Source organism: Nitrospira sp. NS4, assembly GCF_049546785.1.
In the GTDB taxonomy this organism is placed as follows: domain Bacteria; phylum Nitrospirota; class Nitrospiria; order Nitrospirales; family Nitrospiraceae; genus Nitrospira_D.
In genome coordinates, this window is sequence record NZ_JBMWAN010000002.1 from 1 (window position 1) to 112,220 (window position 112,220).

General features: G+C 61.1%; 118 protein-coding genes, 2 tRNA genes and 1 pseudogene (1 of these 121 running past the window's edge). 48 read left to right on the forward strand and 73 right to left on the reverse strand.

Annotation, left to right across the window (positions count from 1 at the left end):
- The coding region (locus tag ACO9S2_RS04300) for a twin-arginine translocation signal domain-containing protein (RefSeq protein ID WP_423721558.1) at positions 1-122 on the reverse strand (122 nt) is incomplete at its 3' end.
- A gap of 563 nt (positions 123-685) precedes the next feature.
- Here ACO9S2_RS04300 and ACO9S2_RS04305 point away from each other — a divergent pair.
- Together ACO9S2_RS04305 and ACO9S2_RS04310 are read left to right on the forward strand one after the other, a co-directional pair.
- Positions 686-1,204, forward strand: a complete 519-nt coding sequence (locus ACO9S2_RS04305) for a bactofilin family protein (protein ID WP_423720712.1) — start codon at positions 686-688, stop codon at positions 1,202-1,204.
- Positions 1,205-1,741: 537 nt separating this feature from the next.
- A complete protein-coding gene (locus tag ACO9S2_RS04310) occupies positions 1,742-2,803 on the forward strand; it encodes a Tim44 domain-containing protein (protein WP_423720713.1) in 1,062 nt (353 codons plus the stop codon).
- A 215-nt stretch (positions 2,804-3,018) separates the two neighbouring features.
- On the opposite strand, the gene ACO9S2_RS04315 is transcribed toward ACO9S2_RS04310, so the two are convergent.
- From ACO9S2_RS04315 to ACO9S2_RS04365, 11 genes are all read right to left on the reverse strand, one after another.
- Entirely contained in the window at positions 3,019-3,204 is a 186-nt protein-coding gene (locus ACO9S2_RS04315) for a hypothetical protein (protein ID WP_423720714.1), read from the reverse strand.
- Positions 3,205-3,367: 163 nt separating this feature from the next.
- Positions 3,368-3,925 carry a hypothetical protein gene (locus tag ACO9S2_RS04320; RefSeq protein ID WP_423720715.1) on the reverse strand — a complete coding sequence of 186 codons (558 nt, stop codon included), beginning with the start codon at positions 3,923-3,925 and terminating at the stop codon, positions 3,368-3,370.
- A gap of 374 nt (positions 3,926-4,299) precedes the next feature.
- Positions 4,300-4,776, reverse strand: coding sequence for a bacterioferritin (bfr, locus tag ACO9S2_RS04325; RefSeq protein ID WP_423720716.1), 477 nt, complete (start codon positions 4,774-4,776; stop codon positions 4,300-4,302).
- A gap of 9 nt (positions 4,777-4,785) precedes the next feature.
- Positions 4,786-5,250: a hypothetical protein gene (locus ACO9S2_RS04330; protein WP_423720717.1), complete on the reverse strand. Its 465-nt coding sequence runs from the start codon at positions 5,248-5,250 to the stop codon at positions 4,786-4,788.
- A 209-nt stretch (positions 5,251-5,459) separates the two neighbouring features.
- Positions 5,460-6,041 (reverse strand): DUF2726 domain-containing protein, encoded by a 582-nt coding sequence (locus ACO9S2_RS04335; RefSeq protein ID WP_423720718.1) that lies wholly within the window; start codon positions 6,039-6,041, stop codon positions 5,460-5,462.
- Positions 6,042-6,647: 606 nt separating this feature from the next.
- Positions 6,648-7,220 (reverse strand): hypothetical protein, encoded by a 573-nt coding sequence (locus tag ACO9S2_RS04340; RefSeq protein ID WP_423720719.1) that lies wholly within the window; start codon positions 7,218-7,220, stop codon positions 6,648-6,650.
- A gap of 639 nt (positions 7,221-7,859) precedes the next feature.
- Complete coding sequence (locus ACO9S2_RS04345; protein ID WP_423720720.1) at positions 7,860-8,078, reverse strand: hypothetical protein; 219 nt, start codon at positions 8,076-8,078, stop codon at positions 7,860-7,862.
- Between the two features lie 61 nt (positions 8,079-8,139).
- Positions 8,140-8,652, reverse strand: a complete 513-nt coding sequence (locus ACO9S2_RS04350) for a hypothetical protein (RefSeq protein WP_423720721.1) — start codon at positions 8,650-8,652, stop codon at positions 8,140-8,142.
- A gap of 26 nt (positions 8,653-8,678) precedes the next feature.
- The gene (locus ACO9S2_RS04355; RefSeq protein ID WP_423720722.1) at positions 8,679-8,849 is read right to left on the reverse strand and encodes a hypothetical protein; all 171 of its coding nucleotides are present in this window, start codon (positions 8,847-8,849) and stop codon (positions 8,679-8,681) included.
- A 514-nt stretch (positions 8,850-9,363) separates the two neighbouring features.
- Positions 9,364-9,439, reverse strand: a tRNA-Lys gene (locus ACO9S2_RS04360).
- Between the two features lie 73 nt (positions 9,440-9,512).
- The gene (locus tag ACO9S2_RS04365; RefSeq protein ID WP_423720723.1) at positions 9,513-10,826 is read right to left on the reverse strand and encodes an adenylosuccinate synthase; all 1,314 of its coding nucleotides are present in this window, start codon (positions 10,824-10,826) and stop codon (positions 9,513-9,515) included.
- A 303-nt stretch (positions 10,827-11,129) separates the two neighbouring features.
- Between ACO9S2_RS04365 and ACO9S2_RS04370 the strand changes: the two genes are divergently transcribed.
- A tRNA-Ala gene (locus tag ACO9S2_RS04370) sits at positions 11,130-11,205 on the forward strand.
- 147 nt (positions 11,206-11,352) lie between these two features.
- Complete coding sequence (locus ACO9S2_RS04375) at positions 11,353-13,200, forward strand: ATP-binding cassette domain-containing protein (protein ID WP_423720724.1); 1,848 nt, start codon at positions 11,353-11,355, stop codon at positions 13,198-13,200.
- A gap of 166 nt (positions 13,201-13,366) precedes the next feature.
- Here the strand turns inward: ACO9S2_RS04375 and ACO9S2_RS04380 are convergent, their stop codons facing one another.
- Together ACO9S2_RS04380 and ACO9S2_RS04385 are read right to left on the reverse strand one after the other, a co-directional pair.
- Positions 13,367-13,756, reverse strand: coding sequence for a PilZ domain-containing protein (locus tag ACO9S2_RS04380; protein WP_423720725.1), 390 nt, complete (start codon positions 13,754-13,756; stop codon positions 13,367-13,369).
- 51 nt (positions 13,757-13,807) lie between these two features.
- Entirely contained in the window at positions 13,808-15,103 is a 1,296-nt protein-coding gene (locus ACO9S2_RS04385; RefSeq protein ID WP_423720726.1) for a replication-associated recombination protein A, read from the reverse strand.
- A 113-nt stretch (positions 15,104-15,216) separates the two neighbouring features.
- Between ACO9S2_RS04385 and ACO9S2_RS04390 the strand changes: the two genes are divergently transcribed.
- Positions 15,217-16,023 carry an alpha/beta fold hydrolase gene (locus tag ACO9S2_RS04390; RefSeq protein ID WP_423720727.1) on the forward strand — a complete coding sequence of 269 codons (807 nt, stop codon included), beginning with the start codon at positions 15,217-15,219 and terminating at the stop codon, positions 16,021-16,023.
- Positions 16,024-16,046: 23 nt separating this feature from the next.
- Here ACO9S2_RS04390 and folE read toward each other — a convergent pair whose 3' ends face one another.
- The 9 genes from folE to ACO9S2_RS04435 form a co-directional block, all read right to left on the reverse strand.
- A complete protein-coding gene (folE, locus tag ACO9S2_RS04395; RefSeq protein WP_423720728.1) occupies positions 16,047-16,691 on the reverse strand; it encodes a GTP cyclohydrolase I FolE in 645 nt (214 codons plus the stop codon).
- Positions 16,692-16,700: 9 nt separating this feature from the next.
- Positions 16,701-17,132, reverse strand: coding sequence for a 6-carboxytetrahydropterin synthase (locus tag ACO9S2_RS04400; protein WP_423720729.1), 432 nt, complete (start codon positions 17,130-17,132; stop codon positions 16,701-16,703).
- A gap of 117 nt (positions 17,133-17,249) precedes the next feature.
- Complete coding sequence (gene erpA, locus ACO9S2_RS04405) at positions 17,250-17,570, reverse strand: iron-sulfur cluster insertion protein ErpA (protein WP_423720730.1); 321 nt, start codon at positions 17,568-17,570, stop codon at positions 17,250-17,252.
- Between the two features lie 64 nt (positions 17,571-17,634).
- Entirely contained in the window at positions 17,635-17,982 is a 348-nt protein-coding gene (locus ACO9S2_RS04410) for a 2Fe-2S iron-sulfur cluster-binding protein (protein ID WP_423720731.1), read from the reverse strand.
- 9 nt (positions 17,983-17,991) lie between these two features.
- Positions 17,992-19,290, reverse strand: a complete 1,299-nt coding sequence (nuoF, locus tag ACO9S2_RS04415; RefSeq protein WP_423720732.1) for an NADH-quinone oxidoreductase subunit NuoF — start codon at positions 19,288-19,290, stop codon at positions 17,992-17,994.
- A gap of 229 nt (positions 19,291-19,519) precedes the next feature.
- The gene (locus ACO9S2_RS04420; RefSeq protein WP_423720733.1) at positions 19,520-20,107 is read right to left on the reverse strand and encodes a urate hydroxylase PuuD; all 588 of its coding nucleotides are present in this window, start codon (positions 20,105-20,107) and stop codon (positions 19,520-19,522) included.
- A 93-nt stretch (positions 20,108-20,200) separates the two neighbouring features.
- On the reverse strand, positions 20,201-21,142 hold the full coding sequence (mdh, locus tag ACO9S2_RS04425; protein WP_423720734.1) for a malate dehydrogenase: 942 nt from the start codon (positions 21,140-21,142) through the stop codon (positions 20,201-20,203).
- Positions 21,143-21,245: 103 nt separating this feature from the next.
- Complete coding sequence (locus ACO9S2_RS04430; protein WP_423720735.1) at positions 21,246-21,653, reverse strand: hypothetical protein; 408 nt, start codon at positions 21,651-21,653, stop codon at positions 21,246-21,248.
- Between the two features lie 4 nt (positions 21,654-21,657).
- Positions 21,658-24,690, reverse strand: a complete 3,033-nt coding sequence (locus tag ACO9S2_RS04435) for a nitric oxide reductase activation protein NorD (RefSeq protein ID WP_423720736.1) — start codon at positions 24,688-24,690, stop codon at positions 21,658-21,660.
- 167 nt (positions 24,691-24,857) lie between these two features.
- On the opposite strand from ACO9S2_RS04435, the gene ACO9S2_RS04440 reads away from it, so the two are divergent.
- Positions 24,858-25,292 (forward strand): ferredoxin-thioredoxin reductase catalytic domain-containing protein, encoded by a 435-nt coding sequence (locus tag ACO9S2_RS04440; RefSeq protein WP_423720737.1) that lies wholly within the window; start codon positions 24,858-24,860, stop codon positions 25,290-25,292.
- A 5-nt stretch (positions 25,293-25,297) separates the two neighbouring features.
- On the forward strand, positions 25,298-25,912 hold the full coding sequence (locus tag ACO9S2_RS04445) for a hypothetical protein (RefSeq protein WP_423720738.1): 615 nt from the start codon (positions 25,298-25,300) through the stop codon (positions 25,910-25,912).
- A 169-nt stretch (positions 25,913-26,081) separates the two neighbouring features.
- On the opposite strand, the gene ACO9S2_RS04450 is transcribed toward ACO9S2_RS04445, so the two are convergent.
- From ACO9S2_RS04450 to ACO9S2_RS04475, 6 genes are all read right to left on the reverse strand, one after another.
- A complete protein-coding gene (locus ACO9S2_RS04450; protein WP_423720739.1) occupies positions 26,082-26,519 on the reverse strand; it encodes a hypothetical protein in 438 nt (145 codons plus the stop codon).
- A 142-nt stretch (positions 26,520-26,661) separates the two neighbouring features.
- Entirely contained in the window at positions 26,662-27,096 is a 435-nt protein-coding gene (locus tag ACO9S2_RS04455) for a glycine zipper family protein (protein ID WP_423720740.1), read from the reverse strand.
- Positions 27,096-27,413: a DUF167 domain-containing protein gene (locus ACO9S2_RS04460; RefSeq protein ID WP_423720741.1), complete on the reverse strand. Its 318-nt coding sequence runs from the start codon at positions 27,411-27,413 to the stop codon at positions 27,096-27,098. Before ACO9S2_RS04460 ends, ACO9S2_RS04455 begins: the two co-directional genes overlap by 1 nt.
- 27 nt (positions 27,414-27,440) lie before the next feature.
- On the reverse strand, positions 27,441-28,259 hold the full coding sequence (locus ACO9S2_RS04465; RefSeq protein ID WP_423720742.1) for a CbbQ/NirQ/NorQ/GpvN family protein: 819 nt from the start codon (positions 28,257-28,259) through the stop codon (positions 27,441-27,443).
- An 87-nt stretch (positions 28,260-28,346) separates the two neighbouring features.
- Positions 28,347-31,391, reverse strand: a complete 3,045-nt coding sequence (locus tag ACO9S2_RS04470) for a PAS domain S-box protein (RefSeq protein WP_423720743.1) — start codon at positions 31,389-31,391, stop codon at positions 28,347-28,349.
- Between the two features lie 76 nt (positions 31,392-31,467).
- Positions 31,468-32,961 carry a phosphatidylglycerol lysyltransferase domain-containing protein gene (locus tag ACO9S2_RS04475; RefSeq protein ID WP_423720744.1) on the reverse strand — a complete coding sequence of 498 codons (1,494 nt, stop codon included), beginning with the start codon at positions 32,959-32,961 and terminating at the stop codon, positions 31,468-31,470.
- Positions 32,962-33,232: 271 nt separating this feature from the next.
- On the opposite strand from ACO9S2_RS04475, the gene ACO9S2_RS04480 reads away from it, so the two are divergent.
- The 9 genes from ACO9S2_RS04480 (at position 33,233) to ACO9S2_RS04520 (ending at position 40,705) form a co-directional block, all read left to right on the forward strand.
- Complete coding sequence (locus ACO9S2_RS04480; RefSeq protein ID WP_423720745.1) at positions 33,233-34,720, forward strand: hypothetical protein; 1,488 nt, start codon at positions 33,233-33,235, stop codon at positions 34,718-34,720.
- Between the two features lie 108 nt (positions 34,721-34,828).
- Complete coding sequence (locus tag ACO9S2_RS04485) at positions 34,829-35,074, forward strand: glutathione S-transferase N-terminal domain-containing protein (RefSeq protein WP_423720746.1); 246 nt, start codon at positions 34,829-34,831, stop codon at positions 35,072-35,074.
- Between the two features lie 98 nt (positions 35,075-35,172).
- On the forward strand, positions 35,173-36,294 hold the full coding sequence (locus tag ACO9S2_RS04490; protein ID WP_423720747.1) for a KamA family radical SAM protein: 1,122 nt from the start codon (positions 35,173-35,175) through the stop codon (positions 36,292-36,294).
- Between the two features lie 7 nt (positions 36,295-36,301).
- Positions 36,302-37,456, forward strand: coding sequence for a 2'-deoxycytidine 5'-triphosphate deaminase (locus tag ACO9S2_RS04495; protein ID WP_423720748.1), 1,155 nt, complete (start codon positions 36,302-36,304; stop codon positions 37,454-37,456).
- A gap of 3 nt (positions 37,457-37,459) precedes the next feature.
- The gene (locus ACO9S2_RS04500) at positions 37,460-37,864 is read left to right on the forward strand and encodes a hypothetical protein (protein WP_423720749.1); all 405 of its coding nucleotides are present in this window, start codon (positions 37,460-37,462) and stop codon (positions 37,862-37,864) included.
- A 6-nt stretch (positions 37,865-37,870) separates the two neighbouring features.
- Positions 37,871-38,563 carry a TIGR04283 family arsenosugar biosynthesis glycosyltransferase gene (locus tag ACO9S2_RS04505; RefSeq protein ID WP_423720750.1) on the forward strand — a complete coding sequence of 231 codons (693 nt, stop codon included), beginning with the start codon at positions 37,871-37,873 and terminating at the stop codon, positions 38,561-38,563.
- Between the two features lie 123 nt (positions 38,564-38,686).
- Positions 38,687-39,388, forward strand: a complete 702-nt coding sequence (locus ACO9S2_RS04510) for a TIGR04282 family arsenosugar biosynthesis glycosyltransferase (protein ID WP_423720751.1) — start codon at positions 38,687-38,689, stop codon at positions 39,386-39,388.
- 22 nt (positions 39,389-39,410) lie between these two features.
- Complete coding sequence (locus tag ACO9S2_RS04515) at positions 39,411-40,145, forward strand: SDR family NAD(P)-dependent oxidoreductase (protein WP_423720752.1); 735 nt, start codon at positions 39,411-39,413, stop codon at positions 40,143-40,145.
- Between the two features lie 155 nt (positions 40,146-40,300).
- Entirely contained in the window at positions 40,301-40,705 is a 405-nt protein-coding gene (locus tag ACO9S2_RS04520; RefSeq protein WP_423720753.1) for a hypothetical protein, read from the forward strand.
- A gap of 23 nt (positions 40,706-40,728) precedes the next feature.
- Here the strand turns inward: ACO9S2_RS04520 and ACO9S2_RS04525 are convergent, their stop codons facing one another.
- The gene (locus tag ACO9S2_RS04525) at positions 40,729-41,532 is read right to left on the reverse strand and encodes a hypothetical protein (protein ID WP_423720754.1); all 804 of its coding nucleotides are present in this window, start codon (positions 41,530-41,532) and stop codon (positions 40,729-40,731) included.
- A 189-nt stretch (positions 41,533-41,721) separates the two neighbouring features.
- Between ACO9S2_RS04525 and ACO9S2_RS04530 the strand changes: the two genes are divergently transcribed.
- Both ACO9S2_RS04530 and ACO9S2_RS04535 read left to right on the forward strand, forming a co-directional pair.
- Positions 41,722-42,372, forward strand: coding sequence for a PspA/IM30 family protein (locus ACO9S2_RS04530; RefSeq protein ID WP_423720755.1), 651 nt, complete (start codon positions 41,722-41,724; stop codon positions 42,370-42,372).
- A gap of 30 nt (positions 42,373-42,402) precedes the next feature.
- Entirely contained in the window at positions 42,403-43,674 is a 1,272-nt protein-coding gene (locus ACO9S2_RS04535) for a hypothetical protein (RefSeq protein WP_423720756.1), read from the forward strand.
- 95 nt (positions 43,675-43,769) lie between these two features.
- Here the strand turns inward: ACO9S2_RS04535 and ACO9S2_RS04540 are convergent, their stop codons facing one another.
- Positions 43,770-44,093: a glutaredoxin family protein gene (locus ACO9S2_RS04540; RefSeq protein ID WP_423720757.1), complete on the reverse strand. Its 324-nt coding sequence runs from the start codon at positions 44,091-44,093 to the stop codon at positions 43,770-43,772.
- A gap of 35 nt (positions 44,094-44,128) precedes the next feature.
- Positions 44,129-44,368 carry a BolA/IbaG family iron-sulfur metabolism protein gene (locus ACO9S2_RS04545; RefSeq protein ID WP_423720758.1) on the reverse strand — a complete coding sequence of 80 codons (240 nt, stop codon included), beginning with the start codon at positions 44,366-44,368 and terminating at the stop codon, positions 44,129-44,131.
- A 640-nt stretch (positions 44,369-45,008) separates the two neighbouring features.
- Between ACO9S2_RS04545 and ACO9S2_RS04550 the strand changes: the two genes are divergently transcribed.
- The 4 genes from ACO9S2_RS04550 (at position 45,009) to ACO9S2_RS04565 (ending at position 49,642) form a co-directional block, all read left to right on the forward strand.
- Positions 45,009-45,443, forward strand: coding sequence for a response regulator (locus tag ACO9S2_RS04550; RefSeq protein WP_423720759.1), 435 nt, complete (start codon positions 45,009-45,011; stop codon positions 45,441-45,443).
- 95 nt (positions 45,444-45,538) lie between these two features.
- Positions 45,539-46,585 carry a sensor histidine kinase gene (locus ACO9S2_RS04555; protein ID WP_423720760.1) on the forward strand — a complete coding sequence of 349 codons (1,047 nt, stop codon included), beginning with the start codon at positions 45,539-45,541 and terminating at the stop codon, positions 46,583-46,585.
- Positions 46,586-46,589: 4 nt separating this feature from the next.
- Positions 46,590-49,097: an ATP-binding protein gene (locus ACO9S2_RS04560; RefSeq protein ID WP_423720761.1), complete on the forward strand. Its 2,508-nt coding sequence runs from the start codon at positions 46,590-46,592 to the stop codon at positions 49,095-49,097.
- Positions 49,049-49,642, forward strand: coding sequence for a Tll0287-like domain-containing protein (locus tag ACO9S2_RS04565; protein ID WP_423720762.1), 594 nt, complete (start codon positions 49,049-49,051; stop codon positions 49,640-49,642). Before ACO9S2_RS04560 ends, ACO9S2_RS04565 begins: the two co-directional genes overlap by 49 nt.
- 93 nt (positions 49,643-49,735) lie before the next feature.
- On the opposite strand, the gene ACO9S2_RS04570 is transcribed toward ACO9S2_RS04565, so the two are convergent.
- From ACO9S2_RS04570 to ACO9S2_RS04585, 4 genes are all read right to left on the reverse strand, one after another.
- The gene (locus ACO9S2_RS04570) at positions 49,736-50,833 is read right to left on the reverse strand and encodes an AI-2E family transporter (protein WP_423720763.1); all 1,098 of its coding nucleotides are present in this window, start codon (positions 50,831-50,833) and stop codon (positions 49,736-49,738) included.
- 129 nt (positions 50,834-50,962) lie between these two features.
- A complete protein-coding gene (locus ACO9S2_RS04575; protein WP_423720764.1) occupies positions 50,963-51,403 on the reverse strand; it encodes a bactofilin family protein in 441 nt (146 codons plus the stop codon).
- Positions 51,404-51,512: 109 nt separating this feature from the next.
- A complete protein-coding gene (locus tag ACO9S2_RS04580; RefSeq protein WP_423720765.1) occupies positions 51,513-53,804 on the reverse strand; it encodes a PBP1A family penicillin-binding protein in 2,292 nt (763 codons plus the stop codon).
- 70 nt (positions 53,805-53,874) lie between these two features.
- Positions 53,875-54,240, reverse strand: coding sequence for a cupin domain-containing protein (locus ACO9S2_RS04585; protein WP_423720766.1), 366 nt, complete (start codon positions 54,238-54,240; stop codon positions 53,875-53,877).
- 150 nt (positions 54,241-54,390) lie between these two features.
- Between ACO9S2_RS04585 and ACO9S2_RS04590 the strand changes: the two genes are divergently transcribed.
- The 8 genes from ACO9S2_RS04590 (at position 54,391) to ACO9S2_RS04625 (ending at position 62,209) form a co-directional block, all read left to right on the forward strand.
- Complete coding sequence (locus tag ACO9S2_RS04590) at positions 54,391-54,642, forward strand: hypothetical protein (RefSeq protein WP_423720767.1); 252 nt, start codon at positions 54,391-54,393, stop codon at positions 54,640-54,642.
- A 40-nt stretch (positions 54,643-54,682) separates the two neighbouring features.
- Positions 54,683-55,045, forward strand: coding sequence for a response regulator (locus ACO9S2_RS04595; RefSeq protein ID WP_423720768.1), 363 nt, complete (start codon positions 54,683-54,685; stop codon positions 55,043-55,045).
- Between the two features lie 170 nt (positions 55,046-55,215).
- A complete protein-coding gene (locus tag ACO9S2_RS04600; protein ID WP_423720769.1) occupies positions 55,216-55,701 on the forward strand; it encodes a Csu type fimbrial protein in 486 nt (161 codons plus the stop codon).
- Between the two features lie 342 nt (positions 55,702-56,043).
- Complete coding sequence (locus ACO9S2_RS04605; RefSeq protein ID WP_423720770.1) at positions 56,044-56,565, forward strand: Csu type fimbrial protein; 522 nt, start codon at positions 56,044-56,046, stop codon at positions 56,563-56,565.
- An 11-nt stretch (positions 56,566-56,576) separates the two neighbouring features.
- The gene (locus tag ACO9S2_RS04610; protein WP_423720771.1) at positions 56,577-57,335 is read left to right on the forward strand and encodes a fimbrial biogenesis chaperone; all 759 of its coding nucleotides are present in this window, start codon (positions 56,577-56,579) and stop codon (positions 57,333-57,335) included.
- A gap of 43 nt (positions 57,336-57,378) precedes the next feature.
- Positions 57,379-59,739: a fimbria/pilus outer membrane usher protein gene (locus ACO9S2_RS04615; RefSeq protein ID WP_423720772.1), complete on the forward strand. Its 2,361-nt coding sequence runs from the start codon at positions 57,379-57,381 to the stop codon at positions 59,737-59,739.
- A complete protein-coding gene (locus tag ACO9S2_RS04620; protein ID WP_423720773.1) occupies positions 59,736-60,200 on the forward strand; it encodes a Csu type fimbrial protein in 465 nt (154 codons plus the stop codon). The genes ACO9S2_RS04615 and ACO9S2_RS04620 overlap by 4 nt, the downstream gene beginning before the upstream one ends.
- Before the next feature lie 167 nt (positions 60,201-60,367).
- Positions 60,368-62,209: an ABC-F family ATP-binding cassette domain-containing protein gene (locus ACO9S2_RS04625; protein ID WP_423720774.1), complete on the forward strand. Its 1,842-nt coding sequence runs from the start codon at positions 60,368-60,370 to the stop codon at positions 62,207-62,209.
- Here ACO9S2_RS04625 and ACO9S2_RS04630 read toward each other — a convergent pair.
- Positions 62,201-63,640 carry a sodium:solute symporter family protein gene (locus ACO9S2_RS04630; RefSeq protein WP_423720775.1) on the reverse strand — a complete coding sequence of 480 codons (1,440 nt, stop codon included), beginning with the start codon at positions 63,638-63,640 and terminating at the stop codon, positions 62,201-62,203. The two genes, ACO9S2_RS04625 and ACO9S2_RS04630, sit on opposite strands and share 9 nt — an antisense overlap.
- Positions 63,641-63,779: 139 nt before the next feature.
- Positions 63,780-64,196: a hypothetical protein gene (locus ACO9S2_RS04635; RefSeq protein WP_423720776.1), complete on the reverse strand. Its 417-nt coding sequence runs from the start codon at positions 64,194-64,196 to the stop codon at positions 63,780-63,782.
- Between the two features lie 407 nt (positions 64,197-64,603).
- Here ACO9S2_RS04635 and ACO9S2_RS04640 point away from each other — a divergent pair, with 407 nt between their 5' ends.
- From ACO9S2_RS04640 to ACO9S2_RS04655, 4 genes are all read left to right on the forward strand, one after another.
- Positions 64,604-65,716: a HEAT repeat domain-containing protein gene (locus ACO9S2_RS04640; protein ID WP_423720777.1), complete on the forward strand. Its 1,113-nt coding sequence runs from the start codon at positions 64,604-64,606 to the stop codon at positions 65,714-65,716.
- Between the two features lie 81 nt (positions 65,717-65,797).
- Complete coding sequence (locus ACO9S2_RS04645) at positions 65,798-66,886, forward strand: saccharopine dehydrogenase C-terminal domain-containing protein (protein WP_423720778.1); 1,089 nt, start codon at positions 65,798-65,800, stop codon at positions 66,884-66,886.
- Between the two features lie 304 nt (positions 66,887-67,190).
- Positions 67,191-68,720, forward strand: a complete 1,530-nt coding sequence (locus ACO9S2_RS04650; protein ID WP_423720779.1) for an aldehyde dehydrogenase family protein — start codon at positions 67,191-67,193, stop codon at positions 68,718-68,720.
- A 19-nt stretch (positions 68,721-68,739) separates the two neighbouring features.
- The gene (locus tag ACO9S2_RS04655; protein WP_423720780.1) at positions 68,740-69,339 is read left to right on the forward strand and encodes a VOC family protein; all 600 of its coding nucleotides are present in this window, start codon (positions 68,740-68,742) and stop codon (positions 69,337-69,339) included.
- 19 nt (positions 69,340-69,358) lie between these two features.
- Here the strand turns inward: ACO9S2_RS04655 and ACO9S2_RS04660 are convergent, their stop codons facing one another.
- The 7 genes from ACO9S2_RS04660 to ACO9S2_RS04690 form a co-directional block, all read right to left on the reverse strand.
- A complete protein-coding gene (locus tag ACO9S2_RS04660; RefSeq protein WP_423720781.1) occupies positions 69,359-69,931 on the reverse strand; it encodes a DNA-3-methyladenine glycosylase I in 573 nt (190 codons plus the stop codon).
- A gap of 53 nt (positions 69,932-69,984) precedes the next feature.
- Entirely contained in the window at positions 69,985-70,407 is a 423-nt protein-coding gene (locus tag ACO9S2_RS04665) for a hypothetical protein (RefSeq protein WP_423720782.1), read from the reverse strand.
- Positions 70,404-70,877, reverse strand: a complete 474-nt coding sequence (locus ACO9S2_RS04670; RefSeq protein WP_423720783.1) for an N-acetyltransferase family protein — start codon at positions 70,875-70,877, stop codon at positions 70,404-70,406. The genes ACO9S2_RS04665 and ACO9S2_RS04670 overlap by 4 nt, the downstream gene beginning before the upstream one ends.
- A 3-nt stretch (positions 70,878-70,880) precedes the next feature.
- A complete protein-coding gene (locus ACO9S2_RS04675) occupies positions 70,881-71,411 on the reverse strand; it encodes an RBBP9/YdeN family alpha/beta hydrolase (protein WP_423720784.1) in 531 nt (176 codons plus the stop codon).
- Positions 71,412-71,421: 10 nt separating this feature from the next.
- Positions 71,422-72,222, reverse strand: a complete 801-nt coding sequence (locus ACO9S2_RS04680; protein ID WP_423720785.1) for a class I SAM-dependent methyltransferase — start codon at positions 72,220-72,222, stop codon at positions 71,422-71,424.
- Positions 72,223-72,304: 82 nt separating this feature from the next.
- Positions 72,305-72,634 (reverse strand): hypothetical protein, encoded by a 330-nt coding sequence (locus tag ACO9S2_RS04685; protein WP_423720786.1) that lies wholly within the window; start codon positions 72,632-72,634, stop codon positions 72,305-72,307.
- Between the two features lie 100 nt (positions 72,635-72,734).
- Positions 72,735-74,339, reverse strand: a complete 1,605-nt coding sequence (locus ACO9S2_RS04690; RefSeq protein ID WP_423720787.1) for a peptide chain release factor 3 — start codon at positions 74,337-74,339, stop codon at positions 72,735-72,737.
- Between the two features lie 154 nt (positions 74,340-74,493).
- Here ACO9S2_RS04690 and ACO9S2_RS04695 point away from each other — a divergent pair, with 154 nt between their 5' ends.
- On the forward strand, positions 74,494-75,276 hold the full coding sequence (locus ACO9S2_RS04695) for a carbon-nitrogen hydrolase family protein (protein ID WP_423720788.1): 783 nt from the start codon (positions 74,494-74,496) through the stop codon (positions 75,274-75,276).
- Between the two features lie 82 nt (positions 75,277-75,358).
- Here the strand turns inward: ACO9S2_RS04695 and ACO9S2_RS04700 are convergent, their stop codons facing one another.
- The 4 genes from ACO9S2_RS04700 to galE all read right to left on the reverse strand — a co-directional run bounded on the left by ACO9S2_RS04700 (position 75,359) and on the right by galE (position 78,018).
- Positions 75,359-75,529, reverse strand: a complete 171-nt coding sequence (locus tag ACO9S2_RS04700) for a hypothetical protein (RefSeq protein WP_423720789.1) — start codon at positions 75,527-75,529, stop codon at positions 75,359-75,361.
- Between the two features lie 35 nt (positions 75,530-75,564).
- The gene (locus ACO9S2_RS04705; RefSeq protein ID WP_423720790.1) at positions 75,565-76,011 is read right to left on the reverse strand and encodes a hypothetical protein; all 447 of its coding nucleotides are present in this window, start codon (positions 76,009-76,011) and stop codon (positions 75,565-75,567) included.
- Positions 76,012-76,169: 158 nt separating this feature from the next.
- Positions 76,170-76,901: a Crp/Fnr family transcriptional regulator gene (locus ACO9S2_RS04710; protein ID WP_423720791.1), complete on the reverse strand. Its 732-nt coding sequence runs from the start codon at positions 76,899-76,901 to the stop codon at positions 76,170-76,172.
- A gap of 100 nt (positions 76,902-77,001) precedes the next feature.
- Positions 77,002-78,018 carry a UDP-glucose 4-epimerase GalE gene (gene galE / locus ACO9S2_RS04715; protein ID WP_423720792.1) on the reverse strand — a complete coding sequence of 339 codons (1,017 nt, stop codon included), beginning with the start codon at positions 78,016-78,018 and terminating at the stop codon, positions 77,002-77,004.
- A 145-nt stretch (positions 78,019-78,163) separates the two neighbouring features.
- Here galE and ACO9S2_RS04720 point away from each other — a divergent pair, with 145 nt between their 5' ends.
- A complete protein-coding gene (locus ACO9S2_RS04720) occupies positions 78,164-78,712 on the forward strand; it encodes a GNAT family N-acetyltransferase (protein ID WP_423720793.1) in 549 nt (182 codons plus the stop codon).
- On the opposite strand, the gene ACO9S2_RS04725 is transcribed toward ACO9S2_RS04720, so the two are convergent.
- The 3 genes from ACO9S2_RS04725 to ACO9S2_RS04735 all read right to left on the reverse strand — a co-directional run bounded on the left by ACO9S2_RS04725 (position 78,713) and on the right by ACO9S2_RS04735 (position 81,821).
- Positions 78,713-79,297 (reverse strand): lipocalin family protein, encoded by a 585-nt coding sequence (locus ACO9S2_RS04725; protein ID WP_423720794.1) that lies wholly within the window; start codon positions 79,295-79,297, stop codon positions 78,713-78,715.
- A gap of 55 nt (positions 79,298-79,352) precedes the next feature.
- Complete coding sequence (locus ACO9S2_RS04730; protein WP_423720795.1) at positions 79,353-80,699, reverse strand: SLC13 family permease; 1,347 nt, start codon at positions 80,697-80,699, stop codon at positions 79,353-79,355.
- Between the two features lie 273 nt (positions 80,700-80,972).
- Positions 80,973-81,821 (reverse strand): hypothetical protein, encoded by an 849-nt coding sequence (locus ACO9S2_RS04735; protein ID WP_423720796.1) that lies wholly within the window; start codon positions 81,819-81,821, stop codon positions 80,973-80,975.
- Between the two features lie 192 nt (positions 81,822-82,013).
- Here ACO9S2_RS04735 and ACO9S2_RS04740 point away from each other — a divergent pair, with 192 nt between their 5' ends.
- The 3 genes from ACO9S2_RS04740 (at position 82,014) to ACO9S2_RS04750 (ending at position 84,558) form a co-directional block, all read left to right on the forward strand.
- A complete protein-coding gene (locus ACO9S2_RS04740; protein ID WP_423720797.1) occupies positions 82,014-82,454 on the forward strand; it encodes a pyridoxamine 5'-phosphate oxidase family protein in 441 nt (146 codons plus the stop codon).
- A 2-nt stretch (positions 82,455-82,456) separates the two neighbouring features.
- A complete protein-coding gene (locus tag ACO9S2_RS04745; protein WP_423720798.1) occupies positions 82,457-83,860 on the forward strand; it encodes a GAF domain-containing protein in 1,404 nt (467 codons plus the stop codon).
- 80 nt (positions 83,861-83,940) lie between these two features.
- Positions 83,941-84,558 (forward strand): short chain dehydrogenase, encoded by a 618-nt coding sequence (locus ACO9S2_RS04750; protein WP_423720799.1) that lies wholly within the window; start codon positions 83,941-83,943, stop codon positions 84,556-84,558.
- Here ACO9S2_RS04750 and sugE read toward each other — a convergent pair.
- Positions 84,555-84,869: a quaternary ammonium compound efflux SMR transporter SugE gene (sugE, locus tag ACO9S2_RS04755; RefSeq protein ID WP_423720800.1), complete on the reverse strand. Its 315-nt coding sequence runs from the start codon at positions 84,867-84,869 to the stop codon at positions 84,555-84,557. The two genes, ACO9S2_RS04750 and sugE, sit on opposite strands and share 4 nt — an antisense overlap.
- A gap of 252 nt (positions 84,870-85,121) precedes the next feature.
- On the opposite strand from sugE, the gene ACO9S2_RS04760 reads away from it, so the two are divergent.
- Entirely contained in the window at positions 85,122-85,499 is a 378-nt protein-coding gene (locus ACO9S2_RS04760) for a cytochrome c peroxidase (protein WP_423720801.1), read from the forward strand.
- The gene (locus ACO9S2_RS04765) at positions 85,468-86,199 is read left to right on the forward strand and encodes a cytochrome-c peroxidase (protein WP_423720802.1); all 732 of its coding nucleotides are present in this window, start codon (positions 85,468-85,470) and stop codon (positions 86,197-86,199) included. Before ACO9S2_RS04760 ends, ACO9S2_RS04765 begins: the two co-directional genes overlap by 32 nt.
- A 48-nt stretch (positions 86,200-86,247) precedes the next feature.
- Here ACO9S2_RS04765 and ACO9S2_RS04770 read toward each other — a convergent pair whose 3' ends face one another.
- From ACO9S2_RS04770 to ACO9S2_RS04780, 3 genes are all read right to left on the reverse strand, one after another.
- Entirely contained in the window at positions 86,248-86,607 is a 360-nt protein-coding gene (locus tag ACO9S2_RS04770; protein WP_423720803.1) for a c-type cytochrome, read from the reverse strand.
- Positions 86,608-86,689: 82 nt separating this feature from the next.
- Positions 86,690-86,950, reverse strand: coding sequence for a DUF202 domain-containing protein (locus tag ACO9S2_RS04775; protein ID WP_423720804.1), 261 nt, complete (start codon positions 86,948-86,950; stop codon positions 86,690-86,692).
- A 123-nt stretch (positions 86,951-87,073) separates the two neighbouring features.
- Entirely contained in the window at positions 87,074-88,258 is a 1,185-nt protein-coding gene (locus ACO9S2_RS04780; RefSeq protein ID WP_423720805.1) for an NnrS family protein, read from the reverse strand.
- Positions 88,259-88,446: 188 nt separating this feature from the next.
- Here ACO9S2_RS04780 and ACO9S2_RS04785 point away from each other — a divergent pair, with 188 nt between their 5' ends.
- Entirely contained in the window at positions 88,447-88,959 is a 513-nt protein-coding gene (locus ACO9S2_RS04785) for a dihydrofolate reductase family protein (RefSeq protein ID WP_423720806.1), read from the forward strand.
- Positions 88,960-88,990: 31 nt separating this feature from the next.
- Here ACO9S2_RS04785 and ACO9S2_RS04790 read toward each other — a convergent pair whose 3' ends face one another.
- Positions 88,991-89,305, reverse strand: coding sequence for a hypothetical protein (locus ACO9S2_RS04790; RefSeq protein ID WP_423720807.1), 315 nt, complete (start codon positions 89,303-89,305; stop codon positions 88,991-88,993).
- Positions 89,306-89,586: 281 nt separating this feature from the next.
- Between ACO9S2_RS04790 and ACO9S2_RS04795 the strand changes: the two genes are divergently transcribed.
- Together ACO9S2_RS04795 and ACO9S2_RS04800 are read left to right on the forward strand one after the other, a co-directional pair.
- Positions 89,587-90,786: a hypothetical protein gene (locus tag ACO9S2_RS04795; protein ID WP_423720808.1), complete on the forward strand. Its 1,200-nt coding sequence runs from the start codon at positions 89,587-89,589 to the stop codon at positions 90,784-90,786.
- 81 nt (positions 90,787-90,867) lie between these two features.
- Positions 90,868-91,158: a GIY-YIG nuclease family protein gene (locus ACO9S2_RS04800; RefSeq protein ID WP_423720809.1), complete on the forward strand. Its 291-nt coding sequence runs from the start codon at positions 90,868-90,870 to the stop codon at positions 91,156-91,158.
- Positions 91,159-91,224: 66 nt separating this feature from the next.
- Here ACO9S2_RS04800 and ACO9S2_RS04805 read toward each other — a convergent pair whose 3' ends face one another.
- The 4 genes from ACO9S2_RS04805 to ACO9S2_RS04820 form a co-directional block, all read right to left on the reverse strand.
- Positions 91,225-92,676 carry a toll/interleukin-1 receptor domain-containing protein gene (locus tag ACO9S2_RS04805; protein WP_423720810.1) on the reverse strand — a complete coding sequence of 484 codons (1,452 nt, stop codon included), beginning with the start codon at positions 92,674-92,676 and terminating at the stop codon, positions 91,225-91,227.
- A 131-nt stretch (positions 92,677-92,807) separates the two neighbouring features.
- Complete coding sequence (locus tag ACO9S2_RS04810) at positions 92,808-93,113, reverse strand: hypothetical protein (protein ID WP_423720811.1); 306 nt, start codon at positions 93,111-93,113, stop codon at positions 92,808-92,810.
- 13 nt (positions 93,114-93,126) lie between these two features.
- Entirely contained in the window at positions 93,127-93,996 is an 870-nt protein-coding gene (locus ACO9S2_RS04815; RefSeq protein WP_423720812.1) for a hypothetical protein, read from the reverse strand.
- 296 nt (positions 93,997-94,292) lie between these two features.
- Positions 94,293-94,775 carry a hypothetical protein gene (locus ACO9S2_RS04820; protein ID WP_423720813.1) on the reverse strand — a complete coding sequence of 161 codons (483 nt, stop codon included), beginning with the start codon at positions 94,773-94,775 and terminating at the stop codon, positions 94,293-94,295.
- A 366-nt stretch (positions 94,776-95,141) separates the two neighbouring features.
- Between ACO9S2_RS04820 and ACO9S2_RS04825 the strand changes: the two genes are divergently transcribed.
- Entirely contained in the window at positions 95,142-95,468 is a 327-nt protein-coding gene (locus tag ACO9S2_RS04825) for a PilZ domain-containing protein (RefSeq protein WP_423720814.1), read from the forward strand.
- Positions 95,469-95,701: 233 nt separating this feature from the next.
- Here ACO9S2_RS04825 and ACO9S2_RS04830 read toward each other — a convergent pair whose 3' ends face one another.
- The 6 genes from ACO9S2_RS04830 to ACO9S2_RS04855 all read right to left on the reverse strand — a co-directional run bounded on the left by ACO9S2_RS04830 (position 95,702) and on the right by ACO9S2_RS04855 (position 102,017).
- Positions 95,702-96,601, reverse strand: coding sequence for a hypothetical protein (locus tag ACO9S2_RS04830; RefSeq protein ID WP_423720815.1), 900 nt, complete (start codon positions 96,599-96,601; stop codon positions 95,702-95,704).
- Between the two features lie 10 nt (positions 96,602-96,611).
- The gene (locus ACO9S2_RS04835) at positions 96,612-98,084 is read right to left on the reverse strand and encodes a hypothetical protein (RefSeq protein WP_423720816.1); all 1,473 of its coding nucleotides are present in this window, start codon (positions 98,082-98,084) and stop codon (positions 96,612-96,614) included.
- Between the two features lie 151 nt (positions 98,085-98,235).
- Entirely contained in the window at positions 98,236-98,967 is a 732-nt protein-coding gene (locus tag ACO9S2_RS04840; protein ID WP_423720817.1) for an MBL fold metallo-hydrolase, read from the reverse strand.
- A 209-nt stretch (positions 98,968-99,176) separates the two neighbouring features.
- Complete coding sequence (locus ACO9S2_RS04845) at positions 99,177-100,031, reverse strand: YihY/virulence factor BrkB family protein (protein ID WP_423720818.1); 855 nt, start codon at positions 100,029-100,031, stop codon at positions 99,177-99,179.
- A 446-nt stretch (positions 100,032-100,477) separates the two neighbouring features.
- The gene (locus tag ACO9S2_RS04850; protein WP_423720819.1) at positions 100,478-101,161 is read right to left on the reverse strand and encodes a DUF3047 domain-containing protein; all 684 of its coding nucleotides are present in this window, start codon (positions 101,159-101,161) and stop codon (positions 100,478-100,480) included.
- Positions 101,162-101,528: 367 nt separating this feature from the next.
- Positions 101,529-102,017, reverse strand: a complete 489-nt coding sequence (locus tag ACO9S2_RS04855; protein ID WP_423720820.1) for a DUF5069 domain-containing protein — start codon at positions 102,015-102,017, stop codon at positions 101,529-101,531.
- A gap of 822 nt (positions 102,018-102,839) precedes the next feature.
- On the opposite strand from ACO9S2_RS04855, the gene ACO9S2_RS04860 reads away from it, so the two are divergent.
- On the forward strand, positions 102,840-103,148 hold the full coding sequence (locus ACO9S2_RS04860) for an RNA recognition motif domain-containing protein (RefSeq protein ID WP_423720821.1): 309 nt from the start codon (positions 102,840-102,842) through the stop codon (positions 103,146-103,148).
- A gap of 245 nt (positions 103,149-103,393) precedes the next feature.
- Positions 103,394-106,027: a PKD domain-containing protein gene (locus tag ACO9S2_RS04865; protein ID WP_423720822.1), complete on the forward strand. Its 2,634-nt coding sequence runs from the start codon at positions 103,394-103,396 to the stop codon at positions 106,025-106,027.
- A gap of 161 nt (positions 106,028-106,188) precedes the next feature.
- Here ACO9S2_RS04865 and ACO9S2_RS04870 read toward each other — a convergent pair whose 3' ends face one another.
- On the reverse strand, positions 106,189-107,403 hold the full coding sequence (locus ACO9S2_RS04870) for an FAD-dependent oxidoreductase (protein ID WP_423720823.1): 1,215 nt from the start codon (positions 107,401-107,403) through the stop codon (positions 106,189-106,191).
- Positions 107,404-107,952: 549 nt separating this feature from the next.
- On the opposite strand from ACO9S2_RS04870, the gene ACO9S2_RS04875 reads away from it, so the two are divergent.
- A complete protein-coding gene (locus ACO9S2_RS04875) occupies positions 107,953-108,795 on the forward strand; it encodes a hypothetical protein (protein WP_423720824.1) in 843 nt (280 codons plus the stop codon).
- 63 nt (positions 108,796-108,858) lie between these two features.
- Here ACO9S2_RS04875 and ACO9S2_RS04880 read toward each other — a convergent pair whose 3' ends face one another.
- The 5 genes and pseudogenes from ACO9S2_RS04880 to ACO9S2_RS04900 form a co-directional block, all read right to left on the reverse strand.
- Positions 108,859-108,999 carry a hypothetical protein gene (locus ACO9S2_RS04880; RefSeq protein ID WP_423720825.1) on the reverse strand — a complete coding sequence of 47 codons (141 nt, stop codon included), beginning with the start codon at positions 108,997-108,999 and terminating at the stop codon, positions 108,859-108,861.
- A gap of 395 nt (positions 109,000-109,394) precedes the next feature.
- Positions 109,395-109,628, reverse strand: a pseudogene (locus ACO9S2_RS04885) (thiamine pyrophosphate-binding protein); the annotation flags it as partial.
- Positions 109,625-110,938 (reverse strand): NAD(P)/FAD-dependent oxidoreductase, encoded by a 1,314-nt coding sequence (locus ACO9S2_RS04890; RefSeq protein WP_423720826.1) that lies wholly within the window; start codon positions 110,936-110,938, stop codon positions 109,625-109,627. The pseudogene ACO9S2_RS04885 and the gene ACO9S2_RS04890, both read right to left, overlap by 4 nt.
- A gap of 313 nt (positions 110,939-111,251) precedes the next feature.
- Positions 111,252-111,938: an HAD family hydrolase gene (locus ACO9S2_RS04895; RefSeq protein WP_423720827.1), complete on the reverse strand. Its 687-nt coding sequence runs from the start codon at positions 111,936-111,938 to the stop codon at positions 111,252-111,254.
- A gap of 7 nt (positions 111,939-111,945) precedes the next feature.
- On the reverse strand, positions 111,946-112,220 hold the 3' portion of the coding sequence (locus ACO9S2_RS04900; RefSeq protein WP_423720828.1) for an OsmC family protein. The gene runs 151 nt beyond the window's last position; the window shows 275 of its 426 coding nt (coding positions 152-426); its start codon lies beyond the right edge, outside the window; it ends in the stop codon at positions 111,946-111,948.

Here is a 112,220-nt window from a genome sequence, read left to right on the forward strand (position 1 = left end):
AACGGGTTCCCGACTTCAATGACCGGCTGCAGCGCGGTCAACGCCAGGACCTTATCCGCCACCGCCACTGCGGCCACGGTGCCCGCGGAGACTTTCAAAAATTGCCGACGTGACAAAAACATGAAGGATCTCCTCCTTGCCAGAATGAATAAAATGGATGAGGCCCCGTCGAATTGCCGGTTCGTGTTGTTTTCACCTCCTTTTCAATCGCCAATGCCGGGGACTTGCGACCTGACATTGGGAACACGGCGCTATCCATAATGGCAATTGCTGTGCCGACTCGCTCAACATGAACTCTTCATGTAAATCATTGGAAGTTCTACGTATTAATAAGTTCATCTTAAGAAGATGAAGAAAAAGCTGGATGATGCAGAATAGACATCGCGACATATCGCGATATCCGTCACGATAATCGCGATATATCGCGACATCTCATTGCAAGATAGCACCAGCCTGATTCCCGAGGATCAGTCAACGCCCCAAGGCCTTCACCCTGCCTGCAAATCTAATCTGTCTCCCCTCACCTACAGACAAGCCACCTACACACCTTGCGGTAACTACCTAGATGTATGATACTGCTGAAGATTTTGAGAATTATCGAGGGGCACACATGTTGCTGATTCAATCACTCACAGTCTTTCGCGGTAATCCTTCAGTCCAGGCATGAAAAACAAGGAGTCTCGTCATGTGGGAAACAAAGAAGCAGAAGAGCACCGGGGACAACGCTGAAAGCTTTACCGTTCTGGGCAAAGACGTCACCTTCAAGGGGATCGTCCATTTTAAGGGCACCGTCCAACTCGACAGTTGCTTCGAGGGGGAGGTTCACGCCAAAGGGGTCCTGGTCGTCGGTGAAAACGCAGTCATCCGGGGAACCGTCTCAGTCGGCACGCTCATCAGCAGCGGAAAGATTCAGGGCACAGTGACTGCCTCCAACAAGGTGCAACTCCTCAAATCCGCCGTGCAAATCGGAGACGTGCACACACCGGTATTCTTGATGGAAGAAGGCGCCTATTTCAGAGGATTTACAGAAATGGGACCCCATCCTTCAGTCAATGAGTCCTCGCAGACCATCGACGCGCTGACGGGCCAGGCCCTGTGGGACGACACACAAAGCCTCCGCCTGCCGGAAGGCGAGTCCGGCAACAAACAGTTGTCGTACGATCAGGTGCAGGACGCACTGATCAATCGATCCGTGCCTCATTGATCCTCCCATCGCGGGGTGATGCGCGGAGGCGACCCGTGAAGGGAAGGCCTCTTGAAGACCCGGTCGCGGGCTGAAGGACGCGGCGAGAGGCGGCGTCATAAAAAGACTCCCGGGACCTTTTGCCTATGAGCGAACATCAACGGAGCCATCCACGGTCAAGGCTCGGGAGTCCCCGCGAGCGGTTGAGCGGGTCGAAGCAGGTGCGGGGATAGAGAAGGTGGCCGGGTGGGCAATCGTGCAGTCGCGCTCGTACCGCTCAGAGAAGCGTGGCTTCGCTCTTCCCCCACTCAGCACTCAGGACCCAGCACTTCTTGGGAGCACTCGGCACTTCCACGCCCCCTGCCAGCGACGATCAAGAACACACTCCCGGAACATTTTCCTTGTTCCAAAGTCACCGTGAATCAGACTCCCCGTAGCGGGTCTCCAGCTCCGTCCACGGCATCATTCCCAGGATCAGTACCCTCCGCGCCATCGATCGCCTGTGAGTTATCAAATAAACCGCCTTCTGAGGACCATTACTGTTAGGATGACGCCGGCATGAAGTCAGCCTATGACCTCGATAGAAAGGAACTGCTCGTGAATACAACAAAGCTCATGGCATCTTGCATCGTGCTGTCTCTGATCGGGGCTCCGGCCGTATCCTTCGCAAAGGCGCGGGGCGGATCCGGCGGAGGCTATTCCAGCGGGTCACGAAGCAGCAGCGCCTCCGGCAGCATCGGCAGCCGGGGCTCACGGACGTATGATCAGAACGGCGCCCAGCCGATTCAGCAATCGACCACCCCGAAGCCGGCCACGGCCGCTCCGCAATCAGCGGCAGCCGGCCCGGCCCCCGCAGCCCAACCGACGCCCGCCTCGCAGCCTTCGTTTCTGCAGCGCAATCCCCTCCTGGCCGGGATCGCCGGCGGCCTCGCCGGTTCATGGATCGGCCACATGCTCTTCGGAGCGACGGAGAGCAGCGCAAAGACGAACGAAGCCGGTGAAGCAGTCGGCCAGGCAGCCGGCCCCTCGAGCTCCAGCGGACTGCTCCTCTTCCTCATGCTCCTGGGAGCCGGAGCGGCCTATTACTTCCTGAAAGTTCGACGATCACCCGCCCCGGATTTTTCCGGAATCACAAGGAGCAGCGCCGTCGCCGGCAGCCTCCTGGCAGACTCCTCCGCCACCGCCCTCCGGCCCGCGACGACCGATCTCGACATCACCACCGCCGACAAGGCGGCCTTTCAGCAACTCCTGACTGACATTCAGACCGCCTGGAGCGGCCAGGACCTCGCCACATTGCGGCGATGCGTCACGCCGGAAATGCTCGCCTACTTCAGCGCCGCCCTGGCCGAGAACGCCAGCCAGGAGATCGAGAACCACGTCGAAGATGTGGTGCTCGGACGGGCGGATGTCCGCGAAGCCTGGACCGAAGGCGCGACCCAGTACGCCACGGTGGGACTCCACTGGAGCGCCCGCGACTATACCGTCTCGATAATGAAGCAGCGGGGAGAGCCCGGCTATCTCATCGAAGGCAACGACGAGAAGCCGGCCGAATCGAGCGAAGTCTGGACCTTCATGCGATTCCAGGACGGAAAGTGGCTCCTGTCGGCGATCCAACAGTAACCGGAAACGGGAAACAGCAAGGTCGGCGGATCAGCCGCCGACCTTGAGCCGAATCAGCGGGGCGCAGGCGACAGAACAATCCCGAAGATCAGTGTGGTCACGTTTCATTGACTACAGCCGGCTGAGATGGATGGTGGAGGCTCAAGAGTAGGACCGGCAGCAATGGCGTCTGACATCTGTCGTTCCCGCCCGGCAATCGCCCGCGCCCCTCAAGACTAACGCCCCCCAACGGCGTTCTGGCTTTCCTCATTCATCGCCTTCTCCTCATCATGTGTGGCGGGTTTCACAGGGGACTGTTGTTTGCCCGTCTCCTGCTTCGCGGCGGAAGAAGGGCCGGAGGCCGCGCAGCCGGTCAAGGCGAGCACAAGCATGGAGAGCACGAACGCCGTCACGATGGGCATGGGACCTCCTTGATCCTGACAACCTTGTCGTACCGAATGGGAGCCCCGCGCAGACAGTTCAGGCCGAATGGGTTGCCAGGGTGGACTTGAGTGGCCGCACAATGTCTCAGATTGATCTCCCTCTCGCTGCGGCGAGAAAAGACTCCCGATCCTTTGCACTCCCCTATCCGAGACTCTTGGCCTCGTAGGAAGTCAGGGAACGGCGAGCGACGAAGCACGAACGGGGTTCCACGCGACGAGGGAGGGAAGATCTCGCAGCGTCCAGGCGCTCGAGACCCTCCCGGGCTTGAGCCACGTAATAGCGATAGCGCGGTTGCGGAAAGTGTGTGACGATCATCTGAAACATCTCTCGTGCAAGGGACGGACGTCCCATTCCCTGCGCGACCTGACCGGCCCGAAGAGCACAGGCCGCAGCCATCGCGGCGGGATCCGCCGAGAGGCGGACGGATGGTTCCATGGGCGCCGGCTCCTCACTCTCAGGGGGTATCGGATCCGCGGCGGGGTCCATCACCTCCACGGCCAGGCTCAATCGTTGCGCATCGACACGCATCGCATCAGGGTCTTCGCTCTGGGAGCAGCGGGAATAGATGACCCACAGATCCATAAAGCGGCCGTTGTCGGTGATCGCTGGGGTTAAGGATTGCCTGTTCGTGCCGCATCCGCTGATCGCCATCGGGAGGATCAATATGAGGGTGAGCCACCGGCGATTCCTTTGACGCATCGGACCACGCCTTCCTCGTCCCACTGGGAGACACGAATACCATGTAACGTGGCAATGACACGCAAGACCGATTGGGATCCATGAGAAGCGTGGCTCGATGGAGCGGTGCACACCAGGAAATCAATCGCGCAGGGAGGAAACAGGACGCGCGAGGGATAAGACAGTCAGCGAGCTTCACACCTGACACACTCACACTGGGCGCAATGAGTGCGGCAGTCAAGCAGTATCATGTGAGTGCCAAAAGAAAAGACTCCCGGTGCCTTTTCTTGGATCAACCTTCCAACCCCCAAACTCAGCACTCAAGACTCAGCACTTCCCCTAGGCCCCACAAGCGACCTCAGGAAGGACACCGGGTATCTTTTCTTTCCCGCAGACTACCGGTCATCTTTGATCTGCTCTGCGAGATAGAGCGCGAGGCCAACCCGCTTGATGGTTTCCATCTGCGCTTCAATCCAATCGATATGCGCGTCGACATCCTTTGCCATGCTTTCAAGCAGGTGTCGGGTTGTGAAGTCTGCAACCTTGGTAGAGTACAGCACCCCGTTACTAAGCAACTCCAGCATATCCCGCTCAGCTTTCAGATCAAGCTTTAGTTGCTCGGGAACCGTCTCCCCCAGATGCACGGTAGTCATACGGTGCACCTTGGGGACATTCTCCAAATAGAGAATATGACCAATGAGCGTGTCGGCATCCTTCATCACCCCGATACTGCGCTCCCGGACCTTACGGTGCAGCCGTGCATAACCCCAATGCTCACACAACTTGGCCTGCACAAAATATTGATTGATGGCGACCAGATCAGCGGACAAGATTGTATTCAGGACGTCGATCAGGCCCTCTTTAGCCTTCATTAGTGATTCTCAACCCCCTGTCACAAAAAAAGATTTTGGGACCTGTTGTCCGTTCATGATTCCACCGCTTCCGAGGTTTCCGCTCCGAGATCGTTGGCAATCAGCCGGAATTGTTCCAGCGCCGCTTCCAGGTCGTCGACGATTTCCTGGGCGATGATGTCGGGGTTGGGAAGATTGGCGCTGTCTTCGAGGCTGTCGTCCTTGAGCCAAAAGATCTGGTAAGTCGGCAGGGAGGCCCTTGCTGTATTTCCCGGCCTGAACTTCCACGCCGATGAGCGTCACGCCTTCTTTCTTGGCTTCGATGATGCCGGCTGCTTTGCCGTCAATGTACAGGAGGTAATCCGCAAAGCCATGTCCGCTTGCGAGGGGAACATTTCTGAGGACCACGCCCCTGCCCGCCCCAAGATTGGCGCTCTTGAAATCCTGAACTTTCCAGCCCGCTTGCTCCAGCGCCTGGTCGATGTGCTCCCGCACCTGATCCTCCGGAGTGGCCATGGGCGCCAAGGATACCTTGTTACCGGCGAGAAATCACCCCGCCTTTGAGGGGAATTGTTGAGTTGTAAAGCCCGTTTATCTGGTTGGTTTAGTTCATTTGGTGAGGAGACCGGGATATCAAAGAGACCAGAGATACAGGCAAGGAGCAGGATGAGTAGGCTCGGGGCGCCAATGTCCCCGTTCGAGGGTTACAGTGCCTTCGCTAATTTGCTGCTGTTCGCACCTGGTTGGTCCATGCCCAACTGCCTCCTGATAACCTGCGCGTCGTAGGCTCTTGCTGCCGGTATCCGGATGAGTGGCACGCCAGCCTCCTTGAGCACCCCTTCTACAAACGCGTCCCGGCGTTGAGTCTTCATACGCTCATGTGTGCGGTCATCCAGTTCAATGGCCATCCGTACCGTCCGGGTTCGACGGTCGACCAGGCAGAAATCGACTCGTTTACGATCGATCCGGTTCTTGAAGGCCGCCTCGGCTCCTGCATCGCTGGAGCGCGCCTCGATGAAGGTCCACAAGGGCAGTTGCGGCCACACCAGATACTTCCCATCCACAGCAGTTTCCAGGCTACTGAAAAACCTGGCTTCCGCCTCCGTCAAAACCGGTTTCGCATCCAGCGCAACATTGTCCTGGGTGAAGCTCGTGGCCACGGTTCGCCGGAGCCTGTCTGTCAGATAACGGATGGCCAGGACGGCCAGCACGACAACCACCGCCCATACCAATAGCGATGAAAACCCGGCGGGATCTGAGGCAATCACTTTTGATGGGCTCAACATGGGGTTGCTCCTTCGTTCAGGCTATGAAGAAGATTAGTATTGAGCAATCCTACTGTCTCCACAAAAGTGCTTTTTCGCGGAGGCTGATATCAGAATCGTCTGGTGCGCTGGTCTGTGTGATTTGCCTGATTGGCCGGAGGGGGAAAAGGTTTATCTGGCTTGTTTGGTTATGGGCCGGGATACCAAAGAAGGTACTTCAGGATTTCGCGTGGGTCTGTGAGAAGGGTGCCCGTTGGATTGACGCGAGTATTCCGAGGTGGCCCCGCCTTCGTCAGGAGGGGGGGAGGGGAGGTCGAACTCTGAGAACGGCGGCATGGACCAGTGGGCCAACCACCTGCGCCCCGCTGCCGTCGAGGGCCTCTACCCCACCGTCCCTCCCCTTACAAAGGGGAGGGCGAGAAAAAGGCACCAGCTAGAAGAGGCTGATCAACGGGATGCCTGACCCACTTGATATCCGGAAACGCCCCAAAGAAACCCGGAGACCATCGATGAACCAGACGAACAAGAGAGAGGAGCGACGAGATACGAGGGACGAACGACTGTTCTGGGATCTGAGGGGGCTTTTCTCAGTTCTTGAAGCCGATGCGTGGTGGAATGCGATCGGAATTATTTCCCCACGTCGTTCACGACCCGCCGCATACCGGCCAGTTCCTGTTCCACCTCCTGGAGCCAATGAACCAGGCGGGTCGCGGACTCACGCTCGATGGCCAGGTCTGCTTCAAGGGCATCGGCCCGCGTGGCTTGCGCGCGCAGGGCGCTGAGTTCCTCACGCTGCGTCTGACAGAGAGCCCGCTCGGCCTTCAGGAGCACCTCGAGGTTGTGTATCCGGGCTTCCAGTCGGGTTACCAGCAACTCAGGCGAGGGGGACTCCGGACCGGAGCCGCCGTTGGTCTGATCGAGCAGCCCCAGCCATCTCAGCAGGCCTTTCAGGGAGAGCCCCGCCGAAGCCGGTTGGGATGGAGCGGGCTTGCCGGCCCGGGGCCGCGATGCCACGTCGGGCCTCTTCTGCTGGTTCGTCTCCAGGTCAGGGCCGAAGAGCACGTCCAACGAGTGGTTCAGAAACTCCGGAACCTGACTCATCGCGTGGAGCGGGACCCCGCTGGGGCCGCGGCGGATCTCCCGGTCTCCCGGCCGTAGCACCCCGCTTTCCATCATCATTCTGAAGGCTAGCTGGCTCATTGACGATTCCCTCGCTTCCTGCCGGGCTGGTCGTCGCTGCCCGGCTTATTCCCTGTGTGCCCCACGGTAACTCCGCTCCGGAGATTCGGCAATAACGTGAACGTATGGAACTTAATACCGATGGGGGGGGAAACCCGAGTGAGCAGGCCGAGAAGTTCCCTGTACTCATGTACAGGTGGCATGCGCAGCGAGAGGTCTGTTGACTGCTGGGTGCTGAGTCCTGAGTTGGGGGAATTGGCCCCAGCGGCCATGCGCGGGGTGGGGGATCTCGTAACCTATTGAACGGTGGTGAGCCGGCTGGGACTTGAACCCGGAACCTCGCCTTGAACGGAGAGCAGGGCCTTTTACCCTGCCACAGCCACAGCCCCGATGATCATACCGAGGGCCGCGGCTAAACTGCTCATCACCGCAAGATCGTCCATGTCTCGCGACTGGAGCCCTATCTTCGGCGGCCTCTTCTCCCGGCTCTCATCGGGATGATGCGAACGCGGCGCGCGAACCTCGCGGGAATCTTCCCTCATGGATCGCCAGCGTCCTCTCCACCGTCGCAGCGCCGCAGGCTCAGCCCCCGGTCCGGATAATGGCCAGGTGGACGGCGACGCGGACAAGTCCGGCCTTTCATGAATCGGCTCGGCCTTCTTAATGACACACCTCTGTGTGCGCACCCGGCCTTGCCGCCGGTGCCAGGCCTGCCGGATGCCGCTTGACCATCGCCGCGAGCCGGTTCACCCCATCGGCAAAAGCAAGAAGCTCGTCGCGGTCGAAATGAAGCGTCACCGGACCACAGGTCACATGCAGCCGCCCGCATCCACAGAGCACCAATTTCATCGGCCCATCGGCGCGCAAGCTTTTGTCCATGTCCGTATTCTCCTTTTCATAACGGTGATTGATCGCTGTTCGGTTGTCCTGTGAATGTGACCTAGCCCGGGAGGCTCAAGGCTCCGGCAGCCCTTGAGTCGGCATCGCTGTCGCGTTCATTCGCCGCCGGGCGTGGCGTCACACCGATGGTGCTTCCCAAAACCGTCAAGTCCTGCCAGAAAAAGTCGTGGTTCACCCGCAACCGCAGGATGCCCGTCCGGTCGATGATGAACGTCTGGTATCGCCGGGCCGGCTCCTCGACCGGCACGCCGAACGACCGATGAAGCCGCCCGCAGAGATCCGCCAGGACGGGCGTGACCGGCTTGTCCCGCTCCCCGGCCCACAATCGATGCAAGGGACGCGCGATCGAGGCGACGATCAGGAGGGCCGCGCCGATTTCATGAAACCGGCGCGCCTGACGATCCAGCTTCTCCGCCGGCACCAGCCTGGCATACGGCAGGAAACAGAGCGCCACAACCCTGTTCAGATATCGCCTGCCGCGGAGATAGGTAATGTGGCCCCCGACCAGCGCCGGCCCCTGAAAGTCCAATGCGTACGTCCCGTTTCGCTTCATCACCCTGTCTCCTCTCCCAGCCTGATTCACTGGTACGCCTCCCGGCTCCTCAAACTGTCAGGAGAACCGAATGCCGGCAGGGGGTCGCGGCGGGACCACCCGCAATTGACGCATTTCACCCCGGCCAGAGGTCCGTAATAATCCAGCACCCGCTCGACGACCAGGAGCCCGCCGCACTTCTGACATGATCGCTTCATCGTTCGTCCTTTCCCTTGTTGAGTCATCCTTATTCCCTGCTGAACCCCCCGCCGGCCATTCAATAAAAAAAGCCCAAGGCATCGACTGATACCTTGGGCTCCGGTCTCCGCGACCTCTGGCCTCTCTACAGACACATGAACAACTATGTGGCGATCAGCTCTTCTGACTCAGTGTAAACCTGCCGATTCGACCTCCGGTTGCTGCACGGCTTCGATCATGCCGCCCATCGATTGGCGGCGCCACTCATTCCCGCCACGCTCGACGAAGGCGATACATATTTGATATGTATTCTCATTATCATTACACTTCAACACTGTCAAGCCCCCTCCATCATTTTCCCCCATGGTCACTACAGCTGAGGCCGCCCTGCAGCGTACGACGAGACGCACGGACACAATCCGGATACGAAGAACGTCTGCGACGTGAAGGACGCTGCGGCAGGGGAATAGGAGAGAAACGACTTCCACGGAAGACTCCGTGGAAGCGACAAGAAACTTACAGCCTATTCAAAAGTGGTGAGCCGGCTGGGACTCGAACCCAGGGCCCTCGCCTTAAAAGGGCGATGCTCTACCGACTGAGCTACCGGCTCACGAGGCGGGATGCTGTCATCCGGCCTAACGAATGTCAACCCCTCAAGGAGGATGCGACCCGTCACAGGCTGGCTAGGAACGAGGACGCCGACGGGAACACTTCAGCGGATTGCGCACGATAATGGTTTCATGCCGCTTGGAGCCGGTCGAAATCATATCGATGCGGCAGGCGGACAGTTCTTCGATGCGATCGAGATAGCGCTTGGCCTCTACCGGCAACTGCGCGTACTTGGTGGCGCCGGTGGTCGAAGCGCTCCAGCCCTTCATGCGCTGATACACGGGCTGGCAATCGGTCAAGGCTTCGAGGTCCGCCGGCATTTCCTTATACAGCACCCCTTTGTGCTTGTAGCCGATGCAGAGCTTCAACTCTTTGCAGCCGTCCAGCACATCGAGCTTGGTGACGGCCAGGGAGCTCAGCCCGTTGACTTGCACGGCATGCCGCACGATGACGGCGTCGTACCAGCCGCAGCGGCGCGCGCGCCCCGTGGTGGATCCGAATTCCCGCCCGCGGGCCTGCAATCCCTGCCCGACTTCGTCCGTCAGCTCCGTGGGAAACGGTCCGCTGCCGACTCTGGTGGTATAGGCCTTGGCGATGCCCATGACGGCATCGATCATGGTCGGACCGACGCCGGTTCCCGTGCAGGCGCCCCCCGCGGAGGAACTGGACGAGGTGACGAAGGGATAGGTGCCGAAATCCACATCCAGGTGGGTGCCCTGAGCGCCCTCGAACAGGACGGTCTTGTCCTTGGCCAGGGCCCGATTCAGCAGGGTCGTCGTATCGATGATATGGCTCTTGAGCCGCTCGGCGTACCCCATGTATTGATCGAACACTTTATCGACCTGGAAGGTCTCCACTTTGTAGAGCCGCTCCAGGAACCAATTCATTTCGACGAGATTTTCTTCCAGCTTTTTCCGGAACAGCGGCGGATTCAGCAGGTCGCCCATGCGGATGCCGATGCGCGCCATTTTGTCGGCATAGGACGGCCCGATTCCCCGGCCGGTGGTGCCGATCTTCCGCGATCCCTTGGACTGCTCCGCCGCCCGGTCGATGGCTTTATGGTAGGGCAGAATCAGATGGGCCCGCTGGCTGACGGCAAAGTTCTTCCCGATCTTGATGCCCTTGGTCTGCAGCTGATCCATTTCCTCGATCAGCGCGCTCGGATCGACCACGACGCCGTTGCCGATGATGCAGGTCGTTCCGCGATAGAGGATGCCGGAGGGGATCAAATGGAAGATGTACGTGTCCCGCTCATTGATGACGGTATGCCCGGCGTTGGACCCGCCCTGATAGCGGACCACGATGTCGGTGTCCCGGGCCAGGATGTCGACGATCTTGCCCTTGCCCTCATCGCCCCACTGGGCGCCGATAATGACGAGATTCCCCATAGTCCTACGTCTTCGCTCCCGCACCTGCGTCATCACGAAAAAATGGCTCTGACCCGATAAGGAGATCAGAGCCGACGGGCTCCATGGTAGGTCCGGACTTTCCGTTTGTCAAGCTGACCCGCCCGCCGACAGGCCCGTCGCAGTCCCCCGCCTCCGGGCGGCACGCTCGCCGAAGCGGCGTCGCAACTGTGCACCGCACATCGATTTTTCAGCCGAATCCCCCTTGGCTTTCTTGACTGGCCGGTACCTGCGTGTTAGCATGCAGCACTTCTCGCGGAGTAACTATCTCTAGACCAACGGTGTGGGGCTGTAGCGCAGTTGGGAGCGCGCGTGAATGGCATTCACGAGGTCGCCGGTTCAATCCCGGCCAGCTCCACCAATTTTCTCAACACCGGGCGAAAGGCATAGGGCAAGGGGCTCGCAGCAAGAGCGATTTCGGATGTAGCCCCCGGTCTCATGCCGATCTAGACTCTTCAACTACCGATCTCTCGCCTCGCGCCACGAGCCTCTAGCCTATCCAGGTACCATGCTCCAAATTGAATCCGTCAGCAAACACTATTCGACGAAAATCCTCCTGTCCGGCGCATCCGCGCATCTTCGCCCGAATTCACGGGTCGGGCTGGTCGGACCCAACGGCGCCGGGAAAACCACGCTCTTCCGCATGATCCTGGGGGAAGAATCCCCGGACAAGGGCACGATCCGCAAACGGCCCCGCCTCCGCGTCGGCTACCTCCCGCAGGAGCTCGAAACCATCACGGGCAAGAACGTGCTGGACGCGACCCATCGTGATTTGTATCCCGAGCATGAAGCCGAACGCATCCTCATGGGGTTGGGATTTTCGGAGATCGATTTCACCCGTGAGGTCGAGAAACTCTCGGGCGGCTATCGCATGCGCGTCGCCCTGGCGCATCTGCTGCTTTCCAATCCCGACGTGCTCATGCTGGACGAGCCGACCAACCACTTGGACAAACCCACGCAACGCTGGTTCGAGCAGTTCCTCCTGGACTCGAACATGACGCTGTTGATCATCAGCCACGACACCGCGTTCCTTGACCGCGTGGTGACCCACATCTGGGATCTCCGGCACCATAAGATCGAAGAATATCGCGGCAACTATACCTCGTTCCAAAAACTCCGGGCCGAGCGGGACGCGCAGCGCGAGGCCGCCGCGGGGCGTCAGGCGAAAGAGGTCGCGCGGGTCCAGACCTTCGTCGATCGTTTCCGCTACCAGGCGAACAAAGCGAGCCAGGTCCAATCGCGCATCAAGCAGCTTGAGAAGGTCAAGATGATCGAGGTCAAGCGCGATCCCAAACGGGTCAAGTTCCGGTTCCCCACCCCGGCGGCCAGCGGGCGGCAGGTGCTGGAGCTGAAAGGCGTCGCCAAGAGCTACGGAGAAAAAGTCATCTACCGGTCGCTCGATTTTTCCGTGGAGCGCGGCCAACGCATTGCGCTGGTCGGCGAGAACGGCGCGGGCAAGAGCACGCTGCTGAAGATGCTGGCGGGCGCGCTGGCCTTTGAGAAAGGCACCAGAACGGTGGGCCATGGCGTCACCCTCCACTATTTCGCCCAACACCAGGCCGAAACGCTGAACCCGGAACATTCGATTCTCGAATCGCTGGAGGAAGTCAGCAAGCACGCCGAGATGAATTTCCTGCGCGGCATCGCCGGGGCCTTCCTCTTTTCCGGACAGGACCAGAAAAAACCGATCAAGGCGCTCAGCGGCGGTGAACGGAACCGCGTGGCGCTCGCCCGCATGCTGGTCGAGCCGGCCAATACGCTGCTGCTCGACGAGCCCACGAACCATCTGGATCCCAGCTCCGTCGATGTGCTGACCGACGCCATGACGGAATTCCAGGGCACGCTCGTCTTTATCTCCCACGATCCCACCTTCCTCTCGCGCATCGCCACCCGCGTCGTCGAGATCGAGGATGGACGGGCCCGCGACTTCATGGGCGACTACGAATACTACCTGTGGAAGAAGGCCCAGGAGCTGGAATCGATCAAGGAGACCCAGGAAGAGCTGAACGGGAAGGCTCAGGCCAAGGGCTCGGGTCCGACGAAGGCCATGGTTGGACAGGTGCAAGCTCAACCCAAAGAGTCCGGCGGGGAACGGCGGGATCTGACCAAGACGCACGCCCGCCTCGAAAAGCAGGTGTCGCGCGCGGAAGCGGAGATCGCGGAACTCGAGAGCAAGGTGAAAGCCCGGGAAATTGAATTGGCCGATCCGGCGCTCTACAAACAATTCGACAAATGGAATGCGCTCCATCAGGAACAGGACGGCTGGAAGCGGGAGCTGGAACGGCTCACCGCACGCTGGGAAGGCTTATCTGCCGAGTTGGAGGATGTGAAACAGAAGCTGGGCGCGTTGAAGTAAGCCTTGCGGAGCTTTTCAACTCCCCTGCCGGCAGTATCCGGCGAGGGCGCTCAAAGGGGCCAGCAGCAAGGCCGCAGTGAGCGAAGAGGCGAGGCGTACTGCTTTGGGTACGTCGAGGGTCTGAGCGAAATGAGAAGGAAGCTGATGGGCCTTTTCAACGCCCTCGCTAGTGAGAGGCCTTGAGCGTTTCTTCCAGGTAGTAATACAACCATCGGTTCTTTTCCTGCGTCACCAGGTCGTCCCAGACCACCCCGATCAAAAACCCCTTTTCCCAGTCCCTGACCCAGGCGACCGTCCCGTCGAGCCGTTCTTGCTGCTCCACGCCGTCAGAATCCAAAAACGCGAGAGAGACCGTCACTTTTTCATTCGCTGGAAACCGCTCTTTCGTGCGGAGGCCCGCCCCGATCTTGTTCACATTGTCCAGCACGGCGGTGCAGGCGCGCCCCCCGTTCTTGGGCGCCACCAGGGCCGACCCCACCAGCGTGGCACGCACAAATTTCCGCCGTTCGCTGGCCGCTGTCAGGCTTCCACTTGGTTTGGATTCGCCTCGCTTCATACGTTGTAAGTATAACGGATTAGAAAACTTTGTAAACCACCTTAAATGGCATTATTGTCGAGGCTTTGGCCGATAGTATTGCCGCCCTTTCAACGCCTCGGGAAGATGCGCCTGTTCGACCTTGGCCTGGGGATCGTCATGGACGTAGCGGTAGCCCTTCCCATAGCCGATCCCCTTCATCAGGGAGGTGACCGCGTTGCGTAAATGCAGCGGAACTCCAAGATTTCCATGGGCTTTTGCATCCTCCAGCGCCTCCAGCAATCCGACATAGGAGGCATTGTCCTTGGGAGCGGAGGCCAGGTAGGTGGTGCCATGGGCCAGGTTAATTTGGGCTTCCGGCAACCCCACAAACTGCACCGCCTGAGCGACCGCGTTGGCCACGATGAGCCCCATCGGATCGGCATTGCCGATATCCTCTGAGGCGAAGATCACCATGCGGCGCGCGACGAATTTCGGATCCTCCCCCGCTTCCAGCATCCGGGCCAGCCAATAGAGCGCCCCGTCCGGGTCGGAATCCCGCAGGCTTTTGATGTAGGCGGAAATGACGTTGTAATGTTCCTCGCCGGCCTTGTCGTACCGCAACGCCTGCTTGTTCAATGCGGCGGTGAGTAGCGCGTCATCGATGAGCCTCGTTCCGTCCCCTCCGGCCGGCGCCTGGGTCACCACAAACTCGACCGCCGTCAGCAACGCGCGCGCATCGCCATTGCCGAACGCCACCAGCCTCTGCCGCGCGCCGGGCGACACGCGCGCCTTCAACTGACCCAGGCCGATGTCGGAATCGGTGAGCGCCCGGTCCAGGATCCGGCCCAGGGCTTCATCGGACAGTGGCTTGAGGACCACCAGGATCGAGCGGGAGAGCAACGGGCTGATCACTTCAAACGAGGGATTTTCGGTCGTGGCCCCGACCAGAATCACCGTCCCCCGTTCGACGTGGGGCAGAAAGGCATCCTGCTGGGCCTTGTTAAAGCGATGGATCTCGTCGACGAAGAGGACCGTCTTCTGCTGCTGCAACGCGAGCCGGTGCTCAGCGGCCTTGATGATCTCGCGCAGTTCAGGAATGCCGCCGGTCACGGCAGAGAACGCCACGAAATGGGCTTTCGTGTGCCGGGCGATGAGATGCGCCAGCGTGGTCTTGCCGGATCCCGGCGGCCCCCAGAATATCACGGAGGACAAGCGATCGGACTCGATGGCCTTCCGCAGAGGACGATCCGGGCCGACGATCTCATCCTGCCCGACAAAGTCGGCAAACTCCCGCGGGCGCATGCGCTCGGCAAGCGGCGCTACGGTCTTCCTGCCGGTCTCAGGGGGTGCAAACAAATCGGGGCGTGGCTCGCGGGGGGTCGGCATCAGTCGCTCCTGGGAATGACCGGATTGTATACGCCGAATCACCTGATCGCAAACGGCCCCTTGACCAGAAGAACCGCCGATGCTACGAACAGGACCGGCCTGGGGAGAAGCTGATGCAAGCCACAATCAACGGCATTTCGATCGCCTATCACGATCAGGGGAAGGGTCCCCCCATCGTATTTCTCCACGCCTTTCCGTTGAATCGGACGATGTGGGCGCAGCAGGAAGCCGCGCTCTCGTCGAATTTTCGCGTCATCACCATCGACCTGCGCGGACATGGCGAATCCGACGCGCCCCTCTGGCACTATAGCCTCGACCAGGCTGCCGACGACCTTCGCGGGCTCCTCGATCACCTCTCAATCCCGCAAGCCGTTTTTGTCGGCCTTTCAATGGGAGGCTACATCCTGTTGGCATTCCATCGAAAGTATGCGGACCGAGTGAAAGGCATGGTGCTGGCCGACACGAGAGCACAGGCAGACACGCCGGAAGGAAAAGAGGGGCGATTCCAGATGGCCCAGATCGCCTACAAGCAGGGGGCTTCCGCCATCGCCGATATCATGATCCCGAAATTATTGAGTCCCGCGACGATCCGGACCAGGCCGGAGATTGTTCAGCAAGTCAGAACGATGATCGAGGGCAATCAGATGAGCGGAATCGTTGGCGATTTGATGGCGATGGCCGAGCGCCCCGACTCAGTGCCGCTTTTGAAACAAATTACCTGCCCCACCCAGATCATCGTCGGCGACCTGGACCAAGCCACCCCGCCATCCGAGGCGAAGCTCATGGCCGAACAGATTCCCCACGCCAGGCTGGCCATCATCCCCGACGCCGCGCATCTTGCCAATATAGAGCAGCCGGAGATATTCAGCGCGATCGTAGGGGAGTTTGCCGCGAACGTGGCCCGCCCTGGAACGCCCTAGCGGAGCACCCGTTCATCTGTGGCCTAATCTGATTCGCCGACGCTGCCTCGGCGGATGAGCTTGAGAAACTCCAGCCTGGTTTGCTGCTGGGTGCGGAAGGCCCCGAGCATGGAGCTGCTGACCGCCACCGTGTTCTGCTTTTCGACGCCGCGCATCATCATGCAGAGGTGCCGCGCCTCCACGACGACGCCCACGCCATGGGCGTTGAGTTTCGTCTTCAGGGTTTCCGCAATTTGCACAGTCAGCCGTTCCTGGACCTGGAGCCGGCGCGCGAAGGTATCCACGATGCGCGGGATCTTACTGAGTCCCACAACCTTCTTATTCGGCAGATAGCCCACATGCACCTTGCCGAAGAAGGGCAGCATGTGGTGCTCGCACATGCTGAAGAAATCGATGTCTTTCACGATGACCATCTCGTCGTACTCGATCGGGAACAGCGCGCCGTTCAGGAGATGGTCGATGTCGCGCTGGTAGCCCTGCGTCATGAAGGCGAGTGCCTTGGCGACCCGTTCAGGCGTCTTGAGCAAGCCGTTGCGGCCCGGGTTCTCGCCGAGGGCCAACAACATCTCGGTCACGAGTGATTGCAGGACCGCTACGTCAGCCGGCCGTCCCGTCCCGCCCGCGTCATCACTCTCCGCCCGCCGACGAACCGATGCTCGCTTTGCCATAGTGTCTCCCTAGGAATGGGCCCCGACGGACGCCGACCCGGTGTATTCGAAATAGTTATCCCGGGTTTCGATCACGCCTACTTTCTGCAATTGCCCGGCCGGCAGCTGGGTTACCAACAGATCCCAGATGAGCAGGACCAAGTTTTCACCTGTCGTCGTCTTGGAGACGAATTCAGGGTCTAGATTCAAGTCATGATGATCGAAGCGGGCAATGATCCGATCCATGACAATCCGGTCGAGCTCGTCGAGCGAGACCCCCCGGCTGCCCCCCGCCCCATCGGCGCACGCGATTGTCACGAGCACCACATAGTTATGCCCGTGCCCGTTGGGGTTGTTGCACTTCCCGAAGACGGTCCGGTTTTCTTCAGCCGACAAATGCTCAGTGTGCAGCCGATGCGCGGCACAGAAGCGATATCGCCGGATGATGCTCGTGGTTCCCATGGCCGCTTGCCACTGTCCGGTTGAAAAATACGAAGCCAGGATCACCCGCGACCGGATGATCCTGGCTTCACGCTATCTCAGGCGTCTGGGCAGAGATCCTCTACTCAGAACGGCCGTTTATGCGCTGAAGGAGCTGCCGCATCCGCAGGTGGTCTTGGCTTGCGGATTCTTGATGGAGAACCCGGAGCCCTGCACGCTGTCGACATAGTCGACTTCCGCGCCCTGCAGGAGGGGAGCGCTCTGGGAGTCCATGATGACTTTCACATCGCCCTTTTCGATGACGGTGTCGTCCTCGGCCATCTTGGACTCGAAGGCCATCCCATATTGGTAGCCATGGCAGCCGCCGCCGCGGACATAGACGCGCAGGCCGACCACATCCTTCTCTTCGGCCATCAACTCTCTAATCTTCTGTTCTGCCACCGGTGTAATCGTAACCATCGGGTTCCTCCTATATCTCCAGGTCCGCGACCTGCGTCCTGGGTTGGCTTAGTGTAACACCTCTCTACCGAATATCAACACCCTGCGCTTCCGATTGTCTCGTGGTCGGCTCGGCAAATTTGGACTCGGGCACCCGCACCACGACGTCGCCCAGAACCCTTGCCTGACATCCCAACCGGTGCCAGGGCTCACGGAGAGCCTCCCGGTCAAGCAGATCCTGCTCGTCGAAATCGATCTCCGACAGATTTTCAGCTCCGGACTGCACTTCGACCCGGCAGGTCGTACAGGAGGCGTTGCCGCCGCAATCATGCTTGAGAGGGAATCCCAACTCTTTGGCTGCATCCAACAGCGTCAGGTTTCTCGTGACATTCCCGCTCTTCCCCTGTGGATGAAGAAACGTAACTCGGGGCATCTCGCACCTCTATGAATGAGCCCCGACAGCCACAGGCTTGAACGGGCAACGCTGCAACCGGAGATGATCTTCGTATTCTTTCTGGAACAGCTTCACGCTGCTCTGCACCAACACGGCGGCCCCGGTGACCAGCGTGCAATACCCGGTGCCTTTGACGAATCCGCAGAGCTGCAGCAGGCTGTCCAGATCCTTTTGCGTCCCCTGCCCGTCTTCGATCTTGGCCATCAATGTCGCCAGATTGTTGGTCCCCATCCGGCAGGGAGGACATTGCCCGCAGCTCTCACCCTTGAAGAAATTCGAATATTTCAGCGTCGCGGCTACCATGCAGGTCGCATCGTCGATCACGATGGTGCCGGCAGAACCCAGGCCGGTGCCCGCTTTCTTGAGCGAGTCGAAGTCCATCTGCAGGTCCAGCTGATCGGCCGTGACCATGGAAAAGGCCGGACCGCCGGGAAACACCGCCTTAATGTTGCGCCCGCCGGGAACTCCGCCTCCGCACTTGTCGATTAGTTCACGGATGGTCACGCCCATCGGCATTTCATACACACCGGGCCGATTCACCGCGCCGCTGAGCGAAAACATCATCGTGCCGGGACACTTTTCCGTCCCCACTTGAGTAAACCAGGCCGCGCCCTTGTACAGAATTCGTGGAATATTGCAGAGAGTTTCGACGTTGTTGACCAGGGTCGGTTTCCCGTACAGACCGAAATCCGTCGGGTAGAAGGGCGGCTTCTGTCTCGGCATGGCCGGACGCCCCTGCATCGACTCCAGCATGGCCGTCTCTTCACCCGCCACATAGCTCCCGTAACCGTCGAACACCTGCAATTCGAGATCGTAGCCGGTCCCCAGAATATTCTTTCCCAGGAACCCCTTGGCCCTGGCCTGCTCCAGTGCTTTCTTCAGATTATTCCGCTCGTCTTCGTACTCATGATTCACATAGATGAAGGCGGCTTTGGCCTGGACGGTATGCGCGGCAATCAGGCAGCCTTCGATCAACTGGTGGGGGATCGACCGCAGCAAATGCCGGTCCTTGAACGTCCCGGGCTCATGCTCGCCCGCATTACAGACAAAATAGCGCTCCTTGACCCGATGATTGAGAACCTTGTCCCACTTCACACCGGTCGGAAATCCCGCCCCGCCGCGCCCGCGAAGGCCGGCTTTCTTGAGCTCTGCCACGATGTCTTCGGCCTTCCAGCCGGAGACACAGCGTTTCCAGGCTTCATAGCCCCCGACTTTGAGATAGCCCTCAATTTCCCAGGGCTGCCCCTCAAGCTGTTGCACCAAACGGGGTTCAGTCGCAATCGACATAGGTCTTCCTTCAGAAGAAATTCCGCGAGTTTAGAGATCGTACTATACGGCTGCCCCCCCGCCTTCGTCAAGGTAACGGATGGAGAATAGGCCTGAATCTCAAGTAGTTAGGGCAAGGGCCCTATGGAGCTGATGGGCATACAGGGCAATGGCCGGAGGTGGGTGCGCAAAGCAAGGGGTACCACCAGCCGGCGGAGGCGATCCCCGCCGGCTGATAGACCAAAGACAACTACTTGAAGTGGCTACCGGCTCCCATGAAGAACAGCATGGGAATGGAGAGCAGGAAATTTACGCGGGAGGCGAGTAGCGCGGTCCGGCCCCATTGGGCCATCTCCGGCGGCGCCGGAGTGCCCTGCGCCGCTGCCGCGACGGCGGCAATGATCTTCTTCTGGTTCGGCCAGATAATCCCGTGGACGTTCCCCATCATGATGATGCCCAACAGGCCGCCGATCGCCAGCGCATAGGCTCCGGTCCCGCCCTGGCTGTACAGCTTGGCGTAGAGGACGATCCCGGCCAGCACCGTCACGGTGGCCCCGTGCCGGAACCAGTTCAGCGCCGACGGCATCAGCTTGGGAATCACGATGTTCTTCGTGGGACCATCGAGGCTCTTGAGAAACGCGGCATTGATCAGGTTGAAGAAATACAACAACCCGATCCAGGTGATCCCCGCAAGGAAATGGATCCAGCGCATGATCATCCCCACCCAATCGGCCTCTCCCGCCCCCACGCCGGATATCCCGAGATACACCGCTATCAACACGACAGCAAGCGCGAATCCCGCACCCATTGTCTGCATCGGATCTTCAAGAAATTTCATAGTCCCCCTCTCCTCCTCACGGTTTATATTCTTCGGCGCAGTGTCTACTGCACCCCTCCAAGCTTGTCAAGCAAGCGCATCTGCCCGCTCCGCTCAGTATCCCATCACACGGTCGACATTGGCGCATAGATCGCGCACGGCATCGGCCGACGTGGCCAGCGCCGCCCGTTCGTCCGCCGTCAACTCATACTCGAGTACCTCCTCCGCGCCGCCGCGGCCCAGCTTGACCGGGACGCCCACAATGACGTTTTTCAGCCCATATTCCCCTTCGCACAGCACCGCCGACGGCAGAACCCGCTTTTGATCCTGCATGATCGCATCGACCATGTCCACCGCCGACGCCGACGGGGCGTAGAATGCGCTGCCGGTTTTCAGCAGGCCGACGATCTCCGCTCCGCCCTCGCGCGTCCGCTTGACGATCGCATCCAGCCGGTCTTTCGGAATCAACTCCGACACCGGCTTTCCCTTTGCGGTGGTATAGCGCGGCAGCGGCACCATCGTATCGCCGTGGCCGCCGAGCACCATGGCTTGCACCTCCGGCCCGGGCACATTCAACTCGGTGGCGATGAAGGTGCGCATCCGGGCCGAGTCGAGCACGCCGGCCATGCCGATCACGCGGGACTTGGGAAACCGACTGACCTTCAGCGCGACATGAACCATCGCATCCAGCGGATTGGTCACCAGCAACAGGATGACCTCGGGCGAGCGCGCGATCAGTTCCTTGACCACGGACTGGACAATCTTGCAGTTCGTGGCGAGCAGTTCATCGCGGCTCATGCCCGGCTTGCGTGCGATCCCGGAGGTGATGATCGCCACCGATGATCCGGCCGTTTCCTCATACCCGTTCGTCCCGACCACCTTTGTGCTGTAGCCGCACACCGGACCGGCCTGGGCGATGTCCAGCGCCTTGCCTTGCGGCACCCCCTCCACAATGTCCACCAGCACCACATCGTAGCGGTCTCGCTCGGCCAGCCGTTGTGCCGCCGTGCCGCCGACATTACCCGCGCCCACTACCGTAATTTTCGGTCGCCCCATACTCCCTCCGGAAGTCCTGAGTGCCTGGTGCTGAGTCCTGGGTGAGGGCCCGGGAACATGCGTTGGCCGCTCTCAGCACTCAGCACTCTTGTCTCAGCACTGTTTATGTGTGTTCGTGTTCCGTCCAGCCCGCGACTTTGAAATTGATGGTGCAGACGAAGTTTTCACCGTCGTAGAAATTGACCTTGATCTTCTTCTTCCCAAAGGTCTTCGCCAGAAACTCTTCCGGATTATCGATCAGCTCTTGATAGCCCCCGGCCGGATATTCCGCCAGATCATGGAACACCACGATCATCCCCACCTTCACTTCTTGCAGCACTTTCGCGGAGCAGCGCGGATAGACCTCCCAGAACTTGGCCTCAATCATCTCTTTGGTGGGTTCAGGCCGGTCTTCTCCCGGCTTGACCGGCTGCGCGAACTTCGCGAGCCGCCGCACATAAGGGTACTGATGCCCGGTAAAGAGCTTATAGAGCCAGGGCGGAACTGTGGGCCGGTCGGATGTATTGGTCATAAGATTACGTCGTCAGTCGTTGATAAATTCGTGGCAGCTTCGCGGGCAAGGCCTCGACGCGATCGATCACGGCAAACTGCACATCCCCGTACATGCGGCGAAGGTACGCATCGGCGTCCCGATCGATCGTCACACAAAATGGACTGATGCCCGCCTGCCGGGCTTCGCGGAGCGCGGCCTTGGTATCTTCCAGCGAATAATCGTCTTTATAGGCTCCGTCCAGGGGACGCCCGTCACTGATCAGCACCAGGAGCTTCGTGCGAGCCTCGCGCGCCAGCAACTTCGCCGTCGCATGACGGATCACCGCCCCATCGCGGTTCTGTTGCCGGGGCACCAGCCCGCCCAGCCGTTGCGCCGTGGCCGGCCCCAATCGCTCGTCGAAATCCTTCACCACGGCAAACTCGACCTGTCCCCGCCCCTGCCCGGAATAGGCGTAGAGGCCGTACTGGTCGCCGACCGCCTCCAAGGCTTCGCACAGAAGTACCAGACTTTCCTTCTCAATGTCGATGACCCGCCGGCCATTTTCAAGCTGCCGGCTCGTCGATCCGCTCACATCGACCAGGAACGCCACGGCCACATCGCGCTCCTTCTTTTCATGACGCACATAGATCCGGTCGCTGCCTTCCATTCCCGCCTGCTGCTCCACGACCCGCCGGACCACCGCGTCGATATCCAGCTCTTCGCCGTCCGCCTGGGCCGCCGTCCGACGGAACGCCGGGGGGCGGAGACTCTCAAAAAACCGGCGGAGTGACTTGATCGCGCTTCGATGCATCGTCAACGTGGCCGCCACCGACTCATCGGAGCCCGATTCGGCCGGCCGCTCGACCACCCGGCACCAGTGCGGGCGGTAATCCTGAATCGCCACGTCCCATTCCGGATACCGGATCTGTCTCCCCCCGTCCCTGACCGGCTCGTCCGTCAGCCGTTGCTCGACCGGCACCGACAGCATCTCCTCCACGACCGACGGCAGAGCCCGTCCGCCGCCCAACACATCGCCCAACGTATCGTGCCGCTCCCCGCCCGACCCCTGAGCCCCGCCGCCCTGCTCTTTGGATCCACCACCGCCGCTGGCAATATGCTCGACCTCCGTCCGCTGCTCCGCTTCCTCGCGCGCCTCCTCCGGATCACGCGTGATGAACTCAGGATTCATCTCCCCGCGATAGACCCAATTCGTGACCGGACGATAGTCGTCGCGGCTCTGCTCAGAGCCGGTGGGGCCCACCCCCGCCTCAGTGGTCTCTTCGACCGTTTGATCCGATTGAATCATCTCGGCCTTGGGCGCCAGCAATCCCTCCATGCCGAGGTACACGGCATCCGCGAGGCGGACGGCATCCTCGGCCGTCGAGTCCGGCACGAACACCGGCTGGCTCATGTCCCAGAGCAAAGCGACTTCTGCCTGCACAGCACGCGGCACCGCCGAAGCAGCCGACTCGCCGGTCGAGAGACGTAACAGACAGTCGACGATCAATTCTTTCACGGTCAACCCATGCGCCGGATCACGCGGCGTCACCGCCTCGCCCGCCAGTCGCTGCAGATCCCGTTGAAGACCGGGGTATTCCCGCTGCAGATGGGCTTCGACCCGCGCATCCTCAAGCACCATCCACAGGTCCTGCATGAGGCGCGGGTGCGGGTAGAGCCGAAACAGCTCGGCGAGCGACGCCGGCTGCCTGTCTCCGCGCCCATAGCGCCGGCGCACCGCCGTCACAAGGTCCTGCAGCGGGGCGAGCGTCAACTTGTAGGTCCCGAATTCCAGATGCCCGGCCTCATGGGCGGCCATCACCAGATACAACCGCACATTGTCGTCATAGGTTGGATAGCGCCGGAGCAGCGCCGGCAGGGAAATCGTCTTCCCGTCGGCACTGACGGTCGCGCGGGCCCTGTCCGTAGCGGCAGAGTCCGGCAGGCCCTGAATCATCACGTCGGTGCCACACATTCCTTGGACGAACAACTTGACGGTCCGCGCCACCTGCCGGAGCGGCACGCCGCTCAGCGCCTGTTCCACAGAGGCCAGCGACTGCTGCGACTCCAACCCGAAATACGCGCGGGCCCCCTCGACACTATAGGCCAGCACTTCCATCCCGGCCTTAAACCAATTCTCAAATCGCGTGACCGCATCGGCCGAGGCACCGATCATGCCGATGATTTCCGGTGCGCGCCGGAGATACGACAGTGTGGCCTCCGCATCCTTCTCCGCCAGCAGCCCGCCGTACTGAACGACCTTCACCTGCCACTCAACCGACGGCAGCGCCCGAACCAGTGTCGGAGACTCGGCCAGCCAAGCAATGGCGGATGCAGGAGACTGTTCCGCCAGCGCGGCCCCCAATGAGACGACTTTCGAACGCACGGCCGGCTGATCGATATCGCCCAGAATCGCCGGGCTGGTCCGCAGAAACTCCATCGTGACCAGATAGTCCGGCTTGCCGATCGTGTTCGGCTGAATCAGTTTCATGCCGAACGCCACCCAGCTCCGGACTTCGCTCAAGGCCAGCACCGGCGCCACGGCGGGAATCTGTCGGATATATTCGAGCCCCACCACGACGTCGAGCCCCGTCAGCTCGACGCCGACGTCGAGCCATGGCTGAAGTTGATCCGAGGAAAGCACCGCGAGAATCTGGGGCGCGGTCCGCAGATATTCCACCGTAACGTTGGCATCCTGCTCCGCAAATTCAAGACCCGTCGCGAGAATCGCGAGCCGCGCCGCATTGCCCTCGACCACCCCGAGGATGCGGGGACTCTCTTTGAAATACTTGAGGGCCGTCGCCCCGGAGGATTCCGCCAGCGCGATACCGAGATCGAGCCAGGGAACGATGCACGCCAACCCCGCCCGACGATCCAGCTCCGGCAGGGCTTCGATGGCCGCACGGTTCACTTTTTCCGAGACCTCACCCAGTTCGTCGAGCATCGCCAGCGTCGCGGCCACCGGCTCGGGCCTGTCCCCCGTCAGAGCCAGTCGAGCCACAAGTTGTTCCGCCGACGCGGAGCCCAACTCTTCCGCCAGACGCCCCTTCAATGCTGTTTCTGCCTGCGAGCCTGCCATGATCCTCACTCAAAATCCGGGAAGCTGTGGATTGTAAAGAAGGCCCTGGCGCTTGTAAACTGTGCGCCTGCGGCGCGGGCATGAGGCGAGAGGTGCGAGGCCAGAGGGGAAAAACTCCGGTCTCTTCCCTAGCCCCTTGCCCCTTGCCCCTTGCCAAAGGAGTGACCATGGCCGAGCCCAAGCAGGACAGCCTCGATAAAATGTGGAAATACGTGAAGGGATTTGCCGAGAAGAGCGGCACCACGATGCACCCCAATCCGGCCGTATCAGAAGCCGTGGTGAAGGGCCTGGCGATGCATATCGATGAACTCGGCAAGCCGCTCTGCCCCTGCAATTTCTACAAAGACAAACAGGCCGAAGCCAAGCTCCGCCGCTGGATGTGCGCCTGCGACGAAATGCAGATCTACAAATACTGCCACTGCCTCTTGTTCGTTCGGGAAGACGGCATGCCGATTACCGAATACCTTCCCGAAGGACACGAAGGACGGGAGGTCTATGGCCTCATCACAGACCCCACGCCCGACAAGGGCCGGGCCCTCAAACACAGAGCGGTCACGGCGACAAATACAGCGGACAAGGATCCGTCAACACCGACACCCTAACAACTATGCGCTACCCTGACCGACTCCGGTTCGGATTCGTCTTCTTCATCCTGCTCGGCGGCCTGTGGTCTCTCCCGGGCCAGGCCCTTGAACCAGTCTCGTCGAGCCCGCCGCCTCTGAACGAGAAAGAACTGCTCCCCTACAAACTCAAGGGGCACGGCAGCCTGGCAGGCCAGGCATTCCTCAGTTCCCCATCGGGGAAAGGAGTCACCCAAGCGGGCGTGCCGGTGCACCTCATTCCGATCACCTCCTACACCCGTTCCTGGTTTGACCGCCACATACGAACGTCGTCCTGCGGATCACAAAGCGACCGCGCCTCCGGCGAGAGCGCCCCGCCTTCCCGCCCGCCGGCAGAATGCGTACACGACTCGCTGGTACCACTCCTGGCCGAAAAACGGCTGACTCCCTACATCCGGACCACCAGAGCCAACCCGACCGGACACTTCTGGTTCACAAAAATTCCTGCCGGGCGCTACTACATCGTAAGTCTGATAGAGGGAGGGGCTGGCTCGCACCAAGAGGAGCGAGCGGCAGGAATCGCCTGGTTACTCGTGGATCTCGAAGCGGGAGCAAAAGAAACCAATCTCGTCGTCACCGACTGCAAAAGCAACCTTTGTTAACAAACAGCATCTTCCCAAAATCCTCCCCTTCCCCTACCATGAGGGGCATCGGTCGATGTTCCCCGGCGCGCATTGACCATGCACCGCCCTCAACTGGACATTTGATCGAGTCCTGCACGGGCGGTCAGCGAGCCAGGAGCATCGACCGATGCCCCTACGCCCCTTCCCCTCACTGCCAGCCGCTGACCTCATAGCCTTGCGCGATGAGGCAGCGCACCACCTCGTCAGCATAGGCCGGATCAGGATCAGTCGGTCCGTATGCGCCCCCGGCTGTGCCCATGATCAGGCCCAGCCCGCCGCCCACCACCGCACCAATCGCGACGCCTGGTAGTCCCCCGATCAGACCGGCTGAGGCGCCGCTACCGGCGCCGATGATCGTCCCCAACACCCCGCCTTTGGCGGCACTCCCGGTGCGATTGACGCCTGATTGCAATCCTGCCCGCTCAGCCTGCTCTTCACAGGCCGTAATATCCTGCTTCGCGGCCTCCCTGCCGGTCAGCTGCAAATGTTTATTCGATCGCAGCAACGGATCCGGGGCTGCACAAGCGCCCACCAACAGCCACACCAGAAGCAGGAATACAATTGGCCTAGGTCCCCGGTCCTTCATGCTCTCTCCTTGCGGCTGTGTGCAGGAGGGGTTCCTACTGCGCGCATGCATCGAGCACCGCCCATTACGAGAATTCGATCATCTCTTGCGTGCGCGATGCGCGAGCACAGGAACCTCTCCTACACACAGCCCGCCCTGCCATTCACTGCCAGCCCGTCACCTCATACCCCTTTTCCTGCAAACAGCGATTGACGAAATTCGTATAGGCCTCCGGAGGATGCGACCCTCCGGACGAGGCGCTGAAGAGTCCCGTGAGCAGGCCCCACACAGCTCCGCCGGCCGCCCCGATGAGGGCCCCGGTCCCGGCGCCGCCGGAGATGGCGCCGCCGACCGCCCCCGCCGCGGCGCCGATGCCCGCGCCCGCGGCCGTACTTCCCGCCACCCGGCCGCCTTTGCCGCTGCCTTCTTCCGCACCGGCTGACTCGGCCAGTTGCCTGCAGGCTTCGATGTCTTGTTCCGCCACCTCTTTCCCCACCGATTGCAGATGGGTATTGGGATATAGGATAGGCTTTGCACTCGAACAGGCCGAAGTCAACAGGAATAGCATTACAAACACGGGCGGTTTCCATCGCGTCATCAAACCACCGGCCCTTTCCCCGCTGTCAGGCCCAATCGCGCCAGCACCTCCGCTGCTCTCAGCGTCTTGCACAACACCCGCTTGTGCCGCCCCCCGGCCCCGGATTGAATCGCGAGCGTTGACGGAGCCACCTCAAGACGCTCGGCAAGAAACGCGAGCAAGGCCTCATTCGCCCGCCCGTCTATGGGGGGCGCCGCCACCCGAATCTTGAGCGCGTCACCGTGCAGACCGACGCACTCTGATTTGGAGGCTTTCGGTTGGACCTGAATGGTGAGGATCGCGCCGCCCTTGGTGTCCTGGACGATCGGATGAGTCATGTGTGAAAGGAATCGTGACGGCGTGGGCTAGAAAATGGCTTTGACGAGTTCCTGGATGCTCCGCTGCATATCCGGATCGTCGGTGATCGGACGGGCGATGGCCGCGTCGCAGGCCTGATCGGGCGCGACTCCCTGCTTGATGAGGGTGCCGGCGTAGATCAGGAGCCGGGTGCTGACGCCTTCTTCCAAGCCGTGATTTTTGAGGTTGCGGACTTTGCCTCCAAGCTTCACGAGTTTTTCGGCGATGTCCCGGTTTACGCCCGCCTCCCGCTCCACCACGGTGGTTTCAACCGCCGCGGGCGGATAGTCGAACTCGATCGCCATGAACCGCTGCTTGGTGCTTTGCTTGAGATCTTTGAGAACGCTTTGATACCCGGGGTTATAGGAAATGACGAGCATGAAATCATCGGCGGCCTCGACAATCTGCCCCTTCTTCTCGATCGGCAGCACCCGGCGATCGTCGCTGAGCGGATGGATGATCACGGTGGTGTCTTTCCGCGCCTCGACCACTTCGTCGAGATAGACGATGGCGCCATGCTTCACGCCGAGCGTCAGCGGGCCGTCCACCCACACCGTCTCCTGCCCCTTCAGAAGATAGCGCCCCACAAGGTCGGAGGCGGTAAGGTCTTCATGGCACGCCACCGTAATGAGCGGCCGCCCCAACTTGTACGCCATATGCTGCACAAACCGGGTTTTGCCGCAGCCGGTCGGCCCCTTCAGCATGACCGGCATCTTGCTCTTCGCGGCAATCGTGAACAGGCCGACCTCGCCGCGCACCTCGGCATAGAACGGCTCCCGGTCGATGCGGAAGGAACAGATATCAAGCTCTCGTCCTGGCTGGTTCATGTGGTCTCTACCTTAATAACAAGGAGGAATAGATTCACGATAAACGGAACGACGGGGGAAGATCAAGCAATTCGGCGCCAACTCACGTCAGGCCGATCGTGCGACTCCGGCCCCGTCCAGCACCTCGCGGACCTTCTCGGCCAGCGCCGTGGGCGTGAAGGGCTTTTGCAGGAAAGCCGTGTCCCGCTTGATGCCACCCTGAGAGAACACCGGATGATCGGGATAGCCGGACATGTAGAGCACCTTCATGTCAGGGCGGACCATCAAGAGCTTCTCCGCCACTTCCGGACCGCTCATCTGCGGCATCACCACGTCCGTCAGCAGCAAATGGATCGTCCCGAGATGCTTCGTGCCGGCCAGCAACGCTTCAATCCCGTGACGCGCTTCCAGTACGGTATACCCCTGCAAGCGCAACGTTTCATGCACAAGTCCTCTGACGGCCGGCTCGTCCTCAACCAGCAGAATGGTTTCCCGTCCCTGGACACTCTCTCCACTGACGACGGCCTTCGCCCCGGTTTCCACCACCCCGTCCACACGCGGGAAATAAATTTTAAAGGTCGTACCGCGCCCCACCTTGCTGTCCACTCCGATCGCCCCGCCGCTCTGTTTCACAATCCCGTAGACCGTGGACAGCCCCAAACCGGTGCCTTTGCCTTTATCCTTAGTCGTGAAGAAAGGCTCGAAGATATGCGACTGCGTCTCATCATCCATCCCCTGCCCCGTGTCTTTCACGGTCAGCAGCACATACTCCCCTTCCTCCAGCACCATCATTTCGCGGCGCGCACCCTTGCCGATCGACACATTGCGGGTCGCCACGGTCAGCCGTCCGCCGGTCGGCATGGCATCGCGGGCATTGACCGCGAGATTCATGATGACCTGCTCAATCTGCCCGGGATCGGCTTTGATGGCCCCCAGGTTCGGATCGAGCTCGGAACAGAGTTCGATGATGTCTTCGCCCAGAAGGCGACGGAGCATGCCGTCCATATTCGCCACCAGGGCGTTCAAGTCCACGATCTTGGTCGCCACGAATTGGCGGCGGCTGAACGCCAAGAGCTGTCCCGTCAAGCCGGCCGCACGATCCGCCGCTTTTTTCACTTCTTCAAGTTCTCGCTTTGAGGGGTCCCCGGCCGACAACCGGCTGAGGACCAGCTCGCTGTAGCCCCGAATCACCGTGAGCAGGTTGTTGAAGTCGTGCGCGACACCCCCGGCGAGCCGCCCGACCGCCTCCATCTTCTGGGATTGCCTGAGCTGGGCCTCCGTCTGGTGAAGCGCCTTGACCGCCTTGGTCCGCTCGCCGAACTGCCCGATCTTCAATCCGATATCGGTCACCATCTTGAGCAATTCTTCGTCCGGCTCGCGCACGTACCGGCTGAAGAATTCGATCACCCCTTCGATTTCACTGCCGATCCGGACCGGGAGCCCGAACCCTCCGTGCAGCCCCGCCTGCGCCGCCACGCTTGACCGCACAAAGCGGGGGTCCACTGTGACATCCGCCACCCAGTAGGGCTCCCCGCTGGCCCATACCCGTCCAGGCAACCCTTCTCCGGACTGAAACGATTGCTGCCAGGCGGACGACTCAAACTCATCGCCTTTGAATGTCGGGGTATGCCATTGACTCAGGCACCGCAAGGCTCCCGCTTGCTTATCGAACCGCCAGAACACCCCGTAGTCCCATTCAAGGCTTTCGCCGACGGCTTGAATGATTCTCGGCACCGCCTCTTCCAACGTCATCGATTCGGACAGCACTCGTGTCACGGCATATTGCGACGCCAACCGCCGCTCCGATTTCCGGCGCTCGGTAATATCGCGAATGAACGCGCTGAAAATATAGGCCTCGCCGATGCGCGCGGGGGACACCGACAACTCGACGGGAAACTCCCGCCCCTCCCGATGCAGCGCCGTGATTTCAACCCGTCGATTGAGAATGGGCCCGACCCCGGTCTTGAGAAACTCACGCAGCCCCTGCTGATGGGCCTCCCGGTCGCGTTCAGGAATGACGGTCTCCGCCAGTAACTGGCCCAACACTTCTTCGCGGGACCATCCGAAGATGGCGGTCGCTTGCGCATTCCAGTCCGTAATAACTCCGGCCGCATCAATAGTGACCACGCCGTCCAGCGCCGTATCCACGATGGCGCGATTGCGTTCCTGGCTCTGCAACAGGGCGGCCTCCGCCGCGCGTGCCCAGGCGCTCTCCTGTTGCGCCTGACGATATTCAGCTCGCAACCGCCCCGTGGACCACAAGAGCAATACCAGCAACGGGAACCAGATCAACAGCGCGCCGCTACCGATTCTCCAGAAGACACTCGACCGAATAGGCAACAGGATGGCATCGCGGTCCATGCGGGCCAATACCGTCCATCGCAACCCAGAAAGGTTCGCATATCCCTTGGTGACGGCATACCCTGTCACCACCGGCACATGCCGCCGACGATGCTCTTCCTCCACATACCCTGGGTCTCCCTGCTGAGCCTGCGCCACAGAGGGGAGCCCCAGCTCTTTGAGGTTCACCTTCTCGGTAAAATGCTGGGTAGAGTCGACAAAGATGTCTCCCCTCTTGTCCAGCATCTGATATTCAACGGCACCCACGAACCCCTCATGCTGCTGGAGCAAGCGTATGGTCCTGGTCGTGACGGCTTCCAGCACGGAAACCGACACACGGGTCGTGACCACTCCGAGAAAGGTCTCTTCGGCATCGAGAATCGGGGCGGTGATCGCGACCGTTTCCTCTCCTTCTTCGCCGTCGTAACGCGCAACGTCTCCGACCACCACGTCCCGTTGCGCATGCGCCTGTCGGAACCACTCACTTTGACTATGGTCTTGCCCCACCATCCCCGAATCGGTTGCCGCAATCACGATTCCCTGTTGATTGGTCACCGCCAGCGAGACATACATCGGAGCATAGGCCGCCTTGACCCAGTTCAAATAACTGACCAGATAGGCGCGATCGGATGACCGCAGGGCAAACGCCCGCGCCATCATGCGCGCATCGCCATAACGCTCGAATAACAACCGGTCGAGCTTGTCCGTCACTTCGGCTGCAGCCAGCGTGAGTTGGTGCCCCGAGGCGGCCAGAAACCGGAGCTCCACATATTGCAGGAGGATCACACCGATCCCCACTGCAAAAATGGTCATGAAGATGATCAGGAACGGCAGCCACCCGTATCGTCGGGATCGTGCGAGGTCCGGTGTGGTGACGGGAAAAGTCATATCAACGCGCGGTCGCAATCCAGCTTGGAGTCATCGCGATGGGATGGTAGGCCGCCTTGGCCTCCTGTAATCCCGGCAATCCGGCGTCATCCATCGCATTAATACGGTCTGCTCCGTTCCGCAATGCGGTTCGACACGTATTCCGGAACAGCGCCTGCGCGAGTCCCGGCACCGCCCGGTCCGCCACCTCAAACAGCACCGCAAAGGTCGCGGGTTCCAGCCAATAGCCGAACGTGTAGGCCGCAATCTGCTCACGGACCACCGCGACGGTGCCCACCAGTCCGAATCGCTCCCCCAGAGCCCACGCGATCTCGTGCGCCGCTTCGGCATCCTCCAGGAGCAACTGCCCCATCCGGTCGAGCTGTCCCTGTTGTTTTTGCGCCGCCCACCGCCGGTATAACGCCCGGCAGCCGTCATGATCGCCGGAATGATAGGGTCTGAACCGCACCGGCTGCTCCCGCTCCGCACGATTGCAGAGAGCCCGCTGCGACTTGTACGGGTCACCGGCCAGATTCGCCAGGTCCTTCGCCCGGTATACATAGTCCGGGCTTTTGCTCGCATAGTGATACAGGCGCGGATCGAGCATGTTCTTTTGATCGTCCGTGAGATTCTCGATCCGGCTGACCGGAGACACCCCGTTCCACTGCCGCATCAACGCAACGCCCTCGTGCACGGCATCTTCGAATGATCCGGCCCCGAGAGGAGGCAGCGGCATAAACCAGCCGTCGGGAGAATGCGCGAACAGAAAGAAGACCCCGCCCCGTTCGATCCACCGGTACGGAAGGGTCGCTGTCCAGACATAGTGATAGGGAAAGGCAAAGGCCGCAAGTGCCGTTTGGCTCAGTATTTTGGCCTCATGCAGCGCCTGCGCCATCCTCGAGGCATCTGTCAGGCGCAGCGGCTGAAGCCGCCGGTCCGGCTGCAGGGCCGTGACCCGCCGCGTAACTTCCGGCAGCGGGGCCAGCACCACCACATCCTCTTGATACCGGCCGATCAGACGAGGGTGTTCACTCAGTGCCCGAAGGGCATCCTCCTGCGCAAGGACATCCCGCACCCGCTCCCCATGCAGGCGAATCTCGTCTGGAATCGCCTCCCGCATAAAGGGACATTTCGTATCCCACCCCAAGACCACTTGATCCCCTCCGGCATTCCACATGAGCGCCAGAGGATAGAGTCGGCAATCCAGCGGGCGGCTTTGATAGATGCCGCATTGAGCCGTCACGGGATTGAAGGCCGGACAATGAAACCCTTCGCCGGCGGGATCTTTCACAAGGGCAATCTGCGACCCGGCCGGATCGTCAAACAAATCAGTCGAAACACCTAGGGAAACCGCCGCGCTGATTTCGTCCCGCGTAAAGTATGGGCGGAGAAAGCTGTCGGACTCAGGAAAGCGGCAACAGACATCGCACTGCGCACACACTGCGCCAGGAACCATCTGCGGCAGAGGCTGCCGTATGGTCAGCTGCGAGTTGGGCTCCACCGGGGCAGGCGTCATCAGGCCCTCATCATACGATGGGCTGCAGCATCGAGCAAGCAACCTTTGCTTCGAATCACCCTCCCGGCCCTTCATCTCCGGGCGGTGTGATGATGCACCGGCGCGGGGACATTCAACGATTGCCAGGAAACACCTTCAAGCAGCACCGCAAGCAGCGCCATCACCCCGTGGGCTTGAGGTCTGTAATCCTCTTGTCGGGCTCTCATCACCGTGGTAGCATCCCTGCACCTTTATTGAATCGTCCGGACGATTGCTCCGCAAGGATTCCCCATTGGCACAGACTGAGGCACATCCCGCAACCCCCTGTTCGTCTCTGGCCGCAGATCTCGCCTTACGCCGCTGTGCGGACATTCGATCCCGGGTCATCATGGCCGGACTGTATGCGCCGGCGGAAGGGGCCGCGCACGAGGCCGGTCCCGCCGGCTCTCAGGCCGCCACTACCTGGCGGATTAGCCCCTGTCCGCTATTCCTCTCACAAGAACAACTGGCATTTTTTACGAAGCTGGGGCCCCGGCTTTTGACCTTGTATCGAGCCCTCAACCGGCTCTATCTGGAGAGCGCAAAGGGCACCCAACCGGCCTGGGTGGCGCGCTATCTCGATCAGGGTAAACCCGAAGCGTTAATCGCCTACAGCCGAATGAAGCGCTTCCGCGATGACCTGCCTGCCGTCATCAGGCCGGATGTCATTCCGACGCAGGACGGCATGGTTATCACGGAACTGGATTCCGTCCCCGGAGGGATCGGCCTCACGGCCTGCCTCTCCTCCGTGTATGGCGGGCTCGACGAGACCCCGTTGCCGTTGGTCGGAGGACGAGACGGCATGGTGCGAGGGTTTGCCGCCATGTTACGGGCGGTGCAGGGCACACGAGCCGGCTGTATCGCCATCGTCGTGTCGGAAGAAGCAAAAGACTACCGGCCGGAGATGGCCTGGCTGGCCGCACGGCTCCGCGAGCAGGGCATTGAGACCTACTGCGTTGAGCCTCGTGACGTCCGCTTCACGGAGGAAGGATTGCGACTTCGGCTGGACGCGCGAGAACAGCCGATCGCCCTGATCTACCGCTTCTATGAACTGTTCGACCTGTTGAATATCCCGAAAGCCGAGCTGATTCAATACGCCGCGAAGAAGGAATGGGCGGCGGTCACTCCGCCCTACAAGCCGGCGCTGGAAGAGAAATCGGCTTTTGCCCTGCTCCACCACCCGGTCTTGCGGCCGTTCTGGGAAAAGGAATTGGGCGCGCCCACGTTCCTCGATCTGACGACGATTATGCCGCGTACCTGGCTGCTCGACCCGGCCCCTATTCCCCCGGCCGCGACCATTCCCGGCCTTCAGATGGGAGGCCGGGCCGTCACCAATTGGCGCGACCTGGCCGGAGCCACCCAGAAGGAGCGGCATTACGTCATCAAGCCCTCCGGATTTTCCGAGCTCGCCTGGGGCAGCCGGGGCGTTTCGGTAGGACACGATCTCCCGCAGGCCGAATGGGCCGCGGCAATTGAGCAGGCCCTGTCGTCGTTTCCGACCACGCCCTATATCCTGCAGGAATTCCACAAAGGGCGCCTGTTCGAACTGGACTACTGGGATCCCGCATCCAACGCCATGCTACGGATGAACGGACGCGCCCGCCTCTCACCCTATTATTTCGTGGCCGAGGGGAAGGCCGAGCTCGCCGGCATCCTCGCGACCATCTGTTCGGCGGAAAAGAAGATCATCCACGGCATGAAAGACGCCATCATGGTCCCCTGTGCCGTTCACCCTCAATAGATCGCCAGACTACGGCACGCTCCCGCCTGGGACACTCAGGAATATGTTCAGGGTTCCCCAAATGCCTCATTCCACTTTCATGGATGTCCATGGTAGCCTAAGAGTACTATGGCCCTGACGCTGTTCCACGTCGATTGGTGTCCTGACTGTGAAGTCGTGCGCGACAAACTCGCGGAGCTCGGGGTCGCCTACGACGACGTGATCGTGCCGGATGTTCGACCTATGCGAAAACAGGTCTATGACGTGTCAGGGCAGTATTATGTGCCGGTCTTGCAAGACGGGGAGACCGTCTTGACTGAAACCCACGACATTCTCTCCCACCTTGAAACACACTATGCCAAGACCTCGTCGTGAGCTCTCGACAATCCCTGTGTTCCCGCACGATCGGCGACAGGGGCTGTCCTTTCCCTGCCGCGAATGGTGTGAACTCTTGAAAAGGAGGCCATGAACTCGTGGAGGAATGGAGACGCATCCTCGCCGAAAGCATCGTGAAGCCGAAGGACCTGGCCGAACGATTCGGCGTTGATGAAAAGGAAATAGAAGCGATCGTGGGCCCCTACCCGATGCGGATCACCCCGACCGTGCTCGGCACGATCAAAGAAAAGGGCGACGCGATCTGGAAACAGGTCGTCCCCGAAATGGCTGAGCTGGCGGATATCGACGCCGAGGACGACCCGCTCGAAGAAGATCTCATGAGCCCGGTACCCCACTTGGTGCATCGCTACCCGGATCGCGTGCTCCTAATGGTCACCAACCAATGTCCGATCTATTGCCGCTTTTGCACCCGCAAGCGGCTCGTCGGGAAACCGGGGTTTCTCAAGAAGGGCGAGCTGGACCGGGCCATCACCTATCTGCGCGAGCATCAAGAAGTGCGGGATGTGATTCTCTCCGGCGGCGACCCGCTGCTGTTGCCCGACTACCTGCTCGAACGGGTGCTCAAGGCCCTCCGGACGATTCCGCACCTGGAGCTCATTCGCATCGGCTCGCGCGTGCCCGGCACCTTGCCGCAGCGGATCACGCCGAAGCTCTGCGAGATGGTCAAGAAATACCATCCCATCTATATGAACCTGCATTTCAATCACCCGGACGAATTGACACCCGAGGTCAAAGCCGCCTGCGGCATGCTGGCGGACGCGGGCGTTCCGCTTGGCGCGCAGACGGTGCTCCTCAAAGGCGTGAACGACGATCCTGAGATCATGAAACGCCTCGTTCATCAGCTGTTGCTCGCCCGGATAAAGCCCTATTATCTCTACCAGGCGGACCTGACCAAGGGGACGAACCATTTCCGCACGACCGTCGAAACCGGTCTGCAGATCATCAAAGCCCTGCAGGGTCATACCAGCGGCATGGCCGTCCCGCATTTCGTCATCGATGCGCCCGGCGGAGGAGGGAAAATTCCGCTCCTCCCCGACGACTACCTCGTCCATCTCGATGAAGACGGAGCCATGCTCAGGAATTACGAAAACAAGACGTTCCATTACCCCCAACCCAAACAGGGGCAGGGCCGCGAACTCCCGATGGTCGGCGCGCACCCGGGATGGGGTTCCTGTACGAACGATCATGAGGAGGCGTGAACACCCGGTGAGTCGGCGCGCATCCCAGGGCATTCTTCCCTACCAGGACATCAAGCAGCTGATTGTGAACCGGGCGATCACGGCCTCCCCGGCGATTGAAGACCGGCAGATTCAGCCGGCCAGTCTCGATTTGCGCCTGGGACGCAAAGCCTACCGGCTCATCAGCAGCTTTCTCCCGGAACTCTCCGCGATCTCCTCACGGCTCAACGTGCTCGACTTCTATCAATCCGATCTCGTGATGTATGAGATGGATTTGACCGACGGCGCTATTCTGGAAAAGGGCCATGTCTATCTGGTGCCTCTGCTCGAAACCCTCAAGCTGCCGAAGACCCTCCGGGCCAGGGCCAATCCGAAAAGCACCACCGGCCGGCTGGATGTCTTCACCCGCATCGTCACCGATCTGAACGCCGGCTTCGACGAAATCCGCGCCGGCTACCAGGGCCCGCTGTTTCTGGAAGTAGTCCCGCGGTCGTTTGCGATCAAGGTGCGGACCGGGCAGTCTCTGAACCAAATCCGCTTTGTCCGGGGGGAGGCCACGGTGACCGACGCGGCGCTGCAGACCATTCACAGCAAGTCCCCGCTCCTCTACCACAACAGCGCGCCCAGAAAGCCTTTGGGCCGCCGTGAGTTCCGAGCCGAACGCGGACTGTTCCTGCGCATCGACCTCAAGGGGGAAGACCGCACAGGCTCGAACATCATCGGCTATCGTGCCAAGAAGAACAGTCACGTCATCGATCTGGCCAAAGTCGGACACTACGCCGCCGCCGATTTTTGGGAGCCGCTCCACCGGCACCGGCACGACAGCCTGCTCCTGGAGCCGGAAGAGTTTTACATTCTGGCATCGAAGGAACGGATCCGCGTCCCGGCCGGCTACGCCGCCGAGATGGTCGCCTATGAAGCGGCTTGCGGGGAACTCCGCACGCATTATGCGGGATTCTTCGACCCGGGGTTCGGCTATGGCGCCGAGGGCGAGATCAAGGGCACACAGGTGGTGTTGGAAGTCCGCCCGCATGACGTGCCCTTTTTGATCCACGACGGGCAGACATTTTTTAAGGTTGTATATGACCGCATGCTCGACGTACCCTCTCAGTTATACGGCACCACGTTGGGGTCCTCCTATCAACGACAGGCCCTCACACTCAGCAAACACTTTAAAGTCTAGGTTATGGCTCCCACAGATCTCCCGTCAAAAGATCCGTCTCACACTCCGTCGCCTCAGCCTGCGGACGATGACACCGGAGGGGATAAACAACTGCGGGTCGCCGGCATGATGACCGGCACCGCGCTGATGTTCATCGGCTTCCTGAACGTGTTCCTGTCGATCAGCGGCGGATTTGAGATCAACGCCGTGCCGCTCCTTATCTATTTCGGCGGCGTCGCCGTCTGGGCCAACGCGGTGATTGAGAATCCGACCTGGCGCTACAGCGTCATGATCGGCGCCATTGCGATCGGGCTGGGATTCTTCCACTACGGCGAAGTGCTCTTCTGGCACAAGCAGGTCGTCTTCTGGTCGACCGTCGTGATCGTGATGTATTTCATGTTCAGAGAGCCGAAACAACCCGACAGATAAGTGCAGATGACGATTTCCGTCATCATCCCCACCCTCAACGAATCTTCGACCATCGCGCGCACCCTCACGCGCACGGTGGCATTGGGATTCGAGGAGATTATCGTCAGCGACGGGGGCAGCACCGACCCCACCATCCCCATGGTCCGGGCCTGCTGCGACCGGGTACCCTCAACCCGCCTCATCACAGCGCAAAAGGGCCGGGCACGGCAGCTCAACGAAGGCGCCAAGGCGAGTCGCGGCGATATTCTGCTCTTCCTGCATGCCGACACAGAGTTGCCTCCCGACGCCAAGGCGGTCATCGAGTCCGCTCTGACAGATCGCAAGATCGTCGGAGGCCGCTTCGACGTCCGGTTCGATCGCGCCTCGCGCTGGGGCGACATGATCAGCTGGTTCATGAACCGGCGATCCCGGCTCAGCGGCATCGCCACCGGCGACCAAGCCATCTTTGTCCGGCGCCAGGTCTTCGAACAGATGGGCGGGTTTTCGGACATCCCCTTGATGGAAGACATCGAATTCAGCCGCCGGTTAAAACGCCTGGGCCCCACGGCACCGCTCACCGAGGTCGTCACCACCTCCTTTCGGCGCTGGGAACAGAACGGCCCCCTCCGCACAATTCTCTTGATGTGGACCCTCCGCTTCCTGTATTGGCTCGGCGTGAATCCGCATCGACTCAACTGCTTCTACAGGGCCGTGCGCTAGAAGGCGCGGGACACGAGGCTAGAGGAACAGATGAAACCCCTATCGACGGACGCGAAAAAGCCACAGTCCACCTCTCGCCCCTTGTCTCAAGCCTCTCGCCGGCAGGGCGCAGGAAGCGCCCTCGTGATCTTCGCGAAAGCTCCCGTGCCCGGCCAGGTCAAGACACGTCTGTCCCCTCCGCTGACGCCGGACGAAGCAGCTACCCTGCACGGCAGCTTTGTCCTCGACACGCTCGAGCGCACCAAACTGGCAGCCTCCAAGCTGAAGCTGCCGATCGATCGCTATCTGGCCTGTGCGCCTTCGTCCACACTCGTCTTCTTCCAGATTATGGAGGAGCGACAGAGCGTGAAGCTGATCGATCAAGTCGGCGACGACCTGGGCACACGCATGCGGCAGGCCTTCGACTCCTTGTTCGTCAAGGGATATCAACGCGTGCTCATCGTCGGGACCGATGTGCCGTCGCTCCCGCTTGAACACTACCAACAAGCCCTCGCCCTCCTGGAGACGAACGACCTCGTGCTGGGTCCGGCCCTCGATGGGGGATACTATTTGATCGGCCTGAAACGACCAGTTCCGGAACTCTTCGCCGATATCCCCTGGTCCACCGACCGCGTGCTGGCCCTGACCCTGGAGAAAGCCACTGCCCTCGGACTCAAGACCGCCTGCCTGCCTGAGTGGCGCGATGTCGATACCATCGACGATCTCCAGGCCCTGATCGAAGCCAGCCTACTCGACGCCAAAAAACCGAAAAATGAACAAGCATTTTCATCACGCACAGCTGGAGCCCTGCAATTCATCGGGAAAAAGCTTCGCTCCCGCGTCTAACTCTCGCTAGAGGATCATCAGCATGAATGAACGAGTGGCACTCATCACCGGCGGGGCCAAAGGCATCGGGCGCGGAGTCGCGCTCGACTTGGCTGCCCGACATTGGAAGATCGCGTACTGCTACCGCACCAGTGAATCCGAGGCACAAAAGACCACCCTGGCCATCACGGAACGGGGCGGACAGGCGCTAGCCATCCGCTGTGACGTGTCGGACCCGACGGCTGCACAAGACCTCATCGTACAGGTTGAGCAGCGCTGGGGACGGATTGACGTCCTCATCAACGGCGCCGGTCCCTACCACCGCGTGAACCTCTTCGAGGAAACCGTCGAGGGCTGGAACGAGATGTTCGACGGCAACCTCCATCCTATTTTCTATCTGGCCAAAGCGGTGGCACCCGGCATGAAAGCCCGTAAAAGCGGCCGCATCATCAATTTCAGCATGGCCAATGCCGACCAAATGATCTCCCAGACCGATGTGACGGCGCACTACATCGCCAAAGCCGGGGTGCTCATCCTCACACGAACCCTGGCCAAACTCCTGGCGCCGCACGGTATCACCGTGAATGCCGTCTCGCCCGGCTTCATTGATTCCGGCAGCGCCCCGGCCGAAGAACTGGCGGGGATGACCAAACGCATTCCCGCAGGCTATATTGGAACGGTCGACGACACGGTCGCAGCAGTGCGATACTTATTAAGCGAGGACGCCCGCTATGTGAACGGGGCGAATATTCAGATCAGCGGAGCGTGGGGGATATGAGGAGCTGAGGTGATCGGCTTAGTTTCAGTGCTCGCTGACCGCGCGCCAAAGATCCAGGTCATATTTTCAGATTAGGGGCGGCGCTCTGTCAATGCGCGCAATGTGAAACCAACCCAATCACCCCGCTTGGGTGAGGGGAAAGAAAGGGAGCGGTAATGAAAACAGACCAAGAACGTGAAGCACATCGTCGTTTCGTTCAAGCCCTGCAGCACGAACACCTCACCTGTTCCAAACCTGGTTGTGGCGGGCCGATGGACGTCGTCGATCTCACCCCGCACAACGCGCGTATCAAGACCTACGAGGCGACCTGTGAGCGCTGTCAATCGGTTGAGAAAATTACAGGCAAGGAAGAGCACTCACCGTCCTGGGACGTTGCCTCACTCACGATGATGGCGGAGATGCATCTGCTCCACGACCAACCGACCTGTCCGTTCGACGATACGCCCATCACCTTCATCTCCATGCCCAATCCCCGCCGCAAAGCGCGCTACCGTCTCTGCTGCTTCTACTGCGGCAGGCACACCGAAATGAACTGGCCGCCACCGGAAGCGAAACGATAGATCCCAGCCTCACAAGAAGCACGTTACAGTGATGCCTTGCCCTTGAGGGCCCCCATCTGGCTACGCATGTGCACCAGCAACTCTTTCAACGGCGTGAAAATTCTCACGGCGCGCTGTTGTGACCCTACCTCCATCTCCCAGATCCAATTTTCATCCGGCGTCTCGCGAAACAACTCCGCCATCGGTTTCAGGTTATTGAGCTGATAGGGGACCTTCTCTTGTATTTCTTTCAAAATCAAATCGGATGCAGTCCCTCTCTCCTTCAACTTCCTGGCCAACTCGCTGGTCTTCCGACAATCCCCGATTCGCAAGTCCAGCTTGGCGATCTCCCGGTCAAGTAACTGCTCCTGCCGCGTCACAAAACTCTTAAGATCGAGCAGCCGGGCAATCTCCAGCTTCATCGTGCCGGGGAACATACTCCCTTCCTTCGCGATGAGCGCCTCAATCCTGGCGTGGTAACTCTCCAGAAAGTGATAGACGAAGAAGAATTCTTCGATGGGCCACCAGTGACGCCGATGGACCAGCCGCGCCAGACTCTCCATCAACCCGAATCGCGTGAGCCGATACCGGGGCTGTCTGGGGCCCCCGGTCTGCTTCGCCAGCCCGTCACTCACGAGTACAGCCAGATACCTCGCAATCTGCGTATTCTCGACCGCAAGGCTCGGCCCCTCCATGGCTGACTCCAGCCAGTTCGAAAAGAGCTCAATGAGGAATCGCAGGTCCTTCTGTCGAAATCCCTGAGCTGAAAACCGCGCATGCGCCCCGATGGCGGCGGCATCGAAGAGCGCCCGGTGCCTCCCAAGATGGGTCTTTTTTCCTTTGGTCATAGCGAACGCGCCATTTATAACAGTGTCACAAGATTACCATTCACCTAAGTTCCTGAAAAACAAGATTCACCTTTGTCGCAACCGCCCTATTTGACAGGCGCTGTAACAGTGTCACTTCTTTCCCCCTTCATTCGGTCCTGACCGAGCTAGACTCGCCCCAGACGGTCACTCATTCACCAGGAGGTTCACATGCGCATTTTCAAACGCATCAACGCCACCATTCAGTCCAACTTCAATGCGTTCCTCGATCAGATCGAGAATCACGAGGCCCTGGTCACGGAAGCCATGCAGGAGGTGAAAGCCGCCTCGGCCCGGGCCACCGCACGCCTTGCACGGCTTCAGCAGGATGAGGACAAGCTGGCGGCCAGGCTCGTTGACCTGCGCAAGGATGCGGGGCAATGGAAAGACCGGGCCCTCCAGGCCGGCACACAGGATGAAGCCCGGGCTCTGGAATGCGTACGCCGGATGACGCGGGCTCAAGAGGAAGCGGCGTCCACAGAATCCCAATTAACCAAGGCGCGAGAGCTTCGCGCCCGGTTGGTCGATGACCTCCGAGGAATTCAATCCAAGCTGGACGAGTTGCAACGGAAGAAACATACCCTGGCTACGAGACAGTTCCGCGCCGAGGCGATGAAGGCCATTCAATCGGACGGCACAAGCGCGCTGGACGAACTCACCGGCATTTTCGATCGGTGGGAAACGCGGGTATCGGAGGCTGAAGGCTATGTGACAGGCCCCGCCTTGCTGACGGACGATTTCGAACTGGCGTACCGGCAGAAGGAGGATCACGAAGGGGTCCGCGCCACCTTATTGGAACTGATGGCTGAACACAAGCACTAACACGACCCCGCGACAGGAAGGAGGGCCACGATGGAACGCTGGATGGACATACAGAAACTCGGACAATTGCTGCGCTGGATGGGTTCGCTGCTGCTCCTGGGAGCCAGCGCGAGTTTTATGCTGGAGGGGTGGCAGAATTTCGGATCGCAGCTGCGGTACTACCTGTTTCTCGGATATCTGCTGAGTCTCGCCGGACTGGGTATCCTTCTGAGTTCTCGCGTGAAGGAAGACAAGAGCGCCAGAACGCTCTTAGCGCTGGCCGTCGCCGGCATCGCGGCTCAATACTCCCAACTCGGCGCGATGATCCACTCGATGGTGTCAGCCGACAACGGGGCGCTGCCCGGCTCGCTGCTCTATGACGCAGCAGGCTGGGGCCAGATCGCGCTGAACGGAGCCGCGACGGTTCTTCTCCTCGGCCCCATCGCCTTAATAGGATTTTCGGCCTTGAATCGGCCGCAAGCCCGCCTGCTGACGGGTGTCTATCTGCTCGCGTGCAGCAGCCTGCTGATTCCCGTCCGGCACGGGCTGCCGGCGACGCTGGTTTTGATCGCCGTCGCCACGCTCACGCTGTGGATCGATTCACGCTTCGTCACCGGGACAACGGTGGGCGGGACAGGGGAAGGCATCATCGGCCGCTTGCTGCTCCTGCTGCCGAGCGGAATTTTGGCGGCACGAACGGCGTTCTATCCGCAAAGTGATCTGTTTATCGGAATGACCAGCCTGCTCGTCGGCGCGCTGTTCTTCGAGATGCTCCCCCGTTTTGTGAAGGAGGACACAGAGAAGTCTCGCATCCAGGCCCTGAGCACTGCCCCGATGACACTCGGATGGAGCGTCATCGCGTTCCAATATTTCCCCACCGTCTTCAGCACTCAGGGCGCCCCGTTGATGACGCTGCTGCCGTTCAGCGCCTTATTGACCGCGCTGTCGCTGCGCTCTTCAGGGGGCGGTGCGTACTACCGGAAGGTCGCCTCGATGCTGGCCCTCATCTCCCTGCTCGCTCAGATGGGCACGCAGGCAATACTGCTGTCATCGTTTCTCTGCGTGGCTCTGTCTACGTTCATGATTTTCGCCGGCTTCCGCTATCAGGAACGTGCGGTCTTCTCAGCCGGGATCGTCGGATTGATCTTCGGAATCGGATACCACCTCCGGTTTGCCGTGCAGCTGTATGCCCAGAGCCCCTGGGCGCTGCTTGCGGCAGCCGGGATCCTTGTTCTCTTGAGTGCTTCGTACCTGGAGAAACACGCGACCCGCATGTTCGGCCGGTTGGTGCTGTTGAAGGAGGAAATGAAAGCCTGGCGGTAAGACGAAACCCGTCGCTCGCTCAAATGGAAAACCGGGGGCATGTACTTCGCGCCCCCGGTTTCTTGCCTTGTCCTGCAACGCTCCCGAACCCGATCTTACTTTCCGAACGCCTTCTTCAGCAGCGGTTCGATCTCGCCCTTGGCGGCCATGGGATCGAGGATGTCAGTATCCCCGTAGAACTGGCCGTCGATAAAGACCTTCGGCAGCGTCGGCCACTTGGTGATCTTCGTAAGGGTTTCCCTCTTGGTCGGCTGGGAGAGGACGTCGATCACCTCGTAGGGATAGCCATACTTATCGAAAAACTGCATAGTCTCACGGGTAAACCCGCACATCGGCATCTGCTTGGTCCCCTTCCCGTAGATGAGGATCTTATGGGTTTTCACTTCCTGCTGGATTTCTTCTTCAATGGGATCTGCCATCATCGGCCTCCTTTGTATCGCTCAACCAACTTTGCCTAATTTTCGTCATTGGTGCGCGCCGTCAACTCCAACGCGTGGATTCGTCCGTCTTTCATGGGAACATCCAACGCCGCATAGATCAGCCGGTGCCGGTCCAGTAAATTCTTCCCCCGGAACGCGTCAGAGACTACCACCACCTTGAGGTGATCCATGGTTCCGGTGCGATCCGTGACCGTCACGACCGCATCCGGCATGCTCTTGTGAATATAGTCCGTCAATACCGCTGGTGTAATCATCCACTCCTCCGTTTTCCCATCGGAGAATACCTTAGCCCAAACTGGAAAGGCAATTCACCCTTGGCACCGGACGATTGCCTGTGGGCCCCTAGCTTCCGCACAAAACAACCAGCCCGCGGACAGAGAAATCGAATCCTTTTTCCATCCAAAATGGACCAGTTTTGGCACGAGCACAGGGGCCACGTTCTGCTCTCCACACGGCACCCTCGGTAACCGCCACAATCTCATTCTCATTGAGTACAACCATCCATACGGACTAGTCGTCGATCCCCACGTTCTTTGCGCCATGCGCTTGCATACCAACCGTCACGCAGTAAGGAGTAATGTATCTCTTGATGCTACTCTGGCCTGCCGTGCTCCTGATCGTCGGCGTCGCCTTCCTTCGACGCATGTGGTGGCCAATACAACCTGAATTGGCGTCCCCCCTCATCACTACTCGGTGCTTCTCAACCACTTCCGGTGGTGGATTTCAACCAATCATGTCCGCATTGTCACCCCACGCAGCATGAAATCATTCAATAGCACGGCATTTCACTCGCGTGATGCGAGGCATCCGGATTGCTCATACAGAAAAGCACAAGAGGCACCATGAACCGGACCAACCCAACATGTGCCATCATCCACCACCAAGGAGGCTGCCATGACGGAATTTAAATCAGGGTTCTTTATCGGGGATGAAAGCTGCAACGGGCGCGTCCTCGTCGTGGATGACGAAGCGGATATCCGCAAAGTCGTCCGTATGACCTTGCAGAAAGCCGGCTATGAGGTCTTGGAAGCGGAGAACGGCGAGAAGGCCATCGAAACGATTAACAGCGGAGAAAACCGGCTGCTCCTCGACGTTATGATCTGCGACATCCGTATGCCGAAGGTCAACGGCATCGAAGCCATCGCGTATTTCCGCCAGAATTACCCGCGCGTGCCCCTGATCGTGCTGACCGGCTTCCCCGATACCGACATGGCCACCTCTCTGCTACGGCAGGGCGTGGTCGATTATCTTGTGAAGCCTGTCGAGGGCGAGAAACTCAAAGCCTCCGTCGCACGCGCCATGGAACAGAGGGAACTCGCGCCGCTATGAACCCCTTGGCCCCGCATCGTCCTGAACTTAACCGAGCGGGGGGGACTGTTCCTCCGTCCTCCCCCGTCTCGACATTCTCGGACAAGACTCATCCTATGAGGGCCACACGCCCCTTGCACACTCCTCCCACCAAAGTCGCCATCCTCGGGGCGGGGCGTGGCGGAACCGCCCTGCTGGATTTGCTGCACCAGATCCCCGCGATCGACATCGTCGGCATCAGCGACCGCGACCCGCGCGCCCCCGGTCTGCAGCGGGCGCGCGATCTTCATATCCCCGTGGTTGACCAGATCGACGATCTCCTCCAGAACCATCACACCCAGCTGGTTCTGGATGTGACCGGGGACCCTACCATGGATCAACGGCTTCGCCGGGAAGTCCGGTCCGGCGTCGACGTGCTCAGCGGGTCGGCTTCACGCGTCGTCTGGGAACTGGTGCAGCACGAGTCCGCCCTGCAAGCCGAACTCCTTCATGCGGAAAAACTCGCCGGTATCGGGTCCTTTGCCGCGGGCATCGCCCACGACATCAATAACCCTCTGCAGCTCATTCTTGGACTGGCTGAAAATCTGGCAGAGGAAACTGACCTTCACACCGTCCACGAGCAGGCGCGCGAGATCATTGACGCCGTCAAGCGGACAACGGCGATCTGCCGAGATCTCACCTCTTACGCCCGGCGGTCCGCCGCCCACCAACAAAGCCTGGTGGACGTGAATACGAAGCTCGACGACGCCCTCAAGATTGCCCGCTACGCCGTCGCCTTTCAAGACATCGAGGTCGTCAAGCTTTACGCGCCGGATGCGACCATACCGGGGAATCCCGACGAACTCCTGCACGTCTTCGTCAATCTCATCACCAACGCCGTCCAGGCCATGGAGCGCGGCGGCACACTGACCCTGCGCACAATGATTCAAGAGACGGTCGTCTCCGTTCAGGTCTCGGATACGGGCTGCGGCATCCCCCCCGACCTCTTCAACGAAATCTTCGAGCCGTTCTTTACGACCAAGCCTCCGGGAAAGGGCACCGGGTTGGGGCTGTATAATATCAAGCACGTGATACATCAGATGCACGGCACCATTGCCGTGACAAGCGACGTCGGAGTCGGCAGCACGTTCACCATCGCCTTGCCCCGCACAACACCAGTGTGACTCCATGACCACACCCAGGCCGGCACATGCTCCGCACACACAACGCGCCTCCCGGTGGGGCCTGAAGTCCAAGCTGATCCTTTCCATGCTCTTCGTCGGCGCCGTCCCGCTTGTCATCGGATTGAGCATGGCCTTCTGGCAAGGATCGCAAGAAATTCGGGACGTCAATGGAGAAAGCTTCAAGGCCCTGGCCACCGAAGCGGCCCGAAAGCTCGACCTGCTGGTGGCCGACGAAATCGCACGCACCTCCCGCATCGCCAACGACCCTGCGGTCGTCCAGGAACTTGAGCGCCGACGGGACGCGCGCGGGAACCCGCCCGCTCAGGGACTACGCCCCGTCGATGCCGATGCGGAGGCCCGCTGGGCGGCCCGCGACCCCGATCTGCTTAAAGACATCACCGCCAGTCCCCTCGCCGGCTTGCTGCACGAGTACTATACCGGCACGCGCAGCGCCGCCGATCAACTGCTTCCCCAGGTTGTGCGCTCCGCCACCAAGCTGCTCTTCCTCACCGACATTCAGGGCACCCTGGTGGCCGCCATGACGACCAAGCCGAACTACCGGCACGGCCACACTCCCTGGTGGCAGGGGGCCTACAACAAAGGGGTAGGGAAGCTGTATATCGAAGACCTCCATTTCAGCAAACAGGCGGACGCCTATGTGTTCACGATTTCAATGCCCGTCATGGACAGCCTGCGTTACGAAGTCGTCGGCGTGCTGCATCGCGTGATCGACGCCAAAGAATTTTTCTCCCCCTCCACGCACGTGATCCGATTCGGAAAAACCGGCCATGTCATGTTGATCGACAGCCGGGGAATCGTCATGAGCTGCCCCATTCTGCCCACCGGTGTCGCGCTGTCCGACACAAGTCTGATTCCCCTCATCACGCCGCAGCAGCCGGGCTGGGTCGAGGCTCCGAGCGACGGACATGGGGGCAATACGGCGTCGATCATCGGGTTCGCGCCGCTGCCGGAAACCAGCCGGGCCACGAATGGATCGCTCGACCGCGGCTCCTGGCATACCTTCGTCTGGCAGGCTTCCGACGAGTTGTTCGCCCCCATTCAACACCTCTTTACCTGGCTGATCGTCTTCGGCAGCGTGGCCCTCGCCCTCCTGGCCGTGCTCGGCTATGTCGCCGCCGGCCGGATCGTCACGCCCGTGCGCGCACTGCAACAGGCGGCACAGGCCATCGGACGGGGAGAACTCCGTACCACCATCGACATTCGCACCGGCGACGAGTTGCAGGATCTGGCCGATGAATTCAACCGGATGAACGCCCAGCTGCAAGCCGCCTTCGCGGGACTGACCGACCAGGTGACCCTCAAAACCCAGGAGGTCAATTACCTCCAACGATCCACGGATCAAATCCTGGATGCCGTGCCCACGCCCATTGTCCTGCTCGACGCGCGAGAGTCGGTCCAGTACATAAATCGCGCGGCTCGCGCGGCGTTTCATCTTTCTCCGGAGGCCGCCCCGCCGTTCGCTCTCTCCACACTGCAACCGTTCGGCTCGGCCGTTCAGACGCGATTGCGGGAGGATGCGGCCGGGGGAGAACCCGGCTCGCCGGCCCAGAGCGGGGAGCCACGAGACCCTTTGGCTCCGGCCATGAGCCAAGAAGCCGGCCACTCCCGATCCCGGTCGGAACTCCAGATCGGCCCGCGCACCTATCACTATCAGTGGTTCCGCCTCCCAAGCCGCCCGGGGGAGGAGCCTCGGATTGGATTTGTGCTGCGAGACACCACCGAAGAAAGCCACATGCAGGATCAGCTGATTCAGGCGGAGAAGTCCGGCAGCCTCGGGGTGCTGACCGCCGGCATCGGACACGAGCTCAACAATCCGCTGTTCGGCATCGTCGGCCTCGGCGAAGCCATTCTCGACGAGACCGACCTCTCCCGCGCCCAGTCCCATGCCCGCGATATCGTCGCGCAGGGACAGCGCATGGCCGCCATTATCCGCGACTTCACCGGGATCACCACACGGGAGAGCTCGGATCAGCGCATCCCCGTATGTTTGGAAGAGACGATCGACCAGGCGCTCACCGCCATGCATACCGCCGCCGACATGCGGCGGATCACGATAGAGAAATTCTATGCGGGCGAGACCATGGTCCTGGCGCTGCCCGACCAGCTCCGGCAGGCCGTGATGAATTTGCTCATGAACGCCGTGCAGGCCATGAAAGGGACCGGCACACTGAGCCTCACCACAACGGTGACCAACCGGCTCGCGACAGCCGAAATCAGCGACACAGGCCCAGGAATCTCGCCACAACACCTGGCGAAAATCTTCGACCCGTTCTTTACGACAAAGGGCCAGGGGGAGGGGTCGGGCTTGGGCCTGACGGTCGCCCGGCGCATCATCCGGAAATTCGGAGGAGACCTCCGGATTGACAGTCGTGAGGGACAGGGCACGACCTGTTTCATTACCCTGCCGGCGATACTTCCCCCCCCATCATCCGAGGAGGAGACATGGACCGCGTCAACACCACGCTCGGAGCCGCAGCCGTCACGCTCGTGATCGGAGCCCTGCTCGCGACACCATTCTCCCCGCTGGCGAAAGAACCGCCCGGCGCTCAGGGCATCCCGCCTGAGAAGGTCGCGGACTATGTCCAGGCCATCCTGCAAGCAGACCGGACGATTTACACCACCCAAGTGGTGACCCGCATGCAGGAGAAAGGCATCGTCAAGGCCACCGAGCATTGGGAGCATGACAATGCGCTGCCGCTGCCCGCCCAGTTCCTGCAACACTCGGGACGGCTCGTCGCCGAAAGCGGGCGCGGCATCCGATACCGGCTCATCGGGCTCTCCCCGATTTATCAACGCAATGCCCCCGCCACCGACTTTGAACGGAAGGCGCTGGAAACCTTGACGCAGCAACCGGATCGTCCGGTCACCGGCATTGTCACCAGCGGAAAAAAACAGTTTTTCCAGGCCATTTACCCGGATCGCGCCGTCTCTCCGACATGCATCGCCTGCCACAACAGTCACCCCTTGAGTCCCAAACGGAACTTTAAAGTGAACGATGTGATGGGGGGCATCGCGATCACGATTCCGCTGGAGTGATCCGGATCAACGATCAGCCCCCGGTCGTCGCCCGCGAAGATGAGGCAGAGCTCAACACCTCTGATGGCTGAGCCCTGCTGCGAGACGAGAACGCTAGGAGGGAGTCGCGGGGGGAGCGGGCGACGAAGATTCGCCCACTTGATACTCTTCCCGATAAATTTGAATCGCCGTCATGAAGAGACTCACCATAATCGGGCCGACGAAGAGCCCGAGCAGACCATACAAAGCCAGCCCGCCGAGCACCGAGAGGACCAGGAGCAGCACCGGAATCTGCACCTCCTGCCCGATCAGCCAGGGGCGGAGAAACTGATCGACCGTCGAGACGACACCGACTCCCCATACCAGCATCCCCAACGCCTTTCCGACCGCCCCGATCCAGAACAGATACAGCACAACCGGCCCCCAGACCAACGCCGTGCCGCCGAAAGGAATCGGGGCCAGCACGATGGTCAGCGCCGTGAGGACCACCGGAAACGGCACGCTCAGCGCGAGATAGGCCCCGCCCGCCAGCACGCCCTGCACCATCGCCGTTACCAACATCCCCTTCACGACCGCGCGGACGGTCTGATCCAGCCGGCCCACAATCTTTCGCTTGTGCGACTCCTCCATGGGGATCAATTCATACAACGCCCCGAGCCATCGCTCGCCGTCTTTGAGCAAAAAGAAGAGCACCAGCAACATGACGAAGAAATTGCTTACGAGCACCACGGCGTTCTTCAGCAGATCCCCCATCTGGCTCATGAAGAATTGGCTGAGCCACTTGGCCCCCGCCATCACCGAATCCTCCATCGACAAGGCCTGCATCTTTTCAGCCGTCAGCATCGACCGCAGCCAGTTGCCGATCAGCGGGACAGAGGCCACCTGCTCCGGTAGTTGCTGGAGTCCTCCTGCGGCGATCCACTCGTATATGGCCTCCTCCGCCGCCCCCGCTTCTCCCACAAGCGTCACACTCATTCCCACCAGAGGAACGACGACCACCGCCAGCACCCCGAACGTGAGACAACCGGCGGAGAGCGTGTCGCGCCCTCCTGTCGTCTGCGTCAGCCGGCGATGGAATGGAAAGACCCAATGGGCCAGCAGGCTGGCCCACAAGGCCGGGAATAAGAAGGGCCGGAGGATGAGCCCGATCTGGTAGAGCAACAGCGCCAGGAGGGCGAAAAACACCGCGGCAAAGAGTTGAGGGCGAGTCATACGCGTCGTTGGCTCAGGTCATCGATCAGTCCGTTGATAGCAGATCTTGGACCGGTTGTCACCGCAGGGAGGCCTGACAGGGCGAAAAGCCTGGCAGGAAAGGCTCATCCCGGCAAGGGATCGCACGAGTTACACATCGGATTCTGTCCCGATGAGGGCCACCGGCCGGTTCCGGGAACCGGCCGGCTCAGGGACGTTCCCCGGCAGACAAGGCGCTTCCTCCGGCCATGCCGTGACGCCCATATCGCTTGTCCCTTGAAACTTGGCGCCGTCCTCCATCGCAAAGACCGGCGCATGCACCTCGCCCATCAGAATGCCGGTCTTGAGGAGTTGCACCCGCTCGCTTGCCGTCACGGTCGCCCTGATGCGCCCGCTGCTGATCAGGACACCGGCCGCAATGGTCCCCTTCACGACCCCGTCTTCCCCGACAATGACCTGGCCCTTGGTGTAAATGTCGCCTTCAAGACGGCCGTCAATGCGCACCGTCCCATCGACGCGAATTTCACCCTTCAGCTCGACCCCTTTGGCCAGCAGCGTGATGTTGCCGTCATCAAACCCGTTCTTTTTCATAGCCGATCCCCTCCCGCCAGGATTCGCACCACAGAATACCCCAGGGGGGCATAGACACCTAGCAGTTTGTTGAAACAGCGCACACCCTGAACAGCAGGGCTCATGGCGCTCACGAGAATCCCAAGGTCTGCTTGATCCGCTCCCACAGTCCGCCGCCATGCACTTCGCAAAAGACCTCCGGCTCAGTGCCTTCGAGAAACACCTCCGTCGCCCGCTCGGGACATTGCGAGGTGGCCAACTGCCCGGTCCGCGGATCAACGGCCCGCGAGACAATGCCCGGGGGCATCTCAAAATCTTGCGCATCCTCCGGAATCAGCCGACGCGCCAGATCCACCCAGATCGGCAGCGCCGCCTGTGCCCCTGTCAACCTGATCGGCCGCTCATCGTCGAACCCCACCCAGACACCGATGACGAACTCAGGCGTATAGCCGACGAACCAGGCATCATGATAGCCGTCCGTCGTCCCGGTTTTTCCGGCCACCGGACCACGCAGCCCGAGGCTTCTGGCTTTGGCGCCGGTACCCCGATCCACCACCCCCTTCAGAAGCGAGGTCAGGAGATACGCGGCCTGCGCAGAAGCGGCTTGCTGCCGGTCCAGCACGGGGCTCCACAACGTCTCCCCGCTCTCACGCGCCAGGTTCGTCAACGCCACCGGCCGCACCGCCACCCCTTCATGCGCTAAGGCGCCATAGGCGGCCGTGATCTCCAGCAAGGAGACCGATGCGCTCCCCAGCGCCACAGACAGATTCTCCGGCAACGCCCCTTGAATGCCGAACCTCCTCAGCGTGGCATTGAATCTCGCCATCCCGACACGCTGCGCCGTCCTTACGGCCGGAATATTCAACGACTGCTCCAGCGCCGCTCGCACCGTCACCTGACCGTGAAACTGCCGGTCATAATTCTGGGGAGACCAGGAACCGCCCCCTGACTCAAACGTCACCGGTTCATCGGCCAGCAGGGTGACCGGAGTGAGCCCCGCCGCTCCCTCATCGCGAGCGGCTTCGAACGCCGTCAGATAGACGAACGGCTTAAAGAGCGAGCCCGCCTGACGCCGCGCCTGGACCGCCCGATTGAATTGACTGGTCCGGTAGTCGCGTCCGCCCACCATGGCCAGCACATGTCCCGTTCGCGCGTCCAGCACAAGCACCGCGCCCTGCAATGGCGACTCCACTTCTTTCAGCGCAGGATACGCGCGCTCCAGTTTGGCCAATCCCTTCAGCAGCGCTTCCGTCGCCAGTTGCTGAATATAGACATCGAGGGTGGAATAGACCCGCGCCCCCTCAGGAATGCCGGGCCCCGTCCCTTCCTCCACCTGCCGCAAAAGGTAATCCACGAAGTACGGCGCATCCGTCAGCACGTCCTGGGGCAGCGCCACCTGCACCGGATGATTTACTGCCCGCACCCAGGTTTCGTCCGAAAGCATCCCCTCCTCATGCAACCGGCGCAGCACCACATTTCGTCGCTGCGTAGCATACTCCGGATTTTTCGTGGGGGAATAGGTATTGGGCCCTTTGATCAGCCCGGCGACGAGCGCGATTTCTTCGATGGACAGCGCCTCAAGCGGCTTTCCAAAATACCGGTGCGCCGCTTCGCCGACACCGTAAATCGACACCGACCCGGCCTGCCCCAGATAAATTTCGTTGAGATAGCTTTCCAGAATCTCTTCTTTCCGATACTTGCACTCCATCACAAGCGCGGCCATCACCTCGCGGAGTTTTCTCCCCATGGTCCGCTGCGGCGAGTAAAAGAGATTCTTCGCCAGCTGCTGCGTAATGGTGCTCCCGCCCTGCACCACGCCCCCGCGCGTGATATTCGCCCACAGCGCCCGGCCGATCGCCACGGGATCGACGCCGATATGTGAAAAAAACCGCCGGTCTTCAACCGCCAGGACCGTTTTGATCAGGTCCGGCGGGATATGGGCGTAGGGCACCCATTCCCTCACCTGACGAGAACTGCCTCGCATCCCGCTCAGCAAGGGCGGTTCGAGCGAAACAAAGGGCAGCGATTCGCGTTGCCGCACCGAAATAATATCGGCGACCACTCCTTCGCTGACGATCAGAGTCACATGCCGGGCCGGCGTGCGCGCGTCGTCCTGCGCGCGCAGATACACATCGATGGCATCGCCGGACACCGCATACTCGCCGGGAGCTTGGACCATTGAAACGACCTGATAGCCGAGCCGGTGCAGCCGGTCGAGCAAGCCTGATTCGGCCACATGCAGGCCGGGCTGGAGGAGAAAGGGCGCGCCGTAGATCAGCAGCGGCGGGTGCTCATCGCTCTTGGGCAGCGCAAGGGATGTGGCCAGCATCGTGCCGTAGCCTGCAAGCGCCAGACAGGCCAGCCCCAAAAGGGCCCCCGACCCAACCAGGGCCCGGCGCGTCCAACGGCTGCCTGAACGCATCACCAGCTCCTCTGCGAACTCTGTCTACACGAGAGATTCGAGAAGTGCGGCCACGAATACGCCGCGGCCGTCACTCGTGGTCCCGATGTACCGTCGCGGGGGAAAAAGCGGGCAGGCACACCGCCAGATACTCAGCCCCCTCCGGTCCCGGCGTGCTGTAGCGAACCCATTCACCGCAATGCGTGATCACCGCTTGTCCCGCGTGAATGTCGTGCGACCCCTCTCGCGTTTCGACCCGCAGCATCCCCCGCAGTACCACCGTGTACTCGTCGAACTCGGGCGTCTGCCCCGGCTCTCGCCAGCCTGACGGGCTCTGCATCCGGGCCACGCTGACCTCTGAAGTGCGGGAATTCACCCGTCCGACATATTCGTCGATGAGCTTAGGCTGGTTGCCGGCCGCTTGAACTCTCGCAGGCTTCTCAATCACTTGCACCATGCTCTTTCTCCTCTGCTCCGGGGTACATCCCGGGATAACTCCAGCCCCCCTCTTCCGAGGTAACTCGTCTGGGTCTAACAATTCTCAGGGGGTGAGCTATTCTAATCCAAGGATGAACGCGCGCCTAGACCTCAACCAAGGAGAAACCCGATGAGTTGCTCACGCTGCTGCGGATTGATGATCAAGGACCATTATATGGATCATGAGGGCACCTCCGGATACACCTGGATGAGCGCCTGGCGCTGCATGAATTGCGGCCATGTCAACGACGCAACCATCGAGCGGAACCGTCGAACCCTGCAGGCTCACGCTCCACAACTGGTCGTGACGAGCGAGACGTACGATTATGCCGACGAAGAAGTTCATCTGGGAGCCGAAACCATGGTCGCCCAGGCGGCCTAAGCAGTCCGGGCTCGTTCAAGATTATGAAGGAGAACTCCACATGGCCTCGATTCTCATCGTTGACGACGAAGAACCCATTCGGCACCTCCTCCGGTCCATCCTGGAAGGAGAAGGCCATCAGGTGCTCGAAGCCTCCGACGGACGAGAGGGGCTCACCCTCTACCGGAACACGCCGACCGACCTGGTGATCACCGACATCATGATGCCTGATCGAGACGGCATGGAGGTGACCCTTGAACTCACGCGCGAGTTCCTCGACGCCAAAGTCATCGCCATGACCGGCGCCTTGGGTAATCAGAACTTTCTCAACGTCGCCAGGCTCTTCGGCGCCCGCCACGTTCTGCAGAAACCGTTTGGAGTGGAAGAGATTTGCCGCCTGGTACACCTCACCCTCGCTGAATGAGCTATCCCCGAGCTGCGATGCTGGGCATCACGCCTGTCCGTCCCTCCCTTTGTAGGGTTGTAACCTTTCACCTGCTTCAGGAATATAGAGGCATACACAATTTCCCGCAGGCAGTTCACCAATAATCCGATAGAGCGGACAGGAACCCTATGAATGCAGGACGGTATCTTTTGAGTATCGGCCTACTCCTGTCTCCGGCGCTGGCCTTGGCAGGCTCGGCGGCCTCAAGTTTCCAAATCACCGCCACCCTCGATCCTACGTGCACGATTCAGACAACCCCGGCGACATTCGGCCATTACAATCCGATTACCACCCATGCGACAACCCCGTTAGATGTGAACAGTACCGTGACCCTTACCTGCAGCAAGGGAATGGCCACGACCATTGCGCTCGATCGCGGACAGTATGGGTCCCATGCAAAAGGCACAACCAGGGCGATGAAGCTGGCTACCGGCGAAGATTATCTGAGCTACGATCTCTACCAAGACGTGATTCGCGCCACCATCTGGGGGACCGGAGGCGAAGAGATCTTCGTCCCACCCATCGCCCCCGACACAAGACCACGCACCTTCTTCATCTATGCCCGAATTCCCTCCGCCCAAGACGTCACCGTCGGAAACTACAGCGATACCATCGTCGCCATCGTGAATTTCTAATTCCGCCTTCGCCCCCTCCCGCAGCCTTGGTCCTCTGCCCCCGATACAGATCTTCCTCTTAAAGCCTCCGGCTTCGCACACAGGAGCTCATAGAGACTCGCAGCCCATTGCTGAGTGACAAAATTTGTCCCTCCCCATACGCTCTTTGTCCAAACCGTAAAGAACCGCTCCCGACTTAACCGAAGCGCATCAAAGCGCAACAACTATGGAATCTACATTTTTACAATCATTTAGGACAGCGGAGATTGACTAATAACCGATGACAAGAAGTTGCCATGCTTCTTGCAGATGAAGGCAAACGATAGCACATAGCACAACCCCCTTTACCGCTGGAGGATGATGATGAATCGGGCGACTACACAACTCTTGGTCTTGACCGTTTCCGCTATCGCCGTCTTCTGCCTGTCAACCCCCTCTGCCCAGGCGCAGGTAGCCAGTTCCGCCTTCGGCGTCAGTGCCAGCGTCATTGCCAGTTGCACCATCACGACTACCAACATGGGTTTCGGAAACTACGATCCGGTTTCGGCCAACGCCACCACCCCCGCGACGACCAATGGAACGGTCACCATTGCCTGTACGAGAGGCACGAACCCGAGAATCGACCTGAATGCGGGCTCCAATTCCGCCAACGCCGTTGGAACCACACGGGCCATGGCGGCAGCCGGGCCCAGCTACTTGAGCTATGAACTCTACCAGGACGGGACCTACACGACTGTCTGGGGGGTAAATACCAATGGATTTTCCCCTGGGGTCGTCACAACGCTCGCCGCGACACCCTACACAATTTACGGCCGGATTCCGGCCGGCCAAGACCGCGCAGTCGGAAACTACACCGATACGATCACCGCAACGGTGAATTTCTAGGTGTAGCACACATGTATAGACCCACTGGTTTCACACTCGCTATCGTACTTGTCCTGTGCCTCTTCACAGTTGAAGAGGGCAGGACAAGCACATTCAACGTCTCCCCCCTGAAGGTTGTCCTATCGGGGAAGTCCAACAGCGCTCTGCTGGAAATCGCCAATCAATCAACCGACTCTCTGAGACTGCAACTATCGGTGGTGGCATGGGACCAGTCGCCATCCGGCGAGATGTTGCTGACTGGCACCGACGACATCGTTCTCTTTCCTCCGCTGCTAACGGTCGCGCCGGGCGAAAAGAGAAAGATCCGGCTGGGCGCTGTCACCCCGCGCGGCACGACAGAAAAAACCTATCGCATCGTCCTCGAAGAGCTGCCCTCGCTTCAAACCGCTCCAGCCGACGGCGCCCAAATCCGCGTCCTGACCAGAATGACGATCCCGGTGTTTCTCCAGCCCTCGAAAATCGTGGTGAGCGGACAGATCGATGGGTTGACAATGCGCCAAAAGAACGCCGGCTTTGAGATTCGCAATACCGGCAACACCCATTTCTTGGCACAACATATCCAACTCACCGGCCTTGGAGAGGCGGGGCAACCGATCACCACACAGGACATCGAAGGCTGGTACATCCTGGCCGGCGGGTCGCGGCGATATGACGTGCCCCTGTCCACCGAACATTGCCGTGGATTGAAATCCCTCACAGTGCAGGCTCAAACGGAAGCCGGACCTCTCAAAGCACAAGCAGACGTGCGGACTGAGGAATGTGGGCGCTAAGCCGGAGGGCAACTCATGTGCTGACCGCCACACGGGATAAGACATGCGGACAGAGGGGCCACGGCGACGACAGCGACACCAGAGTTGCGCCAACGATCTCCTTGCAGGCCTCCTGCTCTTCCTGCTCCTCATCTCCTTCCCGATAGAAGCCTGGCCGCAGACGGGAGACAAAGCCCTGCTCCAATTGATTGTCAACGAGGTCGACAAGGGCGAAGTCCTTGCCATCCGGCGGTCCAATGACGTGCTGGTCCGGCTGGCCGATCTGGAGGCGGCTGGTGTCCGGACCGAAGGCGCTACGCGCGAATTCATCGGAGAAGAGGCTTACGTTTCACTTGCCTCCCTGGCACCGGGTACCACGTATGTTCTCGACGAAGCAAATCTGGCCATCCGCCTCAGCGGCCAGGCCGGGTTGCAGGCCACCACGAAGGTCAATCTCACGCCGAGCGCGCCGCCCGGCATGGTATACAGCGAAGACACCAGTCTCTTTGTGAATTACGCCGCGGAAACGAAGGGATTTCAGAAGTACAATGTATTTGGAGAAGCGGGGTTGAGCCTCTCAGGACACCTGTTGTCGAGCACCGTCCGCAGGACCGAGGACGGGCACGTCGTGCGGGGCCTATCCAATCTGACGCTCAACGATCGCGGCCACTTGACCCGCTGGATCATCGGCGACAGTTTCGTAAGCACCGGCGGACTCGGAGGCGGCACGTTCATCGGCGGCCTCAACGTGTCCAGGAATTTTACCCTCGACCCTTATTATTATTTCTTCCCCAGGCCGGGGCTGTCCGGAACAGCCCTGGTCCCCTCGACCGTCAACGTCTATTCCGATGGAGGACTGTTGCGGCAGGAAACCATCGCTCCCGGCCAGTTCGAGCTGAACAATCTGCCGGTATCCAACGGTTACCGCATGAACCGGGTCGTTATTCGAGATATCTTCGGGCGAGAAACGGAGATCGTCTCGCCCTTCTACTTATCAACCAGAGTCCTCCAGGCGGGACTGAACGAATACAGCGTCAACGCCGGTCTGCGCCGCAACAACGTCACCACCGCCAGCTGGGACTACGATTCCCCGGTGCTGCTGGCCCGTTACCGCGTGGGCCTCACCGACAGCATCACTCCGGGAGCGAATATCGAAGCGGGCAACCGGCTGGCGAACGGCGGCCTGCGGCTCACCGCCAAATCGCTGCTCGGCGAAATGGACCTCGCCCTCTCCGGCAGCACCGATGCGGGCGCGACGGGCGGCGCCGCCTCGCTGACTTATATGTACCTGCAGCGCTGGTTCAGCATCGGCGCGAGCATGCGGACCATGAGCGCGCGGTACGCCACCGTCAGCTTGCCATCTTCAGCGGATCGAGCAAGCATCGAAGTGACCGGCTTCATCGGTCTGCCGATCGGAACACGCGTGAATATCAACCTCGAAACCACGCAGTCACAGTTCCGCGATGCCGGAACCGTAAGACGGGTCGGCGCTTCAGGAAACGTGCGGCTCACGGAAAACTGGAGTCTTTTCACCTCCAACAGCTGGTCGCAACAACCGGGCACGAGAGACACCTACGATGTCTTCTTCGGACTCAGTTACTTCTTCGGGAATAACACGACCGGCTATGCCTTCGCCCAGCGGCAGCACGGCCAGGCCGCCGACCGAAGCCTCGAGGGACTCCGCGTCCAGAAATCGCTGCCGGTGGGCCCCGGATTCGGCTATCAGGTGGAGGGCACGACCGGAGACGATTCGCACGGACTGGGACAGCTTCAATACCAGGGCCAGTACGGCCGGTACGAAGCGCTGTACGACTCGACCATGAATCGCCCGGTCTTCACGGTGAGCGGCGGCATGGTGGCCATCGGCGGATCCGTTCACGCTACCCGCGCCATCGACGACAGTTTTGCCGTGATCCGGACCCCGGGAATCGCCGGACTGCGGGGCTACATCAACAACCAGGAAGTCGGCCAGACCGACTCGCGCGGGGAACTCGTCATTCCCAACAACCTGCTCTCTTACTACGGCAATCGCATCGGCATCAACGACCAGGACATTCCGCTCGACTACCGGGTCGATGCGACGGAGAAGATCGTCGCGCCCCCGTTCCGCGGGGGAGCCCTCGTGGTATTCCCGGTGGCACGGCTGCAGATCCTCACTGGCACGGTGCGCGTCGAGACGGACGGACAGGACCGTATTCCCGCCTATGGCCAGTTGACGATCACGACGCCGGACAAGAGCTACGAGTCTCCGATCGGCAAACAGGGCGAGTTCTATCTGGAAACGATTCCACCCGGATCACACGCGGCGGCCATCGACGACGAGGGGAAGGTCTGCCGATTCACCATCGAGATCCCCGATTCTCCGGAACCGATCCTGAAACTCGGAGAAATCCGCTGCCAATCTCTAGCAGGAGCGCACCCATGACCGCGCAACACAAACGGCTCATCTGCTTCGTGACCGCAATATTGTGGTTGCCGGCGGCGGCGCACGCCGCTATCAACTGTACGATCACCACCGTCGCGGTCGCCTTCGGAGCCTACAACGTCTATTCATCAACGCCGCTCACCTCGGCAGGGAGCGTGACCATCACCTGCAGAGGCATCGGTGTCGGGACCGATCCGGTTTTGGTATCACTCAGCGCCGGGAATAGCGGAAGCTTCCAACCCCGCAGAATGCTTCGAGGCCTGGAGACGCTGACCTACAATCTTTACCTTGACGCCGCACACACACAAGTCTGGGGTGACGGGACCGGCGGAACCCAGCGGTTTGCCTCAGTGTCCAACAACCGGGCGCTCAACTTGGCGGTTTTCGGACACATCCCTCCTGGACAAGACGTGAGTGTCGGTACCTATTCCGACACGATCATTGCCACAATCAATTTCTGATGACTGCTCGCGTCGTCATCCTTAAACCTCGCTCCCCCACATCCAACTGGCGTAGAGCAGGCTATCCCTGTTAGACTCACACTCGTCCATGAACTGATTCGATCACGACGGCCCCGCCCGATTTCCTGATCGTCCCATCACCACTGAATCTGAACCCCAGGGTACCGATGCCACCAACCATGCTCCTCAGTTGCGAGTCCATCAGTAAAAGCTACGGCGTCAAACCGCTGTTTGCCGACCTCTCGATCGGATTGGCCGAAGGCGACCATGTGGGCCTGATCGGCCCGAACGGGTCCGGCAAGTCCACGCTCCTGAAAATTCTGGCGGGGCTCGAAGACCCCGACGACGGCACCCGCTCGCTCCGCCGCCACGTGCGCATCGGCTATGTTCCCCAGGAACCCTCCTTCCCCGCTGATCTCACGATCGAGGAAGTCCTGGCGCAGGTGCTGCGCGACGGCGGCCTCGATCCGCACGAAGAAAGCAGCCGCATCGCCCGTGCCTTGAGCCTCGGCGAATTTCCGAATGCCGAACAAACGGTCCGCACCTTATCCGGAGGCTGGAAAAAGCGCCTCGCCATCGCCCAGTCGCTCCTGCTGGAACCGGATGTGCTGATGATGGACGAGCCCACCAACCATCTGGATGTCGAAGGCATCCTTTGGTTGGAGCGTGTGCTGAAAGCCGAATCCCGCGCCTTCCTCGTCGTCAGCCACGACCGGCGTTTCCTCGAAGCCGTGGCAACGCGCATGATCGAGCTCAGCCGCGTCTACCCCAACGGCGTCTTCGAAGCCAAAGGCCGCTACAGCGACTTCCTGGAGCAACGCGACGCCGCCCTGCAGGCGCAGGCCAACGAACATGCGACGCTCGCCAACAAGGTCCGGCGCGAAGTCGAATGGCTCCGGCGCGGGCCGAAAGCCCGCACGACGAAAGCCAAGGCCCGCATCGACTCGGCCGGACAGTTGATCGACGCCCTCGCCGAGAGCGAAACGCGCCGGGAGTCGGCCCCGGCGGGCATCGACTTCACCGCGTCCGGTCGCAAATCGAAACAATTGATCGTCGCCGAGCAGCTGACCAAAGCGCTTGGGCACCGGAAGATCGTCACGGATCTCGACCTCATACTGGGGCCAGGACAACGGCTGGGCCTGCTGGGTCCCAACGGCAGCGGCAAGTCCACGCTCATGAAGCTGCTCTCCGGCGCACTGGCACCCGATGCCGGCACCGTCACGCGCGCCGACAAGCTCCGCATCGTCAGCTTCGAACAACACCGGGACTCACTGGACCAGAACGCGACGCTCCGCCGCTCGCTGGCCCCTGCCGGCGGCGATGCCGTGGTTTATCAAGATCGCTCCGTCCATCTTGTCTCCTGGGCCAAACGTTTCCTGTTTCGGCCTGAACAACTGGATCTACCCGTCTCGCGTCTGTCCGGAGGAGAGCAGGCCCGGCTGCTGATCGCCCGGCTGATGCTCCAACCGGCCGACGTGCTGATGCTGGACGAACCGACGAACGATCTGGACATCCCCACGCTCGATGTGCTGGAAGAAAGCCTGCTGGAATTTCCGGGCGCCCTCGTGCTCGTCACCCACGACCGGTGGCTCCTCGACCGCGTCTCCACGATGCTCTTGGCGCTGGACGGAACCGGCAAGGCCGAATGGTTTGCCGACTTCGCCCAGTGGGAAGCGGCCCAGGGCCGGAGCGGCTCATCGGCGGCGGACCAGGGACCGATCCGATCCAATGGGAATGCAGGCCCTCGGGTGAAACCGGTCCGGAAGGGCCTGTCCTATGCCGAACAGAAGGAATGGGACAAGATGGAAGCCATGATCGAGAAGGCAGAGGCCACGGTGGTCGCAAGCCAGAAAGCCACGGAAGATCCGGCGGTCATGTCCGACGCCGAGGCGCTCCACGCCCGCTATGCCGCCCTGGAGACCGCGCGCGCCGCCGTCGAACGCCTCTATGCGCGCTGGGCGGAACTGGAAGAGAAGCGCACGCAATCCATGCCGACTGCATCAGCCTGACCCGCGGCCTGTCCGCTGTTTGTTCGCACACAGATATTGGGGCAGCTGCGAGCCGCATACCATCCCGGCTGCCGAAGCGAGCAAGCCCACCAGCTGCGGCGGCCATACGGCATCGGCGGGACTGATCAGTTCAAGCACAAGCCAGGTTACTAGCCCTGCCGCAATGGCCGTCACGGCGCCTTGCGTCGTCGCCTTGGGCCAATACAGCCCGGCGAGCAGCGGAATGAACGCCACCACCAGCGTCACTTTGTACGTGTTCACGACCAGCTTGTAGATGCTGGCGTCCGACCAGAGTGCAATCGCCAGCACGGCAGCGGCAAACACCACCAGCACCACGCGCATCAACCGGAGGAACTCCGAATCATTCAATCGGGGAATCCACGGCTTCAGCACGTTCTCGCTGAGCGCGACGGCGGGAGCCAGCAGCGTGGCGCTGGAACAGCTCATCACCGCCGACAGCACGGCGCCGAAAAACATAATCTGGGCGGCAATCGGCGTATGTTCCAGAATCAAGGTCGGCAGGACCAGCTGCGAATCAGTCTCCAGAAGGGCAAGGAAACGCGCCGGATCGACCAGCGTCGCGGCATAGGCCAGGAACATCGGCACGAAGCAGAACAGAAAGTAGAGACTCCCCCCCAGCAACGAACCGCGCACTGCCGTGGCCTCGTTTTTGGCCGACGTGATCCGCTGAAACACATCCTGCTGCGGGATGGAGCCGAACATCATCGTCACCCAGGCACCGATGAACGGAATCCAGGCGTTGAAACTTGGGGGCGGGAACAACTCCAGCTTGCCGGCTTGGGCGGCATGGGCAACCACCGTTCCGACCCCGCCGGCCAGTCCGCTGATCACCGATGCAATGTAGAGCAGCCCGCCCATGATGACCGTAATCTGGACAAAATCCAGAATGGCTACGGAAAACATCCCCCCGAATGTCGTATAGGTCAGCACGATCACCGCGCCGACGATCATGCCGAGCGGCTGACTGATGCCCCCATCGGTCACAACATTCAAGACGAGCCCCAGCACCTTGAACTGCGCCGCGACCCAGCCCAGGTACGAGGCCACAACGGCCAGGGTACAGAGAACTTCGACCCTCCGGTCGTACCGAAGCCGGTAGAAATCCCCGACCGTCAACAGGTTCAGTCGATAAAACCGGGGCGCGAAGAACAGACCGGCGAGGATGAGACAGAGACTGGAGCCGAAGGGATCGGCGACAACGCCGCGCAACCCTTCCTTCACGAACGTGGCCGAAATGCCGAGCACGGCTTCGGCGCCGAACCAGGTGGCAAAAACCGTCGCGGTCACCACCGGCAGCGGCAAACTTCGCCCGGCGACCGCAAAATCCTTCGTGTTATGCACGCGGGTGGCGGCATACAGCCCGATGCCGACAGAAATAAGCAGATAGAGGATGACAAACCCGAGAAGCATGCAACCGGCCCAGTATGGATATGTGGCGGGATTCTAACCAGGCCGTTACGAGGGCGCAACGGGAATGAGCCGTCAGGCGGCAGAGAGATAGGGCAGAGCCGGGAAGGAGGAAGGAGACGGGAGCGGCGATCGGATCTTGTTAGACCGAGCCAATCGTATAAGGAGCGCGATTGACCTGTCTCGTTACAGGCAGCCCGACGGTCAACCGGCACCCCACCAAAAACATATCACCGTAGGACTCGACATGAACCGGACGTGTCCATTGCACTTGATAGACCATCATGGAGCGCAGCCATCCGAGTTTCGTGTTATGCACTTCGATCAACTGAGCCACCCGCGGGGCCTCTCGCATCATGAGCAGGATGCCATGGGCGCTGCGGTTGACCGTCACCAACTGTCCCTCGCAAATCACCATCGCTCCATCCTGGTCAGATTCGCACATCTCAAAGGCGCAACAATGGGCATCCTCAATCCTGGCTTCCTGTCGGCGATTGTGTGCGGTTATTGAATAGGCGCTCTCCGCCATCAGATCCACCTCACAGGGACGAGTTGCCATAGCCGAACCCCCTCTCTGACATTCTAAGACCAAAGACGGACACCGGAGTAACAAAAATAGCAAAGGATGTACCCAACACCTTCCCACACTTACTTTCCCTCGTTTTACCTGGAATTTACCTCACACCCTTGAGGAAGTGATTATACGAATGGCACGCAACTGAAGGGAAAAGACTTCACCTGAGAGTCCCGAAAAGCCACATCGCGCTCTCGCCTCTGGCGCCGTCAGCTTTACACCTGCTGTCGTTCAACAGATCGAGAACGGAACAGATCGTCCGTCCCGTTACACGCCACAAGCCATGTCGCGAGTGCAGGGCCCGGGCCCTTTCCCTGCTCCCGCGGCCTATGCAACAATCCGCACCACTGATGTCAGGCTCCGTCATTTATACCAAAAGGAATACCTTGGCCATGAAGCGCATCCATGTCACCAGCACCGGTCGGGTTTGGGGTTCGGCCATCATGCTCGTCGGAAGCTTCTTCGCCTGGAGTGCTCCGGACATCAGCTATGCGCGCAAGGAACTCCTCACCCAGGAAGAAAAAGACCGGCAGATCAGGACCGAACTCATTCACCTGGAAACACTGGCCCTCACCAGCCATGGGCCGATCCAGGCGGCCGGACTGACACAGGCGGCTGCCAGACGGCTCGAACAACTCGGCTACCGCACGGTCGTCGATCCGGCACAACCGCACGATGTGACCGTGAAGGTCAAATGCGAAGAACTGAAAACCTGGGAAGGCACCGAACGTTCCGGCGGCGATGCCGACATGGTGGATGCCGCCGCGCGCTTGTGGAAAGGACCGGCCTGCCAGATTCTGTACCGCTTTGGCGCCCGCTGGGCCGAGTGGCGTCATGAAGTCCGGACTGACTTCGCCACGCCGCAAGAAGCCGCCCGCAAGGCGGGGCAGGCCGATGCCGGGGCTTACGCAATCGCACAGCTCATCGAGCGGTTACAGACGGATCCGTTCCCGTTCCTGCTCGCAGCCGAGTGGGGGCAGTCTGCTCGCCTGGTGGCGACACTGGACGCCGCCGGCACGACCGCGCCGCAAAAACAGATCGTGGTCGGATTGTTGGGCGCCATGCAGGCCGTCGATGCAATCCCGCGACTGACAGCCGCTCTGACAGACCCCGACCCGGGCCTCACCCAAGCAGCCGCTACCGCGCTCGGAACGATCGGCCATGAGGAGTCTATTCCCCCGCTGCTGCACCTGTTCAATTCGGGCACGCCGGAACAACATCGGGCCGCGGCGCTGGGATTGGGCCGGCTCGCGCCGTTGCATCCGAACAGCGACATCGTCCCGACATTCCTCTCCGCCCTGCCGAACGAACCGGTCCCCATGCAGACGATCCTCGTCAGAGCCCTGGGCAAAACGACCGACCGGCGCGTCCTGGAGCCGCTTCGCGCGCTCCATCGTTCCGTACTCAAGCAGGTGCGCTCCGACAGCACCCCGGAACTGAAGGAACTGCTCACCGCCCTGGGCATCGCCCTCGACGGTTTCGACGGCGTCCATACGGAGGAGTGAGCCTGCGGGGCTGATGGCCTTTGCCAATCCACGTGCTCAGCCCCTGCAAGAGGAGTATACTGACAGCAGAAGAGGTTCCTCATGCATCGAGTCCTGGTCCTCGGCGCAGGGAAGATCGGTTCGCTGGTGGCCTGCCTGCTTTCCCAGCATGGAGGCTATGAGGTCCATCTCGGAGATGTGAGCCTCGAAGGCCCCAAGCACCTCGTCGAGGATCTGGGTCTTCGGCGCGTCACGCCGAGTATTCTCGATGTCCGTCATCCGGACGCAGTCGGCACCTACCTCTCGGCCTACCCGGTGGATGCCGTTGTCTCCAGCCTCCCCTATTTCTGCAACCCCACCGTCGCGGGGCTCGCGCTGACACACGGGCTGCACTATTTCGACCTCACGGAGGACATCGAGGTCACCAATCAGATCCGCATCCTGAGCTCCGGCGCCACACAGGCCTTCATGCCGCAATGCGGCCTGGCTCCCGGCTTTATCAGCATCGTCACGCACAATCTGATGACCCATTTCGAGACCCTGGACACAGTCAAAATGCGGGTGGGCGCCCTGCCGGTGCATCCCAGCAACGCGCTCAAGTATTCCCTGACCTGGTCCACCGATGGCCTCATCAACGAGTACGGCAACCTCTGTTACGGCATTGAGGAAGGCGAGAAAGTCCCCCTCCAGCCGCTGGAAGGCTATGAAACAATCGAGTTGGACGGGTTACTGTACGAAGCCTTCAATACCTCGGGAGGATTGGGCACTCTGGCGGACAGTTATGCCGGCAAGGTGAAGACGATGAACTATAAAACCCTCCGCTATCCCGGCCACTGCGAAAAAATCCATCTGCTGATGAAAGACCTCAAGCTCAACGAAGATCGCGAGACACTCAAGCGCATCCTGGAACACGCCATCCCGCAAACCTTGCAGGACGTCGTCCTGATCTATGCCTCCGTCACCGGAACCAAGGACGGAGGGTTCTTTGAAGAGAATTACGTGAAGAAGATCTACCCGCAATGCATCAAGGGCAAGCTCTGGTCCGCGATTCAGGTCACCACCGCCTCCAGCCTCTGTTGCGTCATGGATCTGGTCTTGAACCATCCGTCGCGGTACCATGGATTTGTGACGCAGGAATCGGTGCCGTTGAAGGATTTTCTGGCCAACGACTTTGGAGCCTGTTTCCGATGAGCACGACCCAACCCATCAGTCCACCCTGCGGCACAAAACAGCCACCGCTCAACGCCTTTGGAGATTGATGCCCATGAGCACGACCCAACCCATCAGTCCACCCTGCGGCACAAAACGGCCACCGCTCAACACCTTTGGAGATTGATGCCCATGAGCACGACCCAACCCATCAGTCCACCCTGCGGCACAAAACGGCCACCGCTCAACACTTTTGGAGATTGATGCCCATGAGCACGACCCAACCCGTCAGTCCACCCTGCGGCACAAAACGGCTACCGCTCAACGCCTTTGGAGATTGATGCCCATGAGCACGATCCACCCCGCCCTCAAAGAGCTGGGCATCCAGGCCGTCAATCCCGGCGGCAGCACAGGGCCGGCCTGGTGGTCCAGCCACAACAGTGCCCCTGTCGTGCCGTCGGTGAATCCGGCGACCGGCGAAACCATCGCGGGTATCCAACCCTGCGCCGTCGAAGATTACGAGCGCATCGTCAACGAATCGCAGGCGGCATTTTTCAGATGGCGCCTGGTTCCGGCGCCGAAGCGCGGCGAAGTCGTCCGGCTGATCGGGCAGGCGTTGCGGGCGAAGAAGGATCAGCTGAGCACATTGGTGTCGCTGGAAGTCGGCAAGATCAAGCCCGAAGGGGACGGCGAAGTCCAGGAGATGATCGACATGGCCGACTTCGCCGTCGGGCAGGCGCGGATGCTCTACGGCGCTACCATGCCATCGGAGCGGCCGGCCCACCGCATGAGCGAACAATGGCATCCCCTGGGGCCGGCCGGCGTCATTACCGCCTTCAATTTCCCCGTGGCCGTCTGGGCCTGGAACGCCTTTCTGGCCGCCATCGCCGGCGACACGGTCATCTGGAAACCGTCGGCCAAAGCGCCGCTCTGCGCCATCGCCGTGCAGCACATCTGTAATCGCGTCATGGAGCAGCAGGGGTGCCCGGGCATTTTCTCGCTCTTCATCACCGCTCAGACGAGCCTGGCCGAAGCGATGGTTCAGGACAAGCGGCTGCCGCTGATTTCCTTTACCGGCTCGGTGCCGGTCGGCCGCCGCGTCGCCTCGACTGTCGCCCAGCGTCTGGGGCGCACCCTCCTCGAACTAGGGGGCAATAACGCGGTCATCGTCGACGAAACGGCCGACCTGAACCTAGCGCTGCGTGCGCTCCTGTTCGGCGCCGTAGGCACGGCCGGCCAGCGTTGCACGACGACCAGACGGCTCTTTGTTCACCACACTCGGCACGACGAATTGCTCGGTAAGCTGGTGAAGGCCTATGGCCAGGTCCGGATCGGCAATCCGTTGCAACCGGATACGCTCATGGGACCGCTCATCGATCAGGCCGCCGTCGAGGCCTATCGTGCCGCGATCGAGGAGATTAAGAGAGAGGGGGGGCGGATCCTCTACGGCGGCAAGGTGCTGGATCGCCCCGGCTGTTTCGTCGAACCGACCATCGCCCGGGCCGAACCTCACTGGCCGATCGTCCAACAAGAGACCTTCGCCCCGATCCTCTATGTGATGCCGTTTCAATCGCTCGACGAGGCCATCCGCCTGCAGAACAACGTTCCTCAGGGCCTCTCCTCCGCCCTGTTCACGAACGACCTGCGGCACAGCGAGCGCTTCCTCTCGGCCGCAGGCAGCGACTGCGGCATCGCCAACATCAACATCGGCACATCCGGCGCGGAGATCGGCGGGGCGTTCGGCGGGGAGAAAGACACAGGCGGCGGGCGGGAAGCCGGCTCGGATGCCTGGAAGGCCTACATGCGCCGTCAAACCAACACCGTCAACTGGGGTACGGATCTCCCCCTCGCGCAAGGCATCACGTTCGGATCATAGCTCGACAGGAGGAATGGCCATGACGGATCGCAATCGCGAACTCGACCAGCTCATGGAAAAGATGGTGGCGGACTATGTCGCGCACAACAAGGCGGCCGCGGCGCTGAAGGGTCTGCTGGAGAAAGCCGGAATTGGATTCACGCCGGTCATCGATCATGTGACGGTCAGGACGTTTGACATCGACCATGGAGCGGAGCCGTTCGTCGCCTTGGGGTACGCCTACGACGACACCCTGGAATACGACGATTGGTATGCCAAGGTCTATCGGAAGACGGGGTATCCGGCCCTTTTCGTCGACCAGGCCTATCCGGACGAGCGCGGCAAGACCAGCATCATTCCCGGCTGGGTCAAGAAGTTCGGCGATCGGGTCTTTCACCACGTGGCCGTGCGTGTCGAAGATATCGAAAAGGCGATCGAGCGGCTCAAAAAAGAAGGAGTGGTGTTTGCCGGCAGCATTGTGGGGGGACGGGGCGGCCAGCTCCGGCAGATCTTTTCATCTCCTGAAATGGTCGACGGCCAACCCTTCTCGGTGCTGGAACTCGCGGAACGGCACCGCGGCTACCAGGGATTCTCCCCGCCACAAGCCGACAGTCTGATGAAATCGACGGCGCCCCGCTAACCTGACAGCAATCTCCTGCCTACCGACGGGCGGCGCGTTTGAGGAAACAATCCAGGGTGTGGTCATTCACCATCCCGATGGCCTGCATATAGGCATAGATGATCGTGCTCCCGACGAAGCGGAACCCGCGCTGCTTGAGGTCTTTGGACAGCGTATCGCTCACCGGGCTCGTGGCGGGAATCTCGTTCATCCGTTTCCAGCGATTGAGGATCGGCTCCCCGCCGACGAACGACCAGACATAGGCATCAAACGAGCCGAATTCCTTCTGCACGGCCAGAAACGCCTGCGCGTTGGTGACCGCCGAGTCGATCTTGAGCCGGTTGCGGATGACGCCGGGATTCTTCAGCAGCGCAGCTTTCGTCCGGGCCGTGAAACGCGCCACCTTCTTCGGATCGAAATTCGCGAAGGCCTTTCGATAGCCGGCCCGCTTCCGCAGGACGGTCTCCCAGGTCAGCCCTGCCTGTGCGCCTTCGAGCAACAGCATCTCGAAATGCTTCCGGTCACGATGGACCGGCTTGCCCCATTCCACATCGTGATAACGAATCATGTGCGGCTTATCGCCGGCCCAGGCGCAACGGATTCGTTGTTTCACGACGACCTCCTTCAGTCGATTACCAGTCCGGTTTGATTTGGTCACGATCCGGCTCAGCGATGACGCGGCGGCTTGACGCCGATCCACCACTTCGGCTTCATCCGGCCGAAATCCCTGCGCACATGGCGGCGGAGCGTTCGTTTGGAATCAAGCACTACCGGCCCCTGAGGGCTGCGCCAGAATACAACCCAATGCCAGAACGCACGGCCCTTCTCACGATGCCACTTGATGGCGAGGAGCGCGACATCCGGCAAGCCCTGCCAGGAGACGAACGGCGCCTCCTGACTCGCCGCTTGGAGGCGATAGTGCTTCAGCAATCTGCGCACATGCTGGGTCTCGGACCACAGACGGCTGTCGTCGGCGAAGATGTCCAGCCGATTCGCCGCACGCTTCGCCTCAGTGTAGGTCACGCCCGCCAACGCCGCCACGCTGGCGATGCCGCAGCCGGTCCGTTCGAGTTGCACCACCGGCTTCATGGCAGCTCCCGCTTCAGCTTCCGTCCGCCTGAAATACTGAATCCCTCGCGCTGATAAAACGCCAGCGTCCGGTCGAACTGCGGGAGCGGCGGGGTCGTCACCTCCAGCCGCCGCCAGCTCCGCGCCTGCCCGAGCCGTCGCGCCTGTTCCAGCAAGGCCGCGCCCACACCCTTCGAACGATGCGCGGGCCGGACATAGAACTCCGGAATTGTCCCGTACACACCTTCCGTATAGAGCGCGTAGCTCTGATACAAGGCGAGAAATCCGATCGGCTCGCCGCCTTTGCGCGCGAGCAACACCGTATACAACCCGTCTTTCAGCCACGAGCGGACCCGAATCACCGTATCGTCGTAATGAAAGTGAAAGGCCTGTTCCTTTAGCGCTGCCATAATCTCGTGGAGCAGTTCCCCCACCAGCGTCGCAACGACTTCTGCATCATCACACCTGGCCTGAACAATCTGAGTCGCCATCAGTCACCGTGCAAGCTCTTGAAACAGCTCGTAGCCCTCGGGCCACTCGCCGATGCCGCTGTCGGCATTGATATGGCCGGCCTCGCCGATATCGACAAACCGGCTGCCCCAGGCCGTGGCGCAACGCCGGGCGAAGGCGGACGGTCCGAATGGATCGTCCGCGCTCGCGACCACGAGAGAGGGAAACCGGAGTGGCTGCATCGGCACAGGCGAGAATCTCCTGGCCGTGGGCGGGAAACTGGGGCTGCCCGGTTCCGGAATCGCCACCAGAAACGCGCCGCGAATCGAGAACGTGGACTGCTGCGCCCAATGGGCCACAAGGAGGCAGGCCAGGCTGTGCGCCACGAGCAGCGGCGGAGCCGCGCAGCGCCGGACGGCTTCGTCCAGCACGCGCACCCATTCTTCGCAGACCGGCGCATCCCAATGGCCCAGTTGCACCCGCCGCCATTCGGGATGACGCGCTTCCCAGAGCGTCTGCCAATGACCGGGCCCGGAATTGCCGAATCCCGGCAGAACGAGTACAGGATGCTCCATCACGACACGCTCACTCGGCCTTCTTCCGTCCCATCACCGCCACCGTCGCATAATAGACCGCCCGGCTGCGCGGATCCTCCGCGAAGCGGCAGTAGCGTTCCACATCGGCCTCTGTCACCAGCCCGGTCGCCAGATATTTGTCATGGAGTTGGACGGCGGACATCGCCATCATCCTGGCCGTTCCGGACCCGCCCTCAGACCAGGGCGCTTCATATTCCATCGCGAGATCGTTCAGACCCCGCGCTTGGACCAGCGGCAGGAGCTTCAGCCCCAAGGCGTAGTCCATTCCTCGGGTTTCATACATGAATTGGATGGCTTGATTGATACGCCCGATCGACGCCAATTGCTCCGCATCTCCCGCGACTCCGCGCGAAGCGGAAAAGTCCGGCTCCTCCAGCACGAGCCAGCCACCGGGCTTGAGCGCCGCCAGCATCTTCGACAGCGCTACTTCGTAATCCGGCAAATGAATGAGGACATAGCGCGCGTGGACGAGATCGAACGAGGCCTCCGGCAACGGCACAGTTCTGATGTCGGCCTGCCGCACCTCGACATGGGGCGGGCGCTGGGCGGGAAGAAACTTCGTCGACAGATCAACCGCGCAGACCTGTCCGGATGGGCCGACCTTGTCGGCCATCCAGCGCATCAAGGAGCCGGCCCCCGGTCCCACTTCGAGGCAGCGCCACCCGGTCGTCAGGCCGGTCGCGCCCAATCGTCTCCGACTCGCGGGATCGCACTCCCGTTCGATTGCCCGAAGCCGCTCCACTTCACACTGATCCTCAACCGAGGTGAAGACATATTCCGGCTGACTCATCCTGTCACTCGTTGTCGTACGTGTCGATTCGCCCGGCAGCCACCAGCCCGGCAACACACCGGCAGTGCAACCGGTGCCGGAACTACTCCAGCTTCTTGAAACAACGCCCCCCGGAGACCGCTTCCAGCCGGCGGCAGGTCAGCACGCGCGTGGAGCCCCGCGCATCGTTCTTGATCTGCACGACATAGGAGTTGCCGCCGGAACATTCCACATTCCAGAATGCGTTCCCCTTGTCATCCGCGCCCTGAAAAAACGTCCGGGCCACCGTCCGACAAGGCTGGCCGCTGCTTTCGACGAGAATCGCGAGGGCCTCGCTGCGCTCCACTTCCGCCATCGCCGCCAGCCGGTCATGAGCCGGATTGGCCCATGCGAAGAGACTCGACGCCATGGCAATCGCGCCCGTGGCGATCATCGCCGGCCATCGCCGCCATCCTCCGGAATGTGGTGGGTTCGCGCTCGGCATGTCTACCAGGCGATACGCCCAAAGCCATTCGCCATACGCTCCGGGCTCCTTAGCCCATATCTTTCAAGACATGGTCCGGATTGCGGTCGCGCGCGATGTTCTTCATGAGCTGATCGGCGAACAGCACGACGATACGGCCGCGGTGATCTTTCACGATCATGGAATTGGACGGCAGTTTGAACGTCGCCACCTCGCCTTCCAGCCAGGCGCTGCAGGAATACGACAGCACATCGAGCACCGTCTCGACCCGATACTCTTCGCGCAGCCGGTACTGCAACACGTCGAACTGCAGTCGCCCGACCGCCGCCACCAGCGACTCCAGATCGTTCAGGCTCCGGAGGATCTGCACCGTCCCCTCCTGCGCCATCTGTTCCATACCCTTGTCGAAGGATTTCCGCTTGCCCACGTCGCTGGGACGGATGCGGGCGAAAATCTCCGGCTGGAATTGGGGCAGGGGCTTGAAGTTGAACCCGCCGCCCACGGAAATCGTATCGCCGATCGCGAAGAGGCCGGGATTGATGATGCCGATGATGTCGCCGGGATAGGCTTCTTCCACCGTGCTCCGGGTTTGCGCCACCAGGCTATGGGGGCGCGAAAGCCGCACCTCGCGGTTCAACCGGTGATGCCTCACGACCATGTCGCGCTCGAACCGTCCGGAGCAGACCCGCAAGAACGCCGTGCTGTCCCGGTGCTTGGGGTTCATGTTCGCCTGTAATTTAAAGACATACGCGCTGAAGGGCGTCTCGATCGGATCCACCGACACTTCCGTGCCGTCATCCCGATCGGCCAGACGCGCGCCGGGCGAGGGCGCCAGATCCACAAAGGCATCGAGGAAACTCTCGATGCCGAAATTCGTGAGCGCCGAGGCAAAGAACACCGGGGTAACCTCGCCCGCAAGGAACGGTTCGCGCGAGAAGGGATTGCCGGCAATCTCGATCAATTCCAGGTCGTGCTGCACCTGCGCCATCACGTCATCGGACACGCGCCCGCTCCGCGCCAGCTCGTCCAACATCAGGGTTTCCACATTGACCTTGGTCGCCCCGCCCGGCGCCGTGCGGCTGAACAGCTGCACCCGGTTGTCGCTGCGGTTCACGATGCCGGCAAACTCGCTGCCTGATCCGATCGGCCAGTTGATCGCGCTGGCATGGATGCTCAAAGCCTGCTCAACCTCCGTCATGAGATCCAGCGGCGGCCGCCCGGGCAGGTCCATCTTATTGATGAGCGTCAGCACCGGAATGCGCCGCATGCGGCACACGGCGAACAGTTTGCGGGTCTGCGTCTCGACACCCTTGGCTGCGTCGATCACCATGATCGCGCTGTCCGCCGCCGTCAATGTCCGATAGGTGTCTTCGGAAAAGTCCTGGTGGCCCGGCGTATCGAGCAGATTGATGACGGCATTCTTATAGTTGAACTGCATGGCCGAAGCAGTGATGGAAATCCCGCGCTCCTGCTCCATGCCCATCCAATCCGACGCGGCGACCTTGCCGCCCTTGCGCCCGCGGACCATGCCCGCCGTGCGGATCATGCCGGAGTACAGCAGCAGTTTTTCCGTCAGCGTGGTTTTCCCCGCGTCCGGATGGCTGATGATGGCAAAGGTACGCCGCTGCGCGGTCGCGGCGGCGAGTTCACCCTGGGTTGTCGCGTCAGTAGTCATCGTGGGTGCGCAATATACCATACCGGCAGGGCACCTGCGCCAGACAATGCGCCGGCGCCCCGATCCGGGCAATGCTGCGCAGACCTCGCCCTGGCGGGACGGATCTTGTATGATACCGCCCGGCAGGTTCCTCCTTGAGCCGAGCAAGACCATCATGCCCCGAACGTCTCTGCGCATCGCCTTTCTGCATCTGGCCCCGCTCCCCGGCCAGATTGCCCATAATCGCCGACTCATCGAAGCCGCCGTCACGACCGCCGCGCAAGCCGGTGCCACCTGGATCCTCACGCCGGAACTCGCAGTCTGCGGGTATACCTTCGCCGATCAGATCGGCACCGACTGGATCGAACCCCAGCCGGACGCCTGGATGACACACCTGTGCCGGCTGGCGGCGCAATGGCGCCTCACACTCTTCCTGTCCCATCCGGAGCGCGACCGCCGGACGACGCAGCTGCACAATTCCCTGTTCGTCATTACGCCTGAGGGGATCCCGGCCGGCGCTCACCGCAAGATCAACGCGCTTCGAGTAGGATCGGAATCATGGTCGACGCCCGGCACAGAGGCCACGGCCGTCGCCGCGCCGCCGCTGGAGCGCGTGGGCCTCCTCATTTGCGCCGATGCCTATTCGCCGGGGATCGCCGAGAGCCTGCGACGGCAGGGCGCCGGCCTGCTGGTCTCGTCCGCCGCCTGGGCCCCGGGATTCCACGGTCCGAACGGCGAATGGGAGCGCTGCACCAGAGACACGGGTCTGCCCTTGCTGGTGTGCAATCGAACCGGGCCGGATGCCACGATGGATTTTACGAAAGCCGAAAGCGTCGTGGCAAAGAACGGCCGGCGGCGGCTCTCGATGACCGCGGCCCGCTCCACCATCTTCCTCATTGAGTGGAATCTGGGGTTACAAGACCTAGCCACATCATCGTACGAACGCATCCCGCTTTAGCCTTCGCCTCCGGAACGCAAACAGCCAGATGCGGGTTTGCCGCACCTGGCTGCTGAGACCGGCCTCTCGCTTAGCGATTTCGCTAGAACTTGTTCGGAAACTGCGCGGCCAGGGCATCCGTCAAGGCATCAGCCACGACATAGATATGCGACTTCATGCCTTTCCACGTATCGGCCTCGTGCGTGTAGTCCTCGTCTTTGAGCTGTTGAAACTGCGTCAGATGGTGCGCCGCGTGAGCCGTGAGCAATCCCATGACCGCGTCCTTCGGCAGATGCGGATTGGCACCGCTCAGGAAGATCGAAATGTCAGCCGCGTTCGCGGTGAGCTGCTTGACTGCAAATCCTGCTGCGCCGAATTGCCTGCGGCCGTGGCATCCAAATGATCGCGAATCGCGCCATAGTGCCCGGCCAGCAGGGTGAACAGCTTGTCGGACGCCGGCTTGCCGTAAAACGGCTCAATGGACCCCGCGATCTGTTGCGCATTGACCACCACGCCCTTTTCCGCTGCCTCTCTGGCTGACGCATTCTTATCCATCGTCGCAACGGCCACAGTGCGAATGGAGAAGATGTGCCCCAGCCAGAGATCCCGAAGAGCCGCTTTGGTTTCCGCCACCTTGAGCGGGTTGGCCTGAGGCCCCTGAGACGCCGCCGCAGTGGGAGAGTCCGCACTGTGCGCACAGGCCGCCGGTGACAATAGTAAGACAGCGAGAGACAAGGCATACAATGGATGACGCATGGGACACACTCCTTTGTTCAAAACGGACTATGTGACAACACCCGCACCCGGCCGAACGAACCAACAACGGTCACAGCCAAGCGGAGCAACGAGAGGCAAGCATAGCCAACAGGAGCGGTGCTGTAAGTTAGCGGGATAACACTGGAGATAAAAAAGCTCTAGAAGCCGGAATCTTTGAGGCCCACGGAGGATTTCTCGGGGGCAAGCAGGTATCGTTCAAGGCCGGGGCGATGCAACAAGAGCCCATCCTTGCGCGCGTAGGTGATGAGCCCCTGCTCACGCAGCTGATTCAAGAGCGTCGAGACAACCTCACGGCGCGCGCCGATCATCTGGGCGAGATCGTCCTGACGGAAATAGTGGGTGAGCCTGGTCCACTCCCCCTCCTCCTCACCGAATTCATCGGCCAGCCGGTTCAACGTGCGCACCAGGCGCTCCATCGTGCTGCTGAAGGACAAGGTCTGGATCTGCTCGTAGGCCGACGACAGCTGCTGCGCGACGTTGGAGAGAAACAGCAGAAATGCCGGGCGGTTGCTTTGCAGATGGGCGATGAATTCGTCAAAGCTCAATTCGACGACTTCCCCGTCCTCCATCGCCACCGCCTGTTCGCGGCGTTCGCCGGTGCAATGACACAACTCGCCGAACACGTCCCCGGCCTGGTGCAGGCGCAGAATCAGTTCGCGCCCGCCGTCGGTCAGGGAGGTCAGTTTCACCAGACCATGCCGGAGAAAGAATACGCTCTGCGCTGCATCGCCCAGCCGATACACAAGCTCTCCCTTTGCCACACGCCGTCCGGGCCGGCTCATGAGCTGATCGCAGAGCTTGCCGCGGAAACAGAGCGAGAGCGCCTGACACTGCCGATGGTCCGCTATATTCATCGCCGTGTGAATCATGGGCTCCTCAAGCTCCGGCATTCTACAGAGTCGCCACAGCCGATGGCCAGCCCCCTCGCACTACGGAGACGACCCGATACGGGCGCTAGGATTCCCGCGTCTACTCGTACCCGCCGGGATTCGAACTCTGCCAGCGCCAGGCGTCGGTGCACATGGCGGCCAGCCCCCGCTCGGCGCGCCAGCCCAGCAGGCTAAAAGCCCGCGCCGGGTCCGCGTAACAGGCGGCGATGTCGCCGGGCCGCCGGGCGGCGATCTTGTACGGCACCGCCCGCCCGCTGGCCGTTTCAAACGCCTTCACAATGTCCAACACGCTGTAGCCCGTGCCTGTTCCGAGATTCACCGTCAGAAGGGTGTCCGGGTCTTTGAGCCGCCCTAACGCCTCCAGCGCCTTGAGGTGGCCGAGTGCCAGATCCACCACATGAATGTAATCCCGCACTCCGGTCCCGTCCGGCGTCGCATAGTCATCTCCCCACACGTTCAGGAATTCTCGCCGTCCCACCGCCACCTGGGCCACGAAAGGCAGCAGATTATTCGGGATGCCCTGCGGATCTTCCCCGATTAACCCGCTGGCATGGGCCCCCACCGGATTGAAGTAGCGCAGAATACCGATCCGCCAGGAGGCATCGCTCCGATGCAGGTCGCGCAACATGTCCTCAATCATCAGCTTCGAGCGGCCGTAGGGATTGGTCGCGGAGAGCGGATGGTCCTCGGTCAGCGGCAGCCGCTGCGGATCGCCGTACACCGTGGCAGAAGAACTGAACACGAGCGTCTTCACCCCGCACTCGCCCATCGCCTCCAGCAGATGCACAGTGCCGGCCACGTTGTTGTCGTAGTAGATCAGCGGCTTCTCGACCGATTCTCCCACGGCCTTGAGACCGGCAAAGTGGATCACCGCCTGGGCCCCGCTCTCGCGCAAGGCCCCCACTAATGCAGCGCGATCACGGATGTCACCCCGGACCACACGCAGTGGTTTCCCGGTGATGCGCTCCACTCGCGCCAGGGCTTCCGGGTGGCTGTTGGAGAAGTTGTCGAATACCGTGACCGCCGTTCCTGCATTCACTAGTTCCACGCAGGTATGAGACCCGATAAATCCGGCGCCGCCTGTGACAAGGATCATGCGTTCCTACTCGGTGAAAGGTTGGAGCATCCCGCTCGAGTCAAAGACTAGCGAGACGGAGGGAGAGGGTCAATCAATCTCGCATCTTCTCACGTCCGGAGAAGGCGATTGTCAAACCGGGCTTTGCTGTGGTTTCATCCCGCGCATGGCACCATCTCCCACGCTCAACACGGACCGGCTTCTGCTGCGGCCCTTCCGGTCGGGCGATGCCCCGGACGTGCAGGATCTTGCCGGAGTCTACGACGTCGCCAGGGGAACGCTGATCCTGCCCCACCCCTATCCCGACGGAGAGGCCGAGCGATGGATCGCGGATCTGCAACGGGAAGCTGACGCCGGAACGCTCGTGAACTTCGCCATCGTGTTGCGCGAGGAAAACCGTTTGATCGGATCCATCGGGCTGGACATTGCCGCCACGCACCGGCATGCCCGAATGAGCTATTGGCTCGGCCAGCCCTATTGGAATCGCGGCTACTGCACCGAAGCCGTGAGAGCCCTGCTGGCTTATGGATTCCGGCAGTTGCATCTACACCGGATCTACGCCCCGCATTTCCTGAACAATCCGGCATCGGGGCGGGTGCTGCAGAAGGTCGGGATGGCCTACGAAGGCGGGCTGCGCGAGCACTATCTGCGTTTCGGCCGGTATGTCGACGTCGAGCTCTACGGCCTTTTGGAAAACGAATTCGACCAGCGTTGATCAGGGTGCCGGACGCCGGTCGCGGACGAGATCGTCTACGGGATACCCGACGCTGCGGCTCAGCTCAACCAGCCGTCTGTAGGCCGGCTCCTCCAGCTGCGGTGTCCGCGCAAGGATCCAGAGATACCGGCGATCCGGCGTGCCCACCAGCGCCGTGCGGTACTCGGCATCGAGATCGAGAATCCAATAGTTCCCCTCGCGGGATGAGCCGAAGAGCCGCGCAAACCAATTGTCGAACTGGACGTTCAGCTTGGCATTCGTCTTCGCATCCACCACCGTCGCCACGCCCTCGATCTGATCCCGCTCGCCCGCATCGGTCGCACATTCATTGTGCACCCCGACGGCCCCATCGGAACGAAGCGTGTAGATCGCCCTGGAATCCACACAGTGCCGCTGAAACCACATCGGCAGCCGTGCGATCTCATACCACGTCCCAACATAACGGCTAAGGTCGACTGCCGCTACCGTCGGCACCTCCCCTCTCGAATCAACCCCCGCGCAGCCGCCGAGCAACACACCGGCCAGGGCCAGACTCAGCAAGAATTGTTGGCGTCTTGTCCACCGGACAACGGTCTGTTTCATCATGTCCCTCCTTCGCCGCACACCCCTCTTGCATACATCCTTCTTCGCTTCTCTCGCGCTAGGCCGCACGCAGAAAGAGCACCCACAGATACAGGGAGCTGATCAGAATCGACCCGATCATCACGGGAAATCCGAACTTAAAGAATTGCCAAAACGAGATGGGATAGCCCGCTTTGCGCGCGAGATCCACGATCACAACGTTGGCGCTCGCGCCGATAATCGTGCCGTTCCCTCCCAGACAGGCGCCGAGCGCCAAGGCCCACCAGAGGGGAATGATATCGGCCTGATGCACCAATGTCGCATAATCAGCAATCTCCGGATGCAGCGACCGGGCAAGATCCACGATCAGCGGATTCATCGCGGCGACATAGGGGATGTTATCCACCGCGGCTGAGAGCAGGGCCGATCCCCATAGGACCGCCATCGTCGATCCTGCCAGATTGCCTTGCGTCACCGCCACCAGCTGATCGGCCAGATAGCGAATCACCCCGACCTTGACCAGCCCGCCGACCAAAATGAACAACCCGATAAAAAAGAAGATGGTCTTCCATTCGACATCGGTCAGATAGGACAACTCCTCGTCATCCTCCGGCTTCCGGCGCGCATGACCGATCAACATGAATAGGCTGGCGCCCAACAGCGCGATCGTGGCCGGCTCAAGATGGATGAGCGAATGGAGACAAAAGCCCGCGTTGACGATCCCTAGCAGCCAGAGACAGCGGGTTAAAAACGCCCGATCCGTCACCGCGTCCTGTGAATTCAAAGCCTGCACCCCCGTGCGCAAATGCAAGGCCACCGTCATGTTTCGGCCAAACATGACCCAGATCACAATGAGAAACACGGCCAGGATCAGCACCACCACAGGCCCCAAGACCGCCAGAAAATCGAGATAGCCCAGCTCAGCCTTGCTGGCAATCATGATATTCGGCGGATCACCGACCAACGTCGCAGTCCCCCCGATATTCGAAGCCAGCGCCTCGGTCACCAGAAATGCGACGGGGTTGAGCTCCAACCGCTTTGCAATCGACAAGGTGACGGGCGCCATCAGCAGGACGGTCGTCACGTTATCGAGCATCGCCGAGAGCCCGGCCGTCATCAGCGCCAGCAACACCAGCAGGCGAAACGGTTTGGCGTCGGCCCGCTGCGCCGCCCAAATCGCCATGACTTCGAACAGACCCGTCTCGCGGACAATGTTGATGATCACCATCATCCCGATCAGCAGAAACACGACATTGTAGTCGACCCCGAACTCATGGGAGTAGAACGCTTCGTCTTGGGAGACCACCCCCAACCCGATCATGACCGCCGCACCGAACAACGCCACAATCGTCTTGTGGATCCGTTCGGTCATAATGACGAGATAACACACACCGAAAATCAGCAAGGCCAGAGAGAGAGACGACATGCACAACCTCTTGAACCCGGAGTAACGAGCCTGGGAGAACCTGACGCATTATCAACGGCTGGCCAGCTCTATGCAATGAGCATCGTGCTCCACAAGGCAGAGGGGCACAACCTCGAAAATTGTCAGGGTCATGAGGATCTGGCTTCCGCGCGATGGCAGAACTGGCAGCCCGAACGATGTCAGACCTGGGAGGATACGATGCCCGGAGAGAGGGTGCGTTAAGGAAGACAGGGCTGCCGCGAAGCGGTGCAGTCGCTCCTCGGCAGCGGTCGTTTATCGAACCGTGAAATCCAGCGTCATGCCCTTCGCAAAGTGCGGCGCGCCGGTCTGATGGTCCGGGAAGAAACAGATCAGCCCGTACCGGCCCGGCTCGAAGTTGCCGGTGAAAAATCCGCTGCCGCCACGCTCCAACCCAACGATCCCTCCCAAAGGGCGCCCCGGCGGCGGGCCGGACGCGCCTGGCTCGAAGGCCTCGCCGAAATCCTTCGCTGTCTTGCCGGGATCCAGCTTCACGACGACGACTTCATGCTGCTGCCCCCCGGCATTCATCACGTGAATGGTGTGGGCTCCGGCCCTCATCGGCTGAGACAGCGCAAACGCAAAGTCGGTCGTGGTGATCGACAGGTCAGCGGCCGGTTGAGTGGAGACGGTTCTCGCTGAGGGCGTGACCGTCAATGGCTTTGCCATGCCCAACGCCACGTGCGGCACGCCCTTCTGATCCGGGATCAGGCAGAGCAACAGGTAATTGCCCGCCGTGAGCTGCATCATGGACGTTGCATCGCTCCCCGGCAGAACGGCGTTCGGTCCCCCGACGAACTTCGCCCACTGCGGCGGATGAGCCGGATCCGCCTTCATCGCCGCCTGGAAATCCGCCGCCGTCTTTCCTTCTGTGAGCTGCAGGATCTGCACATGGTGTGGTTCTTTCCCCTCGTTCCGGACCTGCACTGTGGTCATCCCGGCCGGAATGCGGTCAGGACCGGTGAACCCGTAATCCTGCGCCACGAAGACGACCGCATCGCCGCCGGAACCGGAACCCGCCGCCGCGCCGGCCTCGCCCCACGGAAACGCAGACGCGAGCAGCACACCCGACACCGTCATTGCTTGAAGCAACCTCTGTGACATGGGAACCTCCTTCCGTCGTAACAAAACCGCTATAGGTCATTGGAAAGCCTCCTTTCCGGGAGGCGGCCATCACCCCTCGACGGACGGACTCTAGCACGAGAGGACGAGCGGCAATTCCTAAGAATATGCTATCGTTGTCCTAATTCTTTCTTAATTCCGGCGAATCGGTCACTTGCCATGATTCCTCCAGCCATGGTCGATCTGCTGCAGACCGGCGTATCCGTTGTGGTCGGCACGCGCGATGCGGATCTCATGCCCGAATGCACGAGAGCCTGGGGCATTCATCTCGAAAAGGATCGCCGCACCGTCACGATCTTCCTGACAGAAGCCATTTCCCGGCAAACGCTCAGGAACTTGCGGGAGAACGGCCAGGTCGCCATCAGCTGCACGAGGCCGACCGACCACGTGGCCTGCCAACTCAAGGGCCGCCTGCGCGCCATCCGGCCCGCCGATCAGCGCGACCGGGAGCGCAGCAGGCACTGGCACCGCGAGTTCGTGGAAGAGATCGTCGCCATCGGCGTGCAGGCTGAGGTGGGCGAAGCCTGGATCACGGAACCGGCGCTGGCCGTCGAGATCGACGTGACCGACGTGTTTCAGCAGACCCCAGGCCCCGGGACCGGCGAAAAGATCTGACCATGGAAACCGGCCTCCTCCGCATCGAAGACCTCTGGCCCTGCCTCCAAGGGATGATCCCCGCCGCCTTGAGCACCTGCGCGCCGGACGGCACCCCCAACATCACGTTCATCAGTCAGATCTCTTACGTCGATGCCAGACACATCGCGATCTCGCATCAGTTCTTCAACAAAACGCACCGGAACGTCCGCGAGAATCCGTTGGCCTGCGCCATGATGCTCGACCCGCGCACGTTACAGGCCTACCGGCTGCGGCTGCGATTCGACCATGCCGAATCCTCCGGCCCCCTGTACGACGCGATGTCGCTGCAACTGCAAGCCATCGCGTCGTACTCCGGCATGACCGATGTGTTCCGCCTGCTGGCCGCCGACGTGTACGAGATCCTGGGCATCGAACGGGTGGAGGGCTTTACCCGGCTGCCGACGCCGCCGCCCTCGGAATGCCCCTCGCGCGTCTTCGTCGATGAAGACCTGGTGTTATTGCGGCTCATCGGCGAAAGGTTGACCCGGTCTGAATTGCTGGGAGACTTGCTGGAGACCGCACTCCAGTTGCTCGACGAGCGGCTCGGCTTTCGGCACGCCATCATCCTGCTGGCGGATGACCGGCACGACAAACTCTTTACGATTGCAAGCCGCGGGTATCCCGAGAACGGGGTGGGATCCGAGGTGGGCTTTGGAGAAGGCCTGATCGGCATGGTCGCGCGGGCGCGGCGCGCCCTCCGCCTATCGGCGATCGATCACAGCCTCCGGTACGCGCGCGCCGTCCGCGACCGGGCTGAAGCCGTGGCCGGGGCGGAGGCCCTGTGCCGGGAAATCCCGCTCCCCGGCCTGCCCGGAGCCGCGAGCCAGATCGCCGTGCCGCTGATGACGCGCGGGCGGGTGATCGGAGTCCTCGCCGTCGAAAGCCCCGACCCACTCGCCTTCATGCCCAGGGAAGACACCATGCTGACGATCATCGCCGGACAGCTGGCCGCCGGCATCGAACAGTTGGGCCGCGAGTCGGAAGAAGCCTCCCCAGCCGCTCCCGCACAGACCAAGCCGCCTCGCATGACCGGCAGCACACCGCGCACCAGGCACTTCTGCTTCTTTCATGCCGACGATTGTGTATTCGTGGACGGAGAATATCTCGTTCGCAATGTGCCGGGCCGCATCCTCTGGCGGCTGCTCACCCAGCACCGGGACGAAGGGCGGTCCGAGTTCACCAACCGCGAACTCCGGATGGATGCCTGGCTCGGCCTGCCGGAAATCAAGGACAATCTGGAAACGCGGTTGATTCTCTTGCGGAAGCGGATGGAACAGAAATGCCCGGATGTCCGGCTCGTCCCCCGGGGTCGGGGCCGGTTTGCGCTGGAAGCGGAGGTGCCGATCGAGCTCGCCGAAAAAAAGGGGGAGCCCCGCCCATCTTGATTCCTGCTTGTGCCAGTGCCTAGTCTGGCAGAGGGCCGCAGAGGGGTGACGGAGAAGGCTTACACATGGGAGAAGGAAGCATGCGTATCATTGTGGTGGGAGCAACGGGAACGATCGGATCCGCAGTGGTTGCGGCGTTGTCCGCGCGGCATGACGTCGTCAGCGTCGGAAATACGCAGGGAGCGATCCGCGTGGACCTCGCGTCAACGGAGTCCATCACGCAATTGTTTCGCGCCGTCGGCCCCTTTGATGCGCTCGTGTGCGCGGCAGGCCGGGCCGCGTTCGGGAGCCTGGACGAGCTGAAGGATGCCGACTATCAGATTGGGCTGTCCAACAAACTCATGGGACAGGTTAACCTCGTGCGCATCGGCCGGCAGTATGTCCACGACAACGGCTCCTTCACGCTCACCAGCGGCGTCCTCAGCCGTGAACCTATGAAGGGCAGCGCGTCAATCAGCATGGTCAATGCGGGGCTCGAAGGCTTCGCTCGCGCCGCCGCATTGGAACTGCCGCGCGGGATTCGCATCAACGTCGTAAGCCCGCCCTGGGTCACCGAGACCTTGATTGCGCGGAAGATGGACCCATCGCTCGGCCTGCCTGCCGCCACCGTCGCCCAAGCCTATCGCGCCGGCGTAGAAGGCACCGCAACAGGACAAACCATCGACCCGCGCACATTCGCCGCCGGTCCGCGAGGCTAGGAACTGATTTTAAGTCCGACAATGCCGAACAGGATCAAGGCGATTGAGACCAGCCTTGGGACGGCCGTCGATTCCCCGAACAAGATGATGCCGAAGAGCGCCGTGCCGGCCGCGCCGATGCCGGTCCAGACGGCATAGCCGGTTCCGACGGGAATGGTCTTGAGGGCCTCCGCGAGGCAATAGAAACTGGCGATCATCGCCAGCACGGTCCCGGCGCTGGGCCACGGACGTGAAAATCCTTCCGTGTACTTCAACCCGACGGCCCAGACAACCTCGAACAACCCCGCCACCAGCAGATAATACCAGGCCACAGATCACCTCATGTGCGCACGATTCATCTCTTCCCGGCCGTCACTGCGAGCCGGAATCCGGTCTCTACTCAGGGAACTTTACCAGCGGACGATTCTCGGCGTAGCCGATAGGATAGTCAATGACCGCCGGATCTCACAACATCCCGACCGCCTCGTCGCCTCGAGCTGACGACCTTCCCCCGCGAAGCTGCCGAACAGCCTGCGCCTATGCTATCCTCCGCGCAACCGGCCTTATCCAGGAGGGAAACCATCTTGCGAATCAGACTGATATCAGCAGGCTGTATCGGATTACTCGGGTTGATCAGTGCCACGGCGCTCTCGCCGCTGCTCCAATCGGCTCACGCCTCGCCGTCCGGCCATGCCCCTCACGGAACCGTGACCATCGACGGCGTGACCGTGCCGGACATCGGACCGCTGCCGACCTCGACGCCCACGCCTTCCACGAATCTGAATTACACGGCCAAAATCGAGTTGGGCAAGCAGCTTTACTTCGACGGCCGCCTCTCCAAGAACGGGGCGATCTCCTGCGCCTTCTGCCACAATCCCGGCAACCGGATTCGCCGACCCGCGGCAGACCTCCATTGGGATCAACGGCGGTGTGGGCGGACGCCAGGCGCCGACGGTCTATAACACCGCCTTCAACCACCTTCAGTTCTGGGACGGACGGGCCCGCTCGCTGGAAGAGCAAGCCATCGGTCCGATTCACAATCCGATCGAGATGGGCGAAACCCACGAAAACGTGGTGCGCAAGCTCGGCAAAGTCAAAGGCTATCAACAGCAGTTCCGGGCCGTCTTTGGATCGGACGTGAATCTCCAGGATCTCGCCAACGCCATCGCGGCCTATGAGCGGACGGTCATTTCGACGAATTCCGCCTTCGACAAATATGTCCTCGGAGACCAGAAGGCCATGGATGAGGCCGCCGTGAGAGGCATGGCCCTGTTCAAGGGCAAAGCGCGCTGCATCCTCTGCCACAGCGGATCGAACTTCACGGACAACCAGTTCCATAACCTGGGCGTGCCGCAAGTCGGCCCGGCGAAAGAGGACCAGGGAAGGTATAACGTCACCAGGGCAGAGAAGGACAAAGGCGCCTTCAAGACCCCGACGTTGCGAAGCATCACGGAAACGGCTCCGTACATGCACGACGGCGCGTTCAAGACCCTCGAAGAGGTGGTGGATTTCCTGAGTGAGGGGGGCGGATCAAGCCAGAATCTGAGCGCGCTTATGAAACCCCTCAACCTGACGCCTGAGGAAAAGACCGACCTCGTGGCCTTTCTCAAAGCGCTGGCGGGAGAACCGATCAAGTTCCAGATGCCCAAGTTGCCCAAGTAAACCCGGGCTCAACCTGTCCCGGGGTGGCGCGATGCCGCTCGTGTCGAGTCACTTCGCCAGGGTTCGCACGTAGGCCAGCACATCCCGGCTCTGTTTCTCCGAGAGGTTCCCCTTCCAGGCCGGCATGTTCGGTTTGCCGTCGTGGATCGTCTTGAGCAGCTCGGCATCGGACTTCTGCCTGGTCGACGGTGACGTGAGATTCGCCGGATCCGGCCCCAACAGGCGATACCCGTCCCCTCCTCCTTCAGGCCCGTGACAGCCGGCGCAGTTCCTTGCGAACAGCGTCTTGCCCCGCGCCGCATCGCCGCGTTCAGCCTTGGGTTCGGCCTGTCCCTCACCCGTCACTCCGAAGAAAACACCGCCCACACATGCGGCCGTTGCGATCCAGAACAACCAGCGCTTCCCCATGGTCTATCCTCCCTCCGGTGCTCATACCGGCGCGTGCCATCTGACCCCTGTCTTGGATGAGGCGAATCAAGCGCCCGCGCAACTAGTCCGGTTGTCGATCGATCCCCGCTTTGATCGTGAGGAACCGCCGGACCCCGACCGCCAGGAATACCGCCCCCATGACCAGCGACACCACACCCAGTGTCTGGATGACGACTCCTTCCAGCCACCAGACAGCCGGAATGCCGACGGCGAAAAATCCCAGCGCGGTTCTGACATACGACAGCAACGTACGCTCATTCGCCAGCTCGGTCCGCTGCCGGGCCAGCCGATCCCGCACCAGTGTATCCGTCCGCTCAGGCATGAGAGATCTCCCGATTCCCGCCGAACCATAGCCCATCACCTGATGAAGCTCAACTGTCAGGAGGAGCCTCGTGGCATACAAGCAGCGCGAACAGCCAGGCACCGGACCTTCCGTGCCGGCACCTCACTCATCGAGAGCAGGGCGCAGCAGAAAGGGGCCGTAGACCAAGGCGAACAACAGATACCCGCCGCTCCAGCAGGCAGCCGCCAATCCGAGCATGAGATTCGCCGGAAGGCCGGTCGTCGGCCCGACCACCCGCAACAGGGCGCCGACCGTCACGAGGGCATACATCAGGACCGTGAAAGGCCCGGCATGGCGGGCGCGGCCCGTGTGGCCCAGGCTCGCGCGGGTCATCACCCCCAGCGTCATAACACCCACGGCGCCGGCCGTGAACGCGTGGACCGCATCCGTCGGCGGCAAGCCTATCCCGATGATCGAACTCCCCAGGACCAGCAGGGCCAGGACCAGCCAGCCATAACCCAGGTGGAGGACCAGCACCAGCGGCTCACGCCACGTCATCCAGCCATACCAGCGGGAGAGACGACCCAGGCTGGCCAGCCCGGCCATGACCAGCAACCAGCCCGTCGTGGGCGCCTGCGGCTGAACGGTCCAGGCTGTCACGGCCATGCCCACGAGCAGGAGCGACAGACCATCGAAGCGGGAAAACGGGGCGGGCTGTTCGGTTCTCCCCTGCTGGGCCAGAAACTCACCGGTAAAGTTGGGGATGACGCGGCCGCCGATCAGCGACACCAGCACCATGACCAGCGCGATCGCCATGCGTTCGGGAAGATCCGTCGCGGCGCCGCTCACAACCAGAACATGAAAGAAAATATTAGCGCCGGCATAGAGGCTGATCACCCCTCCGATCGGGGCCTGGGACCAGCTCTTCCCTGCGGCCAGTTCTCTCCAGACGAATCCTGCGACCGCCACAAGAAACGAGGCGTCCACAATGGCGGCCAGGAGGGGGGAAAACCAGGTGACGGCGATGACCACACGTCCGGCCAGCCAGACCGTGAAGAGGAGCATCAATTCAAGGCCCCTGATCGGCGGACGGTCGGTCCAGTTGGGAATGGCCGTGAGCAGGAAACCCGTAATCACCGCGGGTAGGAAGCCGAAGACCATCTCATGCACGTGCCAATCCCGCGCAGGGAAAAGAAGAGCCGGGTCGCTGACGCCGGCCAGCATCAGAATCCAGACAGGAACCGCCACACCGGCAAACAGCGCCGCCCCGAGAAAGAACGGCCGGAAGCCGTACGAAAACAGCGCCGGTCCGCGATAGCCGGAGCCCTCATTCTGCTGATCAGTCATAGCTCCCCGCTGTTCTCACCATGGTGCACAGAACCATGGCACGGCATCGACACGGTCACACCGCCTGACGAAACGACACTCGTGCCAGGCTACGTTTTGCCTACGGCCCTGTCAACGACTGCCCGTCGCGGGAACAACGCATGGCGTCGCATTCACTTTGGCGGCGGCAGCCGGTACAATCCTCACCGATGCGTCCATTGAGCTGCTTCATCGCCACAACCCTGGACGGATACATCGCCGGGCCCGACGGAGAGATCGACTGGCTCTTCACCGATCAGGACTACGGCTACCGGCCATTCATCGCCGGCGTGGATACCGTCGTCATGGGGCGAAAGACATACGACCTCTGCCTCACGTTCGGCGACTATCCCTATCCGGACATGCCCAACTACGTCTGGTCGCGCACGAGGCACGGCAGGGACGATCACGCCACCTTCGTGTCCGGCGACATCGCGGAATTGTTACGGGGTCTCAAACGACAGGCAGGAAAAACGATCTGGCTTGTGGGCGGACACGCATTGGTGGGAGAAGCGGTCAGACAGGATCTGCTCGATGAACTGATTGTCTCCGTCCATCCCCTCCTGCTCGGAGACGGCGTGCCGCTGTTTCCTCGCGGCCTTCCCAAGACACAGTTTCAGCTCATCACGGCAGACACATTCAGTACCGGCCTCGTGCAGCTGACCTACCGCCGCACCCGCTGATCGACAGCACCGCCGGCACGCGAGCCGCTGGCTAGCGGACCCCTGGCACTGTGGCTCCGCTGTCGGGAATCTGCAAGGTGATGGAAAGCGCATGACCGTCGCCGCCGACCTGCGCAGCGATCTTGTCCCCGGTTTTTAGTCGGCTCACCACCCCCACGATTTTTGTGTCGGCGGTCACGCGCAGGCGGGCTTCACGGCCGGAGATCTCCTTCACCACCAGCTCATCACCTTCCCAATACATCACGTCGCCTTTGACCACCGCGGCTTCAGTAGCAGGAGAACCTTCCAGAGCTTCTGTTTGGGTGACCACGGCAAAGACGAGGAACAAAGCGAGAAGAATTGGCATGATGACACCTCCTACGGGATTTAGGCTACGAAGAGCCGTGGCCCTTTGTCAATCGGGTAGTCTGAAATCGCCTCAGGCCCTCCTCAAAAGGATCGGTCGAACCGGCCGATCGTAACAGCAGACTCTCTCCATGCTCCCGTCCGGGCGATAGCCTGCCGCGTCAACCGTGCGCCCGCTGCCGCCTGAGAGCCCCCCTCATGCGATCGGCTAGGCATCTCGCACCGGTTATGCTACAAATCCGTCACAGCACTATCGACTCGTTCGAAGGTATGTTCATGAGGATGGGACCACGCTCAACGTCCCGCACGCGATTCACCCTGGCGGGCCTCGTATGCAGCCTGGCCGTGAGCGGCTGCCTTTCTCCCATCACGCTGAATCGGGCTGTGACGGCCTATGATGATTCGGTCACGGATGCCATCTCCAGGCAACTGCTCATCAACATCGCCCGCGCCCATCAGCATCAGCCTATCCACTTCACCGGCGTGTCGAATATCGCCGCGACGTTCGATTTCCGTGTCAGCGCCGGCGCCACACCGGCACTCACAGGAGAGGCCAGCAAGGCGCTCATGCCGATCTTCGGCGGCAGCGTCGCGGAAAACCCCACATTCAGCATCGTGCCGATCGAAGGGGAAGAGTTCACGAAGCGGCTTTTGACCCCCTTCCAGGAAACCAAGTTCATCCTCCTCCTCAGGCAGCGGTACGACATCGATCTGATGCTCAGGCTGATGGCGCAGGAACTGCGGATCAAGCAGAATGGCCAAGAAGTCGCCTACCGCAATACGCCGGCAGATCAGACAGGCTACGAGATGTTCCGTCGCGTGGTGACGCACATCTCGGCTATTCAGGACGCGAACCAGCTTTATGCCGAACCGCTCGTCTACAATCGGACCTGGACGATTCCCGCCAACGCCGTCACAGCCGAAGGCTTCCAGGCTTTACAAAAAGAGTATCTCGTGACCTACAGCCAGAAAGACAACACCTACACTCTTCGAAAACAAATCACGGGACGAATTGTCATCACCAACTATGACCCCGACACGCTCTCACCCGAAGAACGGGCCCGGTTGATCGACGAAACGGAGGAAGGGCAACTCAACGATGTGTCCTTCGACATCCGCCCGGGGCACGTCGGAGGGGACTACCCTCTCAAGGGAGACTTCCGGCTGCGGAGCTTCAATACCATCCTCAACTTTCTGGGTCGGTCGCTTGGAGAAGACCCTGAATACCACGTCGAGCAAGATCCACGGACACCAGCATTCTACGAAAACCCCGTCCACACCATGGAACTCCTGCTGTCAGATGGTGCTCCCTCGGAAGCCGACCTGTCGATTCAATCCCACGGAAAATATTACGCCGTAAACACTACCGGGCCACTGGCCCGCTGGAACCGGGAAGCGTTCCAATTGTTGTACCTGTTGTTCCAAATGACCGTGACCGAGGTGCCTCGCGTCGGAGTCCCCAGCATCACCATCGCGAAGTGATCCTGCGACAGCAGCCCCTCCTATGACCATTGCCCACGCATACCCTCACCGCAAGCAGCCGGCCGCCCCGGAAAAGCCCGCATGAAGTGGGTCGTCTACATCCTGGAGTGCAAAGACAAGAGCCTCTACACCGGCATCACCAACGATCTGGAGCGGCGGCTGGAGGAGCACAACAAGGGCACAGGAGCCAAGTACACGAAGACGCGCAGGCCGTCGCGGCTGCGCTACACCGAAGAGCACGACAGCAGGAGCGCGGCGCTGAAACGAGAGGCCGCAATCAAATCCCTGAACCGCACGGACAAACTCACGCTGATCGCCGCACGCTCCTCAAATGAGCGTCCTGAGAAGAACGCCACTCAGCGCCTCCGCTAGCAGAGAAGAGAACCCGGCACAGGCAGAGAGGGTCAGCGCCTCACGCTCACCCTCTCGGGGTTGAACTCATTTCGGCCGAACGGGAGCCGCCTTGCTCAATCGTACGAGGGCTCGATCCGCGCCCTCGCGAAAACTCCTATCGTTCGGCGTGAGCGTGGCGCGGAAGGCCTGTAGCGTCTTCACAGCCGCGGCATCATCCCCCGCCGCCTCCTGCAACAACGCCAGATAATACGGGGCCCCTCGCTGGTCCGGGAAAGGGAACTCCCGGTCGTCGAACAGCCACAGATAGGTGGCCACCAGGTCGCCGGCCGGAACCACTGACGTCACCTGCGCTAAAAATTCTTTCGGGTCGCGGGGCGGCCTCAACTTGGAGTCGAAGACTGAAAAGAGACGTCGGCGGAAGGAGGCATCGAGGACTTCCTGCGCCCGGCGCATGTCGTTCGCCGCACGCAGTTGCGCAAGAGCGCTCTCGTCGCCTTGACGATTCTGGAGGGCCGAAAACTGCGTGCGCCGGACATAAGACCGATGCTCGCCTCCCGCGAGCGCTTGCCGGAAATGGCCATCCGCATCGGGCAGGGTCCCGCCGGACCAGAGAATCCAGTGGCCCCACATGGCATGGGCATAGGCGTTGGCAGGATCGAGATCGATGGCACGCTGATAGTAGACCGCCGGGTTCAGATCGGCGCGCCCGTCACGCGTGCGAAGAAAGTCCGCCCAGCCGCGATGAGCAAGGATATCGGCCTTGCGCGGCCCCTCAGCCACAGCGGCGGCGGCATCCAAGGCCGGCAAGAGCGGATCCACGATGTCCGCCCACTTTTTCTCTGAGGGCTTATGAACGTCCCCCAGCCACCGCATGGCCGCATCGGTACGCGCATTGGCGACGTCCGCCGCAACCTTCCGGTCGAACCATCGTGTCAGCGGGCGCCCGTCAACCCGTTGCAGCGCCTGATCGTATGTGTTCCAGGCGCCGGCATAGTCGTGAGCCTCCTCCTGCGTGCGCCCCACAGCGAGCAGCGCGGCTATTTCTTGAGCGGACTCCCGCAGGGAGACAAACACAAACGCACAGGCGCCAGCCACCGCCAGCACCATCCCCGCCCCGATCAGCCATCTTGTCCTCGGCCCTGAGGAGGAGAGCTGCCGGACCGCGCGGGCCACATCGGCCGCCACATCTCCGTTCGGCTCAAGCAGAGTGACCGCGCGCAGGTAGGCAGGAAGATCTTTGATGGGAGTCGGTTGCACAAGGACAGGGAGCACGTGTCCGGCCGGATGCGTCCATCGGGCCTGGGCAATGTCCAGTTCGCTCAGGGTATACCGGCCTTTTGCCAGAGACTCCGGCGAAACCAGGAAGATGAACAAGTCGCTGGATTCGATCGCGCCGTTGATACGGGCATGGTATTCGCCACCGGGCGGCAAATCGCTGCGATCGAAGAACACCTCATGCCCCTCAGCGACCAGGGCGAGGCGAATGCTGTCCGCAGCGGGACGTTCCACGGAGGGATAGCAGAGAAAGATCTTCATGCGCGGCAGCCCGAGACTGGTTCAGAGCGTGCCATACCACCCCTCATCGAATGACCAACCCGGCTGCATCACCGCCACGCTTGCGGAAGGGGCGCCGATCACGTGGTTCAGTGAAGGCCTTCTCCGCGCGGTCAGACAGCCGCGACCTTTGCCGCCACCTTCACGACGGCATCGACCGCCTTCGCCAGATTCTTGATCGCCTTGGCGACGTCACCGATCTGGCGCTTAGCCTGCTGCACCGAGGCGATGGACTTGTCCAGCCCCTCGACGGCTTTCTCGAACAGGGCCGTGTTGTCGCCGATATCCTTATCGGCCATCTCCAGCACGGCCGACAGCGCCCGGTCATATTCGTCCTGGAGCTGCTGCCGCCGCTCGGCGTTCGGCTCAGCCCGGTACGTCTCGCGTAATTCCCAGAGCGCCTCATTGATCGTCGCCATAATGCCTCTCCTCCTAATGTTTCAGCATGAGCCGGGTGTGCGCGGCCAGCTCCTTCACCGTCTTCGTCAGCTCGTTCAGCCGGGCCAGGGTAATCTTGTTCTCCTTGACCCCCTTGACGATGTCCCCGTGTGCGGCTTTCAACTGAGCCGCGGCGGCGGCCAGGCCGGGATAGATCGCGTCCGTCTTCCGTTTCGTCTCAATCCCCTTGCGATTCGCCTCGACGGCCGGAATCCGGTCCTGCACCGTGGCGTTCGTATCGTCGAGCACGGAATCGGCCGCCGTCACCGCCAGCAACCCCATCGCATTGACGTATTTCGCGACCGGCCCGTCTGTGTTGAACTCCGAGGCGAAGAGGTCCGCGATCCTCTGCACCTGCGCATCGGCTTCGGGAACGATGGCCTCGATCGCCTTTTTCTTCTTGTATTCGACGATGAGCCCCCCGATATCCTCGACCAATTCCCCCACACCGGTCAGTTGCTCCTCGCTCAGTTTGCGGCTGTCCGGATCGAGCCCCCGGATGCTTTCCTTGAATTTCGCGGAGGCGGCGGCAAGTTCCGCCTGTTGCGTGTCCTCCACGAGCGCCAACAAGAGGTCCGCGTAGGATTGAAGCGTCTCGGCCGCCCGGATCCTGGCGCTGATACGGTCAGGCGGCAAGGCGCCGTCGATCTTGTCCCGATCCTTGATGCGCTGGGGCGTGAGGGTGAGCACCGACGTGTTCAAGTCCATCACCGTGCTGCGCGCATCGATCAACTGGGTGGTGACCGTGTCGCCGAAGGACGCGGAGGAGCGGCTGAACTGGCTGATCGAATCTTTCTGCACCTGCGTCAGACCGCATCCCGACAGGAAGAGGGCGAATATCAGGCATGACGACCGGATCCACATAGACTGCCTCCTGGGCAATTGGGAATTGAGAAACGAGCCTTGAGCGACCCACACGCGAGACGCCCATGCCGGACGATCCATCATGGCGTCCTCTCGCGGCCGGATTGCAATGAAGAGCCAGCCCGGGCCCCACATCGAGGGTAAGGCTAGTGCTCGTGCCGGACAATGTCAACGGAGAACTTCACACTTTACTGGCATTCATGAGGCAATCGGGATGAGCGCTGCTCTCCTGCATCTCTATCAGAGACAGGCTCAGTGCATCGGCCGCGCCGGCGGCCTTCGTCGCAGCCGCCCGCTCAATACCGATCCTCCATCCGGTCTTCAAACTGAACGGACCGCTTCGCAGCCTCAGGAAAGCCGATCGTTTTGTTCGCGACGCTGGAGACCTCCGCCGAGGTGAAGGGCCGGCCCATGTCGTAGTCCGTCGTCAGCCTCGAGACCGTGCTCACAATGCCCCGCTGATCGAAGAACACCCCGACATCATAGCGTGTATCGTACAGCCCGATGCCGTTGAACCAGAGTCCGTACAACAAGAGGTAATCCAGCGGATTGATCACGGCCGTGGCATAGCTGTAGGACCACCATTCTCTGGTCCACCCGCCCATCTCGATCGTCCGCCGGCTCTCCGGGTCCCCCAGAAGGTCGGCAACCTGCTGCATCGTCGTCTCTCCGACGCGGATCTGCTCCATCGTCCGGTCGCGGGCCAGATCCGCATTCCCCGTCCAGGCGCAACCGGCCAGCAGTAAGGAGGCAAGTCCCACCCAGTGCAATCGTGTCATGGTCACCTCCCAGAGCGGATGCCGCATGTTCCCCTGATCAGTCCATTCGGCCCGCTGCCCTCATGATCGGATGGGAAAGAACCGGAGGCTATTCTACTTTTTTGGTCCTGATCTGGTCCAGACCGGCGTGTCTCCATCTTGATGGGGAGACCCGTCCCCACCGGCGAAGCATGTATCGTGTTGTCCTCCCGCAACCATCGCGGCTCCGCCGGCTTCCTCAACGCCATCACGTAGTCCTCCTTAATTGTCTTGCCGCAATCCAACTACCCCTATCCCCATAGGGCCAACTGCACTCTTGCGGCTGAGCCTATTCCAGGATATAGCCTGGTTTTCCGGGAGGGGTTTTTCAGAAAGGGAGACATGCCGATGGAGCAACGCAAGCATCCCCGTTACCGTGTCGAATATGCCGGATCGTTTTCGGGAGACAAGATTAGCGCACAGGGTGTCGTATTGGACCTGTCGTCGGTCGGATGCAAGGCCCGCAGTCCCGTCGCGGTCGAAAAGGGAGATTTTATAGGAGCGCTCATCGACGTGCCCCGGTATCCGACTCCTCTGCAGGTGGCCCTCGCTGTCGTCCGCTGGTCGCAGGGTCAGGAATTCGGCATGGAGTTTATTCGCATGGCCCCGGAATACCAGCAACAACTGCATGACCTGATCCGCGAGACCGAAGCGGAGCTGGGGCCTGGAACGTGATGCAAGACCGCTTGCAAGGGCTTCCTGATCCAAGGAGGATTCGCGCCATCTCTGCGACGGTTGGTGTTCGCTCAGCGGATGAACGGCCGAAAAAGGACCGGCGCGCGCGAATCCGTTGCGAGACAAGGGGCGGGAAGAGCTCCGCCAGGTAGCGCGCCCGGAGGAAAACCCGGTAGACACAGCCCCTTCCTGAGACGCTTCCTTCATCATAGGCGGCTCTCTCCTCCTGCCCCTCAAGAGGAACTGCCCGGCTTCCTTGCCCGGGCCGACTTTCTGGTCGATGCCGGAGACCTTGCGGACTGAAGAGACCTGGAGGCCCTGGCTTGCGGACGGGTCGGCCCTTCTGACCTTCTTCCTTCGCCGGCCGCTGGAACAAGCTGATGGTCTACCCGGTGGAGACAGCGCGGCTGATTTCTGCCCTCTTTCCCGTAGTACTCATGCCACCACTTGACCGCCTGCCAGATGGCTTCAGGGCAGCTGGACCGGCTTTCCAGCCCGGGAGTCAAATCATGCCCGAGCGCGCTGAAGACGATTTCCAACATGGCCGACGATGGAATCCCGTATCCTTCCAATAGAGGATTGCCGGCGCGCCCGGCCCCCCACACAAAACCCAGCCACCGGACAATCAACTCCATGGCGTCCAACAACGTCCGCTGCTTTTGAAACTGATGAACGGCCCGGCGGATCTTCGCCCATACCAGCGTATCGCCGCTCGGAATACCGAGGAGCGCAATGTTCGGATACGCCGCACGATCGCGATAGTGCTCAATCGTCCCGAGCTGCAGCCCGTTCGTCGGAACCGGATATCGGAATCCGCCTCGCGGCTCCAATGAGATTTCGTAGACGCGCCGCGACGGGTCCGGATGGATCAGCACGACGTGCGACCAGCTGCTCGGGGTCAAATCATGCCGTATGTGGGCCTGCGCGACCCGAAGCCGGAACGAAACAGGATCGGTCCCTCCCACTAACACAAGGCGCACCAGCTCTTGCGAGTTCAATGCGTCGCCGCATTGTGATGTCAGCGCCAGAGTCGCCCGTCTCAGCCAGGCCAGGTTGTCTTCACCGGCCGGGCCTGACAACGGCCCCACACCGTCCCAGGCACTCTTGGTCTTCGACGAAGCGATCGGAAGCATAGGCCCCTCCTCATAAAGAACGCAGCTGCAGCGGTCCCACGGCAATCGGCTGACGCACCCGCGCATCCTCATGGATCGGATAGTACGTCACACGCACGTCAACCCCGTACCCTGCGCGCATGAATGACAACAGCACCACTTGATCACCCGGCTGGCCGCGCAGCTCGGCTGATCGATACTGCTTATGACGAACCGGCATGGCAAGAAAGTCCGGCGGCTTGGCCGGAGGTGCGTGCCGCGGCCACGGATCGGGCTTGCCAAAGAGACCGCCCAAAAATCCCCCGACCTTCTTGAACTGGTCGAGTCCGACCGAGCTCACCAGCGCGCTGGGAGACGAAATGACTTCGTACAGAGCCCCCTGCCCGGTCTTGACGTCGACACCTTTCGTGACCCGCCCCCAATGCACGTCTCCCGTCAGGCAGAGGATCGGCTGCCCGCGATCCGGAATCGATGTGAGCAGACGAACGATTTCCGGATAGTCTCCATAGTTGGCCAGCGCATAATCCGCAACGCGGCCCGTCAGACTTCCCACCTGTTCATCGTAGAGCGACTGGCCCGTGGCGAAGATGCCGAACAACTCTTCGCGCGCCACGCGATCGCACCACTCCTTCAGCGCCTGTCTGGCTTCCGGGGTCATCGCCTGGCTGCGATCCTCGGAACGCCGGCTCCGGGAATCCGCCAAAAAGAACGAGAGCGGCGGAATGTCCAGGATGAACGAATCGCCGAATTCCAGGGAAGCCGGAAGCTGGAAGCCTCGATACAACATTTCCGCCGCCGCGCGCCACCGCTGCCGCCCCTCGGCCGACAGGGAGTTCCCCACCACGGGGCTGTAATGGGGCGCATTGTTCCAATACTCGTGATCATCGGGAATGCTGATGCAGGGAGCCGACGAGAGGACGGCGCCCAGGCCGCCGGGCCCGTGCCAGTTTCGCACGTAGTCCCGTTCGAACCACGCAGCCAGCCACGCCGTGTCGTCCTTATAATCGGTGAGGGTGGGAAGATCCAGATAGACCTGGTCTCCGAGCAGCAGCGTCAGATGGGGCCTGAGCGCGCCTTTCAGCTGGCCGACGACCGCACTGACAAGCTCGTTGCGATCTTCCGGCTGGTAGTAACAGGAGACGAGCAGCACGTGAAACGGGTGGTTCGCATCCGTGGAGAGCTGATCCGGCAAGGTCCGCATCTCAAGCGATGCCTCCCGACCGCCCGATTCAACCCTGACCCGGTACAGGCTCTCCGGTCGGAGGCCCGTAAACTCATACACGCCGGTAAAAGCCCGTGACGCGGCAGATGGAACGACCCCGGGTGAACGAACAGAATCAAGGGCGACAACAGGACTCGGCGCGACAGGGTTCCCGTTCAACCACCATCGGACCGGCGGCGGCGCGGCCACTCCGGACACACCGATCCACACCTGCAAACGATCCCCAGCGGTCGGGTGTGCCGCACTGGTGGGAACCGGCCTGGGATACAGCCTGATGTCCATCTCTCGCCGCCCTCACCTCCGCCGATCGACGCCCGTCATCACGCAGAGCCGAACCGGCGATAGGCTAGTCTTCACAAGAGGCCTTGTCAACGGAGGACGAGGGGATGGCGCGTATTGCGGGCGAACCGGCGCGGCGCACGAAGAACGGAGACTATGACTGCGGGCCCAGCACCTCTTTGAGCACGACAGCCAGGTCACGAAGCGCGCGAGCGCCGTCGCCGACGAAGGCCGAGCCGTGCATCGTCGCCAGGGTCTTCGGCTGCAGTGCCGCCAGCCGCTGGAGCGTCGGCTCCGTCAACGTCGAATAGGGCAGATAGTTGGCCAGCGGCCCCTGCTGATACTCCACGAGCACCTGCCGGCACCGCTCCAACACATCCGCCTGCGTGGACGGCTCGACATCGCCGCTCTGGTGAAGCAGATCCGAACACAACAGCGTCCCCTGCGTCTCCTCGAAGAGCAGCCCCGCCTCCCAGCAATGCGGCACATGCGGCGTGTGGAGAAACCGGAAGCGATACTTGCCGGTGCTCAGCACCTCCCCGTCGTTCATTCCCAACGCGGGCCGCACCGCCATGCAATCGTCGACGCTCACCAGCTTGCCCACCAGACTGCAGACAGCCGTCGCATTCGGCGCGAGCTGCTGCCACTCCCGCAAACTGCCGCACTCATCCGCCTCAACATGGCTGAACGCGATCCATTTGACCGTGGCCGGATCGAGCACCGTCGCCACGGCGTCCCGCACCGCGGCAAACATCCCGCGCGGGCCGGTGTGGAACAGCAGCGGCTCTTCGTCGCGCAGCAGAAACTGATTGAATTGCAGATTGAAATCCGGGACGAACGTCGAAATCCTGAACAAGTCCGGCGCGATTTCTGAGACGGTGGTCATAGCAGCCTCCGGGGGTGAGGGAAGGTGAAAACGCAGAGTGGCAGACTACGCGCCGGCGCGCCAAGGAGTCAACGCGATGCGTCGGCGGAGGAGAGGGCGAGACCCGGCACCCTATCCGGTCCGGGGCTGGTCCCGGATCCCTGGCGGGGACCGGTAAACAGGCCGGGGCCTGCCCGACCGCTGGTCGAAATGCAGCGGAATGTGACGCCTCACTGATGAGTCCGGCGCGAGCCGTACTCATGCGCATAGACATACGTAAACTCCGCTCCCAAAAAGAAAATCAAGGCGGAGTAGTACACCCAGATCAGGATCGCCATCAGTGAAGAGGCGGCGCCATACATCGACACCATGGCCGCGCGACCGACGTAGAGACCGATCGCCCATTTCCCGAACGCGAAGAGCGCGGCGGTGGCGATCGCTCCGAACCAGACGTCCCGCCAGGCGATATGCCCTTCCGGCAGCAGCTTGAACATCATCGCGAAAAGCACGGTGATCACGACCGGCGAAGCCGTGAGATCCACGACGGTCATGATGATCTGAGGCCAGGGCACCGCCCGGTGGATGAATTTCCCCACCGCAGAGAGAAGAGCGTTCATGATCAGGGAGACGAGCAGAAGAAAGCCGGTGCAGATCACGAGCATAAACGAGAACAGCCGGGTTCTGACTGCCCGCCAGACAGCGAAGCTGCCTTTTCCCGGGATCCTCCAGATGAGGTTCAACGCGCTCTGCAGTTCGCTAAACATGCCCATGGAGACGACGAGGAGGGTGACCAGACTGACGAGCGTCGCGATGGTCCCGTGTACCGGGTGGCCGGCGCTGTGCAGCATGTTGGCCAGGGCCTCGGCTCCGGGTGCGCCAATCAGACCCTCAAACTGGCCACGCAGTTCCTCCTGCACAACATCCTCATCCGCCACGACAGCCGCAATGCCGATAGCAATCGTCAACAGAGGAGCAAGGGAAAAGAGGGTGTAATATGACAAGGCGGCGCTCAACCGCCAGGGATTATCGCCCCACCACTTCGTGACGGTCACCGTCAGCAGTCTCCCGACTCTCTCCATCGCCATGCTTCACTCGAATGACATGCCGTGCGCTTCCAGCCGACCGCCCGATGCTTTGACCAATGCACCCTTCCCATCCCGGTGGCGCCAAGAAAGCCCCTCTTCCCGGACGAACGTCCCCCCTACCCCCCTGTTTAGGATCCGGCGCGAGAGAATGATGAAAGGCTAGGCCGTGAACGGAACAGTGTCAAGCAGAAGCCAGGGACAACAAATCAGAGAGACCGCGTTGACGACGAAAACAAAACCGCCGAGCGAAGACGGGGCGCTTCGATGACGACTGCCCGATCGGCATCAATGGCACCAACGCAGGCGCTGAAACAATGTCATGGGACAATCCGGGGAAAGGAAGAGAGACCGTTACGCCAGGGCTTCGGCAATTAGTGTCGATGAGTCGATCGGCAGAGCAGGTGGCTCACACAGAAGGCTATGAATGCGGCGTTCATGGCCGGATCTCACTCGGCCGTGAACCGGATCGTCCTCCAGAATACTTCGGCGACGGATTTTGTATGCTGACTGTTGATCTGCATGCGGACGGCGACAGCGCGTTCGGGAATTTCCCCGAAAAGCGCCCGAAAGTCTTCGGCGACATTGCGCTTTTCCTTTACCCACTTGCCGATCCGGCCTGCGCCTGATTCGACTACAATGGCCTTCACATTCAGGTAAATCGGACCGGCGGCAGCCCCGATGGTCCCTTGCGGCGCAGTCGGGTCCCAGATGTAGCTGATGACTTTTCGCCGCTCGAAGAACGCCTTGGGAAAGACGACGAGCAACTGAGCGGCCTGGTCATCTGTGTCGGGAGAAGAAAAATTTCCTCCGGCCGGCGGGACCGTCACCTGCCACTCCCATTCGAGATACGGCGTCTGTCTCAAATCCACCGTGATGCTTTTCTCCAAGGCGAACGAAGACGATTCGGTCCGCAACTTGATGGCCTGATCCCCCGCGTCATCCACCACGCTCCAGATGCCCGTCCCGAAGTGGACCGGTTTGTCCCACTCCTCAAGCGCCTGCGTCTTCCCTTTGCCCAGGATGATGACTTCTTCTCCGGCATACAGGGATCCGACACCCACCGTCCCTATCAGGATGGCAAGATAGAAGGGGATTGCCACGACGGTTTTGGGAGAACATCGTCTCGTCATAAGGCCTCAGCTATCGCGCCATCCATATGAGATCAACCGTCATGTGCGCGCGAACCACTCCCGCCTGTCACGGCTCCTCTCACCCGCGACAGGGCCAGATTAAAATGAACGGGGATATTCCTGTCAACAAGGGTGGTTATCCCTGCGGAGCAGGGAGTGCTGGCGGACAACCGGGAGGCCGGGACACGTGACTTGGAGGGAGTGGTCGAAATTGTAGGCGGCTCGCTGGCGGGCGAGAGAAACAAGGCTCCCAATGCCATTTGAACACTAGGGATCAGGGATCAGGGCTCCGGTAGCTGGGACGGGGTGATCAAACAAAGGCTCCAGCCCCCCTTGTCCCCAGATTCCTCAGGTACGGACTGAAGGCTCAGAATTTCAGGTGGCGTTCGCCGGCAGATTCATCGGACGGGGGTATCAGAAGGCGGCCTTCGTCCATGTCGATGAGATCGAGCAAGCTGAATCGGGAGAAATCGACTCGCGCCGCCAGCTCCGGCGCGGTGGCCTGCAGATACAACAGAACACGCCCGGAGGCACGGTAACCGTCCACCTCGGAGGCCCAGCGCTGCTTCTCTTCCTCCGAATGCGGCCGGGCGTACCGGGCAATCCACTGCATGACAGGCTCATCAACAGCGCTCGACAGTACCACCTGCCGGAGCGCCTCTCCGTCCAAGCCTGTCAATGCGAGAAACCGGCCATCCAACGTCACCCCGGGGCGAAGCAGATTCCGGTGATACACCTCCGGGAGGACTCCTTGCGCATACGCACGCACCTTGTCGATCAGACGCGGAAGAATGATGTACCCATCCAACATCGCCCGAGGCGAGCGAAGCGCGGTACGCGGACTGAACTCAGTCATGCCCCCAACCCTTTCATGAGAATCCGCGGAACACACTGCTCGTCAATGAGCACGATGAGATCGTACAGGATTCCGGGTGATCGTCACCATGACAGCCCTGAAACAAGCAAGAGAGGAACACAATGACACCGCCGACGGTCAAACAAGGACTGTGCTCCCTCTTCGCTCCCACGGTGGCCACCTCAGGCGGCACGTGGCGTGCTCGGATTGAACTTTGATATTACCATCAATACCATCTCCGGACGGGAACGCTTCCGCCGTCGCCATGACGGACTTCTCGCATCCAGAAGAGCCTCGTGAATAAAGATCCCCGAACCATTTTGATCCTCCTCAAGGCGAGAAACAGTGCTTCGCCCACCACTCTGCACAAGCGAGTTGCAATCGCGCCGGTTGTCGTCGGAACACCGGCTGCGCTGTAGAATTAGCACTACATACTTTAGGGCAATTGATCAGCCTTCCCTCTGTATCGTACACAGCACTGCAGCTACCTATACGCTTCACTGTCTGCGGCCTCTGGAGAATGGCCCACCGCCGACCCTGGTGAAGAGAAAAGCGGTGCGACAGTGCAACTTCTCCGCAAAAAAGATCAGATGTTTGCCGCTGACTATGAGCAGCTCTCCACGCGCCGCTCAAAAAGAGTCCCAACCGATGACGAGCCGCGTCACGTGGCGTACGACCACTCAGACCCTCACAGGCTCTTCGGCGCGGCACGCGCAAGAGATTATGCGTACCGGTCGAGGACAGACCGGCTCTGTGTAGCAAAATGAGCCTTCCCATGTTCTTCAATCACACTGTCATCATGAAACGAAGGAGAAAGCCACGATGGGTTCGAAGATTTATGTTGGCGGGGTGCCCTATTCCGCGACCGAGCAGGAATTGAGTGATTTGTTTGCCCCACACGGCGCGGTCGCGTCAGCGCGGATCATCACGGATAAGTTCACCGGGCAGTCCAGGGGATTCGGTTTTGTCGAAATGTCCTCGGACTCTGAGGCACAAGCGGCCATTACGGCCCTCAACGGGGCGCAAATGGGCGGACGAACCCTCACGGTTAATGAAGCACGCCCCCAGGAGTCGCGTGTGGGCGGCGGTGGCGGACGAGGCGGATTCGGCGGCAGGCGGGATGGCTGGTGATTGAAGAACTGTTTGTCTGATGAGCGACTGTCGTCTCCTCGTCGAACAAACAAGGCGTCCAGGCCGCGGGTTCAAGGCGCGCCCGGCACGGGCGCGGTGGAGGCCCGTGGCCTGGTTCTGCTCAACCACCGATAAGATCAGGACAAGCAGGAGTTTCTCACGTACACGCTGAGACTAGAAACACCACGCCTGCTTGCAGGCTGCGGTTCTGACATTGCTGCCAATCCGGAGTGAAGGAGATCGGCATGAGAAGAGGACGGGTGGCACTGATTGCGTGGGCGCTTTTCATTCTCCCGGTGTTCGCCGGATGCGTACCGGGGGGGGATGCGCCGCCAGCAACCACACCGGCACTTCCCCCGCCAGGCGGCCCGGTCGCCAACGCCGGCCTGGACCAAGGAAACATTGCCCCCGGCACCGTCATGACCTTGGACGGCAGCAGGAGCACCAGTCCAAGCGGCAGACCACTCACCTATAGCTGGACGTTTTTCTCAATACCCGGGGGCAGTGCGGCCGTCCTTGCAAACCCCGGCACTGTATCCCCGACCTTTACGGTCGATCGAGCGGGCGACTATATCGTCCAACTGATCGTCAACGATGGTATTGTCGACAGCGACCCGGCCCAGGTGAAAATCAGCACCAACCAAGTCGCCCCCGTCGCGGACGCCGGCCCCAACCAGGCCGTCATAAGAAATGCTCTGGTGACTCTGGATGGCAGCCGCAGCAGCGATTCGAACGGCGATCCCATCACCTACAGATGGTCCCTCACCACCAGGCCGGCCGGGAGCACGGCGGCACTGGCGAATGCGACGACCGTCCACCCGACCTTTACCGTTGATCAACTGGGCGACTATATCGCCCAACTGATCGTCAACGATGGCTCGACCGACAGCCGCCCGGCTACGGTGACGATTAGCACCAGCAATGTCGCGCCCGTCGCGAACGCCGGCCCTAACCGGACCGTCTTGCCGGGAACTCTGGTGACTCTGGACGGCAGCGGCAGCACTGATGCGAACCGCGATCCCCTGACCTATAGCTGGTCGCTGCTCTCAATCCCCACCGGCAGTGCGGCTGTCCTGGCGAATGCGACGACCGTCCACCCGACCTTTACCGTTGATCGAGCGGGCGACTATATCGCCCAACTGATCGTCAACGATGGCGTCGTCGATAGCGCCCCGGCCACCGTCAGGATTAGCACCAGCAATGTCGCGCCCGTCGCGAACGCCGGTCCTAACCGGACCGTCTTGCCGGGAACTCTGGTGACCCTGGACGGCAGCCAGAGCACCGATGCGAACGGCGATCCCCTGACCTATAGCTGGTCGCTACTTTCAAAACCCGCAAACAGTGGGTCCGTCGTACTCACGAACCCCGGCACCGTCCACCCGACCTTTACCGTTGATCGACAAGCGGGCGACTATATCGTCCAACTGATCGTCAACGATGGCACAGTCAACAGCGCCCCCGTCACCGTGACGATTACCACCAGCAATGTCGCCCCGGTCGCCAACGCCGGGCCCAACCAGGCCGTCGCGGGTGGCACGCTGGTGACCTTGAACGGCAGCGGCAGCACCGACGCGAACGGCGATCCGCTGACCTATAGCTGGTCCCTCACTAGCACGCCGGCCGGGAGTGGGGCTGTCCTGGTGAATGCGACGAGTGCCCATCCGAGCTTTACGGCTGATCGAGCCGGCAACTACATCGCTCAACTGATCGTCAGCGATGGCACGCTCAGCAGCGCCCCGGATACCGTGACGATTAGCACCAGCAATGTCGCCCCGGTTGCCAACGCCGGCCCTGATCAGGCCGTCCTTGGAGGAACGCCGGTGACCTTGAACGGCAGCGGCAGCACCGACGCGAACGGCGATCCGCTGACCTATAGCTGGTCCCTCACTAGCACGCCGGCCGGGAGTGGGGCTGTCCTGGTGAATGCGACGAGTGCCCATCCGACCTTTACGGCTGATCGAGCCGGCAACTACATCGCCCAACTGATCGTCAGCGATGGCACGCTCAGCAGCGCCCCGGATACCGTGACGATTAGCACCAGCAATGTCGCCCCGGTTGCCAACGCCGGCCCTGATCAGGCCGTCCTTGGAGGAACGCCGGTGACCTTGAACGGCAGCGGCAGCACCGACGCGAACGGCGATCCGCTGACCTATAGCTGGTCCCTCACTAGCACGCCGGCCGGGAGTGGGGCTGTCCTGGTGAATGCGACGAGTGCCCATCCGACCTTTACGGCTGACCGAGCCGGCAACTACATCGCCCAACTGATCGTCAGCGATGGCACGCTCAGCAGCGCCCCGGATACCGTGACGATTAGCACCAGCAATGTCGCCCCGGTTGCCAATGCCGGCCCTGATCAGGCCGTCCTTGGAGGAACGCCGGTGACCTTGAACGGCAGCGGCAGCACCGACGCGAACGGCGATCCGGTCACCTATAGCTGGTCCCTCACTAGCACGCCAACAGGGAGTGGGGCTGTCCTGGCGAATCCGACGACCGTGTCGCCGACCTTTATTGTTGATCGAGCCGGCAACTACATCGCCCAGCTCATCGTCAGCGATGGCACACTCAGCAGCGCCCCGGATACCGTGACGATTAGCACCAGCAATATCGCCCCCGTCGCAAATGCCGGCACCAATCAGACTGTCCCAGCAGGAACTCAGGTGACGCTGGACGGCAGCGGCAGCACCGATGCGAACCGTGATCCTTTGACCTATAGCTGGTCCCTTACCGCGCCCGCTGGCAGCGCGGCCGTCCTGGCAAATCCGACGAGCGTGTTGCCGTCTTTTACGGCTGATCTAGCGGGCGACTATATCGCCCAACTGATCGTCAACGATGGTACCGTCAACAGCGCTCCGGCCACCGTGACGATTACCGCCCAGTGATGTCACCCCCGCTACAAACGCCGGCACCGTGAATAAATGGAAACCTCTTGGCGGCAGACGGCGGGGCCTCCGGAGGCTGGTTAGGGACGGAGCATCGATTTAACCGCCGGCTGAATGAAGACTCCCGATGCAATTTCTGAGTTCCTGGCCCTGTGACACTCTCATCCTTTGGGTCTGACATGTTCCGGGCGGAACCCCATACCAACCAAGCGGGCGGGAATGCGCCGCAGGAAAGGAAACCGGGCGATGAGCCGGAGCGGCCAGGGAGGCACGAGCGGTCCCTCGCCGGCCAGCAGGGACTTGATCACCCGATCTTGCAAGAAGAGCTGCATCCGTTGCGTCATGTGTGTCGGCCAGGCGCGCCGCCCCTGCACCAGCCGGAGATCCTCGAGCGTCACCACACCTTTCCGTAACGGGTCCACGAGCAGATTCGCCGCAGCCACGGCATCCTGAATCGCCAGATTGATCCCCACCCCGCCGATCGGCGACATGGCATGGGCCGCATCGCCGATACAGAGCAACCCCGGGCGGCACCAGTCCCGCAGTCGATCCACCTGCACTGTCAGGAGTTTGACCGGCTCCCATCCCTGGAGTTCGCCGACACGATCCGCCATAAAGGGCGCCAGCCTCCCGACCGACTCGCGAAAGGCCTGCAGGCCCTGCGCTTCCAACTGGGGGCGCGAGCCCTTGGGAATCACAAAGCCGCACTGCCAATAGTCGCCGCGATTCAGCATGATGAAAATGCGGCCCCGGTCGAAACGGCCGACCGGACTCTCCGGATCACCGGCACGGCGCGAGAGCCGGAACCACAGCACGTCCATCGGCGCCCCGAACTCCTCCACCGACAAACCGGCCTTGGCCCGGACAATCGAGTGTCGTCCGTCCGCGCCCACCACGAGATCGGCCTGCACCTCCAGAGCCCCGTCCGGCGTCGCCGCCCGCAGGCCCACGATCGTCCCCGCCTCCTGTACCAGATCCGTCACCTCCGCCCGCATCAGCAGGCGAAAGGTGGCATAGCGTGATCCCTGCCCGGCCAGAAAGTTCAGAAAATCCCATTGGGGCATGAAGGCAATGAATCCGCAGCGGGTCGGCAAGGTGGAGAAATCCGCGACCGTCAGGGCCAGATCGCCGAACTGCGCGTTGATCCCCGACGCTTTCTGATGCGGCAGCGCCAGCAACTGCTCGAGCAGACCGAGCTCATGGATGACTTCGAGGGTGGAGGGATGGATGGTATCGCCGCGAAAGTCGCGCAAAAAGTCGGCGTGCTTTTCCAGCACCAGCACGTCGACACCCGCGCGCGCCAGGAGCAGCCCCAGCATCATGCCGGCTGGCCCGCCTCCCGCGATGCAGCACCGCACCGAGATCCTACCGGCCATAGGTCGTCCCTCAGACCGAGCCTGGTGCAGACAGAAGAGAACGAAGTGGAAACGGATCAGGCTTCACGTGCGCAGAGTAGGCTACTGCGGGGAGCACAAGCTGTCAACGCGGGTGATCCCCAATGAGGCAATCATAGACGACACTTGAGATCGATGGCCGGCCACAACCCTCCCCGCCCATTTTTTACCACACGCGCCGCGCACGGATGAGTTTCGTACTGTCGGCCTGCAAGATCCACCCGTATCTGGCTTGTGCCTGTACTCTCATCACAGAACGCACCGGCTTCCAGCAGCGTAGTATTCGGCAGTATCGAATCCGATCCGACCACGCATCAAATGTGATCCAGACTCGAGCAGCCCATTGCCGCATGATTTCCCGCGACCGCATGTTTCCGAAGCAAGATTCCTCTATGCAACCAATCTCTTACAGACATCGGCGTTCTAGTTTCTGACATCGGCATACCCGTTGCACATAAGGAAGGGGTGAGTGCTTCGCCTTTAATGTCACCATAACGGCGAGTTCACTGCCACACATATGGAGGCCCTGCCATGACCAGCCTCTCTATTAAACAGACGTTGCACGAGAGCCTCTCGGTTGTGTTTCGTGATTGGCATTTCTTCGCTTCTGTGATCTTTGGGCCAGTCATTATCACCAGCGGAGCTCTCATGGCTCTGTGGGGAGCAGCGGCGTCAGAGACCGGACGACTGACGACCGCATTCGCACTATTCGCATTCATTGTAGTGTGGGAACTCGCATCGGTCAGGCTCGCCGTATGTTGTCACCGGTTTATTCTCTTGGGAGAACAACCTGGTTCACTCATGCACGCTTGCAGTTGGACAATGCGAGACACGTGGTTTGCCCTCTACATCCTTGTAATCGCCAATTTCGCAGGATTTATCGTGTTCCTGACCAGATTGTCTATTGCAGGACTGTCAGCGATGCTTGCAAACCTTTCGAATCCGTTAGTCCTTGTCCTCAACGTCCTCGGCCTTGCGACCGCGTTCTTGCTTCCTGCATACATTAATGGACGTCTGAGTCTGATCTTGCCGGCCACAGCGATTGACCGCAGGCCTGTCAAAGGCTGGATGGACTGGGCCTGGAGTCAATCAGCGGGTAATGAATGGCCTCTCATGGTCCTGATCGGCATTATTCCTTTCCTCGGCTTGGTACTGGTAAATATCATTACGATTGTCCTATTCGAACTCGCCACGCAACAATCTGTTCTCTTGGCCGTTCTGATTTTCGGGTTAGCCTGGGCACTTTTCTTCGCGTCAACGGCCTTTGCGGTGGCCGTACTATCACTCTCCTTCAAGCATCTCTCACCAAGTGTGAGCGAAGGAAACCCGATACCGTTTGGGACATCCAACACGATGGGAGTCCCGGCCGTGTAAGCATGAAGCAAGAGCAGAGGCAATCCGGCACCCCGAGCCTCTAAATATCCAGAGGGGAACCGCTCACAACCCGGCCGTTGGACTTCCCTGCGAACGGGCTGCTCCAGCACAATCGCTCCCTGCCCGCGCGAGCTGGAACCCCAGCATCATGCCGGCCGGCCCGCCGCCCGCGATGCAGCACCGCACCGAGATCGTACCAGCCATAGATCGCACCTCAGGCCACGCCCGGTGCAAAGAGGAGAGAACGAACGGGAAACGGATCAGGATTTACGCATGCACGGCAGGCTACGGCTTGCGGCGGGACCAGTCAACGCGGGTTACATTCATATAGACAATCGCGAGGCCCCGCAGGGTCTATTGTCCCAACAAAGACTCCCGACCCCTTTTATTGGTTCAGACACAGCACGGGGACATCCAGAATTTCTCGGCGCCTTGCGAGTCAGAAAAGATGACAAGCTACTTTTCTGAGGCTTTCGATGGCCACCCTCCGCCATCTGGGCGAATCGATTCGTACCGTTTGGCCGCTTGAACGAACCAGATCTTGCCATCCGATTCCCCCCGCTGGGGTCAGGTTTAAGGGGCCCCCTTTAGTCTGCGCACAGGAGGTTGGTTGCGCCATGCCCCGGCGTGGACAGACAGCCCCCTGCCCTGCCGCTGACTCGTCCGTAGACGTCAGCCATGAAGGCTGCCCCTTGCTCATGCCGTGTCTCGATGAAACGGATGCGAGAGGCCACCAAGGCATCCCTTCGTTTCACGGTGTCTTCACCGGGGGTCCGAAGAGGAACTGCGCGCCCTCACTCTCCAGCACGGACCAGCAACTCTGCCGCCTTCATGCTGAACCTCTCTCCGAACCTGAATCTCCAGTCTTTTTCGGACGTGGCTCGCCGGACCTCTCGTGGTGCCCGGTAATCAGCCGCGCCGAGCGCTGGCGGGTGACATAGGCCCACACCCACTCAAGAAAAACCCTCACACGGTTTCGAAAACCAATAAGCACGAAGATATGCACCGACGACCAGATGATCCAGGCAAGCGCTCCTGAGAGCTTGAGGGAACCGAACTGGGCGACGGCCGCGGCGCGCCCGATGGTGGCCAGCGTACCTCGCTCCCGATAACGGAACGGCACAGTGGACAGCCCCTGGCATAAGCGCAGCACATTCTGTGCGGCATGGCGCCCCTGCTGGACGGCGACCGGAGCCAGGCCCGGCAGCGGCTTGCCGGTCTGATGCAGGAACGCCGCGAGGTCTCCGATCACGAAGATGTCCGGGTGACCCGGCACGCTCAGATCCGGCGCGACCAACACGCGACCGGCGGAGTCCAGCGGAGTCTTGAGCGAGCGGGCCAAGGGGGAGGCCGCCGTGCCCGCGGCCCAGAGCACCGTGGCGGCTTCAAGACGCTGCTGCCCGATGACGATCAGACCCTGCTGGATGGACGTCACCGGCGAGTTCTTTCGCACCTCGACACACAGTCTGGTCAGGGATGCTTCGGCTTTCGCGGAAAGCTCCTCTGCAAACGACGGAAGAATGCGAGGTCCTGCCTCGACCAGAATGGTATGGGTATCCCGCGGGTCAATAGTCCGAAAATCCCGCACCATCTCCTTGCACGCCATCTCAGCGATCGCGCCGGCCAATTCCACCCCCGTGGGGCCTCCCCCGACAATCACAAAGGTGAGCAGCGCCCGGCGTTTCGCCTCATCGGTTTCGCGTTCGGCTTTTTCAAAGGCCAGGAGAATGCGCCGCCTGATCTCCAGGGCGTCCTCAATGCTTTTGAGCCCCGGCGCCTGCGCTTCCCACTCAGGATGGCCAAAGTAGGAATGCGTGGCCCCTACGGCCAGGATCACATAATCGTAAGAGATCTCGCCGTCACGAAACTGCACCTGCCGACCGAACATGTTGACGGCGACGGCATCAGCCAAGATGACGCGAGTATTGGCCTGCCGCTTGAGAATGGCGCGGATCGGATAGGCAATGTTGCTCGGCGAGAGGGTCGCGGTCGCGACCTGATACAAGAGCGGCTGAAACAGATGATAGTTGTGGCGATCCACGACGGTGACCCGAACAGCGGCTCGTTTCAAGGCACGAGCCGCATGCAGACCACCGAAACCAGCCCCAACGATCACAACATGCGGACGGTCAGGAACAGTCATTGATTCCCCAGCAACCCGTGGCTTCGCCACAGGTCCGGTCCGCACAGCGGAAATAATCTATCCGCAGGGCTTTTCGCACGGCTGCCGGCGAAAGCACAGAAGAGAGTCCGGATCTTTTCTTGACGCTGGCTGCGGAAAGTTGAAGGCTAACCGTTCGATCATACATTCATCCGGACAGACTTCATTTTCTCCCCACGTACCTTCATTACGTTGCACTATCAAGAACCCAGGCGACAGCGCCGACGGCCACGCTTCGGTCAATCCTCGCACCCGACCCAAATTCTGCATTCGGAACGTTGCCCCTCCGTGTTCCCTAGAGTCTCACACCAACCTCATCCACATGTTTCAGCAGATCGGCCGGGTCTTGATAGACCCGATAGGCGCCGGCCCGCTCCAACTCCTCCCGACCATAGCCTCCGGACAATAGTCCAACCGACAGGGCGAACGCCCGGCGCGCGGCCAGCAGATCCCAGACGCTGTCGCCGACGATGACGCAGCGGCTCATCGGGACCTTGAGCCGCTTTCCTGCCGCGACGAAGAGATCGGGATCAGGCTTTGCGAAGCGCACGTCGTCTCGCGTGATCACCGGAACCCTCTCATGCAGCCTGAGCAGGTTGAGCGCATGCCGCGCGCTCTGCAGACGTCCGCTCGTCGCGATGGCATGGGGCACACGGTGCTCCGCCAACGTGTCCAGCAGTTCCTGCGCCCCCGGAAGCACACGCAGGGACGGAGCCTGCTTCGCATAGGCCTCCGCATGCACCCGCTGAATGCGCTCCGCATCCTTCTTGGAGACGGGCTGTCCCGTTTCCCGCCACAAGGCGTTGAGCATGAGTCCGCCGCTCATGCCGATTTGCCGGTGAATGCGCCAGACCGGCAGTTCGATGCCCGCCGCTTGCGTCGCTTCGCGCCAGGCCAGCACATGCTGGTAGACGCTGTCGATCAGGGTGCCGTCCAGATCGAAGAGGAAGGCCATCGAGTTAGCGTTCCGGGTTCCAGCCATGGCCCTGTTACCCTTCCAGCTTCGCTTGCATCGTGATCGTCGTGTTGAGCAGACGGGAGATCGGGCAGCCGGCTTTGGCTGCCTGCGTCGCCTTCTCCCAGGCGGCCTGATCCGCCTTGGGCACTTTGCCTTTGACGTCCAATAAGATGCCCGTCACGGTCCATCCGGCTTCGAGTTTCTCGAACGTGACGGTGGCCGTGGTCTCCAGCTTCTCCGCGACCAAGCCGGCAGCGCCCAATTGGCCGGACAGCGCCATCGTGAAGCACCCGGCATGCGCGGCGG

Coding starts and splice junctions, on each gene's coding strand:
- ACO9S2_RS04305 (WP_423720712.1), top strand. CDS start 686: ATGTGGGAAACAAAGAAGCAGAAGAGCACCGGGGACAACGCTGAAAGC.
- ACO9S2_RS04310 (WP_423720713.1), top strand. CDS start 1,742: ATGAAGTCAGCCTATGACCTCGATAGAAAGGAACTGCTCGTGAATACA.
- ACO9S2_RS04315 (WP_423720714.1), bottom strand. CDS start 3,204: ATGCCCATCGTGACGGCGTTCGTGCTCTCCATGCTTGTGCTCGCCTTG.
- ACO9S2_RS04320 (WP_423720715.1), bottom strand. CDS start 3,925: ATGCGTCAAAGGAATCGCCGGTGGCTCACCCTCATATTGATCCTCCCG.
- bfr (WP_423720716.1), bottom strand. CDS start 4,776: ATGAAGGCTAAAGAGGGCCTGATCGACGTCCTGAATACAATCTTGTCC.
- ACO9S2_RS04335 (WP_423720718.1), bottom strand. CDS start 6,041: ATGTTGAGCCCATCAAAAGTGATTGCCTCAGATCCCGCCGGGTTTTCA.
- ACO9S2_RS04340 (WP_423720719.1), bottom strand. CDS start 7,220: ATGAGCCAGCTAGCCTTCAGAATGATGATGGAAAGCGGGGTGCTACGG.
- ACO9S2_RS04345 (WP_423720720.1), bottom strand. CDS start 8,078: ATGGACAAAAGCTTGCGCGCCGATGGGCCGATGAAATTGGTGCTCTGT.
- ACO9S2_RS04350 (WP_423720721.1), bottom strand. CDS start 8,652: ATGAAGCGAAACGGGACGTACGCATTGGACTTTCAGGGGCCGGCGCTG.
- ACO9S2_RS04355 (WP_423720722.1), bottom strand. CDS start 8,849: ATGAAGCGATCATGTCAGAAGTGCGGCGGGCTCCTGGTCGTCGAGCGG.
- ACO9S2_RS04365 (WP_423720723.1), bottom strand. CDS start 10,826: ATGGGGAATCTCGTCATTATCGGCGCCCAGTGGGGCGATGAGGGCAAG.
- ACO9S2_RS04375 (WP_423720724.1), top strand. CDS start 11,353: ATGCTCCAAATTGAATCCGTCAGCAAACACTATTCGACGAAAATCCTC.
- ACO9S2_RS04380 (WP_423720725.1), bottom strand. CDS start 13,756: ATGAAGCGAGGCGAATCCAAACCAAGTGGAAGCCTGACAGCGGCCAGC.
- ACO9S2_RS04385 (WP_423720726.1), bottom strand. CDS start 15,103: ATGCCGACCCCCCGCGAGCCACGCCCCGATTTGTTTGCACCCCCTGAG.
- ACO9S2_RS04390 (WP_423720727.1), top strand. CDS start 15,217: ATGCAAGCCACAATCAACGGCATTTCGATCGCCTATCACGATCAGGGG.
- folE (WP_423720728.1), bottom strand. CDS start 16,691: ATGGCAAAGCGAGCATCGGTTCGTCGGCGGGCGGAGAGTGATGACGCG.
- ACO9S2_RS04400 (WP_423720729.1), bottom strand. CDS start 17,132: ATGGGAACCACGAGCATCATCCGGCGATATCGCTTCTGTGCCGCGCAT.
- erpA (WP_423720730.1), bottom strand. CDS start 17,570: ATGGTTACGATTACACCGGTGGCAGAACAGAAGATTAGAGAGTTGATG.
- ACO9S2_RS04410 (WP_423720731.1), bottom strand. CDS start 17,982: ATGCCCCGAGTTACGTTTCTTCATCCACAGGGGAAGAGCGGGAATGTC.
- nuoF (WP_423720732.1), bottom strand. CDS start 19,290: ATGTCGATTGCGACTGAACCCCGTTTGGTGCAACAGCTTGAGGGGCAG.
- ACO9S2_RS04420 (WP_423720733.1), bottom strand. CDS start 20,107: ATGAAATTTCTTGAAGATCCGATGCAGACAATGGGTGCGGGATTCGCG.
- mdh (WP_423720734.1), bottom strand. CDS start 21,142: ATGGGGCGACCGAAAATTACGGTAGTGGGCGCGGGTAATGTCGGCGGC.
- ACO9S2_RS04430 (WP_423720735.1), bottom strand. CDS start 21,653: ATGACCAATACATCCGACCGGCCCACAGTTCCGCCCTGGCTCTATAAG.
- ACO9S2_RS04435 (WP_423720736.1), bottom strand. CDS start 24,690: ATGGCAGGCTCGCAGGCAGAAACAGCATTGAAGGGGCGTCTGGCGGAA.
- ACO9S2_RS04440 (WP_423720737.1), top strand. CDS start 24,858: ATGGCCGAGCCCAAGCAGGACAGCCTCGATAAAATGTGGAAATACGTG.
- ACO9S2_RS04445 (WP_423720738.1), top strand. CDS start 25,298: ATGCGCTACCCTGACCGACTCCGGTTCGGATTCGTCTTCTTCATCCTG.
- ACO9S2_RS04450 (WP_423720739.1), bottom strand. CDS start 26,519: ATGAAGGACCGGGGACCTAGGCCAATTGTATTCCTGCTTCTGGTGTGG.
- ACO9S2_RS04455 (WP_423720740.1), bottom strand. CDS start 27,096: ATGACGCGATGGAAACCGCCCGTGTTTGTAATGCTATTCCTGTTGACT.
- ACO9S2_RS04460 (WP_423720741.1), bottom strand. CDS start 27,413: ATGACTCATCCGATCGTCCAGGACACCAAGGGCGGCGCGATCCTCACC.
- ACO9S2_RS04465 (WP_423720742.1), bottom strand. CDS start 28,259: ATGAACCAGCCAGGACGAGAGCTTGATATCTGTTCCTTCCGCATCGAC.
- ACO9S2_RS04470 (WP_423720743.1), bottom strand. CDS start 31,391: ATGACCATTTTTGCAGTGGGGATCGGTGTGATCCTCCTGCAATATGTG.
- ACO9S2_RS04475 (WP_423720744.1), bottom strand. CDS start 32,961: ATGACGCCTGCCCCGGTGGAGCCCAACTCGCAGCTGACCATACGGCAG.
- ACO9S2_RS04485 (WP_423720746.1), top strand. CDS start 34,829: ATGGCCCTGACGCTGTTCCACGTCGATTGGTGTCCTGACTGTGAAGTC.
- ACO9S2_RS04500 (WP_423720749.1), top strand. CDS start 37,460: ATGGCTCCCACAGATCTCCCGTCAAAAGATCCGTCTCACACTCCGTCG.
- ACO9S2_RS04505 (WP_423720750.1), top strand. CDS start 37,871: ATGACGATTTCCGTCATCATCCCCACCCTCAACGAATCTTCGACCATC.
- ACO9S2_RS04515 (WP_423720752.1), top strand. CDS start 39,411: ATGAATGAACGAGTGGCACTCATCACCGGCGGGGCCAAAGGCATCGGG.
- ACO9S2_RS04520 (WP_423720753.1), top strand. CDS start 40,301: ATGAAAACAGACCAAGAACGTGAAGCACATCGTCGTTTCGTTCAAGCC.
- ACO9S2_RS04525 (WP_423720754.1), bottom strand. CDS start 41,532: ATGACCAAAGGAAAAAAGACCCATCTTGGGAGGCACCGGGCGCTCTTC.
- ACO9S2_RS04530 (WP_423720755.1), top strand. CDS start 41,722: ATGCGCATTTTCAAACGCATCAACGCCACCATTCAGTCCAACTTCAAT.
- ACO9S2_RS04535 (WP_423720756.1), top strand. CDS start 42,403: ATGGAACGCTGGATGGACATACAGAAACTCGGACAATTGCTGCGCTGG.
- ACO9S2_RS04540 (WP_423720757.1), bottom strand. CDS start 44,093: ATGGCAGATCCCATTGAAGAAGAAATCCAGCAGGAAGTGAAAACCCAT.
- ACO9S2_RS04545 (WP_423720758.1), bottom strand. CDS start 44,368: ATGATTACACCAGCGGTATTGACGGACTATATTCACAAGAGCATGCCG.
- ACO9S2_RS04550 (WP_423720759.1), top strand. CDS start 45,009: ATGACGGAATTTAAATCAGGGTTCTTTATCGGGGATGAAAGCTGCAAC.
- ACO9S2_RS04555 (WP_423720760.1), top strand. CDS start 45,539: ATGAGGGCCACACGCCCCTTGCACACTCCTCCCACCAAAGTCGCCATC.
- ACO9S2_RS04560 (WP_423720761.1), top strand. CDS start 46,590: ATGACCACACCCAGGCCGGCACATGCTCCGCACACACAACGCGCCTCC.
- ACO9S2_RS04565 (WP_423720762.1), top strand. CDS start 49,049: ATGGACCGCGTCAACACCACGCTCGGAGCCGCAGCCGTCACGCTCGTG.
- ACO9S2_RS04570 (WP_423720763.1), bottom strand. CDS start 50,833: ATGACTCGCCCTCAACTCTTTGCCGCGGTGTTTTTCGCCCTCCTGGCG.
- ACO9S2_RS04575 (WP_423720764.1), bottom strand. CDS start 51,403: ATGAAAAAGAACGGGTTTGATGACGGCAACATCACGCTGCTGGCCAAA.
- ACO9S2_RS04580 (WP_423720765.1), bottom strand. CDS start 53,804: ATGCGTTCAGGCAGCCGTTGGACGCGCCGGGCCCTGGTTGGGTCGGGG.
- ACO9S2_RS04585 (WP_423720766.1), bottom strand. CDS start 54,240: ATGGTGCAAGTGATTGAGAAGCCTGCGAGAGTTCAAGCGGCCGGCAAC.
- ACO9S2_RS04590 (WP_423720767.1), top strand. CDS start 54,391: ATGAGTTGCTCACGCTGCTGCGGATTGATGATCAAGGACCATTATATG.
- ACO9S2_RS04595 (WP_423720768.1), top strand. CDS start 54,683: ATGGCCTCGATTCTCATCGTTGACGACGAAGAACCCATTCGGCACCTC.
- ACO9S2_RS04605 (WP_423720770.1), top strand. CDS start 56,044: ATGAATCGGGCGACTACACAACTCTTGGTCTTGACCGTTTCCGCTATC.
- ACO9S2_RS04610 (WP_423720771.1), top strand. CDS start 56,577: ATGTATAGACCCACTGGTTTCACACTCGCTATCGTACTTGTCCTGTGC.
- ACO9S2_RS04615 (WP_423720772.1), top strand. CDS start 57,379: ATGCGGACAGAGGGGCCACGGCGACGACAGCGACACCAGAGTTGCGCC.
- ACO9S2_RS04620 (WP_423720773.1), top strand. CDS start 59,736: ATGACCGCGCAACACAAACGGCTCATCTGCTTCGTGACCGCAATATTG.
- ACO9S2_RS04625 (WP_423720774.1), top strand. CDS start 60,368: ATGCCACCAACCATGCTCCTCAGTTGCGAGTCCATCAGTAAAAGCTAC.
- ACO9S2_RS04630 (WP_423720775.1), bottom strand. CDS start 63,640: ATGCTTCTCGGGTTTGTCATCCTCTATCTGCTTATTTCTGTCGGCATC.
- ACO9S2_RS04635 (WP_423720776.1), bottom strand. CDS start 64,196: ATGGCAACTCGTCCCTGTGAGGTGGATCTGATGGCGGAGAGCGCCTAT.
- ACO9S2_RS04640 (WP_423720777.1), top strand. CDS start 64,604: ATGAAGCGCATCCATGTCACCAGCACCGGTCGGGTTTGGGGTTCGGCC.
- ACO9S2_RS04645 (WP_423720778.1), top strand. CDS start 65,798: ATGCATCGAGTCCTGGTCCTCGGCGCAGGGAAGATCGGTTCGCTGGTG.
- ACO9S2_RS04650 (WP_423720779.1), top strand. CDS start 67,191: ATGAGCACGATCCACCCCGCCCTCAAAGAGCTGGGCATCCAGGCCGTC.
- ACO9S2_RS04655 (WP_423720780.1), top strand. CDS start 68,740: ATGACGGATCGCAATCGCGAACTCGACCAGCTCATGGAAAAGATGGTG.
- ACO9S2_RS04665 (WP_423720782.1), bottom strand. CDS start 70,407: ATGAAGCCGGTGGTGCAACTCGAACGGACCGGCTGCGGCATCGCCAGC.
- ACO9S2_RS04670 (WP_423720783.1), bottom strand. CDS start 70,877: ATGGCGACTCAGATTGTTCAGGCCAGGTGTGATGATGCAGAAGTCGTT.
- ACO9S2_RS04675 (WP_423720784.1), bottom strand. CDS start 71,411: ATGGAGCATCCTGTACTCGTTCTGCCGGGATTCGGCAATTCCGGGCCC.
- ACO9S2_RS04680 (WP_423720785.1), bottom strand. CDS start 72,222: ATGAGTCAGCCGGAATATGTCTTCACCTCGGTTGAGGATCAGTGTGAA.
- ACO9S2_RS04685 (WP_423720786.1), bottom strand. CDS start 72,634: ATGATCGCCACGGGCGCGATTGCCATGGCGTCGAGTCTCTTCGCATGG.
- ACO9S2_RS04690 (WP_423720787.1), bottom strand. CDS start 74,339: ATGACTACTGACGCGACAACCCAGGGTGAACTCGCCGCCGCGACCGCG.
- ACO9S2_RS04695 (WP_423720788.1), top strand. CDS start 74,494: ATGCCCCGAACGTCTCTGCGCATCGCCTTTCTGCATCTGGCCCCGCTC.
- ACO9S2_RS04700 (WP_423720789.1), bottom strand. CDS start 75,529: ATGGGATTGCTCACGGCTCACGCGGCGCACCATCTGACGCAGTTTCAA.
- ACO9S2_RS04705 (WP_423720790.1), bottom strand. CDS start 76,011: ATGCGTCATCCATTGTATGCCTTGTCTCTCGCTGTCTTACTATTGTCA.
- ACO9S2_RS04710 (WP_423720791.1), bottom strand. CDS start 76,901: ATGATTCACACGGCGATGAATATAGCGGACCATCGGCAGTGTCAGGCG.
- galE (WP_423720792.1), bottom strand. CDS start 78,018: ATGATCCTTGTCACAGGCGGCGCCGGATTTATCGGGTCTCATACCTGC.
- ACO9S2_RS04720 (WP_423720793.1), top strand. CDS start 78,164: ATGGCACCATCTCCCACGCTCAACACGGACCGGCTTCTGCTGCGGCCC.
- ACO9S2_RS04725 (WP_423720794.1), bottom strand. CDS start 79,297: ATGATGAAACAGACCGTTGTCCGGTGGACAAGACGCCAACAATTCTTG.
- ACO9S2_RS04730 (WP_423720795.1), bottom strand. CDS start 80,699: ATGTCGTCTCTCTCTCTGGCCTTGCTGATTTTCGGTGTGTGTTATCTC.
- ACO9S2_RS04735 (WP_423720796.1), bottom strand. CDS start 81,821: ATGTCACAGAGGTTGCTTCAAGCAATGACGGTGTCGGGTGTGCTGCTC.
- ACO9S2_RS04740 (WP_423720797.1), top strand. CDS start 82,014: ATGGTCGATCTGCTGCAGACCGGCGTATCCGTTGTGGTCGGCACGCGC.
- ACO9S2_RS04745 (WP_423720798.1), top strand. CDS start 82,457: ATGGAAACCGGCCTCCTCCGCATCGAAGACCTCTGGCCCTGCCTCCAA.
- ACO9S2_RS04750 (WP_423720799.1), top strand. CDS start 83,941: ATGCGTATCATTGTGGTGGGAGCAACGGGAACGATCGGATCCGCAGTG.
- ACO9S2_RS04770 (WP_423720803.1), bottom strand. CDS start 86,607: ATGGGGAAGCGCTGGTTGTTCTGGATCGCAACGGCCGCATGTGTGGGC.
- ACO9S2_RS04775 (WP_423720804.1), bottom strand. CDS start 86,950: ATGCCTGAGCGGACGGATACACTGGTGCGGGATCGGCTGGCCCGGCAG.
- ACO9S2_RS04780 (WP_423720805.1), bottom strand. CDS start 88,258: ATGACTGATCAGCAGAATGAGGGCTCCGGCTATCGCGGACCGGCGCTG.
- ACO9S2_RS04785 (WP_423720806.1), top strand. CDS start 88,447: ATGCGTCCATTGAGCTGCTTCATCGCCACAACCCTGGACGGATACATC.
- ACO9S2_RS04790 (WP_423720807.1), bottom strand. CDS start 89,305: ATGCCAATTCTTCTCGCTTTGTTCCTCGTCTTTGCCGTGGTCACCCAA.
- ACO9S2_RS04795 (WP_423720808.1), top strand. CDS start 89,587: ATGGGACCACGCTCAACGTCCCGCACGCGATTCACCCTGGCGGGCCTC.
- ACO9S2_RS04800 (WP_423720809.1), top strand. CDS start 90,868: ATGAAGTGGGTCGTCTACATCCTGGAGTGCAAAGACAAGAGCCTCTAC.
- ACO9S2_RS04805 (WP_423720810.1), bottom strand. CDS start 92,676: ATGAAGATCTTTCTCTGCTATCCCTCCGTGGAACGTCCCGCTGCGGAC.
- ACO9S2_RS04810 (WP_423720811.1), bottom strand. CDS start 93,113: ATGGCGACGATCAATGAGGCGCTCTGGGAATTACGCGAGACGTACCGG.
- ACO9S2_RS04815 (WP_423720812.1), bottom strand. CDS start 93,996: ATGTGGATCCGGTCGTCATGCCTGATATTCGCCCTCTTCCTGTCGGGA.
- ACO9S2_RS04820 (WP_423720813.1), bottom strand. CDS start 94,775: ATGACACGATTGCACTGGGTGGGACTTGCCTCCTTACTGCTGGCCGGT.
- ACO9S2_RS04825 (WP_423720814.1), top strand. CDS start 95,142: ATGGAGCAACGCAAGCATCCCCGTTACCGTGTCGAATATGCCGGATCG.
- ACO9S2_RS04830 (WP_423720815.1), bottom strand. CDS start 96,601: ATGCTTCCGATCGCTTCGTCGAAGACCAAGAGTGCCTGGGACGGTGTG.
- ACO9S2_RS04835 (WP_423720816.1), bottom strand. CDS start 98,084: ATGGACATCAGGCTGTATCCCAGGCCGGTTCCCACCAGTGCGGCACAC.
- ACO9S2_RS04840 (WP_423720817.1), bottom strand. CDS start 98,967: ATGACCACCGTCTCAGAAATCGCGCCGGACTTGTTCAGGATTTCGACG.
- ACO9S2_RS04845 (WP_423720818.1), bottom strand. CDS start 100,031: ATGGCGATGGAGAGAGTCGGGAGACTGCTGACGGTGACCGTCACGAAG.
- ACO9S2_RS04850 (WP_423720819.1), bottom strand. CDS start 101,161: ATGACGAGACGATGTTCTCCCAAAACCGTCGTGGCAATCCCCTTCTAT.
- ACO9S2_RS04855 (WP_423720820.1), bottom strand. CDS start 102,017: ATGACTGAGTTCAGTCCGCGTACCGCGCTTCGCTCGCCTCGGGCGATG.
- ACO9S2_RS04860 (WP_423720821.1), top strand. CDS start 102,840: ATGGGTTCGAAGATTTATGTTGGCGGGGTGCCCTATTCCGCGACCGAG.
- ACO9S2_RS04865 (WP_423720822.1), top strand. CDS start 103,394: ATGAGAAGAGGACGGGTGGCACTGATTGCGTGGGCGCTTTTCATTCTC.
- ACO9S2_RS04870 (WP_423720823.1), bottom strand. CDS start 107,403: ATGGCCGGTAGGATCTCGGTGCGGTGCTGCATCGCGGGAGGCGGGCCA.
- ACO9S2_RS04875 (WP_423720824.1), top strand. CDS start 107,953: ATGACCAGCCTCTCTATTAAACAGACGTTGCACGAGAGCCTCTCGGTT.
- ACO9S2_RS04880 (WP_423720825.1), bottom strand. CDS start 108,999: ATGGCTGGTACGATCTCGGTGCGGTGCTGCATCGCGGGCGGCGGGCCG.
- ACO9S2_RS04890 (WP_423720826.1), bottom strand. CDS start 110,938: ATGACTGTTCCTGACCGTCCGCATGTTGTGATCGTTGGGGCTGGTTTC.
- ACO9S2_RS04895 (WP_423720827.1), bottom strand. CDS start 111,938: ATGGCTGGAACCCGGAACGCTAACTCGATGGCCTTCCTCTTCGATCTG.